Raw genomic sequence first — 113388 nt, forward strand, 5'->3', positions numbered from 1 at the left:
TCGGCACGTCGAAGATCTTCGCGGCCTTGGCCAGGCCCACGACGTTGTTCTTCATGGTCTGGCGGTCCATCGACTGCACGCCAAAGGCCATCTGGGGCTGGTGGTCGATGATGATCAGCTGGCTGTTGCGCGGGGTCAGGACTTGCAGTTTGGCGTTCGACATGATGGGCTCCGGTATTAAAAACGATTCAATAAGTTTGAGGTTTATCGGGCGGCGCTGGCTTCGCTTCGTTCGTTTCGCTGCGTTGCTGCGCTGTCCATGTGCAGAACTATAGCGACCGCCGCCCTGCATAAAGTGGGCTATCGTCTTCATAGTTATTCAAAATTATTGAATTGAAGAATCGTCGCCGGTAGCTACCTGAAACCCACTGCGGCGGCCCACGCCCATCCCGCTTGCGCGCCCTCTGGGGGCCGCAAGTCCGAGCGTTCAGTATCGAGGGGAAATAGCGCTGGTGCGCGAGGTACCAGGCGTCACGCCCGATGTTGGTCCCTAGGGGAGGGCGCGCCGGGCCGCGCGAGGATGGGCCCGGCCGTGAGCCGGGCTGCGTTGGCTGCCGTCAGTCCAGGCGGAAGGTCCGCACGACGTCCGCAAGCGTGGCCGCCTGGCCCTGGAGCGCCGCTGCGGCGGCGGTGGACTGTTCCACCAGGGCGGCGTTCTGCTGCACCATCTGGTCGAGTTGGCTGACCGCCACGTTCACTTCCTGAATGCCGCGCGTCTGTTCGCGCGCGGCGCTGGTGATCTCGGCAATGATCTGCGTGACGCGGCCCACGTTGCCGACGATCTCGTGCATCGTTTCGCCGCTCAGCCGCACCTGGCCGGAACCGGCATTGACGCTGCCCACCGTCGATTCGATCAGCGTCTTGATTTCCTTGGCGGCCTGCGAACTGCGCTGGGCCAGCGCCCGCACTTCTCCCGCCACCACGGCAAAGCCGCGGCCCTGCTCGCCGGCGCGGGCCGCTTCCACGGCAGCGTTCAGCGCCAGGATATTGGTCTGGAACGCGATGCCCTCGATCACGCCGATGATGTCCGACACCTTCACGGCCGCGCGTTCGATGTCGCCCATCGTGTCGATGGCCCCCGCGATGGCGCTGCCGCCCTGGGTGGCCACCTGCTGCGCCTGCGTGGCCGTATCGTCGGCCTGGCGGGCCGCGCTTTCCGACTGGCCCACGGTGGCGGTGATTTCTTCCATCGACGCCGCGGTCTGTTCCAGGCTGGCGGCGGCCGATTCGGTACGGCGCGACAGATCGGCATTGCCTTCCGCAATCTCGTTGGCGGCCACGTGTACCGATTCGCTCGCGTCCCGGATCTGGCGCATCACGTGCACGAGCTTGTCGGCAAACGCATTGAAGGCTCGCGCGATCTGCGCCACCTCGTCGGTGCCCTCGGCAGGCAAACGGCGCGTGAGATCGCCATCGCCGGAACCGATCGCCACCATGGCATCGCGGATACCCGACAGCCGCCGGAACGAGACCGCTGTCACGCCTGCCACGATCAGCGCCGCCGCGCAGGCCACGATGACCAGCGAGATGAGCGATGCGATCAGCACTGACCGCATGCCGGCCGTGGCCTCGGCCTTGTCCAGCGCGATCACGGCCACCCAGTCGGTGCCGGCGATCTCGCGGCCACGCAGCAGCTTGCTGGTGCCGCTCACGCTCACGTCCAGCGGCACGGTGGCCGATACGAGCGCGCCAAGCTTGTCACCGTCCAGCGCCGGTATCAGATCGGCAATGGGCTTCAGCGTCAGCCTGTCGTCCTGATGCGCGACGATCTTGCCGTCGCGCGCCACCAGGATGCCAAAGCTGGCGGGCGTGGGATGGATCGACCGGACGTTGGCCACCACGGCATCCATGGCCACGTCGCCGCCAATCACGGCCTTGACGCCGCCGTCGCGGACCACCGGCACGGCAAATGTCACCACCAGCTTGCCACTGCTGGCCGCGATGTAGGGCGGCGTGACGATGGGCTTGCCCGCTGCCACGGCCTGCTTGTACCAGGGCCGCGCGGTGGGATCGTAGTCTGGCTTCAGGCCGGCCGCGTCAGAAAAGCGGTGGCTCTTGTCCGGATAGCCGACGTAGGTCTTGATAAAGCCGCCGGCGCTTGAAACCAGCCGCAGCGCAGGAATGGGATCGTCCTGCAGCGCGGCGTCCTGCAGCGACGCGATCATCTGCGTGTGACTGGACACCCATTCCGCAATGGCGTCCACGTGGCCGTTTTGCACGGCGGCGAGGTTGTTGTCGATGGCCTCGTTGTTATAGGCACGGGCGACAAACTGGTTGACGATGGCATTGGCTGCCAGCGCCACGATGACGATGGCCACCGATAGGGCCACGATTCGCGCGCGAAGCGAGGAAAGCATGTGATGAACTCTTCTCTCAGGTTGGCCCGGGTCCGGGCGATTGAATTGCCAACGCATTGACGGCGCGCGCGAGGCCGACTTTAGTGCGGCGCAACATAGAGGCCCCGGCATCACTTTCACCCCCTCCGAACGATCGTTCGAGGCCTGTCGGCCGCCTGCCATATCGATACAAGACACCTGCCATACAACCGAGGGAAAACCCGCTGCACTGCAGCATCGCCTTGCAATCGCAGGGCGTGCTGCCTATGCTGAACACCAGAATTAGATTTAATTTGTATCTGAGTTGAGAAGCATCTAACGCGTTACATACGCAAACGGGGCGGTCTGACATCCTCCGAGGGAGGGCCCGAAGCAGTCGGCAGCAAGCCAGGACGGGAAACGCTGCGAAGGCTCAGGAGGTGATGCAGACCGTATGGAAGTGCAACCGCGCCAATAAGCGGAGCGCCTCCAACAGCGCGCCATGCGGACAGCCAACCATCGCATCGACGCGCCAATAAGAAGTGAGCGGCCATGGCCACCATCCTTTTGCTCGAGCCACATCCATTGTTGCGTCTCGGTTTGCGCCACCTTTTGGCGCAGGCGCATGTTCCAGGCGATCTCGTCGATCTCGATCCCGCCGTCCTGCACGACCCTGATCCGTGGATACACCACGCCGATCTGCTCGTCTTCGGCCTGCCGGCCGATGCGGAACAGGGCTGGCACACGCTGGCCGAACTGTGCCGACGCCTGACCCCGTTGCGCGTGCTGGTGCTGGCCGACCAGCTCCCGGTGCCACTGCCCGAGGCCGGCATGCCCGAGGCCGTGCGCGGTCTGCTGGCCAAGACCTGTTCGGCCGATGCGCTGGAAGCTGCCATCCGGCTGGTGCTGGCGGGTGGCGAATGCTTTCCGTCCCAGTTGCCCCCGACGCGTCACGCCGAATCCGGTACCGCCGAAGCGCGCCATGATGCCGCGCCGATCGTGGTGCCGTTGCATGGCGTGCCGGCTCAACTGGGCGATGCCACAGCGCACGCTCAGGCCGTGCCGCTGGAAACGCCAGCCGCCGGCGCGCATCTGCTCAATATCACCGAACGCCAGTACGAAGTGCTGGCCCTGCTGGCGCGCGGCTATCCGGTCAAGACAGTCAGCCGGCTGCTGAACATTTCGGTGGCCACCGCCAAGACCCATGCCTGCACGCTTTACCAGCGCCTGCATGTGCGCAACAAGGGCGAGGCGGTGTACGTGGCGCTGCAACGCGGGGCCACCCTGAACTGGCCCGGCCCCACGCCGGCCAGGCCCACGCATATCCCGATGTCGTCATTGAGCGCACGGGAGGCCTGTGAGGCCGCATAAGGGAAGTCGTTGCGCGTTGCCGGCCAACGGCACGCTTCCACCATTCGCCGGCCCGCCCCTCATCCAAAAGCATGAGGCGGCGGGCTGCCGTGATTGCTAGGTTGTAAGCAGGCGCGGCGCCGGGGGCTGCCGCGGAGATCATCGAAATCTCCGGCACGCACTCCTCTTCGCCATCATTCCACAAGAATACGATGCGTCCCTCCAGGGCGTCCCGCGGGGGCACCACACCCCGCGGATACACGCGCGCAACAATGCGCGGATGGCAAATAGATGACGACCTATCTCATCGCCAGCAACGAAATGATGTGCCGTATCCTCGCCCGCAGGATGGAGGGCCAGGATATTCCGACACCGGTGCGCTGGCACGGCCCCGAATGGCTGCTCGACGACGATCCCGTCACGATGCGCATGCCGTCGATCGACAATCCCGATGCATCCGAACCGCTGCCGGACGAGCCGGTGGAAATGGCGCTCGTGGACTGCAGCGGCGTGCCGGGCGACCCGCGCGCGCTGCTGGACCGTGTGCGCGAGCGGCTCGCGCCCCGGCGCTGGCTGGTGCTGTCCGATGCGCTGGATGCCAGGCTGATGGCGCACGCCGCGCTGCTTGGTGCCAACGGATGCCTGGCGGTGCCGGCGCCGGTGGAACTGGTGTGCGCTGCCGCCACGCTGGTGTGGGCAGGCGGACAGTGTTTTCCTCGCAGCGCGCTGACGCTGCTGAGATCGCTGCCTCCGCACGGCACGCAGGCAGCGCCCACGCCAGCCCCTCACTTCATCCCTGCGGCGCGGGTAAGTCCCGATGGGACTACTGCCATCGGATGAGGGCGTCCGCGCGTTGATACGACTATGCTGGATTTGCCCACGGCCAGAAGCCGGCGCCTCGGAGAGGCCGGCCGCCGCGGGGAGCAGGGGGTCGTATGGAACACAGTCTGGATATCCTGATTGTCCGCGGGTTCGCCGTGCGCGAAGGCCGGGGCAAGTGGGCATGCTGCTATGAGATACGGCTCGCCATCATTGGCGGGCCGTTGTTGTATCGGGGCGAACTGCATGGCCGATGCTTTGCCACCGAGGATGCCGCCATCGTTGCCGCCCGTGAAATCGGCGAGCGCGAAGCAAGCCGTCACCTGGACACCGCCCGCGCGCTGTTCGTCGCGCTGACACGCACGCCGCCGCCCACCTGACACCCGTCCCCCCCGTGACAGCGACCCTGTGCGATGCGCGTCCGGTCGATCCGGCGGCTCCAAAAAAGAAGCCCGCCGACCGGGGGACCATGCGGGCTTTGAAATGGCCGCACACGTGGTGCGCGACCATTGCATGGACCATATCGAATCGTCGTGCGGGACAGTATCAACCAGAAGACGCATGGCAACCCGGCATCTCATCCCTGGGTTTGCGGGCGGCGCGCGAAGGCGGCCCCAGTGCTGGCGCGCCCGTGCGGACCACGGCCGTCGGCGCAGGGCATCCGGCACCCGCGTGCGGCCCTCATGCTTCGGGATGGAAACCGGGGGATGATCCATCAAATGATTTGGCGTACGCAGCGGGCGCAGGGGTGCTACGCTGCCGCCACGCACCTTTCCACCGCAATTTCGCGGCACCACCGAAGACCCTGATGAACGGCTGGCAACTGATCACCCACTTTGGCGAATCCGCCTTCCTGCTGCCCTGCGCGTGCTTTCTCTACGCGTGGATGCGCTGGCACGGCGCCACCGGCGTGGCGCGGCAATGGATGCTCGCGTTCACCGGCACGGCACTCGTGGTGCTGGCTTCCAAGCTCGCTTTCATGGGCTGGGGCATCGGCAGTGCATCGCTCAACTTCACGGGGTTTTCCGGCCACGCGATGATGGCGGCGTCGATCCTGCCAGTGGCCTGCTACATCGCCATGCCCGACAGGCGGCCAGGCCTGGGCCTGCTGGCCGCGCTGGGCGGTGTGCTGATGGCGCTGGCAGTGGGCGTGTCGCGGCTGGCGCTGCAAGCGCATTCGCTATCCGAGGTGGCCAGCGGCCTGACGCTTGGTTTCCTGGTCAGCCTGCCGATCGTGGTGCGGCACGGCGTGCCCCGCAGCCCACGGACGATGCTGGCGATGTGCGCCATGCTGGCCGCGCTGATGGTGTTGCCCACCGGCGGCCTGGCCGGCGCGACCGACGTGATGGTGCAGGAGCTTGCCATGTTCCTTTCGGGGCGCGATCACCTGTACCACCGCGGCGAGTGGGCGGCGCTGCCCGGGGCTGGCATGCGCGCCGCCAGCGATTTCCGGCACGCGTCCCGGTAGGCCGCCGAAGCCGCCCCGGACCTGTGTGCGCCGCCCAACAGACGTTGTCGACCCGCTGCGCAACCATGACCCGAAACAGCTTCCCGCGAGGGGCATGGGGTGGTCATGGCGTCGAACTGGAATGTGGCAGCCGAGCGTAATTCGGCGCTTCACTATCTCTACAGACTCTGCGATGCGCTGCTGATTGCCGCGGCAGGCATCGGCATGGGCGCGATCTACTTTCCGGGCGGCATCCGCGAGGCGGCGCCCGTCAACGGCTTTCTGACGATGCTGTGCGCGCTGGGCGCGCTGGTTGTGTTTCCGGCGTTCGGCCTCTACGAATCCTGGCGCGGCCGCAGCCAGGCCGTGCTGGCGTTGCGGGCCTGCGCCGCGTGGGCGACGGTGTTCCTGACCGGCCTGATGGGCGCGTTCCTGATCCACCAGATCGCCGCGGTGTCGCGTGTCTGGTCGCTGGGCTGGTTCATCAGCTCCATGGTGCTGCTGCTGGTGTCGCGCGCCATCATGTTCCGCATGCTTGCCAACGTCCGCGAGCAGGGCATCAACGCCAAGCGCGTCGTGATCTGCGGGTATGGGCCGCTGGGCCGCGAGATGTTCCTGCGCGTGCAGCAGATTCGCGCCGCCGGCTATCGCGTGGTGGGCATCTACGACGAAGACGGCCAGAACATCCCGGCCGGCGTCGAGCCGCTGCGCACCATGGACCAAGTCAGCGCGATGGTGCGCAGCCAGGGCGTGCGCGAGATCTGGCTCACGCTGCCGATGGCTGCCTGCCGCGACCTGTCCGACGTGGTGCGCCAGTTCCGCAACGAACTGATCGACATCCGCTGGGTGCCCGATGTGGCGTCGGTCGAACTGCTGGGGCACAGGTTCACCGACTTCATGGGTCTGCCCGTGATCGACCTGAACAGCCCGCCGGTATCGGGCGTGACCGGCATCGTCAAGGCGAGCTTCGACCGCGTGTTCGCGCTGGCCGTGATACTCGGCCTGAGCCCGGTGCTGCTGCTGATCGCGCTGATGGTCAAGCTGTCGTCGCCGGGGCCGGTGCTGTTCCGCCAGAAGCGGCTGGGCATCGACGGGCAGCCGTTCAGCGTCTACAAGTTCCGCACCATGCGCATGCACCAGGACCACGGCGTGACGCAGGCTACCCGCGACGACCCGCGCGTGACCCGCATCGGCGCTTTCCTGCGCCGCACCAGCCTGGACGAGCTGCCGCAGTTCTTGAATGTGCTGCGCGGCGAGATGTCGGTGGTGGGACCGCGCCCGCACGCGATGGAGCACAACGAGATCTACAAGGAACTGATCGATCGCTACATGCTGCGCCATCGCGTGAAGCCTGGCATCACGGGCTGGGCGCAGATCAACGGCCTGCGCGGACAGACCGACACGATCGACAAGATGCGCAAGCGCATCGAGTTCGACATCTATTACATCCAGCACTGGTCGTTCCAGCTGGACCTTCGGATCATCCTGCGTACGGCCCTGCACGGCTGGACGGGCACGGCCGCCTACTGAGCGCCGCACAACGGCGTCCGGTTGGTGCGACATCGCACCGAGCCCGACGTCCAAAACATCTGGAATGGAGGCCGCATCAAGCCTTCCGAATCGGAGACTTCGAATGAAAACGACAATCCGCAACATCCTGGGAGAAGTGGCCCGCCTCGACGTGCCGCTGGCCACGCTGGCCGATAACGACGACCTGTACGCAGCAGGCCTGTCGTCGCTGGCCACCGTGCATGTGATGCTGGCGCTGGAAAATGCGTTCGATATCGAGATTCCGGATCAAATGCTGACGCGTCAGCTCTTCCGCAGCGTCGATTCGCTTGCGGCGGCAGTGGAAACCATTCGCCGGCAGCAGGAGGCAGCATGAGCACCGCCAAGGTCGCGCTGGCGCATGCCAACCCGGCAGGGGGCAGCGCCATGGCTGGCGACGAACTGATCGCGGCCGCCCGCGAGGTCGCCGCGGTGGCGCAGCGATTTGCCGACGCCGTGGACCACGAGGCGCGCTTTCCGCACGAGGCCTTCGACGTGCTGCGCCAGAAGGGCCTGCTCGGCGCGATGGTGCCGGCGGTGCTGGGCGGCAGCGGGGCGCCGCTGGCCACCATTGCGGCCATTTGCCGGGTGCTGGGCGAGACGTGCGCATCCACCGGCATGATCTACGCGATGCACCAGATCCAGGTGGCCTGCCTGCTCGAACATGGCACGGGCAGCCCGTGGCATCAGCAGATGCTGGCGCGCGTGGCGGGAGAACAACTGCTGCTGGCCTCCGCCACGTCCGAGGAAGCCATTGGCGGCGCGTTACGCAGCAGCGGCTGCGCGGTCAACGTGGAAGGCGACCGCTTTCATCTGTTGAAGATGGCGCCGACGATCTCCTATGGGGCGCACGCCGACGGCATCCTGATCACCGCCCGGCGCCACGCCGATGCATCGCCGTCGGACCAGGTGCTGGTCTGCGCGCTGAAGGGCGACTACACGCTGCAGAGCCTGAACGTGTGGGACACGCTGGGCATGCGCGGCACGTGCAGCAACGGATTCCGGCTCGAGGCCACCGGCCAGGTGGATCAGGTGCTGCCAGTGCCGTTCGGCGAGATCGCGGACGCCACCATGACGCCGGTGTCGCACATCCTGTGGAGCGCGCTGTGGCTGGGCATCTCCAGCGACGCCGTGTCGCGGGCCAAGACCTTCTTCCAGGGCCAGGCGCGTGCACGGCCAGGGCAGTTGCCGCCATCGGCGCTGCGCGTGGCCGAGGCGGTGAGCCAGCTGCAGATGATGGAAGCCCGTGTCGACATGGCGCTGGAGCGCCAGCGCGCGCGCCACGCCGGCGCTTCGGTCTCGGCCGCCTTCGCGCTGGCGGCCGAGATGAACAGCCTGAAGACTGCCATGTCGACGATGGCGCTCGATGTCGTGCAGCAGGCGCTGCTGGTCTGTGGCATGGCTGGCTACAAGCACGGCACGCCGTTCAGCCTGGGCCGCCACCTGCGCGACCTGTGGTCGGCGCCGCTGATGATCAACAACGATCGCATCCAGACCAATACGGCCAATCTGTTGCTGGCCGACCGTTCGTAAGGAGCCATCGATGGATGCCCACGCACTGACCGACGCCGTCGCGGGAGGCGGCGCCGGCGGACTGACCGCCGCACCCACCTATCTCCAGCAGTTGCTGGCTGCCGGCCTGCTGATCGAAACCGGCGTCAAGGGCCTGTATGGCCGCAGCGCGCAGTTCGAGGCGATTGCCGACGGCCTGAACCTCGCCATCACGCGGATCGGCGCCGACCAGCGCGCCGAAGTGCTGCGCTTTCCGCCCGCGCTGGGGCAGCAGGATTTCGAAGCCAGCGAATACCTGAAGAACTTTCCGCAACTGGCCGGCACGATTCACAGCTTCTGCGGCGACGACCGCGCGCACCGCCGGCTGCTGGCGCGCCTGGAAGACAAGGAAGACTGGACCGACCAGCAGGAATTCACGGGCGTGGTGCTGACGCCGGCCGCCTGCTATCCGATCTATCCGGTCGTGGCCAGACGCGGGCCGCTGCCGCCCGACGGCAAGGTGGTGGACGTGCTGTCGTATTGCTACCGGCACGAGCCGTCGCTGGAGCCGACGCGCATGCAGTTGTTCCGGCAGCGCGAGTACGTATGCCTGGGGTCGGCCGAGCGCATCGTGGCGTTCCGCCAGCTGTGGATGGAGCGCGGTCAGGCACTGGCCGAGGCACTGCAGTTGCCCGTGGAAGTGGATGTGGCCAACGACCCGTTCTTCGGCCGCGGCGGCAAGATCGTGGCAGACAGCCAGCGCGAGCTGAAGCTCAAGTTCGAACTGCTGATTCCGGTCAACGATGGCGCGCCACCCACCGCGTGCATGAGTTTCAACTACCACATGGACCATTTCGGAGCGCTGTGGCACATCGGCCTGGCCGATGGCGGTGTGGCCCACACGGGCTGCGTGGGCTTCGGCATCGAGCGGCTGACGCTGGCTCTGCTCAAGCACCACGGACTGAACCCGGCACAGTGGCCGCAAGCGGTGCGCGAGACGCTGGGAGGCGTGTAAATGTACGGAGACGGCAAGGCGGTACGCGCGCGCGGCGGCGCGCATGCGCTGCACGGTGGCAATCCGGTGTGGTCGCATGCGAACCGCCATATCGACCTGTGGGTCGAACTGTTGCATGGATGGGACTTCGAACCCATTGCCGCCTTGCCGTTCACCGTCACGCTCGACTTCGAAGGCGACCAGTTCACGTCCTCGAACATCCCGTCGATAGACCTGGAGCGCCTGTACGGCATCGTCAAGGACGAACTGTCGACCTACGGCCGGCTGGAATCGCATGTGGCCGCGCAGACCAATCGCGGCAACGCGGTACTGCTGGAGGTGGACAGCTTCCAGCTGCCGCAGCCGGCGGGCGCCTATCGCCGGCAGCACGCGCGGGCGTGCATCGCCATCGACGTACTGGTGCCTGAGGCCACTGCGGTGGGCTACTACCACCATGACGGCTATCACACGGCGAGCGGCGACGACTACCTGGCCATCTTCCGCATGCCGGCTCATGAAACGATGTGGGGCGTGGCCACCTTTCCGCAAGCCGAGGTGGTGCGCCGGCGCTTTCCGGGGCTGACCGACGATGCGCTGCAGCGCGCGTCGCTGGATCTGCTGCGCGGCCATCTGGCGCGGCGCCCGCGAGAGAATCCGATCCAGGCGTTCCGGGCCGCGTTTCCGGCGCATCTGGAACAACTGATGGCGCGCGGCGAGCCCAACTTCCAGATCTACGCGGCCAGCGTGCTGCGCCAGCTTGGCGCGAACTTCGAGCTGCTGGGCCGCTATGTACGGTGGCTGGTCATGCACGGAGAGACCTTGCCCGACTCCGTGGCCGAGGCGTGCTACACGATGGCGTCCGAGGCCATGGTGATGCAGTTCCGCCTGATGCGGGCGGTGATCAGCCACAAGGCCGACAGCTGCGAGGACTGCCTGGAGCAGCTCGAGCTGGCCTATCAGGGCACGGTTCCGGCGCTGGCGGCCCACTTCGGAGAAACCGTCACATGACCGCTCGCGATCCGGAACCGGCTCTCCTGCCCATCTTGCGGCCCGGTGTGGCCGTGGGCCGGGCGCGTCTGGAAGGCGACTGGACCTTCCTCGAAACCTTCGCCAACGCCGCCGCTCATCCGGGCGAACTGTCGGAGACCGGGCACTGGCTGCCCGCAACGGTGCCAGGTACGGTGGCCAGCGCGCTGGGCGCGGCCGGCCGCTGGGACGATGCATCGCCGCCACCGCTGCACCAGCACGACTACTGGTATCGGCTGCATTTCGCGGGCAGCGGCCGCCGCCTGCTGCGCTTCAACGGCCTGGCGACGATTGCCGAGGTCTGGCTCAACGGCCGGCACGTACTGACCACGCGCCACATGTTCGCCGCGCACCAGGTGGAGGTGGAGCTGGCCGGCGACGACAACGTGCTCCATATCTGTTTTCGCGCGCTGTATCCGTGGCTGCGCACGCAGCGCGGGCCCGTACGCTGGAAGCCGCGCATGATCCAGCCGCCGTCGCTGCGGACCGTGCGTACCACGCTGCTCGGGCACATGCCCGGCTGGTGCCCGCCGGTGCACGCGGTGGGGCCGTGGCGCGACATCGAATTGCTGGACCCGCTCGGTACCGATCCCACGCATGGCGTACGCGCCGAGATGTCGGGGCGGATCGACGGCACCGAGGGCGTGGTGGACCTGCAGCTCCATTTTCCGGGCGCCGCGCCGGGGCACGGTGCGTTCTCGGCCATCGGCCCCGACCATGCCATCTGGCGTGGCGATCTGCATCGCACCGGCCCGCACACGCTGGCGGGCACGCTGCGCGTACCCGACGCACGGCGCTGGTGGCCGCATACCCACGGCGACCCGGCACTGTATCGCGTGGACGCGAGCATGGACGGCCACGTCCTGGCCTGCGGCAATGTCGGCTTCCGCACGATTACCGAGGACCGCGATGGCGAGCCGGGCGCGTTCGGGCTGCGCGTCAACGGCGAGCGCGTGTTCTGCCGGGGCGCGTGCGTGTCCAGCCACGACCTGCCCGGCCTGGCGGACACCGACGAGGCCGTGGCCCGCTGGCTGCGGCTGGCGCGCGACGCCGGGGCCAACATGGTGCGCGTCAGCGGCGTGACCTGTTACCCGGGGGAATCGTTCTATCGGCAGTGCGACGCACTGGGCCTGCTGGTGTGGCAGGACTTCATGTTCGCCAACTTCGACTATGGCGGCGACACCGGGGCGGCGTGGATGGATGATGCGCGGCGCGAAGTCTCGCAATGGCTCGCGTCGTCTGGCGCCCACCCCAGCCTGGCCGTGCTGTGCGGCGGCAGCGAGGCCGAACAGCAGGCGGCGATGATGGGCGTGCCGCGCGGCGCATGGCGCCAGCCGCTGTTCGACACACTGATTCCGGGGCTGGTGGCCGAGCATCGGCCCGATGTGATCTACGTGCGCAATTCGCCCAGCGAAGGCGCCTGGCCGTTCCAGGCCGATACCGGCGTATCGCACTACTACGGCGTGGGCGCCTACCAGCGTCCGCTCAGCGATGCGCGCCTGGCCAATGTCCGTTTCACCTCGGAATGCCTGGCCTTTGCCAACGTGCCGTGCACGCGCACGCTGGCCGACGCGGCCATGTCGCAGCCATACCACGATCCGCGCTGGAAGGCCCGTGTGCCGCGCGATGCCGGCGCCGGCTGGGATTTCGAGGATATCCGCGACTTCTACCTGCGCGCGCTGTTCGACGTCGATCCGCCGCGCCTGCGGTACGAACGGCCAGCGCGCTACCTGCAGCTGTCGCGCGCCGTGGTGGCCGAGATCATGACCGACGTGTTCGGCGAATGGCGCCGCGCCGGCTCGACCTGTCGGGGCGGGCTGGTCTGGCAGTTGCAGGATCTGCTGCCCGGTGCGGGATGGGGCATCGTCGATGCCTATGCGCGGCCCAAATCGGCCTGGCATGCGCTGCGCCAGGTCTGGCAGCCGCTGCAGGTCATCCTGACGGATGAGGGGCTCAACGGGCTCCACATCCATCTGGTCAACGAGACCGCGGCCCCGCGCACGGTGCGGCTGGCACTGCGTTGCCTGCGCGACGGCGAGGCCGTGGTCGCCCAGGCCGACCAGACGCTGACGCTGGCGCCCCGCGAGACCCGGCGTCTGGTGGCGGCGGAACTTCTCGATCACTTTTTCGATTTCACCTACGCGTACCGGTTCGGACCGCCCGCGCACGACGTGGTGCTGGCCACGCTGCACGAAGCGTCGCCCGATGCCGGTGCCGACCCGCCGGCGAGCCTCTTGCTGAGCCAGTCGGCGTACCTGCCGGACCGCCGCGCCGACGCGCTGCTGGACCCGGGCCTCGCCGCCAGCGTGGCGTGCGAGGACGGCGTCTGGTGGCTGACCGTCAGCGCCCGCCGCTTTGCGCGGTGGGTCCATGTCGACGATTACGCCTGGTTGCCTGAAACCAACTGGTTCCACCTGGGGCCCGGGGAGTCGCGCCGTATCCGCCTGATGCACGATGGGGCGGATGCTACCCGGGCGGGAGCCATCCCTTCGGGTGAAGTATCTGCCTTAAACGCGTCTCGCTCCGTCAGCTACGACGGCTGAACTCATCCTTCTCCACCTGCCCGCCAGGCCGCTTCTGGCGCGGCAGGACACATTTCCCCCCTCCTGCCGGATGGTATGCACGCCCGTGCAGCCGCCGCCACGCCTCCCCCGTTTTCCTACATCCAACCTACCCATGGATGACGCCCTGACCTATCCGTCTGCCTACTGTCAGTTCTGTGCTCCATGGCACTTAATACAGCCAACAACGAAGACGAAACCGGAGCACCCACGGCAACACGCTCCGGCAGGGTTCACGGGTGGCGGCCTCAGGGCCGCCGGGCATTCGCCAGCAAGCTTGCTAATAGAAAAGCGGAGCGGCGATGTCGGGTCACGCGTCTCGCAGGTACTGCGGCGTTCCGACGTCATTGCTCCGGGGTCACACGGAGGAAGAAATGATTACGCAACGGTCGGACCTGCATGTCAATCATCTGCTCAATGCACTCCCGCGTCGTGAATGGGACGCGTTGTCGCGCCACTTCGAACTCGTCCGCCTGCGTGCAGGGGAGCTGCTGACCGACTCGGGCCAGCGCATCGTCCACGTGTACTTTCCCACCACGTCGGTCGTCTCGCTGCTGTCGTTGCTGGAAGACGGCGCCACGGTGGAATTCGCCGCGGTTGGGAACGAAGGGCTGGTGGGCATCCCCGTGGTGACCGGCGGCGACACGATGCCGAGCCGCGTGGAAGTGCGCAGCCCCGGCTTCGCCTACCGCATTCCGGCGCGTGTGCTGCGTGCGGAGCTGGCCCAGCTGCCGGCGCTGCAGCGCGTGACGCTGCTCTATGTGCAGGCCGTGCTCACGCAGATCGCGCAGACGGCTGCCTGCAACCGCCATCACTCCCTGAACAAGCAGCTGTGCCGCTGGCTGCTGCTGGCCATCGACCGCATGAACTCGAACGAACTGGTGATCACGCAGCAGGTCATCGCCAACATGCTCGGCGTACGCCGCGAGGGCGTCACGGAAGCGGCCGGCAAGCTGGAAGACCTGGGCCTGATCCACCACAGCCGCGGCCATATCACCGTGCTGGACCGCTGCGGCCTGGAGCATCATTCCTGCGAGTGCTACAAGCTGGTCAAGCGCGAATACGATCGCCTGCTGCCGGCCCTCGCGCTGGCACAGGTCTGACCGCGGCGCCAATGCCGCATGCACCGGATGCCGCTCGCCGCGTGGCGATGGCGTCCAGTGCTTGTGGCATGCCCTGGCGGGCTTCAGCCGTGCGCGGGATCCGTGCTGCCGAACGACGACACCAGGCCCGCCATCGTCATGTCGTAGGCCGATTCGAGCGTGTCGAGACACTCGGTGCAGGGGTCGGGCCGCGCGCGTGCCGCGGCGCGCGCCAGGCGGAACTGCAGCACCTTGCATTCGGCCGCGATGGTGCCGGGCAGTGCGCGCAGGGCCGCCGGGACGCGGTAGCCATGCTCGTCGAGCCAGTTCAGGCAATGCTGCAGCATCTCGAAGTTCGCGCCGAGCTGGCGGGGGAGATTGAAGCCGTAGTGGTGGAAGTACGCGTCGCCACGCGTGAGGATCTTGTCGACGTGCGCGGGAAACTCGGCACGCCACCGCACGATGGGACTTTGGGCCGGGCGCCGGCCCAGGTGTCTGCGCATCAGCCGTGCCACCGCGTTGGCCAGCTCGCGTCCCTGCAGCGCCGGACGCACGCGCGCGGCGGACTCGACGTACGGGAACAGGATATTGCCGTTGTCGCGCAGGTCTGGCGTGAGCCGCATCAGGCCGCGATAGTCGTCGCCTTCGACGGTGTAGTGGCCCAGGCCGTGATAGTAGGACAGGGTTTGCCGCGCCGTGTCGATGTCGTCGATCGCCACTGTCGTCTTCACGTGATTCGCACGGTAGGCCGTGGCGCGCGTGTCGGGCAGGTAGAAGCTGTCCACCTCCACCAGCATGGTCTTGCCGCGCGAAACCTGCTCGGCCACGTGCGCTTCGAGCGTGTCGTAGACGGCGCACTCCTGCACCACCGTGCCATACAGCTGTTCGAGATCGGCCTGCGGATACTTGAAGAAGGTGAAATGGTCGCCCTCGAAATCCTGTGCCACGGTGAATGGCAGCGCCGCGCGCGGGTCGAGGTGCCAGCCATACAGCAGTTCGATCCACAGGTCCATGTAGCAGTTCGATTCCGGCCAGATCGCCAATTCGCCATGCAGCAGGCGCTGGGGCGCCACGATGGGGCGTGCGGCCGCCGGTTCGGGCGTCGCCGACTCCGGGGCATTCGCTGTGCTTTGAACCATCTGTTTCAGTTCTCCGGGTTGGGGCGGCAACGGCGGCAGGCCGGCCATGCGAGAAGCGCGGTCCACCGAATTGGAGCCGTTCGGACCGGGCAAATCGGTACGTTTTCCAACAAAGCCGGCGTTGTCGGGCAACGCGTACGGTGGCGCGTCGAGCATGTGCGGAATCGAACAGAGCCGTGCCAGAGCAGCTTCCTACACTGGCTCCATCCACTCTGGCGCGTAGCGTCGATGCTTGCCCGAGGCGTCTGTCGCGACAGCACAGGTTGCCCGGGTCATCCCGGATCCGAGCCGAAAACGGACAGTCCCAAGCAGGAGGCATGATGAGAATTCCGACCCGAGGGAGCAATGTTCCCTCCGCCCCCGTCCCCACCATGGTGGAAGCCGCCAGTCAGGGAGCCTCCGCGGCGCCGGCGCGGCTGGCCGCGATCCAGCCGGTCATCCTGGCGGGCGGCGCCGGTACCCGGCTCTGGCCGTTGTCGCGCGAGCAGCATCCCAAGCAGTTGCTGAACCTGGTGGCGGAGAACACCCTGCTGGAAGCTACCGCACGCCGTCTCGAAGGCATCGCGTTGATGGCGGGACGGCCGTCGGGCGTCGAGGCGCCACAGATCGTCGTCTGCGGCGAGGAGCATCGCTTCATGATCGCGGCGATGATGAAACGCTCGGGCAAGCCGGCGCACATCGTGGCCGAACCCTGCGGACGCAACACCGCGCCCGCACTGACCATGGCTGCGCTGCATGCCATCGCGAATGCCGGCGAAGCGGGCGACGTCGTGATGGTGGCCACGCCGGCGGATCATGCGGTGCTCGACACCGAGGCGTTCCGCGCCGCACTGGCCGTCGCCGTGCGCCATGCCGACCGTGGCGCGATCGTGACGCTCGGCGTGCGGCCCAGCACGCCGGAAACCGGCTTTGGCTACATCCGCACGGGCAAGCTGTCGCAGGAAGGCGCGCTGACGCTGGAGCGCTTCGTTGAGAAGCCGCACCTGGAACTGGCCACCGCCTATGTGGAGTCGGGCGACTACTGGTGGAACAGCGGCGTCTACGTGGTGCGGGCCTCGGTATGGCTGCGCGCGCTGGCGCAACTGCAGCCCGACATGATGCGCCAATGCCAGGCGGCCTACGACCAGGCGCAACGCGCGGCCAAGGGCGATGCGCTGTGCCTGTGCAAGGAAGCCTTCGAGGCCTGCCCGTCCGATTCCATCGACTATGCGGTCATGGAGAAGATCGAGGCGCTGCCCGACGTGCCGGCCATGCTGGTGCCGATGGACCCCGGCTGGTCCGACGTGGGATCGTGGGCAGCGATCTGGGACATCGCCGAGAAGGATGCTTCGGGCAACGTGGCGCGCGGGCGTGTGGTGTTCGACGGCGCCTCGTCGTGCCTGGCGCATTCCGAAGGCCGCCTGATCGCCTGCGTGGGCGTGCAGGACGTGGTGGTGGTGGAGACGGCCGACGCGGTGCTGGTGGTCGACAAGGCGCACGTCCAGGACGTGAAGAACGTGGTGCAGCGCCTGCGTGCCGAGCATGGCAGCGAGGTGGTGAACCATCGCAAGGTGCAGCGGCCGTGGGGCTGCTACGACTCGATCGATCACGGCGACCGTTTCCAGGTCAAGCGGATCGTGGTCGAGCCGGGCGCCAGCCTGTCGCTGCAGATGCACTACCACCGCGCCGAGCACTGGGTCGTGGTGCGCGGCACCGCGCGCGTGACCTGTGGCGATACGGTGAGCATCCTGTCGGAGAACCAGTCCACGTATATCCCCATCGGCACGCAGCACCGGCTGGAGAACCCGGGCAAGACGCCGCTGGAGATCATCGAGGTGCAATCGGGTTCGTATCTGGGCGAGGACGACATCGTACGGTTCGATGACAACTACGGGCGCAAGTAGCGTTGCGCGCCGGCAGGCGCCGGCGGGCATTCGAAGCAATAGGGGGACGTTGTGACCAACATGTCTTTTGCGGCCGGTGCCGCGCCGGCCGCGCCGGCAACAGCGGCGCAAGCGGGCGGAAACCCGTGGCGCGCGATGCTCGATCGTGCCGGATGGATTCTCGGCGCGGGTCTGGCGGGCGGCGCCATCGCATGGGTCTTCGCGGTATCGCAGCCCCATGAGTACAGTGCCAGCGCGCTGGTGCAGGTGCAGCAGCCGCGCGAGAACGCGGCCACGGCGCGCACCAACGCGCTGAACATGACGGCGACGCCGATGCCATTCGATGTCGGCCTGCTGCGCAGCCGCACCGTAGTGGCGCCCGTGGTCGAGCGCCTTCATCTCGATATCTCGGCCCGGCCGCTGCGCGCGCCGCTGATTGGCGGGCTGGCCGCCCACTTCGCCACGCCGGGGCAGTTGTCCGGGCCTTGGCCGGAAAGCCTTGGCTATGCCTGGGGTGGGGAGCAGCTGTCCGTGGAACGGCTGGCCGTGCCCGAACGACTGCTGAACGTGCCGCTGACGCTGCAGGTGCTGCCCAATGGCGGCTACCGGCTCTATGACCGGGACACCGAACTGCTGTCCGGCCGCGTCGGAAACCCGGCCGAAGCCAACGGCGTGGCGATGCAGGTGGCGAGCATCGACGCGCGCCCGGGCACCCGGTTCGTGGTCACGCGCCATGATCTCGTGCAGACGGTCGACGCCGTGGCCAACGGGCTGCGCATCGAGATGCAGCCCGGCGACGCCGGCACCGTCAGCATTGCCTGGCGCAATGCCGACCGCACGGCCGTTGCGGCGCTGGTCAACGGCATTACCGAGTCGTTCATCGGCAAACAGGCGATGCAGCGTCGCGACGACACCGCCGCGACGCTGGCTTTCCTGTCCGGCGAGATCCCGCGCGTCAAGGCCGAGCTGGAGCGTGCCGAGACGGCGCTGACGAAATACCGCTCGAAGGCGGGGTCTATCGCGCCGACCCAGGACGCGCAGTCGTACCTGACCGGCAGCATGGACTACCAGCGCCAGATTGCCGTGCTGAAGCTCGAACGCATGAAGTTGCTGCAGCGGTTTACCGAGGAGGCCAACGAGGTCAAGACCGTCGACAACCAGATCCAGCAGCTCGTGCGCGAACGCAAGGACATGGATTCGCGCTATCAGAACCTGTCATCGACCGAACGGGAGTCCGTGGCACTGACGCGTGACGTCAAGGTGGCCGAGGACATGTACATGACCCTGCGCAACAAGGCCGAACAGCTGTCGCTGCTGCAACTGGACCGCACCGGACAGGTCCGGGTGCTGGACAGCGCGCTGCTGCCGATGCGGCCGGTCGGCCTGGGTCCGTGGCCGGCCACCATCGCCGGCGCGCTGATGGGGCTCTGCCTGGCCATGGCATGCGTGGCGGTGCGCCAGCGCGTGCGGCCCACGCTCGACAACGTCAACGAAGCCGAGGCGCGCCTGGGCCTGCCGATGCTCGGCGACATCGTCTTCAGCCAGGAGCAGGTGGAACTGGAGCGGCTGGTCGACGCGCGAGCCCGGTCCGCCTGGCCGGACGGCGAGGTGGCGGGGCTGCTGGCGCAGCAGTCACCGCAGTCGGGTCACGCGCTGGTCGATCCGGACGAACTGGCCGAGCATGCAGACGACGATATCGACGGCGCCGAACGCCTGCTCAGGCTCGGGCTGCACGACCAGTTCCTGCTGGCGCGCAACGCCCCGCATTCGATGGCCGTGGAAGGCCTGCGCAACGTCCGCGCCGCGCTGCATTTCTCGCTGCGCGACGCGCCGCAACGCGTGGTGGCCGTCACCAGTCCCACGGCGGGCGCCGGCAAGACGTTCGCGTCGGTCAATCTTGCCGTGCTGTTCGCCGAAGCCGGCCAGCGGGTATTGCTGATCGATGCCGACCTGCGGCGTGGCAAGGTGGCGAACTGGATGGACCTGCATACCGGCCCTGGCTTGGCCGACGTGCTGTCCGGCCATGCGTCGCTGCCCGATGCCGTGCAGCTGACGGCCGTGAACGGGCTGTCGGTGCTGCCGGCCGGTGCGCCGCCCGACAATCCATCCGAACTGCTGATGAGCCCCGCGTTCGCAAGATCCCTGCAGGCGTGCGCGGAGCGCTTCGACCTGGTGATGATCGACACCCCGCCGATCATGGCCGTCGCGGATGCGGCGCTGGTGGCCAACTGCGTGAACGCGACGCTGCTCGTGCTGCGCGCCGACACCACGCTGCCTTCGCAGGTCGATGAATCGCTGAAGCGCCTGGCGCGTGCCAAAGCCACGCTGCTAGGCGGCATTCTCAATGGCGTCGTGCCCAAGCGCAGCAACCGCACGGACTTCACCGCCATGAATCCCTACCTCGGCATGCCGGTGACGGCACCCTCACTCAAGCAGATCGGTCATACCCCGGCGGCATAAGAAAAACCGGCGACTGATCGAACCGGTCACCGGTGCTGGCGTACCCGTTTCTGCGGGTGCCGGCATCGGCTGCCCGGTCGGCGTTATCAGGAGACGCGTGGATGAAATGGGTCATGTTTGAAGGCTGTGCAGGTTGGCTGCACGGCTCGCAGGGCAATGTCGGCGTGGTGATGTGTGCTCCCCAGGGCCACGAGATGATGTGGTCGCATCGGGCATGGCGGCATCTGTCGGACGACATGGCGCAGGCGGGGCTCCCCGTACTGCGGTTCGACTACCGGGGCAGCGGCGACGCCGCCGACCTTCACGACGGGGACGATCCGGTGGCATCGGCCATCGACGACATCGTGGCCGCCTGCGCCGCGCTGCGTCGCATGGCCAAGGTCAGCCAGGTCGTGCTTTGCGGCCTGCGGCTCGGCGCCTCGCTGGCGGCACTGGCGGCCGCACGGGTGCCGCAACTGGCCGGCGTGGTCATGCTGGCGCCGGTCATCGATGGCCGCCTGTACCTGCGGGAACTGCGCGCGCTGCACGCCGCCTGGCGCCATAGCGCCATCCCCGAACTCGATGTCCCGCCGCCGCCCGGTGGCGTGCAGGATGTGCTGAGCTTCCGCCTGTCTCCTGCCGCGGTCGCTGGCATCCAGTCGATCCGGCTCGATGCCAGCCTGCCCCTGCCGCGCGTGCTGCTGCTCGACGCCTGGCCCGATCCGTCGTCGCCGGTTGCGGCGCTGGCGGGCGGACTTGCCCAGGCCGGCGCGGACGTCGCGCTGGAAGGGTTTGGCGAGTATCCCGACGTCATGCGCTCGGCGGAGTTTGCCGATGTACCCGTGCGCGCCTGGGAGCGCGTCATCGGCTGGATCACGTCACGCATGCAGGTCACGCCGCCCGGCCGGCCGGCGGCGTTTGCGCCCGGCTTGGCCGGCGCTCCCGACGATGCGCTGGCTGCGGGGGACGTCGTCGAGTCCCCGGTGTGGATCGACCGCGCGCGGCTGTTCGGCGTGCTCTGCATGCCGCCGCTGCGCGATGCCACGCCGGCGCGGCCGGCGACGGCGGTGATCTTTCCCAATACGGGCGGCAATCACCATGTCGGCGATGGCCGGCTGTTCGTCACGGTGTCGCGGCAGCTCGCGCGGCAGGGCATTGCCGCCTTGCGCCTCGATGTGTCATCGATCGGAGACAGCCCCCACGCCGCGCGGCAGATGGACCTCAACACCATCTATGGCACCGCGCCCCGGCGCGATCTCGGGGCCGCGGTGGACTGGCTGCGGGCGCGCGGCTTCCGCTGCATCGTGCTTGCCGGCATCTGTTCGGGCGCGTTCCTGAGCCTTCACGCCGCGCTGGATAACCGGGGTGTCAACGGGCTCATGCTCGTCAACCTGGTGAAATTCCGCTGGGATGCCGCCGACCAGGCCACCGCGTCGGATCGTCTGCGGCCGGGCCGCGTATATCTGGCCGCGGCCTGCCGGTGGGAAAACTGGCGCAGGCTGTTTCGTGGAGAACTCGGCCTGAAGCGGCTGCTGGCGGCGATGTCGCGCAGGATCGTCGTGCGCCTGCGCGAGCACGATGTCCCGACAGCAACGCCGGGCGCGCAGGGCCAGGCCGGCCAGACCACGCAGGACTTCGCCAGCGCCGCCGTGACGGCGCTGGAACGGCGCGGCGTGCGCACGCTGTTCCTCTATGGAGCCAGCGACGTGGGTCTGCACGAGGCGCATCTCGGGCTGGGCCGGCGCTTCGAGGCCATCGACGGCCTGCGGCATGTGCGCCTGCAGACGATGCCGCTACTCGACCACTCGCTGTTCCTTACCGAAAGCCGCGAAGCGTTCGCCGCGCAACTGCTGGCGCATTTGCGCACCATGCCGCAGGCATCGGCTTCGTTCAAGCCGGTGGCGCCGCCGGCGCCGCGCCGGCAGCCGGAGCCGACCCGCAAGTCCCATCATGGAATGGCTGCGGCGAAGTCGGACACGAAATCGCCGAAGCCGTCCAGGAAGAAGGGTGCGCGCGGTGGCGAGGGCGGCGCCGAGCCGTTCGCTCAGAGCTCGCCGCCGCGTTCGGGCTGACAGCGTCCCAGCAGCAGTTCGCGCACGCCAAGCAGGTTGCCTGCGAGGCGTCCGCGCCGGTCGATGTGCGGCTCGGGGAACAGGGACCTGGCGCTATTGGCCAGCAGGGCCTTGGCGGTGTTTTCCCAGACCTCGCGCGCCGACAGCGCACCCTTGCCGTACAGGTACCAGGCGTTGACGATCTGCGAGAAGCCGAAGCGCCGGCCCGATGTGCGGCCGCCGGAGCGCAGGCCAAGATGCACGCCGCGCGCCGCCAGCACGTGCAGCAGCTGGCCCTTGCCGTTCATCGCGCGCGAGAAGTCCATGTCCTCGAGCCAGCCGTACAGCACCAGCCGCTCGTCGAAGCGCAGGTCGCCGATGGCGCTGACGCGATAAGCCATGTTGCAGCCATATAGTTTCTGGACCGGCACTAGGCCCATGGGCTGGGTGCGCGCGGCGTCGTCCGCCAGCAGTTCGCTGGCTTCGTCCCAGTCGATGGCATCGCCCCGCACGCCGTCCGCCACCACGCCGCCCGTCATGCCGACGACACGCGGGCGCGCCGCGAACGCTTCGGCGCACCGCTCGAGCCAGCCTGGCGCGGGCACGAAATCGTCGTCGAAGAACACCACGATATCGGCCTGGCCCATTACCCGATCCAGCCCGCGATTGCGCTGCGCGGGCAGGCCGGCCGGTCCGAACACATACTCGACGGGCAGGTGCTGCGTCGCGAAGTCCTCGAAGTCCTCGACGTCCTCGACGTCCAGCCGGGTATTGGCCGACACCACGACGATCGATGGCTGCAAGGTCTGCTGCTCCAGCAGGCGCAGCACGCGCGAGACAGCCTTGGGGCGTCCCTTGGTGGCAATGATGACTGCGACGCGGCACGCCTTCGGCGCACCCTGAAGATGTTCTGGTATCACGCGGCCCTCCCTTTTCTTGTTGTGCTGCGCCCGGTTCTGCTGGCTCGAGTATAGGAACGTCAGCGGTGCGCGTTCGGTGTGTTTTCCAACGCAGACGTTCATGCGGATGCTGGCCGTTTCCGCGCTGGGGCTTCGTGCGTTGCCGTACGGAGGGCGCGGTTGTGTGATCGCAAGATGTCAAGGATGGTCTGGCACACGTGAGCTTGTCAGGGTCATCGATCGACGGGATGCCTGGGAGGGAGCGTACTGATGAGCTGGACTCGCCGCGCGTGGATGCGCGCCTTATCCGCCAGTGTGGTGGCGACTGCGTCGCGGGGCGCCATGGCGCACGTCAGCGCCGGGGCGGTGGAACCGCTCGTGCCCGCGCCCGATGTCTTGGTCGTCGATGCGGCGGGGCAGCGCCAGCGGCTCGATGCACTGATGCAGGGAAAGGTCACCGCGCTCCAGACCATGTTCACGGGTTGCAGCTCCGTTTGCCCGCTGCAGGGCGCCATGTTCGGCGCCGTGCAGGGGGGGCTTGCCGGCAAGAAAGGCCGCTATCCGATGCAGTTGCTGTCGCTGAGCATCGACCCATTGGGCGATTCGCCGCAAGCCATGCAGGCATGGCTCAAGAAGATGGGCGCTGGCCGCGCATGGCAAGGCGTGATCCCTTCCGGCGATGTCGTGGCGCTGCGCTCCAGGCTGGCCGGCCGCCCGCCGTCGGAGAACCTCGACAAGCATGCTACCCAGGTTTACTTCTTCAATGCGTCGGCACAGATGTGCTGGCGCAGTCAGGCGCTGCCGCAGCCCGAGGATGTGGTCGCGATCATGGCTTTCCTCGCCGGGGCGTGACGCGGAGGCGTCCGATCGAATAAAGAGAACATCTTCAAGGGAGTCAATCATGAATCTCATCCCGGGATCGCACCCGGCGCGTGCGGTGATGCGTTTGTCGAGGTGTGTGGGCCTGTGCCTGCTGGCACTCTGGCTGTGGGCCGCACCCACGCCCGCCCAGGCGCAGACCACCACCACCATCAAGCTCAGCGGTACGAACTTCTGCATGGATATCAGCGGCGCCGTGGTGGACAACGATGCGCCGGCAATCATCTGGACCTGCCATGGAGATCTGAACCAGCTGTGGGGGCTGACGCTGTTCGGCAGCCAGTACCAGATGTCGCCCCAGCATAGCGGCAAGTGCCTGGACATCCAGTACGCCAGCACCGACGTGGGCGCCCCTGCGCTGCAGTGGCAATGCACCGGTGCAACGAACCAGCGCTTCACGCTGCGGGCGCAGAACGGCGGCTACGCCATCGTCGCGGCGCACAGCGGGCTGTGCCTGGTGCCGGCGTCCGCGGTAGAAGGCCAGGCGGTCGTGCAGAAAACCTGTAACGGCAGCGCGGCACAGACCTGGAACATCACCGTGGCGCAAACCACGGTACTGCCGTCGAAATGGGCCGCACCCAAGGCGCTGACCGTGATCCCGGTGGCCGCGGCGAACCTGCCCGATGGACGCGTGCTGGTGTGGTCCGCCTATGAGCGCAACAACTTCGGCGGCGACAACGGCCGGACCTATACGGCGCTGTTCAACCCGACGACGGGCGCATCGACCGAGAAGCTGGTCACCAATACGGGCCACGACATGTTCTGCCCGGGCACGGCCAACCTCCCGGACGGCCGCATCCTCGTCAATGGCGGCAGCAGCAGCACCAAGACCAGTATCTACAATCCCTCGACCAACGCCTGGACTGTCGCGGCAGAGATGGTCAAGGGGCGCGGCTACCAGGGCGCGGTGACGCTGCCCGACGGCGGCGTGTTCACGGTCGGCGGCTCGTGGAGCGGCGACATCGGCGACAAGGATGGCGAGACCTGGCACGCCAATACCGGCTGGCGGCTCAACAGTGCCGTCTGGGACGACTACTTCCTGACCGGCGACACGGCTGGCCTCTATCGATCGGACAACCATGCCTGGCTCTTCGCCGCCGGCAATGGCCGCGTCTTCCACGCCGGCCCCAGCAAGCAGATGAACTGGGTGGACACGACCGGCGACGGTTCGGTGACCCCGGCCGGCACGCGCGCGGCCGATGGCGACGCGATGAACGGCAATGCCGTGATGTACGACATTGGCCGCATCCTGACGGTGGGCGGTGCGCCCGACTACGAGAACGCCGCCGCCACCTCCAACGCCCATGTCATTGACATCCGCCCCGCCACGCCCACGGTACGCAAGGTGGCGTCGATGTCGTACGCCCGCGCCTTCCACAACAGCGTGGTGCTGCCCAATGGCCAGGTCGTGGTGGTCGGCGGACAGGCGTGGCCGGTGACGTTCAGCGACGATGGCGCTGTCATGGTGGCGGAGCTCTGGGACCCTGCCACCGAGAAGTTCTCGCGCCTGGCTGCCATGCAGACGCCGCGCACGTATCACAGCGTGGCGTTGCTGCTGCCCGACGGCCGGGTGCTCAGCGGCGGTGGCGGGCTGTGCGGCGCGTGCACCACCAACCACGCCAACGTCGAGATCCTGACACCGCCTTACCTGCTCAATGCGGACGGCACTTCGGCCACGCGCCCGTCGATCACGTCCGCGCCCACCGAGGCGTATCTGGGGACGACGATCACGGTCAATGCCACGGCCAGCATGAAGTCGTTCGCGATGGTCCGCATGTCGTCGGTGACCCACTCGGTCAACAACGAACAGCGCCGCGTGCCGCTGACGTTCACCGTGGGCACGTCGGGCGAGTACAAGCTGCAGATCCCGGCCGATCCGGGCGTGGCGGTGCCGGGGTACTACATGCTGTTCGCGATGAACGCGGCCGGCGTGCCCAGCGTGGCGGCCACCATCCGGGTGCGCTGATGCGCCCGGCCATGCTGCTGGCGGCCGTTCTGGCCGTCGGCAGCCCCCTGTCCGGGCTGGCGCAGGATGCCACGCCCAACTTCGTCGATCTCGGGCGGTCGCTCTACTATGGGCAGGTGCCCACCGGCACACCGGCGCGCCTGCGCTGGGAAGCGCGCGCGCTGCCCGCCTCGGCGGCGCGCTGTGCCAACTGCCACGCCGCGGCCAGGGGCGCCGAGCCCTTCGGCCCGCGCCTGACCGCCGATTCGTTGCTCACGCTGGCACCCAGACGCGGCGGGCCGCCATCGGCGTATGACCGGGACAGCTTCTGCCGCGTCGTGAGCGAGGGCGTCGACAACACCGGCGTGATGCTGTCCAAGGCGATGCCCCAGTACCCGTTATCCGAACCAGAGTGCACGGCAATCTGGTCATTCCTGCTGACGCAGTAGGGGCCAGGCTCGCGCCGCGCCAACACTGCCAACGGAGGCTTTCCATGCCCAATCTTCGACGCAGTTTCCTGGCCCGGCTGGGCGTACTGACCGGGGCGAGCGTCGCCTCCGCCGCCGCCGGGGCTGCCGGGCGCGAGGCCGGCGAAGCCGTGCTGCCGGCGTCGCGCGAGCGAGCCGTCTCCATTGCCGACTTCGACGGATGCGACCCCAGCGGCAGGACACCGTCCGACGCAGCATTCGCCAGCGCGGTGCGCACCATGGCCCGCCAGGTGCGCAAGGCACAGTCCGGCGAGAACTCCAACCAGATCGGCGGCAGGCGCATCATCGTGCCGCCAGGCACCTACCGCCTGACCAGACCGGGCGCGTTGTTCGACAGCGCTGCGCTGGGGGGCAGGACGCAGGGCCTGACGATCGAAGGGGACGGCCCTTCCGGCACCGTCGTCATCATCTACGAACCACGCGGCGACGGGGCGCTGTTCCGCAACCAGGATGCCGCGCTGGTGGTACGCCTGCGCAATCTGCAGTTCCACGGCAATGCCCCCAACTGCGACCTGATCGAAAGCGTCAGCAGCGGCGGCGCCCAGGACTATGCGTTCGACGACTGCCTGTTCACGGGCCAGTGGCGCTACGGCGTCAACCTGACGGGTGACAACTGCAACAGCGAGTGGAAGTTCTGGCGCTGCGCCTGGGCCGGGCAGTGGAAGGCCTTCCTGTACGTCGGCGACAAGCGGACGTCCGACCAGTTTCTGAACTACTGGTTCGACCACTGCAAGTACTGGTGCTCCAGCGCGTGGATAGACATGCATCGCGGCGGCAGCATCAAGCTGACCGACTGCGACGTAAGCGGCTACGAGCCTACCGTGCAGACCCACCTGTTCAACCTGCGCGGCAACAACCACGCCATGGGCGTCTGCTCGTTCAAGGCGGAGGGCCTGCGCGTGGAGCAGAAGTCGCGCCAGGCCGGCGTGATGTTCTGCGAGTGGGAGCAAGGCAATATCGGCTTCAAGGACTGCGACTTCGGCTCGCAGGGCTACCAGCAGTTCGCGGCGGGCACGGTGTCGGCGGTGTTTTCGCCGGGCAACACGGCCGGCGCGCAGGTGGTGTTCGACAACTGCCAGATCATGGGGCGGCACCAGTATGTCTCGGGCCAGGGTCCCACCGCGCAGGGCCGCGCCGTGTACCGCAACTGCGACTTCGTGAATTTCGCGCATCCAGACGAGGGATTGATGTTTTCCGAGTCGGGCAACCAGCTCGGCCGAAGGCGCGTCGTGACGCTCGAGGGCTGCCGGGGCAATAGCGCCGCCGGGGTCTATGCCGACGCCGAAATCGGCTGGAACGTGGCCGCATCGGCGACGGTCAGGACCAAGGTGGTATCGCTGCGCAACGCCTTCGGGCGGCTGCCGGCCCGCGCCGATGGCGCGCCGACGGTAATCCTGCCGCTGAATGCGATCGTCACGCGGGTCATCGTCGATGTGGCCGGCGGCGCCGGCAACTATTCGATCGTGACGGGCGAGTCGTCTCCCACCACGTTGCTCAAGGCCACCCGGCAGGCCGACGAACGCATGCTGTTTCGCTGCAGTACGCGCCAGCGCTGCACGCTGAGCCTGGTTCCCGGCGCCGGCACCGAGCAGCCGGCCAATGCCGAGGCGGTCGCCCTGATCGAGTACATCGGCTAGGCCCAAAGGGCCCGCAAGTTCCCCAACACATCCGGAGATGACCGCAGGGCGCCCCAAGGGGCGCCTTGTCGTTTCACCGCCGCCCGTCAAAAGCACGCAACCAGCGGCAAATGAAAAAGGCCGCTTCGGAAGAAGCGGCCTTCGGGGCCTTCCAGGCGGGGCGGCGATTTGCAGGATCAGGCCCGTTTTGCCTGTACGCTGCCGTAGCGGTTCAGGTAGCGGTACTTGCCGAAGTGGTAGTGCGAACGGTACCAGCGCCCTTCCACCTCGAGGCCGTTGAACAGCACGCCCTTGACCTCGCCGCCGGCCTGTTCGATCACGCGGCGCGCGGCGGTCAGTTCGGCGGCGGTGGTCTTGTCGGCGCGTGCCACCAGGAACACCGCACCGGCTCGCGGCGCCAGGATGCCGGCGTCGGCGGCGGCCAGCACCGGCGGGGTGTCGATCAGCACCAGGTCGTACCGGGAACGCAGTTCCGCGAGCAGGCTATCCATAACGGGGCTCTGCAGCACGTCGGCGGCGAGCGGCGGCTCGGCGCCCGTGGCGATGAAATCCAGTCCCGGCACCACGTCGTGCTGGATCACGTCGTCGAGGCGCGTGCTGGTCAGCGCCTCGGTCAGGCCGGGTTTGCGCGGGACGTTGAAGCGTTCGTTCAACGCGCCGCGTCGCAGGTCGCCGTCCACCAGGACCACCTTGCGACCGGCTGCCGCCGCGACCACGGCGAAGTTCGCGCTCAGGAACGACTTGCCGGCTTCCGGGGCCGGGCCGGTGAACACCACGACGTTGTTGCGCTGGGCCCCGAGCAGCGCGAACTGCAGCGCGGTACGGAAGCCACGCAGGCTTTCGATGGCCGGATCGTCGGGCTCGCCGATGGCCAGCACATCGCCGCCACCGCTCTTCACGCGCGACAGCCGGGCCTGCTGGGCGCTCATCGGGATGGTCGCGTACACGGTCATGCCGCATTGCGACTCGATCTCGTCGGCATCTGTCACGCCGCCATCGAACACGCGCCGGATGGCCACCACGATCAGCGCGATCACGATGGCCAGCACACCGGACGTCGCGCCGATCAGCATGCGGTTCGGACGTACGGGCTTGAGCGGGACGTCGGCGCCGTCGATCAGGCGCGCCGTACCGACCTTGCTGGCCTTGACCAGCCGCAGCTGCTGCACGTCGTTCAGCAGTGACTGGTAGAGCTCGGTGTTGACCTTCAGGTCCCGCATCAGCCGCAGAACGTTCTGCTCGACGTCCGGCAGCTTCTGGATCTTGCCGGTGACGCCGTTCAGCTGCCCGGTCAGACCGGCGATCTGGTTGTCCAGGATCTCGATGGTCGGGTGATTGGTCGTGAAGCGCGCGATCAGTTCCTGGCGCTTCTGGCGCAGCTCCTGCAGCTTGGTCTGGATCTGAACCGACTGCGAGAGGATCAGCTTCGATTCCTCGCTGAGGTCGATGGTGCCCCGCTGGTTACGCATCGCGTTGTAGCGCGATTCGGCCGTCTCCATCTGCTGCTTGAGCTGCGGGAGCTGGCTTTCCAGGAAGTTGACCGACTTCTCGGCCTCGGCCGCCTTGCGGCGCAGGTTCTGCTCCACGTACTCGTTGCCGATCTCGTTCAGGGTCGACGCGGTACGCGCCGGCGACGTGCCTTCCAGCGCCACGCCGATCACGCCGCTCTGCTTGCCGCGCTCGCTGATCATGAGCTGGTCCTGCAGGCTGGAGATGGCAATGCCGCGCGGCACGCGACGGACGTAGAACTGCGCGCCGGCACGGCCGTCCAGGCGGCTGATGTCGATCGTCACCGAGCCGCTGCCGGTGGCCACCGTCAGCGGATGGCCAACCTCGCCTTCGGCGGTCTGGTCGCTACTGGCGAACGCCAGCCGATACTTGCCGTCGCCCAGCGCCGTGACCACCATGCGGCGGTCTTCCATCTGGGGCGGTACGTCCAGGCGGTCGACCACGATCGATTCGCTGCCCCACGCGTAGCCGCCAAAGCCGAACAGGCCGGGGGTGGACAGTTCCCGGTTGTAGCTGGCGATCGCGGCGCCGATCAGCGGCAGGTAGCGGGGCACCGCCTCGACATCGAGCCGCAGCGTGTCCACGGCCTTGCCGACCACCATGCGCGAGCGCAGCAGTTCGATCTCGGCCGAGGCCGCCGGCTTGGCGTCGAACACGGGCGAGATGTTCGCGGCCAGCTTGCTGGCCGAGTTGCCCGGGGTGGTGTCTTCCACCTGGACCACGATGTCGGCGCGGTAGACGGGGCGCGCCAGGAACGCATACAGCAGCCCCGCGCAGAGGATGGTCGCGGCGACTGTCACGAACGTCCACCGGTAGCGGACCAGGACGTCGACGTACGACGTCATGTCCATGGGCTTCTCGTTGTCTTCCCATGTATCAGGAGCCGTGTCCCGGAAATTCCGTACGATACTCATCATGCCTCTCCGTGGCGATGGGCCGGCTCTGCCGCATGGATTCGTGCCGACCAGGATTCAACACCCTTCTTGATCAAACCAAGTACGATGACAAACATGTTCTGCGAGCCGCCGAAAGGGTCCGGCACATCGGCCTTCTGCTGTTCGCAGAGGCGATGCGTCTTGCCGCGCGCCTGCGGGTACAGCGTCTCGATCGCGTCGCGCTGCTCCTCGTCCATCACAAGGACCAGGTCGGCGTCGGTGACCAGCGACTGGTCCACGGCGCGGGCGCGATGCTGGCTCAGGTCGTCGCCCTCGATGGCGAGCAGGCGCACCGCGCGAGGGTCCGCGGTGGCGCCCACGGGCGGCGCCAGGCCAGCCGACAGCACATTGCAGTGGGGCAAGGCCCGGCTCAGCAGTGCCGCCGCCATCGGGCTGCGGCACCGGTTGCCAATGCAGATCACGAGGATCGACCTGACCATGTCGCGTCCGCTGGTGACGATCATGGCCGCGCGATGCTGGCCGTACCCACAACCGGCTGGACGAGCAGCGTCATCACACGGGCCCAGCGTACGAGGTCACGCGCATCGACGTAGACCACGTCCTTCGGCTCCAGCTCGAAGCTTTCCGCGATGGCCAGGGCCACCGGCGAGGTGCCGTCGAGGTGGTAGACCTTGGGCTTGCCATCGTTGGTCTTGCGAATGACGAAGATCTGCTCGGCGTTGGCCGTCTGCGGGCTGACGCCGCCAGAGTCGCCGAGGGCTTCGTTCAGCGTCATGCGGCCATTGCGCATCAGCAGCGACGACGGCTTGACCACTTCGCCTGTCACGAAGACCTTGCTGTCCTCGCGCTGCTCCACGCGCACGATGTCGCCGGAGCGCAGCAGGATGCGCGACGGATCGATGCCCCTGGCCAGCAGCGCCGGCATGTTCACGTACCAGCTGCGTTCGCCGCGCGTGACCCGCACGCGGCTGTTGTCGCCGGTCAGGTTCAGCACCCCGCCCGCACGGTTCAGCGCTTCGACGAGCGTCATCGGCGCATCGTCGATGGCCAGCATGCCAGGCGTCTTGACTTCGCCGTCCACGTACACGCGCTGGCTGCGGAAGCCCAGCACGCGCACCGTCATCTGGGGATCGCGCACCACGCGCGACAGGATGCGGGCCATCTCGTCGCGGACTTCGTTGGCGGTCTTGCCGGCGACCCGCATGACGCCGGCATAGGGAAACTGGATATCGCCCGAGGGGCTGACAACGTAGCCCGGCATGTTCGAGCCACCGCTCGAAGTCGGAATCTCGAACGCGGCCCCGATGCTGTACGTCTGCGTCGGGAACACCAGTTCGGGGTGGTCCCAGACCACCACCGAGATGATGTCGCCGGCGCCGATGCGATAGGGCGCAGGCGTGCCGAACAGTTCCTCGACGCCGGCATTGGCCGGTTTGGCATGGGCCTGCTGCTCGCGGACCAGTTCCAGCGTGATCGGCGTGACCTCGGGCATCGAATCGGGGCTGACGCCGCCGACCGGACTGGCGCTGAATTTCATGCCCGGGGACGCCGCGCAGGCGCCCAGCAGCAATGCGGCACACACCATGGCCAGCGTGGCGGCCAGTGATCGAGGCGATCTGGCGTTGCACCGGCTGACTGTGTGGTAATGGCTAGTCTTCACGGCATCCTCTCCCCAGTCGATTAAACGAGACGCGCATCGCTGTGCATCGCGACTGAATGCATCGTAGGAGTCTGCAAAGTGCACTATCGGTGCGCTCTCGCACATTGGTGCAGAAGCCCGCCCAGCTAACGTTGCGTATCGCACCGAGTGCCCGCTGCGGTGCCGCATATCGTGACCCCAAGGCGGCGGATTGGCATCCGCCATGGGCCTTTGGCGTTGCAAAACCACGGAGAGAGCAATGAGGGGTGTGATCATCAATGCCGACGATTTTGGCTACGACGAAGATACCTTCAGGGCCACGGTCGCCTGCTTCGAGGCAGGTCTGCTGACCAGCGCCACGATACTGGCCGGCCGGCCCGCCACGGCGCAGGCCTGCCGGTACGCCCGGGACAACCAGCACCGCCAGTCCTTCGGGCTGCATTTCAACATCGTGGAAGGCTGGCGCCCGCCCGCGTCGAGTTCGCTGTGCCGCAAGGACGGGTCGCTGTTCCCGCCGAAGATCCAGCGCGCGCGGGCCATGGCCGGCCTGATCGACGCGGCCGATATCCGGCGCGAATTCCGGCTGCAGCTGGAGGAGCTGCGCGACCAGGGCGTGGATGTGTCGCACGTGGATGGCCACGGCCACATGCACAAGTACCCGGCGATCATGCGCGTGCTGCGCGATGAAATGCTGCGCGCCGGCATCTCGCGCGTGCGGCGGCCCCAGAACTGCTACTTCATGAAGAACCACGTGCGCGGCGCCATGAACGTGTTGCTGCTGCGGCACTTTGGCGGCCTGCGCAGCCCGGACTTCTATGTCGGCGCCGATACGCGCCAGCGCGGCTGGGCGCTGCAACTGCCCGCCATCCTGCCGGAGGGGGTCACCGAGATGTCGGTGCATCCGGGCTACACCGAGACGTGGCGCGAGGAAGAGGGCGCACCGCTGATGGACCCGGGTCCGCTCCACACCGTGCTCAAGGATGCCGGCATCACCCTGATGCGCTACCACGACATCTGAGGTCCCATCGGGCTTCGTTCCCTTGTCCAGCGACGTCGCGGGCCTCGATCTTCGAGGCCGGCTGTCATTGGGTCACGCGTTGTGGGCGGCGTTGCTGTTCGCCTTGTGCGCGCTGATGGCGGCAATCGTGCGGTCCAGCACGTCCTCGGCGCGCTGTCGTTGCGCCTGAAAATGGATGAGCAGCGCGGCGCGCCGGGCCTCGGCGTGGCCGTCCGGTGTCATCAGCTTGCGCAGCCAGGCGATGGCGTACTCCGCGAAGTCGGCGTCGCGCGGCACCAGCACCCCGTTGCAGTCATCGATCATCGAGCCGATGCAGCCGCGATCGTTGGTGATCACGGGCACGCCGTGGCTGTGTGCCTCCAGCAGGATCAGCGGCGCCGCCTCGTTGTGGTAGGTCGTCGGGAACAGCAGCGCGTCCAGATGGCGGAAGAATGCTTCCTTCTGTGCGCCGTGCACCGGCCCCAGGTAGCGCACGCACGGCGTGCGGGCCAGCTCGGCATCGAACCGGGCGCGGATGTCGGGCGCCACGGGCCCCGCGATACGCGCGCAGACCGGCATGCCGATTTCCTGCGCCAGCCGCACGACCTCGAAGAAGGTGAAGATGCCCTTGGCCGCCGTGATGTTCGACAGGAAGCCGACACGGATCGCCTCGTCGGCCGCTTCCGGGGGCGGGGCGTCGGCCGACGCCAGCGCGGACGCGTCCGGCAGGTCGATCAGGCTCAGGTTCGACAGCACCTGGACGTTGCCGGGCGGCAACCCGTAGATGCGGGACAGCTCGGCGCCCATCGTGTCGCACAGAACCAGGTGCCGGCCGCGCGGCGCGCAACGCAGGATCAGGCGGGTGTACCAGGTGGCGCGGTTGATGTAGGCAAAGCTGTGGTGATGGAAGTAGATGGCCATGCCCGCCAGGTTCGCCAGCGCCACGAACGGTGCGTCGAGCAACTGTCCGAGCCCGCCCGAGAGTCCGAGATACAGCGTGTGGGGCCGCTCGTTCACGATCAGCCGGCTCAGGCGCCACAACTGCCGTGCACGGTTGGCAAGTGCCTTCAGGCCGGCCGCGCGCCCCGAGGCCCGTTTGGCCACGTCGAGCACCTCGACCGGCGCACGTTCGCGAATGCGGTCGAGCATGCGCTGGTTGGATGCCGAAAAGCCGTTGTGCGGCGGTGGCAGGGGCCCCAGGAAGACCACGGGCCGGGCCAGTGCCGCAGGCGGCCGGTCGGACTCGATACGCGGCGTGGGCGCGGGTGGCGTGCCGGCTTCGGCGGGCTGTTTGGCAATCGGCCCGAAAGCGTTGGGCATGGTCATGCTCGTGCATCCTCCAGTATCTTGAGGCAGCCTTCCATGATCGAGCGGCCGGCGCACTCCGGCGAGTATTGCGCGGCCACGTCCAGGCAGTGCCGCATCGTCACGGCGACGTCGGCAAAGCTCCGGGTGGCACGCAGCAGGGTACGGCTCAGGTCGGCCACGTCGCGCGTGACAAAGGTGTGGCCGGTCAGGCCGTCCTGGACCAGCTCGGGAATGCAGCCGCAACAATCGCTCACCACGATCGGGCAGCCATAGCTCAGTGCCTCGTTGACGACGAGGCCCCAGGCCTCGGTGTGGCTGGGCAGCACGAGGCAGGTAGCCCGGCAATACTGTTGCGCCAGCTGGTCGATATCCATGGCGCCCAGGAACTGCACCGCATCGGCGATGCCTAGCGATTCGGCAAGCTGCGGCATCTGTTCGGACTCGACGACCGGCCCCGCCAGCACCAGCGTGGCCGCCGGCTGCTGGCGGCGAACGTCGACAAAGGCGCGTAACAGGTCCTCGATGCCCTTGGCGCGGCATACCAGCCCCACGAACAGGAAGCGGGGGCGATCCGGCGATGGCGCGTTGGCCAGCCGCATGCTGGCGGCCGACTCGGTGCTGTAGGTGTGCGGCAGTGCTGCGGCCTGGCAGCGGTAGACAATGCGCGCGGGATCGGCGCCCATGGCGATCACGTACTCGGCGGAACGCTGGCCGTAGACGAAGATGCCGTCGCACTGGCGGAAGAAAAAGCGCTTGAGCTGCCGCTTGAGCGGGTGATCGGCCTGGTCGCGCATGGTCGAATCGCAGAACACGCCGCGGCGCTTGCCCGCCAGCATGCACGCGGCCAACATGGCCCAGAACTCCACCCGGTGATAGCCGGGCATGAGGATCAGCCGGCTGCGCGAGCGGAACACCTCGCGCATCAGCCGCAGCGATACCTTCCACGCCGGAATGGTTTCGTAGGGCGCGTCGAACAGGATCTGGTACGGATACCGGTGGTAGCTGGTGTCGACACTGCTGTAGGCCGAGCGGCCGTAGCCGGTGGCGGAGATGTGGAAGAAGCGTACGTCCTGCCCCTTGCCGCGCGCGTGCGAAAACGCCTCCGTGAACACGGCGCCCTTGTACTTGGGCCAAAGCATGTTGTGATAGATGTCGATCATCGTCAGTCCCTGGGCTGCGAAATGACCTGGCGGCCGTCTAGTCGGCGTGGAGTGCTTCCACGTCCAGCGGCGCTCCGGCCGAAAGCGATGGCGATGTGTCGCCGGGCGGCGCGTCGTCCAGCCTCGGACGCCGCGGGCGGCACGGACTTCCCATGCAGACCATGCCGGCAGGCATGTCGCGGAACACGGCACTGTGGGCGCCGATCACCGCGCCGCGGCCAATCGTGACGCCCGGCGCGACGAAGCAGTGGCTGGCCACCCACGCTTCATCGGCGATGCGTATCGGACGGCCGCGTATGGCGAAGTCGCTGCGCCGGTAGTCGTGGTCGCCGGCGCAAAGGTAGGTGTACTGCGATACCACGGCGTGGTTGCCGATCTCGATCTCGGCCAGGCTGTACAGCTCGGCGCCATCGCCAATCCACGCGTAGTCGCCGATCCTGACCTTCCACGGGTAGGTCACCCGTACGCTCGGGCGAATCACCACGTCGCGGCCCACCTGGGCGCCGAAGCAGCGCAGCAGCCAGCGGCGAAAGCCGTTGGCAAACTGGGGCGAGCGATGGAACAGCAGGCTCTGCACACACCACCAGAGCTGCACGACCAGCGCCGAGCGGCCACGAAACCCGGGCGGCATCCGGAAGGTCGACAGATCCTGAAACATGTTGGGGCTCCCTTCATCCGGCGAACCGGAAACGATGACCCGATGCTGGCGCTGCAGCGCCGCATCTACAGTACGGAAGCCCACAGAACCGTGGCGCACGCCAGCTCGCTGCACCGTCACGAGTCGCCGACGGAGTCGACCGTGGCGGTGGTGGGGGTGGCGACCGTGTCGGCGGCATGCAGGCGCAGCAAGGCTTCCTCGAACGTGGCAAGCACGGCGTCCCGGTCCAGGTGCGCCTCGGCCCACGCCTTGCCCGCCGCGCCAAGCATGCGGCTGCGCAGCGGGTCGTCGGCAAGGGTGACGATGGCCTCGGCAAGCGCGAGACTGTCGCCCGGTTCCACCACGATGCCGCACTGGATGACGAGCTTGCCCAGTTCGGTTGCCGGCGCGGCGGTGGCCACCACGGGTTTGCCGCTGGCAAGCATCGCCGCGAGCTTGGACGGCAGCACCAGGTCCGCCGCGTCGGCGCGCTGGGGCATCAGGTGGATGTCGGCCGCCGCCAGGAGTGCGGAGAAATCCGCCCACGGCTGCAGGGGCAGGAAGTGGATGCGCGGCAGGCCCTTGCATCGCATGCGCAGGTCCTCGACGCCGGCTCCCTCGCCACAGAAGACGAAATGCAGGTTTTCCCGTTCGCGCAGGTGCTCCGCCGCCTCCGCCAGGATTTCGATGCCCTGCTTGGCGCCGATGGTGCCGGAGTAAAGGGCCACCACGGCATCGTCCGGGATGCCGAGCCGCTTGCGGTAGTCGGCGTCGCTGCGGCGCGCAAGGCCCTGCAGGTCCAGCCAGTTCGGCAACATGGTCAGGCGGCTTTCGTCGGCGCCCTTGCGCCTGGCCAGGGCCACCATCGCGTTCGAGACCGACGAGACATGGTCAAAGCGCGTCAGTACAAAGCGTTCCAGGGCCGTGGCCATGCGGCGCAGCCATTTGCCCTTGAGCAGGCCCAGTTCGAACGCGGCATCGACTTCGTAGTCGTGGATGTGAAGCCAGATCTTGGCATTGGTCAGCCGCGCGAACAGCAATGCCGCGGGGCTGCAGAACAACGGCGGCTCGACGATGAAGATCACGTCGGGGCGCCACTTTGCCTGTCGCACAAGCCAGCCGATGCTGGTCAGCGCGAACGACGCCAGGTGGAGCACGCGCTTCAGGCCGCTCGGGCGCGCGGGAACCCAGAGCGGTGCCCGCATGACATCGACGCCATTGCGCATCTCTCGCTGGTAACGCAGGCCGGCGTAGGCGGGATCGACCTTCCAGGCGGGATAGTACGGCGGTGCGGTAATGACCCGCACGTCGTAGCCGCGGGCCGCCAGCCATTCCGCCTGCTCGCCGGTGTACTTGCCGATGCCGGTCAGTTCGGGAGCATAGTTGAGGCAATAGAGCAGGATTTTCATCGCTTGTTCTGTCCTGGCGCCGTGTGGCGGATGCGGGGGGCGTGGATGGCACTGCGCCGGGCGCGCCTACCCCCGCACAGCGAGCCAGCTTCGCAGTCTACGCAGCGCGTGCCGTCGGCAATGTTCGAGGCCGCACGCTCTGTGCCCGGCGCTGCGCACCTGTGGGGGAGCGAACAGAGATGTGAGGTGCAAGCGGCTACCCTCCACTGCGACGGGACTTTCCATCGTTGCGGAAGTCCACGCTCCAGCATGTGCCGCACAGGCCATTCGGGGCGGGCGTGCAACGGTTGCTGGCAATGCGGAGGCGTGCGTGACGACAACAAAAGGCGGGCTGCTCGACAGCGATACGACCGTGGGCATATCGCCGCCGGGAAGCGATTCCCGCGATCAGGGCGCGACCGAACGGGCGCGCCAGGCCACCCGGGCGTTGCGCCTGGCCGTCGCAAGCTCGATGGTGTCCAAGGCGTGCAGCATCGGGCTGCAGGTGGTGAGTATCCCGCTGTTTGCCAAGGTGCTGGACCCCGACGATTTCAGCGCGATGATGGTCTATTTCGGCATCTCGGCATGGCTGTCGCTCGTGGCGATCGGCGTCTGGCCCACGATCACGTCGATCGCCGCCGACGACAAGAAGGGTGGCCTGCTTCCGGGCGTGCTGGCGGTGTCGGTCGGCGGCCTGTCCGCCATCTTCGCGTCGGTGGTGGCGCTGGTGCTGATCCTGCGGCCGACGCTGGAGTCCAGCGGCGTCAACCTGTTCTCCGCCAATCACTACGGCCTGTTCACGGCGGCGCTGGTCTGCTACGCCATGCTGACCGTGCTGTCCGTGGGCGAAGCCGTGAACCAGGGGCAGCATCGCCAGCACGTCAACAACCTGATCACGGCGGGGGGCAGCGTGCTGAACGTCGTGTTCATCCTGCTGGTGACGTTCGCGCGCGAACCCGGCCAGGAACATGTGGACGTGACGCTGCTGTTCGTGGCCAGCCAGCTCGGCTTCATCCTGTTGCGCCTGTTCAATATGACGACCGTGCTGATACGCGTCGGACGGCCACGCTCGTATCCCGGGAAATCGTTCGCCCGGGAGCTGGCCGGCAACACGCGGGCGCTGGTGCAGGCCCAGCTTGCGGTGGCGTTCCTGCAGCAGGGCACCGTGCTGCTCTGCTACGAAATGGGCATGCCGCGCGACGCCGCGCTGCTGGCCCTGCTGTTCCGGGCCATCATGCTGCTGCACAGCTTCGTCTTCATGATCAACCAGCCGCTCTGGCCCATCATCCATCGCAACATGCTGGCGGGCGACTGGCGCTGGGTGTCGCGCACGTACCGCAGGCTGGCCACGTGCTACATCAGCTACGGCCTGCTGGCCATTGCCGTCGCGGCCGTGGCCGGAAGCGCGGCGGTATCGCTCTGGACCGCGCACGAGTACGTGATCTCCAACGGCCTGGCGGCGCTGTGTGCCGTGTACTTCGCCGTGCTGGTGACATCGGCCGCGAGCACGCCCGTGCTGATGGGCGGCCAGGCATTCGGCAGCCTGGGCAACATCGGCACGATGGAATTCGTGGCCGCCTCCGTGGGCTGCATCGTGCTCTACGCCTGCCACGCCGTGAACTTTCCGAACATCGTTGCCATCCTGATCGCCGCCAATGCGGTGACCGCGCTCTGGATGACGCCGACCCGGGCCGTGGGCCTGATCCGTCGCGGCCGGCTTGCCGGACGGCACTGATCTGGCGGCGCAAGGCGCCGAGAGGGCGGGGGTCGCGAGGCCAGTCGTAGGCCCGGGTGCCGTGCGGCAGGAGCTGCCAGCGACGGTACTCGGCGCCAGTGCCGTCGCGAATGGCCGGCCGGGAACGGTTGGCCGGTGTGGCCGGTCATGATTCGCCATTCGCAGCGAAACACCCCGGAGCCAATGCAGAACGCCCCGCCGTGCCGAATGCCGCGGGGCGTTTTGTTTGTCTGGCTGCAGCGAGGCTGGCGATGCCACCGGGCAGCGAACCGCCCGGCCGATGTCAGTGCGCAGCGCGGGCCGGCTGTGTCCGTGGCAGCTGCACGCGCTGGCTGCGCGGGACACGACGCTTCCGCCTGCCGCCGACGAACCAGCCGATCGTCATGAACGCCAGCACGGCCCCGCTGCCGTAGGCCACCGCAATCATCAAGGCGCCACGCAGCGCAAAGATCAGGAACAGGGCGAAATAGATGCCGGCGGGCCGGGCCACGGGGCCATCGGCGCGGTACAGGCGGTCGAGCAGGCGCACGACCCACGCCAGTCCGACGGCGTAGGCAATGACACCGAACACGGAAAAGTCGATATAGGCTTCCGCGATCAGCGGCGCCGACAGGTTATCGAAATCGAGCTTGTAGTAGACCATCAGGAATTGCCCGATATCGATGCCAGTGGCATGCGGCTTGGCTTCCCAGAGCGTGTGGGGCACGAAGAACAGCAGGCTGCCCAGCAGCTGTTCGCCATAGCGCACCCCGTTCATGTTCACCATTTCGAGCACGGTGGAGATGTTGGCCCAGGCGTCGTAGTGCAGGTCGATGAAGTGCTCGAAGTAGATCCAGGGGTCGAGCACGTCGGTGGGATGCCAGGACGTCATGTCCGCGTGAGTGAAGACCGACAGCAACGGAAAGAAGACGCCGGTCAGCAACACCAGCGTGGCGGCCTGCCGGCGTGACGTGCGCGAGAACCACGGCACCACCAGCAGCATGAGACCCAGGTAGACCGGTCCGATGGCGTTGCGTTTCTCGATCAGCGGATTCTGCGCGAAGAACACGCAGACCAGCAGGAACAGGGCCAACAGCAGCCAGAACGGCTGGCGCAGCAGTTTCCAGCCCTTTACGTTCACCAGCATCAGCAAGGCGGGAACGGGCAGGAAGCACAGGAACTTCTGCTGCAGCAGGTACTGCGGCGTAGCCTCGATGATTTCGGACTGCGCCCGCAGGTCGATAGACTGCCAGGAAAGTGCCGCGGCCACGGCGGCCACGCCAGCCAGGACGAAGCCGCGCGGCACGGTCAGCCGTGCCGCGTAGCCGTGGTGGGCGGGATGCGCCTGGCGAGGGCCCGGGCGCGGACGCTGGTACCGGTCGCGCCTGGCGATGTAGCAGCGCGCGCCGACATACACCATGATAAACAGCGTGCACAGCAGGTTGGTGGCCACGGCGGGCGCCTCGGACAGCGTGGCGGTGTTCACCATCTGCCCGTCGAAGTAGGCGCGCTGCACCGCGGGCGCCACGACCAGGAACAGGATCTCGAACAGCAGGACCCCCGAGTCTCCCAGCGACGGCTCCCGCTCGCGCGCGTGGACCATCCAGTGCATGACGACGGTCGCCGCCAGCAACAGGGTGGACAGCAGAAGCATCGGCGAATCGATGTTCGAGATCGCGTGGCAATAGCCCACGATCCCGAACAGCGTCGTCGCCAGCAACATGTCCCAGAGGGACCCGGCCGACAGGCGCATGACATCCTCCCTACTTGCTATGCGGGGGTTTCCATGGCGAGGAATTCCGGCAGCCGTTTGGTCGACAGCGCGTCCTGGTACGCGATCCGGAGGCCCGACTCCAGCGCCATGAGGGGCCGCCAGCCGGTGCCATTGATCACGCTGCTGTCGAGCCGCTTGCGCGGCGTGCCGTCCGGGCGCGTGGTGTCGAACCGGATGTTCCCCTCGAAGCCGACCACCTTGCCAACCAGCAGTGCCAGGTCGCGGATCGTGACTTCCTCGTCGGTGCCCACGTTGAGGAAGCCGGGCGCGCCCGCATGCTTGCGGTAGACCTGGCTCGGCAGCGTCATCACGTGCACGCATGCGCGCGCGAGGTCGTCCGCGTACAGGAATTCGCGCAACGGCGCGCCCGACCCCCAGATGCTGACTTCCGAAGCACCAGCCAGCTTGGCTTCGTGGAAGCGCCGGATCAGTGCCGGGATGACGTGGCTGTTTTCGGGGTGGTAGTTGTCGCCCGGGCCGTACAGGTTCGTGGGCATCACGCACCGATAGTCGGAGCCGTACTGGCGGTTATAGCTTTCGCACAGCATTATCCCGGCGATCTTGGCCACCGCATACGGCGCATTGGTGGGCTCCAGGGGGCCGCTGAGCAGCGCCGATTCCTGGATGGGCTGCGCCGCAAGCTTCGGATAGATGCAGCTCGACCCCAGGAACAGCAGTTGGTTGACGCCGCTGCGCCACGCCTCGTGGATCACATTGGCCGCGATCATCAGGTTCTGCTGGATGAATTCGGCGGGGTACGTATCGTTCGCGTGGATGCCTCCGACGCGGGCGGCCGCCAGGTAGACCTGGGAGATCCGCTCGGTCGCGAAGAAGTGCCGGACCTCCAGCTGGTCGGTCAAATCGAGTTCACCGTGCGTGCGCAAGACCAGTTCCACGTCATCGCGCGTGGAAAGTGCACGGGCAATGGCGGAGCCGACCATGCCCCGGTGGCCTGCGATGAAGATTCTCTGGATATCTTTATTCATGGTGGTCGTATGTCCTGAAGCCTGCCATTTTGACCAGCGCATCGCGGCGGGCCGAAAGAAAGTCCGCCTCGATCATTTCATTGACCAGCTCCGTGAAGCCGATGCGCGGCGTCCAGCCCAGTTTTTCGCGAGCCCGCGTGGCGTCGCCAAGCAGCGTTTCCACCTCCGTGGGCCGGAAGTATCGGGGGTCAACGCGCACGATCACATCGCCCACCTTGCAGCGGGACGACAACTGCCGGCCATCGTGGTGGATCGCCGAAATGATGCCCACCTCGTCCACGCCGCTGCCTTCGAACGTGACCGTGATGCCCAGGCGCTGCGCCGCGCATGCCACGAATTCGCGCACGCTGTGCTGTTCGCCGGTAGCAATGACAAAGTCTTCCGCCACGGATTGCTGGAGCATCAGCCATTGCATCTCCACGTAATCGCGGGCATGGCCCCAGTCGCGCAGCGCGGACAGGTTGCCCAGATAAAGCGTGTCCTGCAGCCCCAGCGCAATCCGGGCGATCGCGCGCGTGATCTTGCGCGTGACGAACGTCTCGCCGCGCACCGGGCTTTCGTGGTTGAACAGGATGCCGTTGCAGGCGTACATGTTGTAGGCCTCGCGGTAGTTCACCGTGATCCAGTAGGCGTACAGCTTGGCGGCCGCGTACGGGCTGCGCGGATAGAACGGCGTGGTTTCCTTCTGCGGGATCTCCTGCACGAGGCCGTAGAGTTCGGACGTGGACGCCTGGTAGAACCGCGTGTCCTTTTCCAGCCCGAGGATGCGCATCGCCTCGAGCAGCCGCAGCGTGCCGACGCCATCGGTGTTGGCTGTGTATTCGGGCTCTTCGAACGACACCTGGACATGGCTTTGCGCGGCCAGATTGTAGATCTCGTCGGGCTGGGACTGCTGCACCACGCGCACCAGGCTGGCCGTATCGGTCATGTCGCCGTGATGCAGGATGAGCCGGCGGTTGTCCGCCTGCGGGTCCTGGTAAAGGTGGTCGATGCGATCCGTGTTGAACAGCGAACTGCGCCGCTTGATGCCGTGGACCTCGTAGCCTTTCTCCAGCAGGAATTCCGCCAGGTACGAGCCGTCCTGGCCGGTGATACCAGTGATCAGCGCGCGACGGGTACCGTTGCGTCCACGCGGCAGCTGCGCCGCCTGATTGTCGAGTTTTTCCAGATCGCTTGCGCCCATGACCGTCACATGTTGGTTGCGGATGGGATGGACTCTATTGGCGGCGCAGGGGTGTCACTGTCTGGTATCCCACATAGTCGGGCCGGCCCTCCCGCACGCAGTACGGCCTCAGAGCGGCACTCCCATCAGGACGACGGTGGCGGCCACGCGTCCCGCGCGACGCAGCACAGGGGCCAGCCGGTCGCCTAAGCGCGCAAGCAGCCCCACCTTGCCGTGCGGCCCACGCGCCAGACGGCGCGCCACGCGGACTGGGAGCCGCATTCCGGGCGGAATCGAGGCGTGGCAAAAGGCGATCTTGCGCACGTAGTGGTCAACCTCCCACACCCACGAGGAGCCGTACGGAAAATACGCCACGTCGCCCTGGCAAAGGGTGCGGCTCATGCCATGGCAGTCCGTGACCCGCACACTGCCTTCGAGGATGACGACGACTTCGTCGAACTGATAGTGCCAGTCGAACTTGCTGCGGGTGCAATCCCAGATCGTGGTCCAGGCGCCGCCGTCGTGCGTCGCGGAGTGATCGCGGCAGCGGGTGACTGGCGTGCCAGTACGAATCCAGGTGGGCTCTATCGGGCTCGGCTGGTCCGGCATGGTGCTGGTATGGCCGAAGACGCCAGAGTGTGGGGGATGTCGCGGATCGGCTTTCGGGCTGCCGAGCATGGAAGTTCCTCCTGTCACGTTGGGCCGCCGTGGGGCGAGAGGCAATCGTTGCCGATCACGCCAGGTGGAAATGTGCGAAAACGCACGCATGAAACAGGACCGTCGGCAGAACGCCGCGCAATGCGTTGTCCCCAAACAAAGCGGGCGCCGCGTGATGCCGGCGCCCGACTGTTGAGTTAGCGCGACAGCGTCTTCTAGAGAGGCAGACCGGTCTCGAAGGAAGCGTCGTCGAGGCGCGAAAGCGGCTTGCGTGCGCTGGCCGCGCGTGCGGAATGCGGGTCGCCATTGACCCACTCCAGCGTCGCGCCGCGCTGCAGAGCCGCATAGACCGCCTCGCCCTTGTTGCGCACCTTGAGTCGCTGGTAAAGCGTGCAGGCGTGGCTCTTCACCGTGGCCACGGAGATATTGAGCATGCGGCTGACCGTCTTGATCGGATAGCCGCGCGCCAGCAGCACCAGCACTTCGTACTGGCGCGGCGTGATCTTGAGCATCTCCGCTTCGTCGTAGCTGGGCTCTTCCTCGGCCATCGGCAGGCCGTGGGCGGGCGCGACAGGCGCGACGGGCGCGGCGGCAATGGGCTTGCCGGGGCGCAGGCTGGTCAGGTCGCGGACTGCCACTGCGGCACGCATGGCACTGGCGCAGGCCGATGGCGATGCCGCGTCCTGCGGTGTGACTGGCGACAGGGGCAACGGGGCCGCAGACGCCAGCGACGTGGTGGCCGGCATGGCAGACCGCGAGGCCACGGGCGGGGCCGTCGCGTCACCGGCGAACATCAGTCCCTGCACGCTGGATATGGCCAGGCGGATGGCGGCCTCGATCACGGCCAGCGATGCCGATTTGGGCAGGCAGCCGCAGATGCCGCGCGCGGCGTCGGGCGACGGCACATGCAGCGGAAGGCTGTCCGACAGAACCAGGATGCGCTGTGGCGTCAGCCGTTCCCGGGCCTGTTCCAGCTGTTCCCAGCCAGTGGCCTCGTCGGCAGGCATGCCGAAGACCAACAGGTCGGCGTTTCGGTGCGGGATCTCCAGGCGGTTGATGTCGGCCGGCGCCAGCGCCAGTACATGTCCGGATTCCTGGATGGTTTCGAGCATCTGCAGCAGCCCGAGCCGGAGCAGCGGATGCTCCTCGATCAGCAAGGCGTTCATTCTTCTTGACTCCCCGTTTGTGGGTGAGATGCGGGACGCTTTGCGTGTGGGAACTACACCGCTGGACTGTGCGGACCACCGTGGATGGCACCGCCTGCTTCAGCTGTAACCCCGTGCTTCCGTGTCTGTCGATGCCCGCTTGTTAGAAGGGCTTGTCCGCGCGACCAGAAGTATGACCCGTACCTTAACCCGAAAGAAAATCTCGCTCCTAAATCGAAACTTAAATTCATCTTATGGGCTGGTTGGTACGAATGCAAGCGCATGGGTTGGGGTTGATGTGGGGATGTAATGCACTCCACCTCATAATCCATTGCCTGGATCGTGCATTTGGCTGGAGAAGTATTTGCAAAGCCATCCAGCCGGCCCTGCCACAGGGGTTTCACGATTGATACGTCACGTCGGGGAGTTGTTTCACGCATGCAACCGATCGGAATGAAAATGGTGTGGTGAATATCAAAAACTCACCCGCTTGGGGGGTGTGGCATTAACGGAAATGGTGTTTGGTGGCGCATTGCTGAAACCCCTCGAAAATATTCCGGATGTCAGTATTTTCCGCTGCGACTTTGGTGGGGATTCCGTCGGACTAGTGCAAAAGGATGAAGGGCGGATCGTGCCTCGGCACGAAAGAAAATCGCTTTGTACCGTTGCGATCTCCTGGCCTTCGACCTGCCGGGGGTGGCTGCTGCGGCACGTCGCGGAAAGCGTCGCGGGCCGGACCCCATGCCCGTGGGTCCGGCCCGCTTCGCTGTCTTGATGCCGCATCGGTTGCCATGATCGTCCGTGGCATCAACGGCCGGACACGAGCATGCGCGGACTTAAGCGGCGTTGCCGGACATCAGCGTCCCCAATAGCCGGGGCGCTTGTACCAGCCGTGCGGGCCATGCACCCAGCGGTCTGGCACATAACGCTGGCCGTGGCGCGCCGACTGCCAGTAGCCGCCACGCCACGCATACCCGTTGCTGGCGCGGTCGTAGTGTCCCGGCACCCAGACCTGGCCCGGGCGCGGTGCCGGCCGTACCTCGTGGCGCGGGGCTGGGGGCGGGTTGTTGTAGTAGCCATGGGCCTGCGCGGCAGGCGACAGCAGTCCAAAGACGCCCCCCGTGGCAAGGACGGTGGCAGCAAGCAGGATCTGGCGTTTCATGTGGATCTCCTTGAGGCGAGGGCGCCGGAAATATGAGGGAAGCAAGCGGGCGATCGTCAGGCGCGATTCGCTCAGTAGCGGCCGCCGCGGTAGTAGTCGTGGTGGTAGTGCGGGCCACGCGGCGGCACCACGATGCACGCCGACAGCAGGGCGCTGGTGGTGGTCAGCAGGATGGCCAGGGCGATTGCGCGTTTCATGAGAGGGGACTCCGTATCCGGTTCGCGTTGAACACGGCTTCACTCTAGCGGCGCACACTGTGCGAACGCGGTTGCACTTGTAAGGCTGTCTCACATGCGGCCCAGTCCCGGCCAGTCTCCCCGTGCATGCCGATGACACCCGCAAAGCCTTATGGCAAAAGGGTTTGCAGGAATGTGACGTAGGCGGCCGAAAGATGTCTGACGGGTCAGCGGCAGGTAATGTGGCGTTACATCGGAAATGAGTCCTGCAAAGATTCGGCGATGTCCGAGGCGGTTGGTGGCCGATGTCATATCCATTTGCGAGGGTGCCTCGCACGCCCTGGCTGCGCCTGTCATCGCAAGCGACGTCCGGGACGTTCTCCGCAGAAACGGGTACGCTTCGAGCATGCCGGATGCGTTGCCGGTTCCCCGTGGCGGTGCGTGGACCGCGCCATCGGGGGTGGCGGCGCGATGTCGAACGCCCCACGATGCGTCATCGCACCCGCCGAATATCCCAAAGTACGTGCCGGAGCGATGGCACGAAGCTTGCGCCAGTCTATTTGCCGTATTCCCGGAGGGAGGACGTCATGCCGGTCATGTTCATCGTGCTGGTTCTGCAGGCACTTGAAGGGCTGAGCCCGCTTACCGTGCCCCAGTTCGCACGGGCAAGGTTCGACGATGGCGCGGCCGATGCCGTAGCGGTCATCGAGCGCACGCAGTCGCCCTAGCCGCGCGCCGGCGCGCCGGTTCTCCGGGAAACACCATCCACACCAGACCGGAGCAACCGACATGAATCGCCAGGACGTGACCGACCTCATCATCGAAGCCAAGGTAACGCGCGGCATCTCGTGGGCCCAGGTGGCCGACCGCGTGGGCAAAAGCAAGGAATGGACGACCGCCGCCTGCCTGGGCCAGATGACCTTCGACGAGGCCGGCGCGCGCGCCGTGATGGAGATCTTCGACCTGCCCGCCGAGGCAGAGCCGTGGCTGCGAACCGTTCCCTACAAAGGCTCTCTGCCGACGCAAGTACCCACTGACCCGCTGATCTACCGGTTCTATGAACTGATCAGCGTGTACGGCACCACGTTCAAGGCGTTGATCAACGAGGAATTCGGCGACGGCATCATGAGCGCCATTGATTTCCGGATGGACCTGCAGCGCGAGGCCGATCCTAACGGAGACCGCGTGCGGATCGAGATGTCCGGGAAGTTCCTGCCTTACAAGACCTACTGAAGCCCTGGGGGGCGGCCGCCTTGCGCGGCCTTGCCCCATTGCCGGCGCAAGGCCGGCCCCGATTCAGCCGAAGTATTCCTGGTAGTAGCGCGCGCACGTGCCCGTCGGGCGGAACGTGTACGGCAGTTCGGCCATGGCGGCCGCTTCCAGCGAACCAAACGGGATGTCGAGATCGGCCTCGGTGCGATCGGCCACGTCGTCAGGGCGGGAGATGTGTTGCGGATTCACGATAACGCTCACTCAGTCGGGGGCGGCTTGTGGGCCGCCGCGTTGCACGGGATTGGTCGTCGGGCGGAATTTGTCGCCCCGCAGCAATCCTACGGAACGATCGCGCCGAGATCATCGGGCGGACGCTGAAAAGACTGTTCCAGTTCGCGGATCAATCGCCAGCGCCTATCGCCCTCATAGCGGCGTATGCGCAACAAACCGCGCAGCCGGGCTGCCGCGACACGGACAGAGAAAATCCCCCGCCGCCCGCACGCCCGGCGTCTATAGTGGCTGTGGAACGCGCCGCAAGCGATTCGTAAGCGGTTATTCACTTTCATGCCATCTGATGCGGGAGCCCGCCATGAGCCTGCCGCCCTGCTTTGCCGACCGCCGCGAGGCGGGCCAGTATCTGGGCCGCCGCCTGGTCGAACTGGGCTATGCGCGTCGTGCCGACGGCGATCCGCCGCTGGTGCTGGCCTTGCCGCGCGGCGGTGTCCCGGTCGCCCACGAGGTGGCGATGGCGCTCGAGGGCAAGCTGGACATCCTGCTAGTCCGCAAGATCGGCGCAGCGGGCTACCCCGAACTGGCGCTCGGTGCCGTGGTGGAGGGGGATGACAGCGGCCACGGCCCGCATACGGTCATCAACGACGACCCCTGGGTGCAGCGGGCGGTGGAATCGGGCGCCTTCGATGCCGAACGCGGACGGCAGCTTGGCGAGATCTGCCGTCGCCAGCAGCGTTATCGCCAGGGGCGCCCTGTGGTGGCAATGGCAGGCCGATGCGTGATCGTGGTCGATGATGGCGTGGCGACGGGCGCGACGATGCGTGCCGCGCTCGATGCCGCGCGCATGGCGCGGGCGGCTCGTATCGTGGCCGCCGTGCCGGTGGGTTCCGCGCAGGGGCTCGACACGCTGCGCGAAGTCGCCGACGAAGTCGTCTGCCTCAACACGCCCGCCAGCTTCGGCGCGGTCGGTGCGTTCTATCTCGATTTCACCCAGACGTCCGACGACGAGGCCATGACGCTGCTGCGCGAGGCCCAGTGCGCGTCCACGCTGCCGCACCCGGCGGCACGCCCCCGTGGCGATCTGCCGCTCAGGGACGGCCCGTTTGCCCGCTGAGGCGCACTTTCAGGTGAGGTACCAGGCCCCCCGCATGCAGCAGGGCGCGCAGGAAGTCGGGCACCGGCTCGCATGCCACGCGGGAGCCGTCCTCCAGCCGCACGTTCGCGCCGTCGAGATCGAATGAGACGCGCGTGGCATCGATTAGCGCATCGGCCTGCTGGCAGACCAGCACGGGCAGGCCGATGTTGATCGCATTCCGGTAGAACAGGCCCGCGAACGACCGGGCCAGTACGGCGGCCACGCCCAGATGCCGGAGCGCCTGCGCGGCCTGCTCGCGCGACGATCCCATACCGAAATTCGTACCCGCCACCACGATGTCGCCCGGCCGGACATGCGTGGGAAAGTCCGCACGCAGGTTCTCCAGGCAATGGCGCGCCAGTTCGTCGAGGCCGGACTTCATGTACGGACCGGGCGCCATGGCGTCGGTATCGACATCGTCGCCAAAGCGCCAGATGCGTCCTGCGGGCGGATGGGAGAAATCGGGCGCAACGGTCATGCGAGCAGCGTCCGGGGGTCGGTGATCCTGCCGGTGACGGCGGTGGCCGCTACGGTCATCGGCGATGCCAGCCAGACCGCGCTGCCGGCGTCGCCCATGCGGCCCGCGAAATTGCGTGCGGTCGAGGCTATCGCCCGGCTGCCGGCCGGAAAGCGGCTGGCGCCGTAGCCGGCGCAGGCGTTGCATGCGTTCGGCAGCAGTTCGGCGCCGGCATCCAGCAGCGCGCCGAGCGTGCCTTCGTGCAGGGCCAGCTGCTGGTCGCGCGCCGACGCCGGCGCCACGCGCAGCGACATGCCCGCGGCCACCTTGCGCCCGCGCAGCACGCTTGCCGCCATGCGCAGGTCTTCGAGCTTGGCGCCGGTACACGCGCCGATATAGGCGATGTCGATCGCCTGACCTGCAGCCTCCGTCACCGGCGCGCCATTGGCCGGGCTGTGCGGCGCGGCCACATACGGCACGAGCGCCGTGGCGTCGAAGCGATGCGTCAGCAGCACCGGCGCATCGGCATCGCTGCGCCACTGGCGCGGGTCGATGGCCGCCAGCGTTGCCGTGGCCACACCGGCCTGCGCCAGCCACGCCATGGTCGTGGCATCGGGCGCGATCAGTCCCGTCTGCGCACCCAGTTCGGTACTCATGTTGGTGAGCGTCATGCGCTCCTGCATCGGCATGGCGGCAATCGCCGTGCCGGTGAACTCGATGGCCTCGTAGCGGCCGCCGGCCAGGCCCAGCGTGGCGCACAGGAACAGCATGATGTCCTTGGCGCAGACACCCTCGGCCAGTTTGCCGTGCCAGTCCAGGCGGATGGTCTGCGGCACGCGCAGCCAGATTTCGCCCGTGGCCAGTACCCCGGCCATTTCCGTGGCGCCCACGCCGAACATGTACGCGCCAAAGGCGCCGCCGGTGGGACTGTGGCTGTCGCCACCGACGATGAAGCGGCCCGGCAGCACGAAGCCCCGCTCGGGCAGCACCAGATGGCAGATGCCCTGGTTGTCGATCAGATGGGGGATGCCGGCCTCGCGCACCCAGTCGCGCGTGAAGCGCACGATGGCTTCGGCATCGGGGTCCGCCGCGGGTACATAGTGGTCGGTGACCACGACATAGCGCGATGGGTCCCACACCCGGGCGCCCAGTTCCCGCAACAGCGGCGCCACGCGGCGCGGCCCACTGGAGTCGTGCGACATCGCCAGGTCGACCTTGCACATCACGATGCTGCCCGGTGTGACATGGGCCGTGCCGGCCGCGCGCGCAACGAGTTTTTGCGCGAGCGTCGCGGGCAGCTGCAGGGGGTCGACGGCGTTGCCGCTGGACAGGGTCATTCCGGCTGGGCTCCGGAGTACTTCACCACCGTGGCCCAGCGTTTGACGTCCTGCTTCACGAAACTGGCGAATTCGGCGGGCGGCATGGCGCTGGGCTGCGCACCGTCGTTTTCCAGACGCTTGCGCACGGCCGGCTGTTCCAGGCCATGGCGTGCTGCCTGATAGATCGTCTGTGTGATCTCGGGCGGCAGGTTGGCCGGACCGAACAGGCCGAACCAGGCGCTCGACTCAAAGCCCTTCACGGTCGCGCCGATCGGCTGCACGCCGGGAAACTGCGGTAGCGGCGTGGGGCTGGTCACGCCCAGCACCTTGAGCTTGCCGGCCTTGACATGCTGCGCCACGTTGATGGTGCTGGCGAACATCAGGTCCACCTGGCCGGCCAGCAGATCGGTGATGGCGGGGGTGGTGCCCTTGTACGGAATATTGACGATGTACGTGCCCGTCATCATCTTGAACATGTCGCCGGCCAGATGCACCGACGAGCCCACTGACCCGATGCCGAAATTGAGCTTGCCGGGTTCGGCGCGTGCCAGCCTGATCAGTTCGGGAATGTTGTTGGCGGGCAGCTTCGGCGTGGCCACCAGCACGCTTGGCACATTGGCCACCAGCGTGATCGGCGTGAAGTCCGCGACCGGATCGAACGGCAGCTTCTTGTACAGCGACGCGTTGATCGTATGGCTGGTGAAACTCATGAGCAGCGTGGTGCCGTCGGCCGGGCTCTTGGCCACCATGTCGGCGGCGATGTTGCCGCCGGCGCCGGGACGGTTCTCGACCACCACGGGCTGGTCAAGCGTCTGCGAGAGTTCCTGCGCGATGGTGCGGGCCAGTGTGTCGGTGGTGCCGCCGGCGGGAGCGCCCACCAGAATGCGGATCGGCTTGCCGCCGGCAATGGCCGCATGGGCTGCCGGCACTGCCAGCAACGATGCCAGGGCCAGCAGCGCAAGCGCGCGGCGGCGGCCTGGTCGGGTGGGGGTGCGGGCCGGATGATGCGCGCCCGGGCGAATGACTGGCATGACAAAGGCTCCTCGCAGTGTGATCTGGAGTGCGCAGTATGGCCCGAAATGTCTGGCCCGGAAAAGGCTTTGGGGCGCAGGGATATCCCTGCGCCGCGATCAGTCGCGCAGGCCGGTGCGGGTTTCGTTTTCCACCCACACGTTCGCGCTGTCGCCGCCGCCCATGGGGGACAGTTCCATCCGGTACTCATAGCGGTCGGGACGATACTGGCCCATCAGCAGCTGCACCGGGCGCCCCGCCTTGTCCAGCACCACACGGCGTACCGCCAGCAGCGCGCCGCCCACGGGGACGTCGAGCAGCGGTGCCACGACGACATCGGCCAGGCGCGCGGTCAGCACCTGCGACGCGCGTCCCAGCTCGACACCGGCGGCTTCCAGCAGGCGCAGCATCGGCGTGGACTCCAGGTCCTTGCGCGCCAGCGGGCGGCCCAGGTCGGCAGGCAGGTACGTCGTGATGTGCGACAGTGGCCGGCTCTTGTAGTGGCGCACGCGCACGATCTTGATGACGGGGTCGCCCGCCTGGATCTGCAGTGCCTCGGCCACTTCTGGCGTGGCATGCACTTCGTCGATCGAGATGACCTTGACCGCCGTCTTCTCGCCCATGTCGATGATGGTGCCGAGCAGGCTGGTGACACGTTCCTCGGCGGCCTGGGGCTTGACCGGGTGCGGGTTCACGAAGGTGCCCAGACCGCGGTGCCGGCGGACCAGGCCTTCCTGCACCAGGCGGTCGAACACGCGACGCATCGTCACGCGCGACGCATGGAACTGTTTGGCGAGGTCGATCTCGCCAGGCAGCGGACCCTGGCCGAAACGGCCTTCCACGATCTGCTGGCGGAGCACCACGTAAATCTGGTGATACAGGGGGACGACGGCTTCACTCATGGTTTGCCCTGGCGAATGCGCTAACAAGTGTTGACGCGACTAATGTACTGTAAATCAGACATAGAGCCTAGCATGAAACACCGCTGCGGCGGCCCGGCTACTGTGTTACGACACATTTAAAGGAGGCGGCCGTCGCAGCATCCAGGTTCCGCAAGAAACGCTGCCTGATCCATGCGATTCCCCCGCGTGCAGATCGCCTGTCCGGGCACCCCGCGGGCACCCTGTCCCATGTGCCGCCGCATGGATGACCTCTCGGAACCCCGTGGATCGCCGCAACCGCTTGGAGCGGCGTACAGATCATCGCCGGGCGCCTGTTTCATGGCCGTTACGCCGCGTGGCCATGCGGGTTGGCGGGAAGGTGCGCGCTAACTCATTGAATGGAGGCCGGTTTTCGGCGGGGTGTTGGCTGTTGGCCGACTACCGGCCGGAACCCGTGTCACAGCCCTGTGACATGTCTACTGCCAAGCACAGGCCCGCGCGGGCCGATAGGCGCGAATCCGTCCTGAAAGTTCCTTCCAGAGCGTCCGGCAGCCGTTGTATTTCAACGGAATTCTGCCATGTGCTTGCGGGCTGGCACTGAATATGCGCAAGGGGAGGCTGGTCTGGTCACCGTGCCGGACCTGAACCTCCAGCCGATGTTCTCGAGAGCGCCGGCCGGAGGCTGAGCCGCAGTACAAACTTCCTGGGAGCTTCGTATGAAAAAGACTTTACTTGCGTCGGCGATTACCCTGGTTTTTGCAGGCACGGCCTGGGCGAATCCGACGAACAACAACACCACCGGAGGCGGAAACGATCAGACGGCCACGGCGACTTCCACGCAGTCCGGACCGGGAAACCACGCCAACGAGAATTCCACTGCGACTCAGGACAACTCCGACCGTAGCACCTCCACCAGCACCGATACACGGACGGCAACGCTGACGTCGAACCGGACGTCCACCCGGACGTCGACCGCCACGAACTCGCGCAACCGTACCGACCAGGACATGTCCGGCTACGGTAACGCGGCTGCCGCCAACGGCAGCTCCGCTACCGCCAACTTCACCAACTCGTTCAACAGCAGCCGGGCCCTGGCCCTCAGCAGGCTGAGCGGCACGGTGTCAGGCAATGCCATCTCCAACATTGGCAACTACGCCACGAACAGCGGTGGCGCCAACGGCGCGACCGGCGGCGCAGGCGGAAATGGTACGGGCGGCACGGGCCAAGGCGGCTCGGGCGGCAATGGCGGCAATGGCGGCGCCAGCGGCAATGGCGGCGCTGGCGGCAGCGGCGGTGCGGCGAACAACGGCAGCGCCACGGCGGGTGCCGCAAGCAATGGCAGCTCGACGGCTGGCACCGGCGGCGCCGGCGGCGCGGCGTCCGGCTTTGGCGGCGCCGGCAGCGGCGGCCGCGGCTATGGCGGCGATGCCCTGTCGGCCAGCCTCAGTGCTGGCGGCCGTGGCGGTTCTGCCCTGGGCGCGGGCGGCAGCGCAGGCTCCGGGTCGCGTGGCGGCGCGGGCGGCGACGGTGGCTCGGCTCGTGGCAGCGGCGGCTCCGGCCTGGGTGGCGGTCTGGGCGCAGGCCTGGGCGGCGGCCTGGGTGCTGGCGGCAGCAGCGGCTCATCGAACCAGTCGAATGACCGTGGCGCAGGCAATGCGGGCACCGGCACGGCAACGGCCGGCGCTGGCGGCCTGGGTTCCGGCACCGGTACGGGCTCCGGCACTGGCACTGGCACGGGCACGGGCGCAACCGGCACGGGCACGGGCGGTGCAGGCGCGGCAGGCGGCGCCGCAGCGGCGACGGCAAGCGCCGGTGCGGGCACTGGCACGGGCGGCGCTGGCGGTACTGGCACCGCGACGGCAGGCGCCTCCACGGGCGGTGCCGGCTCGGGTACCGGCGGCAACGGCGGTGCGCAAACCAGCCTAGCCGGCAACGGCGGCGCGGGCGGTACTGCCACCAACGGTGGTGCATCGACCTCGGCCTCGAATGGCAGCGCCACGGCCGGCAACGGCGCCGTGGGCGCCACCTCGGGTGCTGGCGGTGTGGGCGGTGCTGGCGGTGTTGGCCAGGGCGGCACGGGCGGTACCGGCAACGGTGCGGTCGGTGGCGCTGGCGGCTCTGGCGGTACCAACTATGTCGATGCCGGTACCTTCAACATGTCCAACGCCATGACCAGTGTCGGTCAATCGGCCGCGGGCATCATGATCGCCAACCAGAACAGCGGCATGGCATCGCTGGTGCAACAAAGCGTCAATGTGCAGGCCAACATGCAAGTTGGGAAGTAAGCCGTCCTGACGCGTGGTCTGTGCCGCTCCGCACGGAGCGGCACGGCCCGCCAGGATCGAATGACAGGACAGCGCGGCGCGGCGGTTGCGTTTGCGCTGTCATGTCGAAAGCCTGCAGGTCCGAAGTCATGGTCCGGATGGGGGCCATGTCCACGGAGCACGAGGGGAGACGCACCATGCGATCGCATCGCGCAACTGTCGTGACACTCTCGACAGTCTTACTGGCCTGGCCGTTCATGCAGGCCAATGCAGGGCCGCCCGGCGCCGAGGCTTCCGCCACGGCCGTAGCGGTCGCAAGCCGTGACACGGGCGCAGCCACGGCAGTGGCCGGCGCGGTGGCCAGTGTGTCGGCGACAGCGCCGTCCACAGGTCCGAAACTGAACATATTTGGCACGTCCGCAGCTGCCGTGGCGACCGAGAAACTCGACGATGTGCGCGGTGGCGCCGAAGTGGTGGTCAACGACATGCGGCTGCATGGCACGGTTGGCGACAACGCGGCCATCAACACATTCTCCGGCAGCAATATCGTGTCGGAAGGATCGTTCTCGAACGCTTCGGGCTTGCCGACCGTGATCCAGAACACGGGCAACAACGTACTGATCCAGAACGCGACCATTCTTAACGTCCAGTTCAAATGATCATGCGCAGCCTGCTGTGTAAGACCGCTTGCGCGATGGCGGTGCTGGGCGGCATTGCGGCCGCCCACGCCGACACGATCCGCGTGCCGGGCGACCAGGGCAACTCGTACTACGTGCCGGTCACCAGCCTGCGCGAGGCGCGTTTCCGGACCACGATCCGCCAGCAGTACGACTTCAGCTGCGGCTCGGCGGCAGTGGCCACGCTATTGACGTACCAGTACAACGTGCCGACGTCGGAGCAGACGGTCTTCGCCAACATGTACGTCAACGGCGACCAGGCGAAGATCCGCGCCGAGGGCTTTTCGCTGCTCGACATGAAGCGGTTCCTGGAGTCGCGCGGCTTCCAGGCCGACGGCTACGAAATGCCGCTGTCGAAACTGGAGGAGGCGCAGATTCCGGCGATCGTGCTGATCGTCGAGAACGGCTATCACCACTTCGTCGTCGTGAAGGGCGTCAAGGGCGACCGTGTCCTGATTGGCGATCCGGCGCGCGGCACGCGTGCGCTGGAGCGCGCGCACTTCGAACAGATCTGGGACAGCAGCCTGCTGTTCGTGATCCACAACCGCACCGAGCAGGCGCGATTCAACATGGCCGCGGACTGGCGTGTCGCGCCGAGCGGCCCTTACTGGATGGGAGTACCCCGAGACAACCTGTTCTTCACCGTCATGCCCAAGCATGGCGCCTCTGATTTTTGAGCTGAGGAACATCATGGCCCAGACAAGCAATTCCAACGCGCCCAGACGCACAGCCGGTCAAGCCACCGCTGCCGTGCTGCTTGGCGCGGGCCTGGCCTGCGCTGGCAATGCGCATGCCGGCGCCGGCGCGCTGGCCACGGAAACGGAACACACCGATGTCGTGGAGAACGCCGCCGTGGCGATTCCGACCGCGATCGACATGGTCGCGCCGCCGGCCGCCACCGAACTGGCGGCACTGGCGCCACTGGCTGAACCCGCGGCCGATTCGCCTTCCGTGGTGGCCCGATTGCCGGGCGTGCCGACTGTTCCGGACCATGTCGCCGCCAGGGCAGCATCCGTCTCCGAACCCGTTTCAGAACCTGTAGTGGTCGCAGCGGTCGCCGAAGCGCCTGCGCGAGTGGTTCCGGTCGACAAGGCCAGCGTGGCCCGGCATCACCCCCCTGAGGATCCGCTCGCGGTGGCCATGACACTGGCCGGGCGGGATCCCGGTGCGCTGGTGGCCGATGCGCGCAAGCAGATGGCCAAGTGGAAGCCGGTCGCGCAGGCGCGGCTTGAAGAGTCACGCGGCGGCTTCGATGCCGGGGGCCTGCAGGTGGGCTTCGGCATCGATCGCGCAGTGTTCGTCAACGGCGCGCTGGCGGTGTCCACCAGCATCACCATTCCCGATGTCAGCAGCATCACCGCCGCGCAGGCCAGCCAGCTGGCCCAGGCGCTGGGGCAGGTGACCGTGGCGGTGACGGCGGCCAACAGCGCGGCCAACGCCGCCGTGGCCGCCGCCGGACGAGCCGGACAACCCGCCGTGGCCGCCGCCCAGGGCGCGGCAGCCAACGCGCAGGGTGCGGCAGGCACGGCCAGCAGCACGGCCAGCGCCGCGGCCACGGGCGCCTCGAGCATGGCGGCCGGGGCGGCGGGCGTGGCGCAGCAGGCCGTGGCCAATGCAACGGGCACGGTGGTGACCAACGGGTTGCTGACGGTGATCCAGAACGGCGCCGGCAATACGGCCAACCTCGGTGCGGTATCGAACATGCCCGGGACTGTGATCCAGAATAATCTCAACAACCAGAATATCCAAAGCCTGATGACGCTCAACGCAAGCGTGAATACCCTGGCCGCATTCCGTACACAAATGGCCAACACCGCGCTGAACAGCGTTCTTCAAAGGTCAGCCGCAATGAGGTAGTCGCGTGTAGTCATGAACAGGCGCGGGCCCCGCAGTATGCCCGCAGCCCCGGGGGAGGAAGACGTCATGAAGAAGCGTTCACTGCAGGGCATCGGTTATGCCGGATGCTCGATGCTGCTGTTGGGTGGCATGGCCCAGGCCCAGACGCCGCCCGATGCGGGGCCGCCGGCCGCCGCCAGGCTTGAATTGCTGCAAAAGGAACTGGCGGCCCAGGCCCGGCAGCTGGAGGAAATGAAGCGGGCGCTGGCCGAACAGCAGGCCACGATCCGCGAACTGCGCCGCACCGTCGACAGCGAGACGCTGCAGCGCAAGCGCGGCGGGCAGGGTGCCGGCGTGACGGGCGGCAACATGGCGACCAACGCCGCCGCCGCGGGCGCGGCAGCCAGCGCCACGCAGATCAACAACACGGCACAGCAAGGCGTGCAGGCCCAGCAGGCCCCGGAAGCCGCGCCGCCTGACGCGCCGCCGCAGGGCCAGGCCGCGCAGCCCGGCGAATCGGCCGCGGGGATCGAGGAGCCCGTGGGCAAGCCGCCGGAGCGCGACACGCGTCCGCCGGAGATCGCGCCGATCTTCGACCAGCCTGGCGTGCTGACGCCCGCCGGCAAGATCATCGTCGAACCCAGCCTCCAGTACGGCTATTCGTCCAGCGACCGTGTGGCGCTGGTTGGCTACACGGTGATCCCCGCCATCCTGATCGGGCTGGTCGATGTGCGCCAGGTCAAGACGTCCACGTACGTCGGCGCGCTGGCCTTCCGCTACGGCATCACCAAGCGGCTTGAAATCGAAGCCAAGATTCCGTACGTGCATGCGAGCAGCGACACCGTCAGCCGCGAGGTGTTCACCGGCACCGCCGTGGACAACGTGTTCAATTCCAGCGGCAGCGGGCTGGGCGACGTGGAAGCGACGCTGCGCTACCAGCTCAACTACGGCAACGAGAAGATGCCGTTCTTCATCGGCTGGCTGCGCTACAAGTCGAACACGGGCCGCGATCCGTTCGAGGTGGTGACCGACTGCGTGACCCGCTGCGTGAGCAACACCACGGGTACCGGGCTGCCGCTGGGCATGCCGACCGGCACGGGCTTCCAGGCGATCCAGCCCGGCGTGACGTGGCTGCTGCCGACCGACCCCGCGGTGTTCTTCGGCACCTTCAGCTACCTGCACAACTTTGCGCGCGACAACGTCAGCCGCACGGTGCTCAATGGCCAGACCGAGAACCTGGGCAAGATCGCGCCGGGGGACATCTTCCAGTTCAACTTCGGCATGGGCCTGTCGCTCAACGAGCATGCGTCGTTCTCGATCGGCTACGACCAGAGCATCATCTGGCCAACCAAGCAGAACGGCCAGACCGTGCCGGGGTCGGTGCGCATTACGCAGGGCACGCTGCTGGTGGGCTATTCGTACCGCTTCAACAACCGCTACACGCTGAACCTTTCGGTGGGCGCGGGCCTGACGCGCGACACGCCCGATCTCACTGTGACGGTGCGCCTGCCGATCACATTCTGAACGCATGATGCGGCGCGAGGTGACGCCCGGAATTCTTCCGGCGCGCCTCGTGCGCAAGTCAGCCGTTCGGTACCTTGCACAGTCCTTGCGGAGAGAGTAGAACGAAACGAAACCGTCCCAGACGGATGACCCGGACACCGGGGCGGCCTGACAGAGGAGGCAAGTCATGCGCAAACGGATCTTCTGGTTGTTGCCCGACCTGGCAAGCGCGCGCCGTACCATGGACGACCTGCTGCTGGCCCGTATCGAGAACAGTCACATCCACTTCGTCGGCCGCGATGGCGCGGACATGACCGGCCTGCACGAAGCGAACCTGTTCCAGACCTCGGACATCGTGCACGCGGCGGAAATGGGCCTGATGGTGGGCGGTGGCGTCGGTATCGTGGCCGGGGTCGTGGTGGCGATGTTCCCGATCGTCAGCGATACGCCGCAATGGGGCCTGGTCGGTGTGCTCGCCGTGCTGGGCGCGGTGTTCGGTGCCTGGGCCGCCAGCATGATCGGCAGTTCGGCGCCCAACAGCCGGCTGCGAGGCTTCGAGAAGGACATCGAGGCCGGCAGGCTCTTGCTGATGGTGGACGTGCCGCGCGGCCGCGTGGAAGAAATCGAGGCGCTGCTGCAGAGGGCCCATCCGGAAGCCCGTTTCGCGGGGCTCGATCCCGCGGTGCCAGCCTTCCCCTGATCCGTACGCCGGCAGCCGGACGCGCCGTGTCCGGGCTGCCATCCCGATCGTCTTCGCGCGCCCACGGGGCGCGCCCCGGCGCATGTTCCCCCATGCGCCACGCTGCGGCCAAACCGGACCGCCAACGGACCAATCAGGCCCTGGTGTGATGCCGCAGCAACAGTTCCCCGCCCTCGATTGTTCCAGCGTTTGAACAATTACCTCTGATGAGGTACTTTGCGCCATGCCGCCGTGTGGTGCATCGTGACGATGCATACTGCCGCGCGGCCGGCAGCGGCACAAAACAATTCAAGCCAGCAGCTTCAGGAGGGGTCAACAATGAGGAACGCACGATACATCGCGTGCGGCATGTTTGCCGTCACGCTCGGATTTTTCACGTCCATGGCGGCGCATGCGGAACCCGGCATCACCAAGTCAGCCATCCGGATCGGCCAGTCGGCCGGTGTCAGCGGGCCCGTGGCCGGATCGGTCAAGGAACAGATCGCGGGTGCCCAGGTGTACCTGAACCACGTGAACGCCAATGGCGGCGTGGCCGGCCGGCGCATCGAACTGCTGACCTACGACGATGGCTTCGACGCGAGGCGCACGCCCGACAACGTACGCAAGCTGATCGGCGAGGACAAGGTGTTCGCGCTGTTCATGGTGCGCGGCACGCCGCAGAACGAGAGCATCCTGCCGATCATCGGGGCCGAAAAGGTGCCGCTGATCGCGCCGCTGACGGGCGCCATCACGCTGCACCGGCCAGTCAACCGCTACGTGTTCAACGTCCGCGCCAAGTACCAGGACGAAGTGGCCCGCGCCATCAACCACCTGGCGACGTCCGGCATGAGCCGCATCGCCATTTTCTACGCCAACGATGGCTTCGGGCAGGACGTCTTCGAAGGGTTCAGCACGGCGTTGCAGGCGCGCGGCGTGCAGCCGGCGGGCGCGGCGTCGTTCAACCGTCCCATGGGCGACATCAGCCAGGGCGTGGCCAGCGTCAACAAGACCAACCCGCAGGCGGTGATGGTGATCGGCTCCGGCTCGGAGGCCGCGCGGATCATCCGCGAGATGAAGAAGGCCGGCAGCGAGGCGCAGTTCGTCACGCTGTCCAACAACGCGGCGGATTCGTTCATCAAGGAGCTGGGCGACGATGGCAAGGGCCTGATCATCACCCAGGTGGTGCCGGGCATGAATTCGAGCCAGATGAGCATTGCCAGCGAGTATCGCGGCCTGGCCAAGGCCCAGAAACTGGAACCCAGCAACGCGGGCATGGAGGGCTTCATGTCGGCCAAGGTGCTGGTGGAAGGGCTGCGCCGTGCCGGCCCCGAGCCCACGCGCGAAAAGCTGGTGGCCGCGCTGGAGGGTCTGCGCGATTACGACCTGGGCGGCATCCTGATCAGCTACAGCCCCACGCGTCACACCGGGTCATCTTTCGTGGAAATGTCGATCGTTTCGTCGACCGGCAAGCTGATCCGCTGACCGGCGGCTCGCCCGCCCCGCCGGCCGCCAACGCGGGCCGAGGGCTGCGGTATAGTTGCCGCCATGGCGACTTCCAACGCAGCTCATCCTTTTTCGCTGGCCGGACGCGTGGCCCTGATCACGGGCGGCGCGCAGGGCCTTGGCCTGGCCATGGCCGGTGCGCTGGCCGATGCCGGCGCGCATGTGCTGGTCTGCGCGCGCAACGCGCAGCGCGTGGCCGATGCCGTATCGCAACTGCAGGCGCAGGGCGCCACGGCCGAAGCGCTCGTGCTGGACATCACCGACGCGGCCGCCATCGCGCAGGCCTTCGAAGACATCGCGTCCCGGCATGGCCGGCTCGACATCCTGGTCAACAACGCCGGCACGCGCAATCGCAACAGCATGGCGCACCTGGATGCCGATGACCTGCGCGCGATGCTCGACACCAACCTCGTGGCGCCCTACGCGCTGTGCCGGCACGCCGCGCGGCTGATGCAGCAGGGACAGTACGGCCGCATCGTCAACGTGACGTCGATTGCCGGGCAGGTGGCGCGCGCCAACGACGTGCTGTATCCCGCCACCAAGGGCGGCCTCGACGCGCTCACGCGTGCGATGTCCGCAGACCTGGGCCGGTTCGGCATCACCGTCAACGCCGTGGCCCCCGGCTACTTTGCCACCGAGCCGAACCAGGCCATGGTGGACGATGAATCCGTGGCCGAATGGCTGCGCAATCGCACGTCGCTGGGCCGCTGGGGCCAGCCTGCCGAGGTGGCGGGCGCCGTGGTCTTCCTGGCCTCGCCTGCCGCGTCCTACGTCACCGGCCAGGTGCTGGCCGTCGATGGCGGCTACCTCGGCCACTTCTGACGTCGGCAAGCCGCCGGTCTCCCGGACGATTCAGATCCGCTTGCTCTCGCCATAGTGGGCGCGCAGGGCGTCGATCATGGCCGCCGAGGCGGCCGAATCGCTGCGCTCCCTGAGCCGCACCAGGCAGATCTCGCGCACCAGCGCGGGCATCTGCATCGGCCGGATGGCCAACCCCTCGCGCCGGAACTGGAACAGCGCCAGCGCCGGCACCACCGATACGCCCAGGCCCGCCTGAACCAGCGCGGCCACCGTGGCCAGGTGCTCCACCTCCATCACCCCGTGCAGCTTCAGCGGATGCATGGCGGCGTCCAGGTGCTGCCGCACACTGCTGGTCCGCGACAGCTGGATGAACGGCAGCCCGGCCAGCGACTGTGGGGCGATGCGCCGCCTCGTGGCCAGTGGATGGTCGGCGGGGCACACCAGGTGGAAGGTGTCATGGACCAGCGATTCCACGCGCAGGTCGGCGTCCTGCGCCGGGGCGGGGGCCAGCGCGAAGTCGGCCTGCCCGCGTCGCACCATGTCGATGCAGCCATCGGCCAGCTGGTCGTACAGCTCCAGCGAGATGCCCGGATAGCGCCGATGAAAGTCCGCCAGCAGCGGCGGCAGGTCGCCGCCCGCCAGCGAGGGCAGCGCGGCAATGGCCACGCGCCCCTTGCGGCGTTCCGCGTGGTCGCGCAGGTCTTCGAACGCGCTCTCGAAATCGGCCAGCAGGCGGCGCGCCACTTCCTCGAACCGCTTGCCGTCGGCACTGAGGTCCACGTGCCGCGTGGTGCGCTCGAACAGCCGGCTCCCGGCCTGGTCTTCCAGCGTCTGAATCAGTGTGCTGAAGGCAGATTGCGACAGGTGGCAGGCCTGAGCCGCCCGGGTGAAATTGCGATGCGTGGCCAGCGCCACGAAGGCGCGCAGGTGCTTGACCGAGAGATTCGACAGCATGGCGGGATAGTGCGGCGGATTCATCCAGGAAGTCGATAGATTAATCCAAATAATCCGTTTTCGCGTGGCAGAACCCGGCCCTAGAATGAGACCGCTGCCAACCCGGCCACCGTGGTCGGTCTGGCCAGCACCCATTGCCGAAGAGTCATTTCTCCAGACGTTGCCAACGCCCATGACTGCTCCCCTGCTGATCGGGTCCGGGGCCGGATTCTCCGGCGACCGTACCGACGCCGCCCTGCCGGTGGTGCGTACGCTGATCGCCGCCGGCGGGCCGGCGGCGCTGATTTTCGAAACGCTGGCCGAGCGCACGCTGGCACTGGCGCAACTGGCTCGCCGCGACAACCCCGAGCACGGCTACGAGCCGCTGCTGGACCACCTGCTGACGCCCGTGCTGGGCCTTTGCCTGGCCAACCGCATCCCGATCATCGGCAATTTCGGGGCCGCCAATCCGCGCGCCGCCGCGCGCCGCATCCTGGCGCTGGCTGCCGAACTGGGCCTGGCCGCCCCGCGCGTGGCGGTGGTGGAGGGCGACGACCTGTCGCATGACGCCGGCCGCGCCATGCTGCGCGGCATCGTCGGCGATGCATTTCCCGAAGCGCGCTTCGTTTGCGCCAACGCCTATATCGGCGCCCAGGGCATTGCCGACGCGCTGCGCGACGGCGCGCAGGTGGTGGTTTGCGGCCGCGTGGCAGACCCGGCTTTGGCCGTGGGCCCGGCAATGGCCCATTTCGGCTGGGCCTGGGACGACTGGACCCGCCTGGCCGCCGCCACCATGGCCGGCCATCTGCTGGAGTGCGGCGCGCAAGTCAGTGGCGGCTACTTTGCCGACCCCGGCATGAAGGATGTGCCCGACGTCCACGACGTGGGCTTCCCGATTGCCCGGCTCGACGCCGACGGCGGCATCGAGATCTTCAAGGCGGCCAACACCGGCGGCTGCGTGGACCTGCGCACGGTCAAGGAACAACTACTGTACGAAGTGCATGACCCGTGTGCCTACCTGACGCCCGACGTGGTGGCCGATATCGGCCAGGTCACCGTCGAGCAGATCGGCCCCGATCGCGTGGCCGTGCGCAATATCCGCGGCCATGCGCGGCCGGCGGAACTGAAGGCCAATCTGTTTCACCTGGGCGGCTGGTTTGCCGAAGGCGAGATTTCCTACGCGGGCCCCAATGCCGCCGCCCGGGCGCGCCTGGCCGCCGACATCGTGCGCAAGCGCATGCAGGGGCTGGGGTTCGACGTGCCGATCCGCTTCGACCTGATCGGCGTGCTGAGCGTGTTTGGCGACGATGCCGGCACCATGCTGGCCGCGCCACAGCCTGGCGAGGCCGAAGCCCGCGACGTGCGCATGCGCGCTGCGCTGGCGCACGAGGACAAGGCCGTGGCGCAGGCGCTGCTGCGCGAAGTCAACGCGCTCTATACCTGCGGACCGGCCGGCGGTGGCGGCGTACGCACCGCGCTACGGACGCGCCTGAACGCCACGTCCTGCCTGGTACCGCGGCAGGCCGTGGCGGCGTCCCATTCGTTCGTGACTGCCTGACCGGAGCCCGCCATGACCGCAACCCATCAAGCGCCGCTCTACCAGTTCGCCCATGGCCGTACCGGCGACAAGGGCGACCGTTCCAACATCAGCGTGATTGCCTACGACGCACGCGATTTTGACCATCTGGTGGCCCATGTCACCGAAGACGCCGTGCGCGCGCTGTTCGCCGCGCGCCAGCCCCGGGCCGTGAAGCGCCACGTCGTGCCGTCCATCCAGGCCATGAACTTCGTGATCGACGGCGTGCTGGACGGCGGCGTCAACGATGCACTGAATCTTGATACCCACGGCAAGGCGCTGGCGTTTCTGCTGCTGGGTTTGCCGATCCCCTTGCCGCCGCGGCTCGCCGGCGGCGCCGCATGAGTGCCGAGCCGTCCCATATGTCAAAACGATTCGAGGAGACACAGATGTACGGAATTCGCAGGCCGCAGGCCGTTGCCGCCGCTATCGCCACGTTCGCGTGCCTGGCCTTGCCCGCTGGCAGCGCATGGGCGGACTTCCCGGACAAGCCGATCCGCTTTGTCGTGCCGTTCGCGGCCGGCAGCGCCACCGACCAGCTTGCACGGGCCATCGGACAGGCCATGACGGTGGACAGCAAGGCCACCGTCGTGGTGGACAACAAGCCCGGCGCGAACGGCTTCATTGCCGCCTCCGACGTGGCCAAGGCCGCGCCGGACGGCTACACGGTACTGATCACCACCAACACGACCCACGCCGCCAACGAGCACCTGTTCAAGAAGCTGCCTTATGACCCGGTGAAGGACTACGCGCCGGTGTCGGCGCTGGGCCGCGGCGGCCAGATCATGGTCGTGAACCCGCAGGTGCCGGCCAAGACGGTCGGCGAGTTTATCGCGCTGGCCAGGAAGGAACCGGGCAAGCTGAGCTTCGGCAGCGGCAGTTCGTCGTCGCGCATCGCCGGAGAGCTGTTCCAGCAGATGGCCCATGTGCAACTGCTGCACGTACCGTACAAGAGCAATCCGCTGGCCATCACCGACCTGCTGGGCAACCAGATCCAGATGATGATCACGGACACCGCCACCGGCCTGCCGCAGGTCAAGACCGGCAAGCTGCGCGCGCTGGGCGTGTCGGGCAAGGCCCGCTCGCCGCTGGCGCCGGACGTGCCCACCATCGACGAAGCCGGCGTGAAGGGCTATGAGATGAGCTACTGGTTCGCCGCCTATGCCCCGGCCGGCACGCCGCCCGCAGTGGTCACGAAGCTGAACCAGATGCTGGTCAAGGCCGCCAAGAGCGATACGGCATCGAACTTCTACAAGTCGACCGGCACCGAAGTGTTCACCAGCACGCCGGCCGAACTGGCCAAGTTCCAGACCCAGGAATCGGACAAGTGGGGCCGCATCATCAAGGCCGCCAACATCCAGCCCGAATAAGCCCGAAGCCCCCTTCCTCCCGCGCTCCTTTCGTCCCTGCCGCCCAGGCGGACGAAGGGACCGGGACGGCCACGCAGGCCGGCCCAGCCAGCCTGCCCTTACACCTGCCTCACCCCGCCCGCACCTTGATACAGCGGTCCCGCCTTCGCAGAAACGGGTACGCCTGTCGCAAGATCGTTGCACTCCGTTGTCCCCGCACATCACCGAAATCAGAGTTAAGAAAGTCTCATATCAGGCACATCCGATATTCGTTTCTGGCGCTTCGGCGAAATCGTCTTCCTCACTCCCTTGACCGGCGCGGCATTCCGGGCGGCGGGATTGCAGGCGTAACAGATTTGTGATCGGAAAGGTAAAGCGCCTAGGCAAGAAGGGGGGTATCCATCACTTCCATTCATGGTTTACCCTGCGAGCCGTTTTTGGATGCTTACATCCGGTTACAAGCGGCGTTGCGTGCGGTTGGCAGATTATCGGGTCATGAACGTCCGGAATTGCACGGCATGATGCAAGAAGCCGCGTCCACGCCGGAGCCACGGGTCACGATGAATCGGCTTTGTTATCGCATTGTTTTCAACCGCCCACGCGCCATGCTGATGGCCGTAGCGGAGACGGCTTCGGGTCATGCAGGCGGCAAGCCGAGCGGACAGCGCGGCAGCACGCGCCATGCGCTGCCCGAGGTGGCATGGCTCGGCGTGCCGGCGATCCAGCTGGCCGTCTGGGCCTGCATGGGGCTGCCGATGGTGGCCGGCGCCCAGATCGTGGCCGACCCGAATGCCGGCGCCAATCGTCCCACGGTGATCCACACGCCGAATGGGCTGCCGCAGGTCAGGCGCTCCGACAACTGACCGGCCAGACGATCCAGCAGGCGGCTCCGATCATCTACAACCAGGTGGGCAATGCGCTCAAGGACCGGCCGGAATACGTGAAGGTCGCCGTCCACGGACTCGTTGGCGGGTTGGTCAGCAAGGCCCTGGGCGGAGACTTCGGAACGGGCGCGGCCGGGGTGGCCGCAGCGACTGCAGCGGTTGCGATGCTGGACGAGAACCTCGGTAGTCTCGGCGTTGATCCGGCTACGAAGGACAAGCTGTTGCAGTCGGTGGGTACGGCTGTGGCCGGTGCGATTGGAGGTAATGCGGCGGCGGGGACGGCTGGGATGGCGGATGCCTACAACCGGCAACTGCACCCGGATGAGCGCAAGTGGGCGAAGGATAATGCCAAGGCTTTCGCAGAGTATTACGAGCGAGAAACGGGCAAGACCATCAGTGATGAAGACGCCTACCAACGGCTCCTTTCCGCTGGATACGCGAACGTAGACAAATTCGCTTCCGACACGGGCACAAGTGATCGTGATGCTAAGCGATTCATCTCATCTAACGCACCGAGCAATCTTTTCAATAAGGACGAGATGTGGGACAAGCCTCTTGCTGGCGGTAATGCGAATGGCTCCTTGACCCCAGAGCAACAGGCTCGATTTGGCACAAAGACACCAGGAGAGTTCGCGAGTCGCGCAGTGACAAAAGCTCTGGACTACGTTGGCCAGCCGTGCAAATTGGATTGTGGCGATAAGTTCGGCGCTATTGCGAATGCTATCGACTCTCTGCAAAAGGCATCCGTTCTCTATCAGGACGATGTTGGCAGTGTCGAAATCATCAACAAACAGATCGCGCAGCTTGTTTCGGGAATTACTCAGGACGAAATCGTTCGTGGTGCCGCTTCGTCAATAAGTGAGACTGACAAGGCAATCGCAACGTTGCTTTTTGGCGCGCCGTCGAAATTGTTGGTCGGCTCAGCAGTTTCGGAGACGTTGAGCCGTGCATCTATGGTTCAGCAAATCAGCGAGATTAGAAGCAGGTTGCCATCCGCAGCACGAAAAGGCGGCAATATGGGCTTTGCCAAGATCGACATTGATGGCGTGCCGACAACTATGGCCGCGTCGAGTCGTATTGATAATCCCTCGTCAGACCAAAGGATGTTAGGGCTTGTCGGACGAGTAGTAGCTTCCGAAGCTAAGATTTTGAATAACATTGCCACCCTTCTTGGTGCCAATGTGAAGGCATCTGGAACGATTAATTTATTAACTGAACGAGCCCCTTGTGGGAGCTGCTCTGATGTTATCAAGATGTATCGTTTTGCGGCGTCGTTGAGGTTTCCAAATGAAAGATAGAACAAAGTACCGTGAAATGAAGGGTTGGCTTCTCGATTGTTGTTATGATTATTGTCGAGCAAAATTATTTCATGGCCGTGATTGGATGGAAGGTGAGTACGAGTATGCGTTCGCGTATGACGAGTTCAAGGATTCGTTTTCCATTGTCATTGAAAAAATAATGCTGGAAGTTTTGACTCTAATACTGTCCGGTGGTCGTGGAATAGGTGTTAGTTATCACCGAGATATTTTGGAAAAATTGATAGAATCTTGTGATCTCGGGGCGGAAATTGAGGGTCTTTCGGACGAGGAACGGCATGAGTTTGAAGAAGATTTGCGGATTTTGGGCTATGGACGACGTTGAGCCTCGATAAGCTGTCGCATGTTTTCCTTTCCGGGGGTAGGGTCTTGCGGTCTAGGTGCCGGCGACATGCCAATGGTGCAAAGCCGATTACTCCCTTTGGACAATATAACAAGTCGTACTTAACATGAAGTTTCCCCTTTTCGCAGCCCTATCCTTCTCTAGCGCCACCGCCATGGCGGCCACGCAAGCCGTCGTCCTGGAAACCCCGGTAACCTACGCTCCCGGCTCCGAGGTCGTCCAGCAGGTCAAAAACGAATGCCATATCGAAGACATGCTGGCCACCCGGGTGGGAGACGTCCTCCGCAAGCGCAACAAAGGCGGCCCCGGCACGGTAGCGGCGGGCGCCGATACCAGCGGGTCGCAAGTTCTAAGGCTTCAGATTCCCATGTGCTCGGCATTGGCGGCGGTGCGTGGACGGGTCCGAAGGCCATCACCGTCAATGCCGAGTTGCTCGAGGATGGCAAGCTCGTCCGGAATACGAAGGTAAATCGTTGGTCTATCGGCGGATTCTGGGGCGCGTTCAAGGGAACTTGCTCGATCCTGGATCGCAGCGCCATCGTGATTGCCAAGGATATGGCCCGGTGGGTGCGTGACCCGTCCTATGTCGTAAAGGACGAGGGCCCGCCGAAGGATGCGTCGTCGGCAGAGGCTGTAGCCGCCGAACCGGTGACCGCACCACTGCATGCACCCGCAGCCGAGTCGGCAGTCGAGCCCGCGCCCGCAACGGTCGAGTAACACCAACCCAGATGATTCCCGGTGCCTCGGCGGGTGCGAACGCCCCGTCTGGCCCGTGTTACGCCGATGTCTTTCAAACGGTCTCACATTGCTGCTGCCGGTCACTCGCGGTCGGCCTCAGCCGTCCAGCATTCCAACAGACCTCTCTCACTTAGCCTTCGATTTCCCAACCCAGGGCAGCACAGACTGCCCGCTCTCTCAATGCCCGCAAGGGGTCAACTATCCATGAAGAAGACGCTCGCATTTACGCTGTTGGCATCCGCCGCCGTCATCGCCGCCTGTGGCGGCTCGGACGGGGAAGGCACGAACAGCGCCGGCACCAACGGCGCCACCGCCGGTTCCACTGCAAACACGATGGCGCCGCTCGATGCGACTTGCCTGACGCCGATGGGGGATGGCAAGAAGATGACCGTGTCGGCGAATGCCGGTCCGGTGACGGAGGTCGTGACGTTCGAAGGCAAGCACATCGGCCAGACCACGTTCGATGGCAAGCGCCTCGATACCATCGACGTTCAGGCCAGCGGCACGCTGTTCCACGCCGTATCGTCCAACTTTCGCATCTATCTGGATCCGGAAACCGTGCTGTTCCCGCTCGGCGTGACCGAGTTCGGGCACCGTGGCTATCCTGATGGGCCTTGGGTCAAGTATCGGCGCTTTACTTATGAGGATGCTGCGGGCAAGCCGGCCAGGCTGTCGCTGCTGGGCATGCAGCCCAACGAGACGCGCACCGTGACCATGGCGGAGGAGCGGGAGTCCGCGTTGGCCACCGATCCGCAGCCGGCGTTTACCCATGGCGTTTATCGGAAGGCCCAGTTGACGGTGCAATACATTGGACGCGAAGACGTGGCCGCGATGGGCAAGTCCTACGCCAACACGTGCAAGGTCAAGATCCGGTTTGACCGTGAGCCGGGGAGCTACTTTCCCAACCTTGAGGCGACTGTCTGGCTGGCGCCCGGCCTCGGCCCGGTCAAGCTGAGCGGCTTGCCGCTGCTGCGCGTGGACACCTTGTCGGCCGAGACGTCGGGCATCGTGGCCAACTGATCGGCCGTGCATTGCCCCCGGGCGATGCCCCAAGCAAAAACACCCGAGCCCTGCCTCCAGGCGCTGGGGTGTTCGCCTTGGCCTTCTGAGCGCCCGGCACTTGGCGCAGCGGCTAAGCCAGCTTGCGCCGGCCGGAACGTCAAGCGTGCAGCAGTTCGGCATGTGAGTCGTATGCGGCACATATCCGCGCTACAGACGATGAACCAGGACTGACGTACCCGTGACAGCCTGCCGCCCCGACATCCCCGGATTTTTCTTGGCGATTCGCCTAGAGTGATCGGAGCGGGGCAAACGGAGGGCGGCCAATGGCGCACGGATTCCAACGAATGTCGCGGGGGCGGCGCAGGCTTGTGATCGCCGGCGGGTGGTCCATGCTGCTGGCGGCGCCGGCCTGGCATGCCATGGCGCAGCCGGTGCAGGGCAAGGCGAAATCGAAGATTGGCGTGGTCGGCTCGGGCCGGCTGGGCAGCGCGGTGGGCAGCCTGCTGGTGAAGGCGGGACACCCGGTAATGTTCGCGTCGCGCCATCCCGAGGAACTGAAGGCGCTGACCGATTCGCTCGGGCCGCTGGCCCAGGCCGGTACCGTCGCCCAGGCCGTGGCATTTGCTGACGTGATCCTGCTGGCGGTGCCGTACGGTGCGGTGCCGGATGTGGGCCAGCAGAACCGTTGGCAGGGCAAGATCGTGCTGGATGCCACCAACGCCGTGGCGGCCCGCGACGGCGCCATCGTGGACGAGGTCAAGGCCAACGGCATTGGCGCCACCACGGCCAAATACCTGGCCGGTGCGCGAATCGTGCGCGTGTTCAATTTCACGGGGGCGGCCGAGTTCACGCGCGAAAGCCACCGCAAGCCGCCGCTGATGGCGGTGCCGATGGCCGGCAACGACGCCGAGGCGCTGTCCGTGGCGGCCCGGCTGGTGCGCGACGCGGGGTTCGATCCAGTGGTGGTTGGGGGGCTATCCAGTGCCGACCGGTTCGCGCCCGGTGGCAAGCTGTTCCGCCAGATGGGGACTGCCGAAGAATTTCGCCGTGCGATGGACCAGCCGTAGTCTGGACCGGCCATAGCTGGCCGGGGCTAGTGGGGGGCGGCAGCGCGTTAGCGCCGGCGCCACTCCATGGCCACCATCGATGGCGTGAAGCCCAGCTGGCCGAAGAATGCGGCTTCCGAGGAGCGCGCCGCGCGCAGGACCCAGGTGATGTCCGGGTCGTTGCCCATCACGTGGCGCAGCAAAGCGCGGCCGATGCCGCGGCGGCGATGCTGTGGCGCCACGGCGACCATCGAGATGTATCCGTTGGAGATATCGTCGCAGAGTGCTCGGGCGAAGCCGATGACCTCGCCGTTTTCCACCGCCACCGCCACGCGTTGGGAGTTGGCGATCAATTGCGCGAACCGCTCGGGATTGCCGACCCGTTGTTCCCAACCGTTGGCAGCCAGCAGCAGCCGGGCCGCCTCCACCTCTGCGGGCAACGGATTACGGATTTCCATCGACAATTCCTCCTGCGTGATTCCGGAGCGCATGCATGCAGACCCTCCAGAAGTGGGGGGCGCAGAGCGGCTGCGCCGCGTTTTCGCGCGATATGTCGCGACAATTTGTCGCGCATTTCGGCGCAGAGTGTAGCGAAGCCGATGCGGCGGCGTCAAACAACTTTGTCCGCAAAATGCGACCGTCCGCACGCACGGGCGCGTCCCGATGCGCGGCGCGCAACGGCCTGTCGCGCGCCGGAAGCTGGCGGTATGATGGCTGCCATGAACGCCCCCATCTTCTCCTCCGCACACCCGGCCGATCAGCTGGCCGAGTTCAGTCATGCCGATAGCGCCATGGCGCGTATCCGCGAGATCTACGACAGCTCCGTGGCGGCCGTGCGTGCGCGCTTCGACGCGTTTGCCAAGGGCAAGCCGCTGCCATCGGCGGCCCACGCGTGCTACCCGTATCTCGGCATCTCCGTCAACCTGGAAACCATGGTCACCGACAGCCGCCCGTCGTGGGGCACGGTGGCCTACCCCGGTGTGTACGGCACCACGGTCACGCGGCCGGATCTGCTGTGCGACTACTACCGCGACCAGATCGAACGGTTGGTGCGCTATCACCGCGTGCCGGTGGTGGTGGGCCTGTCGCGCCGGCCGATTCCGCTGCCGTTCGTGATCGAGGCATCGACCACGGACATCAGCTACACCCAGGCCCGCGAACTGGAAGCCTCGTTCGTGCTGCCCGAGCTGAGCCGCATCGACGATTCGATTGCCAACGGCACCTACGAGCCCACACCGGGCGAAGCCTGGCCGTTGTCGCTGTTCCCGGCCGAACGTGTGGACCTGGCGCTGCAGCGGCTCTACCACTACACGGGCACGGCGCCGCATCACTTCCAGCGGTTCGTGCTGTTCACGAACTATCAGCGATATGTCGACGAGTTCGTGACATTGGGGCGCAACCTGATGTCTGGGGATGGTGGCGACGGCTATGTGCGGTTTGTCGAGCCGGGCGATGTGGTGCAGGACCTGGGCGGCGTCGAACCTGACGACGCGTCGCGCCCCAAGGCGCTGCCGCAGATGCCGGCCTATCACCTGGTGCGCGAGGACGGGCTCGGCGTGACGCTGGTGAACATCGGCGTGGGGCCGTCGAACGCCAAGACCATGACCGACCACCTGGCCGTGTTGCGGCCGCATTGCTGGCTGATGGTGGGCCACTGCGGCGGACTGCGCCGCTCGCAGCAACTGGGCGATTACGTGCTGGCCCACGCCTACGTGCGCGACGATCATGTGCTGGACCACGACCTGCCGCCGTGGGTGCCGGTGCCCCCGATCGCCGAAATCCAGGTGGCGCTGCAGGAAGCGGTGGCCCGCGTGACGGGTTTGTCCGGCACCGAGATGAAGACGCGCATGCGTACCGGTACGGTGGTATCGACCGACGACCGCAACTGGGAGCTGAAGTCGAAGGCGCTGTACGCGCGCTTCAACCAGTCGCGGGCAATTGCGATCGACATGGAAAGCGCGGCCGTGGCTGCCAATGGCTTCCGCCTGCGCGTACCCTATGGCACGTTGCTGTGCGTATCCGACAAGCCACTGCATGGCGAGTTGAAACTGCGCGGCATGGCCAATGCGTTCTACCGCCAGCGCGTCAGCCAGCACATGACGATTGGCCTGGAAGCCATCCGCATCCTGCGGGAGAACGGCGTCGAGGAATTGCACTCGCGCAAGTTGCGCAGCTTCGACGAACCGGCGTTCCGCTAACGCCGGGGGCCCGGCGATCAAGGCCTGCCTCACGCCCTTCGACGGGAAACAGAAATAAAAAAGCGCGCGGCATTGCCGCGCGCAGTGAGGCGGGAAGGACGGCGGTTAGGCGGCCTTCCCTCGAGGAGACAAAGTGGAAAGTCTCGGAAAAACCTTAATTTCGTAGACCCATCAGAAGCGATAGCCCACGCCGGCGCTGAACAGCCACGGGTCGAGGTTGACGGTCGACACCTTGACACCATTGGCGTAGACGTTGCTGGAAATCCAGACCTTCTTGGCGTCCACGTTCAGGAACCAGTTCTTGGTGAGCTTGTAGTCCATGCCGATCTGCAGGGCCGGACCCACGCTCCACTTGTCCAGGCCCAGCGTGCCACCGGCCAGATCGGCGCCATAAATGCGCGTCGCGTTCACGCCGGCCCCGACGTACGGGCGGAACGTACCGTTCGGCAGGAAGTGATACTGCAGCAGGATGCTCGGCGGCAGGTGCTTGAACGTGCCGATCTTCGTGCCGTCAAGGCTTACGTCCTGCTTCTGCGGAATGGTCAGCACCAGTTCGGCCGCGATATGCGGGACGATGAAGTAGGTGATATCGACTTCCGGGATCCACTTGTTGTTGACGTGGATGCGATCCGATGCACCCACCCCGCCCACGGGATCGGACTTGTTGGCCATGTCCAGATAGGTGCCGCGCAGGCGGACCATCCAGTTGCCCTGCGCTTCGTCAGCGGCGCTGGCCGGCGCGGAAATGCTGCCGAAGGTGGCGGCGGCGAGCGCCATGCAGATCGAGGAAACGAGGGTCTTGCGGCGGGGAGAAGTTGCAGTGGTCATGTTGGTCAGGCACAAAACATCGAAAAAGTGCGACCAGTGTGTCTTGAGCGAGGCCCCCAAACCTTGATGCAGGACAAGTGAAGTGCAGCCCACGCAAATTGGATGGAACTGCGTCGTCAATGCGCGACACCGGCGGTGGCGCAGCCCGGCAGGGGCTTGCGACACGCGGTGAATGCTTCTATGGACATGCGGATTTATTCGTGGCGCACGCGCGTTGCGGCCCGTACGCTGTGGGCTCGTGGTTGTGCACCGCGCATGTCGTGGGCGTCCGCCAGGACGTCTTTTCAGGTGTGCCCTGTGGGGGCAGGGCACACCGTTTTTCAGCCAGATCGGACGATCAGCGCAAGCCGCGGATCACGCCGCCTCGGCCTGGTCCTGATCCTGCGCCTGCAGATGCCGGTTGACGCCCGACACCATGGCCTTCAGCGATGCCGTGACGATACTGGCGTCCACGCCGGCGCCAAAGCCCGTCGGCGAATCGCCAACACGAACTTCCACATAGCAGGCCGCATTGGCATCGGCGCCAGTGGTCATGGCGTGCTCGTGATAGTCCATCACCCGCACGGCAATGCCCAGACCGCGTGAGAACGCATCGACGGTGGCGTCGATGGGCCCGTTACCCGCACCGCGCACCCGCACGGGCTGCCCGTCGCGTGTCACTTCCATCTCGATTTCCACCGCGTTGTCGCGGGTCGACACCATGCGGTGCGACACATAGCGCAGCGGCGCCTCTACGTCGAGGTATTCGCGGCGGAACAGCGCGTAGAGGTCCTCTGCACTGGCTTCGAGCCCGGTCTGGTCGGTCATCACCTGCACCGCGCGGCTGAATTCGATCTGCAGGCGGCGCGGCATGAAGATGCCATGGGCCTGCTCCAGCAAGTACGCCATGCCGCCCTTGCCCGACTGGCTGTTCACGCGGATCACCGCGTCGTAGCTGCGGCCCAGGTCGGCGGGGTCGATCGGCAGGTAGGGCACTTCCCAGATGGCGTCGGGCTTCTGCTGCGCAAAGCCCTTGCGGATGGCGTCCTGGTGAGAGCCGGAAAAGGCCGTGAAGACCAGGTCGCCCACATACGGATGGCGCGGGTGCACGGGCAGCTGGTTGCAGTGTTCCACGCACTGGCGCACTTCGTCGATATCGGAAAAATCGAGTTTGGGGTCTACGCCCTGGGTGTAAAGATTCAGTGCCAGCGTGACCAGATCGACGTTGCCGGTGCGTTCGCCGTTGCCGAAGAGGCAGCCTTCCACGCGGTCGGCGCCGGCCATCACGGCCAGTTCCGCGGCGGCCACGGCGGTGCCGCGGTCGTTATGTGGATGGACGGACAACACGATGTGTTCGCGTCGCGCCAGATGGCGATGCATCCATTCGATCTGGTCGGCAAAGATGTTGGGCGTGCTGCATTCCACCGTGGTCGGCAGGTTCAGGATCATCGGACGCGTGGCATCCGGTTGCCAGACGGCCGACACCGCGTCAGACACTTCCAGCGAGAAATCGAGCTCGGCCAGGCTGAAGGTCTCCGGCGAATACTCGTACGACCAGGCTGTTTCCGGCATGGCATCGGTCAGCTCGCGGATCAGGCGCGTGCCGGACACTGCCACCTCCTTGATCTCGTCGCGCGACGCATTGAACACGATGCGCCGCCAGGCCGGGGCGATCGGGTTGTACAGGTGCACGGTGGCGCGTTTGGCGCCGCGCACCGATTCCACGGTGCGGCGGATCAGGTCATCGCGCGCCTGCGTCAGCACCACGATGGTGACGTCGTCCGGAATGCGGTCTTCCTCGATCAGCATGCGGACAAAATCGAAATCGGTCTGCGATGCAGACGGGAACGCGACCTCGATCTCCTTGAGACCGACCTTCACCAGCTGTTCGAAGAAGCGCAGCTTGCGGGCGCTGTTCATCGGTTCGATCAGCGCCTGGTTGCCGTCGCGCAGATCGGTGCTCATCCAGCGCGGTGCGCGGGTGATCTGGCGCGATGGCCACGCGCGGTCGGGCAAATCGACAACGGTGGCGGGACGGTATTTGGCGGCGGGGTTGCGCAACATGGGCATGGGTATCTCCTTCCTCGCTAAGGAAGCATCAGGAAGCGGCTCGCGATACGAGGGCTTCGTGTGAACGGAAAAACAGGAAAACGGAAAAAGGGTGGCGAAAGGCTGCCGAACTGCCACGGGGCGCTAGGCCCGGCAACCGATCGGTAGGCCTAGCAGTAGCGAGGAAGCGCCCAGCAGGGCGCGGCACGACGTCGGGGCGGCCAGCGAACCTTCAACACGCGCGCGCACGGCGGCACCGATGCGCGAGGCATCTGCGGCGTGGCGGAGGGTGAAGGCGTTGGCTGGCATCGTGCGAGAAGGATATCGTCGCGCCATCTGGCACGGACGAACAGGATGAGGGTAGTGCAAAACGGGCCACAGCGTCAACCGTCGGCATATCGTCTGACAAGTCTGATTCGGCATGGAATGCGAGGCACCGCACGTCAAAGCCTTACCCCGAACGGATGAATTCCACCCGATCTGTGGGCTGGCGCTCAGTCCTCTGGCCGGTACATCGCCATCCACTTCCCGCCTAGGCTGACAGCAGCAGGAACGGGATCGATAACGACAGAGGGGGCAATCATGCGTACACGTACGTGGACGGGGTGGATCGCGTGCATGGCGACCGCCATGCTGCTGGGGGCATGTGGAGGCGGTGGCGGCAGCTCGGGCGCCGGCGCGACGGCACCCGCGGGAACCGGCGGCGATGCCGGTGGCAGCGCAGGCGGCAACGGTGGTAGCGGCAGCACGGCCGTCGCCAAGTCGTACACGCTGGTCATGAACCGTACGTCGGGTCAGGTAGGCGTGGGCAGCACCCTCTCGCTGACGGCATCGGTCGTCGACGATCTCGGCAACGACGTCACGGGCGCCACGACCTTCGTCTGGACCAGCGGCAACGGCTCCGTGGCAGCGGTGGCCAACGGCACCATCCCGGGCAGCGCCGTGGTGACAGGCGTGGGCGTGGGCACCACGGCCGTGAACGTGGCCGCGACGGTGGCCGGCGCCAATGGCACCACCACCGTACTCCCGCAAGTGGCCGCCACGATCACCGTGGTGGCACCGGGCGCGCGCACGTACAGCCTGGCGCTGCCGTATCCGGTGCTGTCGATGACCAACGGCCAGGTGCTGCCGGTAACGGCATCGCTGATCGACAGCGACGGCGCGGATCGCTCGGGCGCGGCCACCGGCTGGACGTGGCGCAGCAGCACGACGGCCGTCCAGGCCACCGGCTCCACCAACGTGGGCACACTGCGCGGCGTCAACACCAGTGACACCACGGCGCAGTCCGTGGTGACGGTGCAGGTCACCGCGCCCGACGGCAATACCCTGACCGGCGCCTTCCTGGTGTCGGTGTTCAAGACCAGCGTGTCGACCTATCGCCTGGTGCTGTCGCAGTACGGCAAGCAGATCAACGCGCTGAACGTGCTGAATGGCTACCCGCAGACCTACGACTCGCGCGTGCTGCGCAATGACGAGAGCGATGCCACGGCCGACTTCACCGGGCTGTGGACGTACATGACCACCTCGCCGTCGTTGGCGGTGGTGCCGAACGCGTCCACGCGCGTGACCACGGTCAGCACCAGCCGCCCGACCGGCATCGCCCCGCTGCAAAGCGTGCTGGAGGAAATGGCCGGCAGCCTGACCCTCACCGCCAAGCCGCGCGCCCAGCTGCTGGTGACCGAGCAGCCGACGTGGGGGCTGATCTACAGCGGCCCGAGCCCGTTCATCGTGCCGAACGGCGGGGCACCGGTTTCCGCCCACCTGTTGCACCGTGGCATCGACGAAGGCGTCACGGGTTGCAACGGTACGTGGAACTGGCAGGTGGGCAGCGGTCCGGTGTCGATCGTGCCGCACGGGGGCAACCTGGCGTCGGTGGTGCCCTCCGGCTCGGGACCCTTCACGGTGATCGTCTCATGTACCGCCGGGACCGAGGCCATGCCGGTGTCGCTGACGATTCCGGGTGTGGCGCAATAAGGCCGGGTGGACGAATGCCCGCTGGGGGTGGGGGCGACAGCGGGTTGTTCGTTGGGTGGGCGTACCCGTTTCTGCGTAGCGTTCCCCGACGTCCGGTTATGCGCTCCCCTCTCCCATGAATGGGAGAGGGGTGGGGGAGAGGGCAGGCGTTTCAACAAGGATTGGCGGGATTTGAACCTCCGGACCCTCTCCCCCGGCCCCTCTCCCGCGTTGCGGGAGAGGGGAGCAAACAGGCGGGGTCCAGTGCAAAGCGTACCCGTTTCTGCGTGCGGTCCAGTCAGGTCCCGCCAAAACCAAACGGCGACCCCAAGGGATCGCCGTTGTCATTGCCGAGCCGCTCGGGCCGGTGCCGTCATCAGGATTTGCGCACGAAGCGGATGACCTGCTCGTTGCTGCCGCCGGGAGCGGTACTGCCCGTATCGCCGGAACCGGCGCCCGACGTGTTCGCGTCGCACGTGCCGCAGCCGCTGTTCGTGTCGCAGCCGCTGGCACACCCTGCGGCCTGGGTCGGGGCCAGGCGTCGTGCCAGCCATCCGCGCCACCCGCTCGCCGCTGCGCCGCCCAGCATCGCCGCCAGCCGTGCCTTCGCGCGTTCGCGGGTGCGCGGCATATAGCGGCCCGCCACGTGGATGGCGCATGCCAGCACGATCAGCGGGACGATCAGGGTTTCGAAGGCGTGATAGAGCGTCATGGCCGTTGGACTCGAAGGCAGCGAGTCAGTTTCCTCGCAGTCAGGTAAGCGCCAGTGCCACGCGGTACGTGATGAACGACGCGAGATAGGCCAGCCCGGCCAGGTAGGCGGCCGAGGCCGCCATCACCTTCCATGAGTTGGTCTCGCGACGGATCACCGCCAGCGTGGAAATGCACTGTGGCGCGAAGACATACCAGGCCAGCAGCGACAGCGCCGTGGCCAGCGACCATTGCGCGGCGATCATCGGCGCCAGCTGCACCGCCACGGCATCGTCGCTGCCCGACAGCGCGTACACCGTGGCCAGCGCACCCACCGCCACTTCACGCGCGGCCAGGCCCGGTACCAGTGCGATGCAGATCTGCCAGTTGAAGCCGATCGGGGCAAACACATGCTCCAGCGCGCGGCCGATCATGCCGGCGAAGCTGTAGTCGATCGGCGGCATGGTGGCGCCTTCCGGCGGCGACGGGAACGTGGCCAGGAACCACAGCAGCACGGTCAGCGTCAGGATCACCTTGCCCACGCGCGACAGGAAGATGCGCGCACGCTCCCACAGGCCGATGCCGATATCGCGCGGATTCGGCACGCGGTACGACGGCAGTTCCATCAGCAGCGGATGGTCGGTGCGGTCGCGGCGGAACCACTTCAGCACGTAGGCCACCAGCAGCGCGCTGACGATGCCGGCCACGTACAGCACGAACAGCACCAGGCCCTGCAGGTTGAACAGGCCGGCCACGGTGCGTTGCGGAATGAATGCGCCGATCAGCAGCGCATACACCGGCAGGCGCGCCGAGCAGGTCATCAGCGGCGCCACCAGGATGGTGGTCAGCCGGTCGCGCGGGTCCTGGATCGTGCGGGTGGCCATGATGCCCGGAATCGCGCAGGCAAAGCTGGACAGCAGCGGGATGAACGACCGGCCCGACAGGCCCGCGCCCATCATCAGCCGGTCCAGCAGGAACGCGGCACGCGGCAGGTAGCCCGATTCCTCCAGCGTCAGGATGAACAGGAACAGGATCAGGATCTGCGGCAGGAACACGATCACGCTGCCCAGGCCGGCGATCAGGCCATCCACCAGCAGGCTTTTGAGCATGCCGTCGGGCATCAGGCCGCCGATCCATTCGCCAAAGACATGCACGCCGGCCTCGATGCCGTCCATCATCGGCTCGGCCCACGAGAACACGGCCTGGAACATGAAGAACAGCAGCACGGCCAGGATCACCAGGCCGAACACCGGGTGCAGCACCACGCGGTCCACGGCGTCGTCGAAGCGTGCGGTGCGCGTGGGCATCGTCACGGCGGCGTCCAGCAGGCGCTTGACCTCGGCGTGGGTATCCAGCTCGGACACGCTGTCGAGTGCCTGCGCGGGCGGCGCCGGAGGCAGCGTCTCGTCGAACAGCTTCACCAGCGCGGCGGCGCCGTCGCGCTTGACGGCCACGGTCTGCACCACGGGCACACCCAGCGCCCGCGACAGCGCATCGCGGTCGATCACGATGCCACGGCGTGCCGCCGAATCGCTCATGTTGAGCACCACCACCATGGGCAGGCCCAGGCGGCGCAGTTCCAGCACGAAGCGCAGGTGCAGGCGCAGGTTGGTGGCGTCGACCACCGACACCAGCAGGTCGGGCCTCACCTCGCCGGCACGCTGGCCCATGCAGACCTCGCGCGTGATGGCTTCGTCCAGGCTGGCCGAATGCAGGCTGTACGCGCCGGGCAGATCCAGGATGCGCACGGTGCGGCCGGCCGGCGAGACGAACTGGCCTTCCTTGCGCTCGACGGTCACGCCGGCGTAGTTGGCCACCTTCTGGCGGCTGCCGGTGAGGCGGTTGAACAGTGCGGTCTTGCCGCAATTGGGGTTGCCTACCAGCGCGATGCGCAAGGCGGAGGCATTCTGGGCAACTGACATGATGGGATAGGGTCAGGCGACGCGCGGGGGCCGTCAGGCGATGCGCTGGGCGTCGGAATCGGAAGCGTCGGTCGTATCGGCCGTCCTGGCCATATCGGCCTGGCCTGCCGGCGCGATGCGCGACACGGTGGCGGTGGCCACCTCCACGGCAATCCGGTCGGCCTCCGAGCGGCGCAGTGCAAAGCGCGTGTAGCCTACCTGAGCAACCAACGGATCCTTGCCGAACGGGCCGAAGGTGACAATCTGCACGGATTCGCCGGGCACGAAGCCAAGATCGCGCAGGCGTCGCGCAACAGGGTCGCCAGGGGTGGCATCGTCCACCGATTTCACGATGGCGACCGTGCGCCGGGGCAGTTCAGACAACCGCATATGCTTCCAGTCCAAGGGCGGGATCGCCGCCGCGCGGCAGGGAAAATCCTGCTGGGTACGTAAATAGAAATCGTTCTCGATTGTATAGCATCCGCGCCATTTGCGCGCTGAAGCCACACCGTTGTCAGCTGTATGTCATATGGACGGAATAATTCGCCCTGCCGGACGTTTACCAGGTAACCACTCTCTCGGACCGCCCTCCGCCGCCCCCCAAACCGATGGACAACGATTTCTCAGACGATGCGCTGCGCGAAGTGATCCCGAGGCTGCGCCGCTTTGCGGTGTCGCTGACGCGCAACGAGGCCAGCGCGGACGACCTGGTGCAGGCGTGCCTGGAACGCGCGCTGTCGCGCCGTGTGACGCGGCGTGACGGCGGCGACCTGCGCGCCTGGCTGTTTTCGATCCTCTACCGGCTGTTCCTCGACGGCCAGCGCCGCGCCAGGCGGTACGCGGGCCTGCTGACGCTGTTCGGCGTGGGCAGTGACGAAGACAGCGCCCCCTCCACCGAAGATGTGGTGCTGACCCGCTCGGCGCTCGATAACTTCAACCAGTTGTCAGCCGAACAGCGCGCGCTGCTGATGCTGGTCACGGTGGAGGGGCTTAGCTACCAGGAGGCCGCCGATGCGCTCGACGTGCCCATCGGCACCGTGATGTCTCGCATCTCGCGGGCGCGCAAGGCCCTGCGCGAACTCACCGACGGCAAGGTCGTCCATTCTCCCCTGCAGGTGCTCAAATGAATACCCTGATGCCCACCGAACCGGAACTGCACGCCTACGTCGATGGCGAACTGGACGAAACGCGCCGGCTGCAGATCGACGCACTGATTGCCAGCCACCCGGACCTGGCGCGCGAAGTGCAGGAGATCCGGCTCGACATGCAACGCCTGCGCGCCAGCATGGAGCCGCCCCCGGCCGACACGCCGGCCCGACTCGATCCGTTCCGCATCCGCCGCGGCCTGCGCGACCGCATGCGGCACCGCGCGGCCATCGCCGCGTCGCTGGTCATGGCGCTGGCCGTGGGCGGCATGGGCGGGTGGCAGTCGCGCGAGCTGGCGCTGCGCCAGAGCTATCCGCCGATGGCCGATGCGATGTCGGCCTATCGGCTGTTCGCGGTCAGCGCCACGCCGCAGATGGTCGATGTGAAGGTCGATGGCACGGCCGCCGACGCGCGCGAACTGCAGTCATGGCTGAATCGCCATTTCGTGCAGCCGGCCCCGCTGCCCGATTTTTCGACCTACGGGTTTCATCCCGTGGGTGGCCGCCTGATGTCGACCGAACAAGGCCCCGCGGCGATGATCCTGTACCGGAACCCGCAGATGCAGGCCATCGTTTACTACGTGCGGCCGCAGGGCGATCTACGCCTGCGTAACGGGTCGCGCACCGAAGGCAACCTGATGGCCCAGTACTGGCGCAATGGCCGGTATCTATATGCGGTGGTCAGTCCGACCGACAATCCGGCCGCGCTGCCCGTGCAGCGCGCCGTTGCGCCGGGCGATACCTGAACCATGCCGGTTAATGCTAGGGATTACCCCGAAGGGAGCCCGAATCCGCGGCGTAATCGCCATTTGGTCGTCGAATAACACAATTGCGGTATTGGTACGGCGCACGCCCCGGGCCTAAGCTTCACGCACGCTGAACACCCCGTTCCACGCGTACTTCATAGCCACTGGCCCCTGGGCCGGTGGCTTTTTCTTTTGCCCCGGGCTGGCCTTCCCCAGCTAGACGCCGGCCTGCGCGGCCGCCCTGACCGTCGCCACGAAGTGATCGCGTGCGGGATGATCGGGCGCCTGCTTCCACACGCAATAGACCTCCGAAGGCACCGTGGCGTCGGCCAGCGGCCGGAACGCTGCCCCCGCCATGCCGGACCGCGCCATGGCTGCCGGCACCACGGCCACCCCCATGCCCTGCGACACCAGCGACACCACCGACAACCAGTGGCGCACCTCGTGCCGGATACGCGGATAGAAGCCATGTGCGGCGCACATGTCGAAGATGCGGCTGTAATAGTCGGGCGAGGCCTTGCGCGAAAACAGCACGAACGGCTCGCCGCGCAGGTCGGTCAGGGCCACCGTATCGCTGGCGGTCAGCCGGTGGTCGGCTGGCATGCAGCAGACGAACGGCTCGGCATGCGCCAGCGTGGCCGCCAGTTCATCGGGCACCCGGCTGGTGTGGACAAAGCCCGCATCGAGCTCGCCATGCAGCAGGGCGTCGATCTGTTCCTGCGAATTGAGTTCGGTCAGCGCCACGTGGATGCCCGGATAGCGGCGCTGGAATTCCTGCAGCCGCTGCGGCAACCCGCGATACAGCATCGACCCGACAAAGCCCACCCGCAGGCGGCCCACCGCGCCAGCCTCGATCTCGCGCGCCAGCAGCCGCGCCGATTCGGCCTGCGCCAGCAAGGCGATAGCCGATTCCTGAAATGCCCGGCCGGCGGCGGTCAGGCGCACGCCCCGACTGTCGCGCTCGAACAGACGGGCACCCACGGACGCTTCGAGCTGCTGGATATTGAGCGATAGCGGCGGCTGTGAAATCGACAGGCGCCGGGCGGCGCGGCCGAAGTGCAGTTCCTCGGCCAGTACGAGGAAGTAACGCAGGTGGCGGAATTCCATGGCGATACAAATTTTGTATTGATCAAGCCAATTTTAGAATTGGACGCGAATCGCTGGCCACCAAATAATGGATCCCAAACCATCCCGCCCGCCGTTCCGCAGGGCAGGGAGCAACGGAGACACCGCATGCCGACCAGCGCCACCCGCCCCGCCGCATCGCAACCCGCGCGAGATTCCCGGCCTGACGCACAGCCAGATGCCCATCCGGTGCCCGACCGCCATGGATCTAGCCTGTTCACGGCCGACCCCGACCTGCGGGCGCTGCTGCCGCTGTACCTGCCGGCCGACCTGTTCAATCACCTGCTGCCGCACCTGGAGCGCATGGGCGCGCTGGCCGGCGGCGTGCTAGACGAACTGGCCAACGTGGCCGACCACGCGCCGCCGACGCTGTCGCACCGGACGCGCACGGGGCTGGACGGCCAGCGCATCCACAAGCATCCGGCCTACGTCGAACTGGAACGCGTGGCGTTCTCGGAATTCGGCCTGGCCGCCGCGTCGCATCGTGGCGGAGTGCTGGGCTGGGACAAGCCGATGCCGCCGGCAGCCAAGTACGCGCTGACCTATCTGTTCGTGCAGGCCGAATTCGGCCTGTGCTGCCCGCTGTCGATGACCGATTCGCTGACGCGCACGCTGCGCAAGTTCGGCGCCCCGGCGCTGGTGGACCGATTCCTGCCGAACCTGACCACGCAGGTGTTCGACGACCTGTACCAGGGCGCGATGTTCATGACCGAACAGGGTGCCGGCTCCGATGTGGCCGCCACGGCCACGCGGGCGATCCGCGACGACAGCGCCGAAGGCGGCTGGCGGCTGGTGGGCGACAAGTGGTTCTGCTCCAACCCCGACGCCGCACTGGCCATGGTGCTGGCGCGCGTCGAAGAGGCCGATGGCACGGCCGTGGACGGCATCAAGGGCGTGTCGCTGTTTCTGCTGCCGCGCACGCTGGCCGATGGCAGCGCCAACCACTACCGCATCATCCGTCTCAAGGACAAGCTTGGCACGCGATCGATGGCCAGCGGCGAAATCCGTCTGGAAGGCGCGCACGCGCACCTGGTGGGCGAACTGGGCCGTGGCTTCGTGCAGATGGCCGACATGATCAACAACTCGCGGCTGTCCAATGGCGTGCGGGCGGCCGGCCTGATGCGCCGCGCGCTGACCGAGGGCCAGTTCATCGCCCGCGAGCGCCGCGCCTTTGGCAAGCGGCTGGCCGACATGCCGCTGATGCGCCGCCAGTTGCTCAAGCTCACGCTGCCCACCGAGCAGGCCCGCACGATGGTGTTCCAGACCGCCGAGGCGCTGCGCCGAGCCGACGCGGGCGAGGCCGACGCCTATCCGCTGATGCGCATCCTGACGCCGCTGATCAAGTTCCGCGCCTGCCGCGACGCCCGCAAGGTGACCGGCGATGCGATGGAGATTCGCGGCGGCTGCGGGTACATCGAGGAATGGAGCGATCCGCGCCTGGTGCGCGACGCCCATCTGGGATCGATCTGGGAAGGCACCAGCAATATCGTCGCACTCGACGTGCTGCGCGCCATCCGCCGCGAAGGCTCGCTGCCGGTGCTGCAGGCGCATCTGGCCGGTCTGCTGCAGGACACGCCGCTGCAGGCGCAGGCGCGCGACGTCTTTGCCGCGGCCATCGCCAACGCCGCCGGACTGGCCGCGCGGGCAGCCGATGCCGGTGCCGATGGCGACGTGCTGGCCCGCCAGGCCGCGTCGGCCCTGTACCACGTGACCAGTGCCGTCGCCATGGCCTGGGAAGCGGGCCGGATCGGCTCGGTGCGTCGCATGCGCCTGGCGCAACTGGTGCTCGTCCATCGCGTGCTGCCACAAGACCCGCTGGGCGGCGGCACCGAACCCGACTGGCTGGCCGATACCGTGGCCCCGCCCGCCGATGGCGTGGTGCGCGCCGCCGGTCCGGTCGATCAGGTCAACGTGTTCTGACGTTCCGCAGTCTGCTGTTCCTGAACGGGCGCGCGCCACCCACCCGAATCGCGCGCCCGATATAAAAAGCTTCACCGGAGACAACGCATCATGCCCCAATGGCACCGCCGCGCGGCCCTGGCCGCATTTGCCTCGATGGCCGCCTGCACACTGCTTGCAGCGGCCACCCCTGCCTTCGCGCAGAAGGATTTCCCGAGCAAGCCCATCATGCTGGTGGTGACCTACCCGCCTGGCGGCCCCACCGATGCGATGGCCCGCACGCTGGCCGCCGCGCTGAAGAACAGCCTGGGCCAGCCCGTGGTGGTGGAAAACCGCGCCGGTGCGGGCGGCAACATCGGTGCCGAGGTGGTGGCGCGGGCCGAGCCCGATGGCTACACGCTGATGTTCGGCACATCGGCGCCGCTGGCGATCAACGTGAGTCTGTATCGCAAGATCAACTACGACCCGGTCAAGAGCTTCACGCCGGTGATCCAGATTGGCCAGTTGCCCAATGTGCTGGTGGTGAATCCGGCCGTGCCGGCCAGGAACGTGCAGGAGCTGATTGCCTATGGCAAGGCGCATCCGGGCAAGCTTAGCTACGCGTCGTCGGGCAACGGGGCGTCGTCGCACCTGGCCGGCGTGCTGTTCAACAACCTGGCGGGCACCGACTTCCAGCACGTGCCGTACAAGGGCACCGGCCCCGCGCTGAACGATCTGCTGGGCGGGCAGGTGAGCATGACCTTCACCGACGTGCTGACCGCGCTGCCATTCATCAAGAGCGGCAAGGTGCGCGCGCTGGGCGTGACCACCAAGGGCCGCTCGCAGGCGCTGCCCGATGTGCCGACCGTGGCTGAACAGGGTGTTGCCGGGTTCGATGTTTCGGTATTCTTTGGCGTGGTGGCACCGGCGGGCACGCCCGCTGCCGTCATCGGCAAGCTGAACCATGCGTTCGCCGATGCGCTGCAGCAGCCCGAAGTCCGCAAGACGCTGCTGGCGCAGGGGCTGGAACTGGCGCCGTCCACGTCGCCGGAACAGCTGGGCAACTTCGTCAAGGCCGAGGTCGGCAAGTGGCGTACCGTCGTGCAGAAATCCGGCGCACAGCTGGACTGACATCACGACAACAGCATCACAAGGAAGAGACATGACGCCATCCCAAACCGGCACCAGCAGCAAGAGCAGCACGAGCGGCGCGCTGGCCGGCATCCGCGTAGTGGATTTGTCACGCATCCTGGGCGGCCCGTTCTGCGGGCAGATCCTGGGAGATCACGGCGCCGACGTGCTCAAGATCGAACCGCCGCAGGGCGACGACACGCGCACCTGGGGGCCGCCGTTCCGCGACGGCGTGGCGTCGTACTACTTCGGCCTGAACCGCAACAAGCGCGTGATGAAGCTGGACCTGAGCGCCGACGCCGACCGCGCGGTGCTGCTGGCCCTGCTGGCCGATGCCGATGTGCTGGTCGAGAATTTCAAGACCGGCACGATGGAGAAATGGGGGCTGGGCTACGACGCGCTGTCGCAGCGTTTTCCGCGCCTGGTGCATTGCCGCGTGTCGGGCTTCGGTGCCGATGGCCCGCTGGGCGGCCTGCCCGGCTACGACGCCGCCATCCAGGCGATGGCCGGCATCATGAGCATCAATGGCGAACCCGACCGCGACCCGCTGCGCGTGGGTTTGCCGGTGGTCGACATGGTGACGGGCCTGAACGCGGCGCTCGGCGTGCTGCTGGCGCTGCAGGAGCGCGAGCGCAGCGGGCGCGGACAGTTCGTCGAGGCGGCGCTGTATGACTCCGGCCTGTCGCTGCTGCATCCGCACGCGGCCAACTGGTTCATGAGCGGCAAGACGCCGGGCCGCACCGGCAACGCGCATCCCAACATCTACCCGTACGACACGGTGGCCACGGCGACCGATCCGATCTTCCTGGCGGTGGGCAACGACCGGCAGTTCCGTATCTTCTGCGAGCACATCGGCGTGGCGGAACTGGCCGACGACGAACGCTTTGCCACGGCCGGTGCGCGCTCGGTCAACCGGGCGCAGCTCAAGGGCACGCTGGAATCGAAGCTGGCCGCGTGGGACGGCAAGGCGCTGGCCGACGAACTGTCGGCGGCCGGCGTACCGTGCGCGCCCGTGCTGTCGGTGCCCGACGCGCTGACGCATCCGCACACCGCGCACCGCGAGATGGTGGTGGAAATGCCTGGCGGCTACAAGGGCCTGGGCGCCCCGGTCAAGCTGAGCCGCACGCCGGCCACGTACCGGTATGCGCCGCTGACGGAGGGTAATGCGTTCCTGCCGAGAGAAGCGGCGAACGATTGAGGTGGCTGTTGCTCCCCTCTCCCGCACAGCGGGAGAGGGTTGGGGGAGAGGGCCGGCAGTTCAAACAACGGCAAATCGCAATGTGAACCTCAACGCCCTCTCCCCCACCCCTCTCCCATAAATGGGCGAGGGGAGCGCATAACAAGCGGTGTCGCTCACCCCGGAATCATCCCCGTCAGCCAGTAAGCCTGGATCATCGTGATCACGCCCACGATGAACGCGAACAGCAGGCTGTGCTTGACCGTGAAGCGGAACAGCTCCGATTCCTTGCCGACCAGCCCGGTTGCCGCGCAGGCCACGGCGATCGACTGCGGCGAGATCATCTTGCCCGTCACGCCGCCCGTGGTGTTGGCGGCCACCAGCAGCGTGTCCGACACGCCGATCTGGTGCGCCGTGGTGTGCTGCAATGAGCAGAACAGCGCGTTCGACGACGTGTCCGAGCCGGTCAGGAACACGCCCAGCCAGCCCAGCAGCGGCGAGAAGAACGGGAACGCGGCGCCGGTACCGGCCAGCAGCAGCGCCAGCGTGGACGACATGCCCGAGTAGTTGGCCACGAAGGCAAATGCCAGCACCAGGCCGATCGACAGCACCGGGCGGCGCAGCTCCAGCAGCGTTTCGAAGAACGTGGCGATGGCGTCGCGCGGCCTCATGCGCAGCAGCGCCACCGAGATGACCGCCGTCAGCAGGATGGCGGTGCCCACGGCCGACAGCAGGTCGAGCTTCAGCACGGCCTCGTAAGGCTTGGGCGATGCCACGATTGGCGCGGCCTTGATGACGAGCTGGTCCAGCATCGGCACCTTGAACTTGAGCACCGAACCGGCCAGCGCCCCGTTGCCGGCAAACAGCGCCTTGAACGACGGCAGGCTCCACACCGTGACAATGGCCGTCAGGATGCCGAACGGCGCCCAGGCGCGAACGGTCTGGCCGAACGTGTAAGGCGACGGCTTGCGGTTCGACGGCGCACCGAGGCCGCCGCCAAAGCCGGCCATGGCCATCGTGCCGCCCGACATCGTGCCGGCGGACGCGCCACGTGCCGCCTGCGATGCCGAACGCGGCTGCCACACGCGCAGGAACGACGCCAGCGCGATCAGGCTGACCAGTGCGGACGTGATATCCGGCAGCTCGGGCCCGATGTGGTTCGACGTGAAGTACTGCGTCACCGCGAAGCTGCCGCCCACCACGAACGCGGCGGGCCACGTCTCGCGCACGCCCTTCCAGCCATCCATCATGAACACCAGCCAGAACGGCACGGCCAGCGACAGCAGCGGCAACTGGCGGCCGGCCATCGCGCCGATGTGCATTGGGTCGATGCCGGTGACCTGGCCGGCGACGATGATGGGGATGCCCATCGCGCCGAAGGCCACCGGCGCCGTGTTGGCGATCAGGCAGAGCCCGGCCGCGTACAGCGGGTTGAAGCCCAGGCCGACCAGCAGCGCGGCGGTAATGGCCACCGGCGCGCCAAAGCCGGCCGCGCCTTCCAGGAACGCGCCGAACGCGAAGCCGATCAGCAGCATCTGCAGGCGCTGGTCGTCGGTGATCGACAGCACCGACGCACGGATCACGTCGAACTGCCCGGTCTTCACGACGATCTTGTACAGGAACACCGCCGTGACGATGATCCAGGCGATGGGCCACAGCCCGTAGGCAAAGCCGAATCCGGCGGCGGCAAATGCCTGCTTCGCGGGCATGCCGTAGGCCAGGATCGCCACGGCCAGTGCCAGCGCCAGCGTGACGGCGGCCGCCACGTGGCCTTTCATGCGCAGCACGGCCAGCGCGACGAAGAAGAACAGGATGGGTACCGCCGCGGCGAGCGCGGACAGCCAGAGGCTGCCCAGCGGCGTATAGAGCTGGGTCCAGGGTTGCACGGGATGTCTCCTCGTTGGTGTTTGGGTTCTTGAATTCTTGTGGTGGTGGCGCGGGTGCCGACGCGGCTACCCGGGCTGGTTCCGTTCGGCCAGCAAATCCGACAGGCTCCTGGGCGCGGGCGTCAGCGGCTTGCGGTGCTGGGTCCATCCCATCTGCGCCACCGGCGTGAAGGCGCGCAGCCGCGTGGCGGCCCAGCGGAACACGCGGTAGGCGGCCGGATGCGCGAACGCCCCGCTCCAGAAGCGCCACACCAGGTGTTCGCGCCTGCTGTACTTGGCGCCCTGGCCCTTCAGCGGATGCGGCACGGCCTCGTCGGGGTTGCGGTTCGCTTCGGTACGCAGCCGCACCAGCAGTTGCGGAATCGGAATGCGCACCGGGCACACCTCGCCGCAGGCGCCGCACAGGCTCGATGCGGTCGGCAGGTCGGCCGTGGCGTCGAGACCCAGCAGGTGGGGCGAGATGATCTTGCCGATCGGGCCCGGATAGGTCGTGCCGTAGGCGTGGCCGCCGATGCGCGTATAGACCGGGCAATGGTTCATGCAGGCGCCGCAGCGGATGCACTGCAGCGTGGCGCGCAACTGCGCGTCGGCATAGGCCTGGCTGCGGCCGTTGTCGAGCAGCACCAGGTGCACTTCGCGCGGGCCATCCATCTGCCCGGGCTGGCGCGGGCCGGAGATCAGGTTGAAGTACGTGGTGATGGCCTGGCCCGTGGCCGAGCGCGTCAGCAGGCTCGACAGCGGCACGATATGCGCCAGGCTGGCCACTACCTTTTCCATGCCCATGACGGCCACGTGCACGTTGGGCACGGTGGTGGAAAGGCGGCCGTTGCCTTCGTTCTCCACCAGCCACAGCGTGCCGGTGTCGGCCGCCGCGAAGTTCACGCCCGACAGGCCGATGTCGGCTTCCACGAACGCCTGGCGCAACGCGCGCCGGCCGGTCTGGATCAGTGCGTCCACGTCTTCGGTGTAGGGCGTGTCCGGGATGTGCTGTTCGAACAGCGTGGCGATATCGGCCTTGGTCTTGTGGATCGCCGGCATGACGATGTGCGACGGCTTCTCGCCGGCCATCTGGACGATGTACTCGCCCATGTCCGATTCGATGCAGTCGATGCCGCGTTCGGCCAGGTAATGGTTCAGCTCCATTTCCTCGCTGGCCATCGACTTGCCCTTGATCACGCGCCTCGCGGCGTGGGTCTGGGCGATGCGATGGATGATCGCGTTGGCCTCGTCGGCCGTCTCGGCCCAATGGACCTGCACGCCGGCCCTGGTCAGGTTGGCTTCGAGCTGCGTCAGCAGGTCGGGCAGGTTGGCCAGCGCGTGCTGGCGCACCGCTTCGCCGAGGTCGCGCAGGTGTTCCAGCTCGTCCCCGTCGGGAAACTGCACGGCGCGCTTCTGCTGCAGGAAATCCATCGCGCCGCGAAAGCTCTGGCGCAGCTTGGGATCGTCCAGCGCCTCGCGCGCCCGGGCACGGAAGTCGGCGGTGGGAACGAAATGAAGGGTCTGCTGGCTCATTGTGCGGCGCCTCCGGCGTGATCGTTGACGATGACCACCCAGAGCTGGCGCGGGCCATGGGCGCCGTAGGCCAGCGTCTGCTGGATGTCGGAGGTCTTGGACGGGCCCGACACCATCACCAGGTTGGTGGGCATGCCATCGGTCCAGCGTTCGGCACGCACGGCGCTGTGCAGGTCGGGATGCAGCGTGGAGGCGTAGACCAGCGCGACATGGATCGGCGGCACCAGCGACATCGTGCGCGGCGACCCGGCATCGGGGGCCAGCACCAGCGTGCCGGTGGCGGCCAGGCCCGAGCGGACGACCGTGAAGCCGGCATCGACGGTATCGAACAGCTCGGCCTTCCATGCGTCGATCGGGCGGTCGAAATCCTGCGTGGCGATGCCGGCCGGCAGCGCCTGCGCCAAAGCGGCGCTTTCGGGGCGGGCGGTATCCAGCAGTAGCCGGCGCACACCTTCGGCGGCGAGCCGCGCCGCCACCCAGGCGGGCCAGTCGGGAGCGTTGCTACAGAACACCTCGGCATGCGACGCGCTTAACGCGGCCTGCATCGACGCGACCATGGCGTCAACCGATGGGCGCTCGCCGCGCCGGGTGTCGAAATGTGCGTCGATGCGGCGATCCAGCGCGGCGGTGTCCGTGGCCAGGGTCGATCCGGAAGTGGGCACGGCGGCGCGCAGACGGCCCAGCATGCGCTCGCGGGCGGTCATGGCGGTCATGCGGCACCTCCGGTACGGCGCCAGAGAAACGACGCCAGGTGCTCCACCGGCAGCGGTGCGCCCGCGTGGGCGGCGGCGTGGCCGATATTGAGCAGGCAGCCGCAGTCGGCGGACACGAGGCGGTCGCAGCCCGTGGCGCAGGCGGAAGCCACCTTGTCGCGCACCATGGCGCCAGAGATATCGGCGTGCTTGAGCGAGAACGTGCCGCCAAAGCCGCAGCACTCCGATTCCCGCACGTGCTCGACGCGGCTCACGCCCGGCAGCGCATCGAGCAGCGCCACGCCATGGGCGCGCGTACCCATTTCTCGCCGTGCGGCGCACGAGGTGTGCAGCACCACGCGTTCGTGATCGCCGGCCGGCACGTCGTCAAAGCGCACATGCAGCACATGGAGCAGGAATTCCGCCAGTTCGTAGACCCGGCCGGCGATGTCGCTGGCCAGCCGAGCCGCGTCCGGGTCATCGGCGAACAGTGTCGGCCAGTGGTGGCGCATCATGCCGCCGCACGACCCTGACGGCACGATGATCGGCCAGGGCTCGCGGAACAGTTCCAGCTGGGCGCGCGCCACCTTGCGGGCCTGCTCGGGATTGCCGCTGCTGTAGGCCGGCTGCCCGCAGCAGCTCTGGCCGCGGGGAAAGTGGACGGTCAGGCCTTCGCGCTCCAGCAGACGCACGGCGTCGAGGCCGGCTTGCGGAACGAACAGGTCGACGAGACAGGTGCCGAACAGATAGACCTGTTGCGGGGCGGTCGTGGGGTATTGCCTGGATTGCATTGTCTGCCTCCGGTATGGCGCCGGCGCGGGTGACGCGCTTTGCGGCATTTTTGAGCGCATAATTCCCGCTCCCGCGCCGGAGCACAAATTGGTTGGACCAATCCGGCCAGCGGGACAGGCAACAGGGGACTGGGAAGGGGATCGATGGGGGGCAGCGCACGCAACCGCGTGGAAGACATCATGCGCAGAATGGAGACCGCGTTGCTGGACGGCACGTGGCCCGTGGGCACCCGCCTGCCCGCCGAACGTGTGCTGGCCGAGCAGTACGCGGTGGCGCGCAACACGATCCGCGAGGCAATCCAGCGGCTGGCGGCGCGCGGGCTGCTGCAGAGCCGGCGCGGCGCCGGCGTATACGTCACCGATCAGCTGCGCACCGGCATTGCGTCGCCCTGGGGCCAGCTGGTGGCCGACCACCCGGCGCTGCGCGACGACATTCTGGAGTTCCGCCGGGTGCTGGAGGGCGCCACCGCCTACTTTGCCGCGCTGCGCGCCGACGCTGCCGATCTGAAGCGTATACGTGCCCTGCTCAAGGAGCTGGAGCGCGCGCGCAAGGCCGACGACAAGGGCGGCGAGGCCGATGCCGATGCGAAGCTGCACGACGCGATCGCACAGGCGTCGCACAACACCATGTTCCTGCACCTGCATACGAGTGTGATCGGCATGTTGCGCGAACACATCACGATCAACGGCACCGGCCTGCGCGAGGCCGACGGGGAATCGTCGGACCTGCTGCTGCGCCAGCACCGCACGCTATGCGAAGCCATCCTGGCGCGCCGGCCCGAAGAGGCGCGCACGGCCATGCAGACCCATATCGACTTCGTGCGTAGCAAGGTGGACGGCGAAAGCGCCTGAGCGGCGCCGCCGGGGCACGGCCGGGCGGCTTGCGCGCGCCGTTGGCCGTAATTGGTCGTACCAGTTGCTGCGTACCCGTTCCCAATGGAATCAGTGACTTGGCGCGGCGGGTTACACCAGCCCGGAATTCGTCAGCTCGCGCTTCGCGTAGGCGTAGAAGATCGGTCCGGCAATCACGCCGGGGATGCCGTACAGCGTTTCCATCACCAGCATCACGGTCAACAGCTCCCACGCGGCCGCCTGTATACGCGCGCCGATGATGCGGGCGTTCAGGAAGTATTCGAGCTTGTGGATCACCACGAGGAAGAACAGCGACACGACGGCGATCGGCAGCGACACCGACAGCGACGCGATCACGATGGCCGTGTTCGAGATCAGGTTGCCCAGCACCGGCAGCAGCCCGGCAACGAAGGTGATGGCCACCAGCGTCTTGGACAGCGGCAGGTGCTGGTGGAACAGCGGTAGCGCCACCAGCAGGTAGATCGATGTCAGGATGGTGTTGATCGACGAGATCTGGATCTGGGCGAAGATGAACTGGGCGAACGACTGCTGCAGCGTGCGCGCGCGGTCGATCAGCGCCCCGGCCAGCGGCCGACGGTTGGGCCGCGAAATGGCGCGGTACAGCGCGACCATGGCGCCGATGATCAGGCCCAGCAGGATATGCAGCAGGGTGCGGAGGATATCGGTGCCCAGCCGCTGCGCCATCTGGGCATGCTCGCGCATGGCGCCCAGCAGCGTGGTGACCAGTTCCTCGGTGCCGCTGGGCAGGTAATCGCTCAGCCAGGTGGGCAGCTGGGTCCGGGACTGGTCGATGATGTCGGCGGCATGGTCCAGCAGCCGCTCCACGGTGGCGCTGTCCACGTTCAGGAAATGCACCAGCGCCCAGATGCCGCCGGTCAGGGCCAGCACGATGATGGCGGAAAGGATGGCCACGGCCAGCGCATCGCGCCGGGAATGGGTCAGGCGGGGCGCCAGCACGTCGACCAGCGAATACAGCAGCAGCCCCGCCAGCAGCGCCGCCACCAGGTTGGCATGCATGACCAGCAGCAGCGCGCCGGCGGTCAGGACATAGGACACCGCCGTGACGTTGAACCCGCTTGGCGCCAGGCGCGGGCGGGCCGATGACGGGGAGGGCGGGGATGAGGACGTGGCGTCGTTCAGGGCGCCATGGTTGGCGCGGTCTTCCGGGTTTTCCAGCTGCGGCATGTCTCGGCTGAGCACGATTGAATTGGAATGAGTAGGCGGATTGTCGACGTGGTGCGTAACAATGGCAAGACAGCTTGCGCAGACAAGCGATCCTGCCCGCGCCGGGCGCGGAACTTGCGTCGTCGCCGTGGCCTATATTGGGGAGCAGAAGACGGCGCAGCCGCGCCAGGAGACCGCCTGCCATGGCCTTTACCCAGACCGTCGGCGTCCGCCGGCATGTGTTTGCCGACCTGTGCACGCTGCTGGCCCGCGCCAGCCCCGCGCGCTCGGGCGACGCGCTGGCCGGCATCGCCGCCGCCAGCGAGGAAGAGCGGATGGCCGCCCGCATGGCGCTGGCCGACATGCCGCTGTCCCGCTGCCTGACCGAGGCGCTGATTCCGTACGAGGACGACGAAGTCACGCGGCTGATCGTCGACAGCCACGATGCGGCTGCCTTTGCCGAGATCGCCAGCCTGACCGTGGGCGACTTCCGCAACTGGCTGCTGCGCCACGAGACCGATTCGGCCACGCTGGCACGGGTGGCACCCGGTATCACCCCGGAGATGGCGGCGGCCGTCAGCAAGCTGATGCGCAACCAGGACCTGGTGGCGGTGGCGCGCAAGTGCCGGGTGGTGACGCGCTTTCGCGGCACGATCGGCCTGCCCGGCCGCCTGGCCGTGCGGCTGCAGCCCAACCATCCGACCGACGACCCGCGCGGCATTGCGGCGTCCATCGTCGATGGGCTGCTCTACGGGTGCGGCGACGCCACGATCGGCGTCAATCCGGCCGGCGACAACCTGGGCACCATCGTCACGCTGCTGAAGCTGATCGACGATATCCGGACGCGCTACGACGTGCCCACGCAATCGTGCGTGCTGACCCACGTCACCCATACGCTGCGGGCCATGGAGCAGGGCGCGCCCGTTGACCTGGTGTTCCAGTCGGTGGCCGGCAGCCAGGCCGCCAACGCGGCGTTCGGCATCTCGCTGGCGCTGCTGGACGAGGCGCGCCAGGCGGCGCTATCGCTGGCGCGCGGCACGGTAGGCCACAACGTGATGTACTTCGAGACCGGCCAGGGCAGCGCGCTGTCGGCCAACGCCCACCACGGGATCGACCAGCAGACCATGGAGGCCCGCGCCTATGCCGTGGCGCGGCGCTTCGAGCCGTTGCTGGTCAATACGGTGGTGGGCTTTATCGGCCCCGAATATCTCTACGATGGCAAGCAGATCATCCGGGCCGGCCTGGAGGACCATTTCTGCGGCAAGCTGCTGGGCGTGCCGATGGGCTGCGACGTCTGCTACACGAACCACGCCGAGGCCGACCAGGACGACATGGACACGCTGCTGACGCTGTTCGGCGTGGCCGGCATCAACTTCATCATGGGCGTGCCGGGCGCCGACGACATCATGCTGAACTACCAGAGCACGTCGTTCCACGATGCGCTGTACCTGCGCGAGGTGCTGGGCCTGCGGCCGGCCCCCGAGTTCGAGGCATGGCTGCAGCGCATGGGCATGCTGGACAGCGCGGGCCGCCTGCTGGCACCTTCCGCGCGCCAGCCGCTGCTGGGCATGGCCGAATCGCTGTGACCCGATCAGGAGACATCCGATGCCGAATCGTCCAGCACCCCCGGAGCATCCCGCCGATCCCTGGCAACGCCTGCGCCAGTTCACGCGCGCCCGCGTGGCCATCGGCCGCACCGGCCATGCCCAGACCACCGAAACCGTGCTGGCCTTCGGCTTGGCCCACGCGCAGGCACGCGATGCGGTACACCTGCCGCTCGATACCCAGGCCATCGACGCGGCGCTCCAGGATGCCGGGCTGGACACAGTGCACGTCCACAGCGCCGCGCAAGACCGGGACCAGTACCTGCGTCGCCCGGATCTGGGCCGCCGGCTCGACGACGACAGCCGGGCGGCGCTGGCGGCCGATACCGGGGCCGGCGCCCAACCGTTCGACGTGGTGTTCGTGATCGCCGATGGCCTGTCCGCGCTGGCCGCGCAACGCCACGCGGTGCCGCTGCTGCAGGCGGTGCTGGCGCGGCTGCCGACATGGCGGACCGGCCCGGTAGTGGTGGCCCGGCAGGCACGCGTGGCCCTGGGCGACGAGATCGGCGAACGGCTGCAGGCGCGTCAGGTGGTGATGCTGATCGGCGAGCGCCCGGGGCTCAGTTCGCCGGACAGTCTCGGCATCTACCTGACCTACGATCCGCGTGTCGGTCGCACCGACGCGCAGCGCAACTGCATCTCGAACGTGCGCCCGGAAGGGCTTCCCTATGCGCAGGCGGCTGACCGACTGGCGTTTTTGCTACGTGGGGCAGTGGCGCTGGGGCGGTCCGGGGTGGACCTGAAAGACGACAGCGCCGCCAGTGCGGCGACGCTGCCAGGGGCGTGATGCGCCCGGGAGGGCTACAAGGCTACGACATCATCACGCGCGAGAACCTGCCGCGCTGTGCGTCTTCCATCAGCATCATGAACTGGTCGCGGTCCATGTGAACCAGTTCCAGATGGTCGCCCGCCTCGAACCAGACTTCGGGTTCGGCGAACAGGCTTTCGTCGACATAGGTTTGCATGCCGTACGACATCGCGCACGGCGGGATGGCGCCAAGATCGCAATCCTTGAAGACCTCGCGGATTTCGTCCTCGTGCGCCAGCACCAGCTTGCGGCCCGTCATGTCGCACAGGGCCGATAGCTGCAGATGGTGGTTCGACGGGATCACGGCGGCCACGTAGCCGCCTTCATCTTCCAGCAGCAACGTCTTGGCCAGACGATGCCCCGGTACATGTGCCGCGTGCGCCGTGGCCATGCTGCTGAGACTGTAGGGGTGACGAATGATGTCGAACCGGCTGTTCATGCGGCTGAGCCGGCCAGCCAGGGTGCCTGCCATTGCCATGATCGTCTTCCTTCCCGCGCAGGGAGGGCGCGGTTTAGTCCTGAGTGTTCTCACTATAGGCACTGTCGCCGCGCATGCGAGGCCAGATTGCCTGCAGCTCGGTCTTCAGGAAGGTGAGCAGGTAGCGGGTGGCCATGGTCTGGTAGCGGTTGGGCATGGTCAGCATGTAAAGCTTGCTGCCGAACACGCTGATGCGATAGTCGGGCAGCAGCGGCACGAGCGTGCCGTCCGCCAGATCCTTGCCCACCGCATAGAGCGGGAAGATGCCGATGCCGAGCCCGCTGACCACGGCATCCTTCAGGAACGCGAAGTTCTCCGAACTCAGCGTGGGCGCCAGCACCACCTGTTCGCGCGCCCCGGTGGCGTGGCGGATACCCGAAGCCTTCAGTTTCTGGCCAATTGGCGATGCGCAGACGATGGCATGGGCGCCAAGGTCGGCCAGTACCGCCGGCATCGGCCGGCCCGCCAGATAGGCGGGCGCGCCGCAGACAATCCAGTCGACCGTGCCGATCTCGGTGGCCACGACCGAATCTGGCGGCGTCGAGATGATGCGCAGCGCTACCTCGACATCCTCGGACACGAGATTGTGGATGCGGTTGTCGAACACCACGTCGAGCGTGATGTCGGGATAGCGTTGCTTGAACTGCACCAGCAGCGGCGACAGCATGGCGTGCCCCAGGCCGGTGGGTACCGACAACCGCACATGGCCCTGCAGGCTCTTGCCCATGCTGCTGATCAGCGCATTGGCGGCCGCGACTTCGCCGAGGATGTTGCGGCCGTGCTCGTAGAGCCCGGCGCCGACTGGCGTGGCTTCCACGTGGCGCGTGGTCCGGCGCAGCAGCTGCACGCCCAGTTCCTCCTCCAGTGCCTTGAGGTGGTAGCTGACATTGGCGCGCGTCATCTTGAGCTTGCGCGCGGCGGCGCTGAGATTGCCTGCGTCGACGATATCGACGAACAGGCGCAGGGCGTTGAGATCCATGGCGATACTGGCGCGGGAATGAAAAAGGGACCCGAAGGCCCCTCAGTTTGCCATGGCGGCAACCAGGCAAGGTGGGTCGCTACGTGTCCGGGCCAAGGCTTTGTTCCCGGGTTCTCCTGACGTCGCGATATCGCGCCAGCGCAGCAGCATCATTGTCCCGGTAGGCGATATTGTCGTCTTTCTGGCTACTTCCATCGAGCCCCGGCAGCGCAAGCAGCTGCCCGATCCAGTCTTCCGCTGCGGTCAGCGGCCGGACCAAAGGCGCCAGATATCGGTCGAGAATGCCCTTGTCCGGTGTCTGCAATTCCGCTGTCAGTGCTCGCAGGTAATCGTTCTTGCGTGTGCGTGGCCAGTCTATGCAAAAGCCCGCCCGTGCTGAAAGCACGGTATGGACCAGCAGCATGGCCCGACCGTTGCCGTCGAGGAACGGATGCCCCCACGCGAAGGCGCCCATGACGACGCCGGGCTTCCTTCGCATGGCCGAAGGGTCATTGCCCATGCGCAGGCCCCATTCCACAGCTTGCCGGCATCGTTCCGAAGCCTCGAACTGCACTTCGCCTTTTCCGACCAGCCGCCCGGTGTCCAGCATCCGCCGGTCCTGGCCTGCCCATGGGTAAAAGTCGCGAAACAGAATGCTGTGGACTTCAAGAAAATTCTCATAGTCCAGTGGGCCTGGCACAGCGTTCAGGTATGCCAGTGCATCCTCGAGATTGGCCTCGAAAAACGCATGTTCCTGGATCTTGACCTCTTCCAGGTCCTTCAGCTTTTCAAAGTTTCGGAGATACCCTGCAGTGTCGAAGTCACCGAACGGGTCGAACATGCTTGCGTTCCCGCATGTGGTTCGTCATCAGGCGTGCCATCTGGCGGCCGCTGATCAGGTGCCGTTTCTTGAGGGTCACAAGAAGCTTTTCCGTGGCGTCCAGCGAGACATCGTCGCCGGCGGCGCGCGTGGCGGCTTCGGCCCAGTCGTCGAGCCCGGTCCGCTCGAAGCTGACATGGTGGGCCACTGCGAACTCGCGAACGAACTCGCTGACCATGGTGGTGGGCAGTGCATCGAGATCCGTCGGCAGCGGCGTTACGGCTTGATGGCGTCTCATGGTGCCTCGCGGCAGGGTGACATACGGCCAGATTATAAGGTTTGTCTTTGCCGATCAATCACTTGAAAGACAAAAGCCCGCCGGGGGGCGGGCCGTCGCGAAAGCCGACAGGGCCGATCATCCAGCCGTCAGCGGGCGTCTCAATGCTCGTGATGCAGGTACTTTGCCTGGCGTGGCAGGCGCAGGCTGACCAGGAACGCGATGACCATCATGGCGGTCACGTACCAGTAGAACGTGTCCTCCTGACCCGCCTTTTTCAGGGCCAGCGCCACGTATTCGGCCGTACCGCCGAACAGGGCATTGGCGATGGCATAGGCCAGGCCCACGCCCAGCGCGCGTACTTCGGGCGGGAACATTTCGGCCTTCACGATGCCGCTGATCGACGTGTAGAAGCTGACGATGGCCAGGGCCACGCAGATCAGCAGGCCGGCCATTTCGGGGCTCGACACCGTCTTCAGCGCGGTCAGGATCGGTACCGTGGCAATGGCGCCGAGCGCGCCGAACAGCATCATGTTGTGGCGGCGGCCGATGCGGTCGGACAGCGCGCCGAACAACGGCTGCATGCACATGTAGAGGAACAGGCAGACCGTCATCACGTAGCTGGTGGTCTTGATCGGCAGGTGGGCCGTGTTGACCAGGAACTTCTGCATATACGTGGTGAACGTGTAGAAGATCAGCGAGCCGCCGGCGGTATAACCGAGCACCGTGAAGAACGCGGCCTTGTGGTGCCGGAAGATCTCGCTCACCGTGCCGGCGCCCTTGCTGTTGCGCTGCTGTGCGGTGGTGGTCTCATGCAACGTGCGGCGCAGCAACAGGGCCACCACCGCGGTGATGGCACCCACCACGAACGGGATGCGCCAGCCGTAGGACTTCAGTTGGGCTTCGGTCAGCATTTGCTCCAGCAGCACAATGACCAGCACAGCCAGCAGCTGGCCGCCGATCAGCGTCACGTACTGGAACGACGAGAAGAAGCCGCGTCGGCCCTTGAGCGCCACTTCGCTCATGTACGTGGCGGTGGTGCCGTATTCGCCGCCGACCGACAGGCCCTGCAGCAGCCGTGCCACCAGCAGCAGCGCCGGGGCCCAGTTGCCGATGGTCTCGTAGGTGGGCAAGCAGGCGATCAGCAGCGAGCCGAAGCACATCATGACCACCGAGATCAGCAGGGAATTCTTGCGGCCGTTTCGGTCGGCGATACGGCCGAACAGCCAGCCGCCGATCGGTCGCATCAGGAAGCCCGCCGCGAACACACCGGCAGTATTCAGCAGTTGGGCCGTGGGGTCGCCTTTCGGGAAGAAGGCCGGCGCGAAATAGATCGCGCTGAAGGCGTAGATATAGAAGTCGAACCACTCCACGAGGTTGCCCGACGACGCAGCCACAATGGCAAAGACGCGCTTTCTGGTTTCTTCGGGGGACGGTGCCGTGCCGTTGACGGCGGAGGAGGCGATGTCTGTCATAGGACCTTCTGTTCTTGACTTGGCGGCGGGGGCGCCGCTGGAGGATACGGACCAGGAGAGCAAGGTGCGACGTGGACCGGCAAAACCGCCAGCCGGCCTGGGGGCGTCGCAAGTCCGGGCCCGTGTGCCGGCGTAGCGTAACGCGGAACGGCCTGCCCCCCCAAGGGGGGCGGCTTTCGCAATCCCCCTGGCCCTGTTGCAAATGCCTTGCCACCAGCGGTTTTGCGCCGCATTGTCCGATGGGCTGGAAAGAGTTTTTACAAAGCGCGCCCTCGCGGCATGAAAATCCTGGCGGGTGACCGTCGCCGCCGGGCTAACTTGCGTGGGCCGCACGGCTGCGCAATCATGCAGGGCGATGCTGAACGCCGTGCCTTTCGACCCCCCTTGTCCATGACCAATCCGCGTCTCCTGCCCTTCCTGCTGGCACCTTTGCTGTGGCTGCCCGCCGCGGGCGTACTTGCCGAGGGCGATCCCAACCTCGTGCAGTGCCAGCGCATCAACCAGGCGCAATTGCGGACGGCTTCCGAGGAGACGCTGCTGTTCCTGCGCTGCCGGGCGCGGCAGATTTCATATGACGCCCCCCGGCTCAAGGGCGTGACGCAGAAATTCCGGGATGACCTCGTGTTTTCCTGCCTGGACCAGGCCGACGAGATCGAGCACCAATTGCGGGTGGGCCATGGCTACACCCGGGAAAAGCTGGCCCGCAAGAAATGTGACTATTAGGGCTGGTTCGGGGATTGTCAAATTATCTTGACGGTTCTGTCCAAGTCGGCGTGGATTGTCAAAATCGATGGTCGGCGTACCATTGGCGGCCATTGTTGTCGTACCGACTCACCCGGAGACTGTCATGGCCCTCGACGCCGAATCCTTTTCCCTGCTGCGCGCCTCGGTGCAGCGTTTCATCGATGAGCGCCTGAAGCCGGCCGAAGATACCCTTGAGGAAATCGATGACGTGCCGGCCGACATCGTGGCCGACATGAAGGAGATGGGCCTGTTCGGCATCTCCATCCCGGAAAACTACGGTGGCATCGGCCTGTCGATGTCGCAGGAATGCGATGTGGTCTATGACCTCGGCCATACGGCCTTCGCGTTCCGCTCCGTCTTCGGCACCAACGTGGGCATTGGCTCGCAGGGCATCCTGATGGATGGCACCGAGGAGCAAAAGCAGACCTACCTGCCCAAGATCGCCAGCGGGGAGCTGGTCATCTCCTTCGCGCTGACCGAGCCGAACGCCGGTTCGGACGCCGCATCGCTGCAGACGCGTGCCGAGCTCGATGGCGACCACTACGTCATCAACGGCACCAAGCGGTTCATCACCAACGCGCCGCGCGCCGGCGCCTTCACGCTGATGGCCCGCACGGGCGGCCCGGGTGCCTCGGGCATTTCGTCCTTCATCGTGCCGGCCGACACCCCGGGCATCTCGCTGGGCAAGCCCGACAAGAAGATGGGCCAGCGCGGCACCAAGACGTGCGACGTGGTACTGGAAAACGTGCGCGTGCCGGCTGCGAACATCATCGGTGGCGTGCCGGGCGTGGGCTTCAAGACGGCCATGAAGGTGCTGGACCGTGGCCGCCTGCATATCTCCGCACTGGCTTGCGGCATGGCGCATCGGCTGATTACCGATGCCGTCGCCTACGCGAAGGAGCGCAAGCAGTTCGGCAAGCCGATTGGCGACTTCCAGCTGATCCAGGCCATGCTGGCCGACAGCCAGGCCGAACTGTACGCCGGCCTGTCGATGGTGCGCGATTGCGCGCAACGCTACGACGCCAAGCCGGCCGGCCAGAGCGACCCTGAAGTCAGCATGCTGGCGTCCTGCACCAAGATGTTCTGTACCGAAATGGTGGGCCGCGTGGCCGATCGCGCCGTGCAGATCCACGGCGGCGCCGGTTACATCGCCGAATACAAGGCCGAGCGGTTCTACCGCGACGTGCGTCTGCTGCGCCTGTATGAAGGCACCACGCAGATCCAGCAACTGATCATCGCCAAGCAGCTGCTGCGCGACTGATCCGGCTGACCGCAGCGGACCGACCCGAGGGGATAGGAGACAGGATGAGCAAGATCCAGGTTGCGGCCCCACAGGGGACGGCCGCTGCAGACCACGGCGCGGTGCACCGGCTCCGGGCCGTGGTGGCCACGTATCGCACCACGCTGCAGGCCTACACGCTGGTCGTGTCCGCAGACACGCTGATGGCATTGTCAACCGGCCCCGAGCCGGCGCATTCGGCACGCGACTATCGCGCCCAGGCGCATCTGGACCGCCTGCACCACGCGGTACGCGATTGCGGGCTGGCGCTGCCCAGTGCCATCGTCGTGGCGGTGGCCGGCGGCACCATGCGCTGCGAATGCGACCATCTGTATTCGCTGGACCTCGATCCGCGCGCGGGAGACAGCCTGATCGTGCTCGATGGCTACGACCGCCTGGTCGAACTGGCCGATAGCGGGCGCGGCCATATCAAGACGCTGGTCACGGCGGTACTGTGCTCCAACGTGACGACTGCTGCCGAGGCTCCCATGCCTGCCACGGAAGCCGACTGTGCGCTGATGCACGTGTCGGCGGCCGCGCGCTGGGCCGGCGCCACGCGCGTCTGGCAATAAGTCCAACAGTTAGCCGGGCGGTCATTCCGGCAGTCAGCGCGTCACCTGCCGTCAGGCGGTGACGCTGCCCGCATGATCCGGGCTCAGGCCCAAACCGCGTCGACGTCGCGCAGCAAATGGCCCGCCAGGATGTAGTCGCCAAGGCGCGTTGCCTTGGCTTCCAGATCCAGCAAGTCGCGGTCGGCCAGCAGGCCAAGGTCGAACTGGCAGTACAGGTTGCGCTGCCGGAACGTGGTCTTGGGCCTGCCCAGCCCTGCCTGGAGGGCTTCGGGTGTGCGGACGGCGACACTTTCCTGTCCGCGGTATTGCACCTTGATGCCGCGCTTCTCGCCAAGCCGGCCGAGTTCGATGGCGTCCTGCCACCCCGTCTCATAGTCCAGCTCAAGCCCAAGCGCCTGCTCCGAGGCCAGAAGCCTGAGGGCTTCCGCCTTGCTGCCAGCTCGCACAATTGACATCCACACCTCAAGTCTCAAGAAAGACTGTATAAATATACAGTGTTCCGATGCTTGCCTCAAGGGTTGGTGAGGCGCCAGCGGCTCACACGGCCCCCCAGCCCGCAGCCCAGGCGGCTCGGTGCTTGTGAGGCTCAGGGCTTGCTGGCGTCCGGCGGCGCGGCGGCCGCCGGGGTCCCGGCCTCGGCAGGAACCGCAGTCGGCGCCGTCGTACTCGCGCCGAAATCGCCGGCGAATGCTTGCGTCAGCATGGCCGGGCCCAGGTAGCGGCGGATCGCGGCGTTGACGGCTGCGGGCGTGGCCGTGCGGATGCCTTCCTCGATGGCCGCCGTGTGCGCCATGGTCCGGCCCAGGTACGCCTGGTTGGCCAGCGCCCCGGCCAGTGCGCCGTCGCGCGTGCGGCTGACCATGCCCTGCTGCAACAGGCCGCTGGCCGCCTCGGCCACTTCGCTGGCCGTGACGCCGTCGCGGACGAAGCGCGCCATTTCTTCGTCGACGGCCTTGCGCAGGCGGGGCAGGTTCTGCGGGGCATAGGCCGCCCACAGCCCGAACCGGCCCGCGCGGTCGAGCGCGCCGACCGTCAGCGAACTGGAAACCCCATAGCTGATGCCGTCAAGTTGCCGCAGGCGGTCGGCCAGACGGCTGCGCATGCCGGTGCCGCCGAACACGCGGCTCGCGATCAGCATCAGCGGGTAGTCGGGCGAGTCGCTGACCAGATCCACCGGCTGCGAGGCCAGGTAGACCGCATTGGCTTTGCCCGGCGTGTCGAGCGTGAAGTCGGTCGGGGGAATCGCCACGAACGGCCGGTCCACCCGCTCGAACGGTACCTGGGCGCGCCAGTCGCCGAACAGGAATGCAGCTTGCCGGATCGCGTCATCGGCATCGAAATCGCCCACGATCGCCAGCTGTGCATGCTCCGCGCCATAAAAGCGCGCATGGAAATCGCGCAGGTCCGCGACCGATACGGCGCGCAGATCGGCCACGCTTTCGTCGAACGTTGGCGTGTAGCGCGGGTCGCCGGGCGGGTACGGATTGCCGTGACGCCCCAGGGCATTCGGCGCCAGTGCGTTGGGCTGCTTGCGCTGGCTTTCGATGCCGGCGACGCTGCTGGCCCGCAGTGTCTCCAGTTCATTGCCGGGGAAGGTCGGCATGCGCAGCACGGTGCGCAGCAGCGCCAGCAGGTCGGGCAGGTATTCGCGCCGCGTGTCGAAGCGTACGGTGACCCGTTCGTCGCTGCCCGATATCGACACGTTGGCTTTCAGCGCCTCGAAGCGGTCGGCGATCTGCTGCCGTGTGAACGCACCGGCGCCACGGTCGAGCATGGCGCCCGTCATGGACCCCACCGCATTCTTGCCCTGCAGCGCCTGCAGATTGCCGATGTGCAGGACCAGCGTGCCGTTGACTGCGCCGCCCCGCGTGGGCTTGGGCAGCAAGGCAAGCTGCATGCCGTTGGGCAGCGTCTGGCGCACGGTATGGGCGTCGATATTGGCCGGGGTTGGGTCGAAGGCGGCCACGGCCTGCGCCGCCGGCTTGCCCGTGTAGTGCTGCGTCAGCGCGGCCAGGTCGGGCGCGGCGGGGATGGCGGCCAGCTGTGGCTTGTCTCCCGGCACGAATTCGCCCACCGTGCGGTTGGCCGGGCGGAAGTAGTTTTCGGCCACGCGCTGCACGTCGGCCCGGGTGGTGGTCTCCACGCGGTCGCGGTTGATGAAGAACAGCCGCCAGTCGCCCTTGGCGATGGCACCGGACAGCGCCACGCCGTAGGCGGCCGGATCGTTCAGCGTCTTCTCGTAGCCATTGCGCAACCGCACCCGGGCGCGCTCCACTTCCTCGTCGGTGACGGGCTGCGTCGCGACGCCCTCCACCGTGGCGATCAGCGCATCGCGCACCGGTGCGATCGGACGATCCTTGCTGGTGCCCGCCGCAAACTGGATCACCCCCGGGTCCTTCATCGACGTGAAGAACGACCCCTGCCACGCGGCCTTGCGGGTGTCCACCAGGCTGCGCTCGAGCCGGCCGCCCGGCGTGTCCGCCAGGATGACCGCCAGCATGTCCAGCGCGGTGATGTCGGGGTGCGCGCCCGGTGCCACGTGATACATCGCCGACACGATGCTGCTGTCGCCCGGACGCACCAGGGTCAGCTCGCGCGCGCCTTCCTGGGCCGGCTCGACCGTGTACTCGGACGGCAGCACGCGCGTCGGACGCGGAATCGCGCCAAAGGCCTGTTCGATCCGGGCAAGCGTGCGCGCCGGGTCGAACTGCCCCGTGACCACCAGCACCGCGTTGTCGGGCTGGTAGTAGCGGCGATAGAACGCCTGGAGGTTGTCGATGCCCACGCGCTCCACGTCGCTGCGCGCGCCGATCACCGCCTTGCTGTAGTTGTGCCAGCGGTAGGCGGCCGCGTACATCTGCTGCTGCAGCATGCGCATGGGATTGTTCTCGCCAATCTCCATTTCATTGCGCACCACCGTCATTTCGCTGTCCAGGTCCTTGCGCGCCACGAAGCTGTTGACCATGCGGTCGGCCTCCATGCGCAGGGCCCAGTCGAGGTTGTCCTCGCTGGCCGCGAAGGTCTCGAAGAAATTGGTACGGTCCTGGTTGGTGGTGCCGTTGTACTGCATGCCGCGCCGCGCGAATTCGGTCGGAATGGTCTTGCCCGGCAGCGACGGCGTGCCCTTGAACAGCAGATGCTCGAGCAGGTGCGCCATGCCCGTTTCGCCGTAGTTTTCGTGGCGGCTGCCGACCAGATAGGTCATGTTGACCGTGGTGGTGGGCTGGGCGTCGTCCGGTGCCAGCAGGATGCGCAGTCCGTTGGGCAGCCGGTATTCGGTGATGCCTTCGACGGTCGTGACGGGTGTGGCGCGTGCCACCGGCGCGGCGGCCGGGGGCGCAGCCAGCGGACCCGTCCGCGCCGCATGGACGACGGGGACGCTCAGGCCGCAGACGATGGCCATGGCAATGCCGGCGATTCGGGTCATGCCGGCAACGGGACGACGACGGTTCATGCAGACTCCAGAAGCGGCATGCAACGCCGCAGGTGAGCAGATTCTAGCCTCAGCGGCGCGCCGTGCAACGCGGCCGACCGCACTTTCAGAATCGGGCGCAAAGTGACGTCGTCCTTCCTTCAGAACCGCTTCAGGCGGATGTCCGATTCCAGCGCATTCAACGTGCCGCACTGGCGTAGGATGCATGCCATGGAACTCGATCCCGACACCTGCTACAAGGCCGTTGCATCACACGACCGCCGCTTCGACGGACGCTTCTTCGTAGGCGTGTCGTCCACGGGCGTGTACTGCCGGCCGATCTGCGCGGTGCGCACGCCGAAGCGCGAAAACTGCACGTTCTACGAGTCCGCGGCGGCCGCGGAAAAGCATGGCTTCCGGCCGTGCCTGCGCTGCCGGCCGGAACTGGCGCCGGGCCATGGGCTGGCCGACATCTCCGGACGGCTGGCGCAGGCCGCTGCCACGCTGATCGACGAGGGCTTCATGGCCGGTGCCGGCGTGGCGCAGCTGGCCGCGCGCATCGGCGTGACGGAGCGCCATCTGCGCCGGCTGTTTGATGCCGAGTTTGGCGTGTCGGTGCATGAATATGCGCAGACGCAGAAGCTGCTGCTGGCCAAGCGCCTGCTGACCGATACCGTGCTGCCCGTGACCGAAGTGGCGCTGGCGGCCGGGTTTGGCAGCGTGCGCCGCTTCAATGATGTGCTCAAGGAGCGGTATGGCCTGACGCCACTGGCGATGCGCAAGCGCGCGGCCGATGGCATGGCGGATCGCCTGGTTTTCGAACTCGGCTATCGTCCGCCGCTGGCCTGGGCCGAATGGCTCCGCTTCCTGGCCGTGCGGGCCGTTGACGGTATCGACCAATGCCACGCCGGCGTCTACACGCGCTCGATGGCCATCGACGCGGGCGGCCATCGGCACCTTGGCTGGGTCCGGCTGGAACACGTGCCGAAGCGCACGGTGGTGCGCGTGACGCTGTCCGGTTCGCTGGCGCACGTGATTCCGCAGGCGCTGGGCAAGGTGCGCCGCCTCTGCGATCTGGGCTGCCGGCCCGATATCGTCGATGCGCACCTGGGCGAGCTGGCGGCCGGCACGCCGGGCATGCGCCTGCCGGGCACGTTCGACGGGTTGGAGATTGCGGTGCGGGCTATCGTCGGACAGGTGATTTCAGTGGTCCAGGCGCGCCGTATCCTGGCGCGGCTCGTGCGCATCGCGGGCGAGCCGTTGCCGCCGCAGGCGCTGGCCGGCCTCCAGAATCCGGCCGATGCCACCCAGGCGGCGCCCGTGACCCACGCCTTCCCGACCCCCCAGGCGCTGGCCGCGCTGCCCGATGCCGATTACCAGGCGGCCGGCGTGTCGGTGCCGAAGATCCGCGCAATCCGGGCCCTGGCGCGGCAGGTGGCGGCCGGGGAGATCCGGCTCGATCCGCACGCGGCACCTGAGGACACCGTCGCGCGGCTGTGCGCGATCGACGGGATTGGCGACTGGACGGCGCAGTACGTGGCCATGCGGGCGCTGGGCTGGCCCGATGCGTTTCCGGGCACCGACTACGCATTGCGCAAGGTGCTGGACGTGAGCACCGTCCGGGCGATGCAGGCCAGGACTGCGCAATGGGCGCCGTGGCGCGCCTATGCGGCGATCCACCTGTGGCATCGCTACGAGCAGATCAAGGACGCTGCGCAGACGCCGGGCACCGGCGCCGACCGCATCGACATCCAGGACAGCAACATCAAGGACAGCGAGGAAGCAGCAGCATGAACAGCTATCAGATCATCGACAGCCCGCTGGGCAATATCCTGCTGCGCGCGCAAGACGGCCTGCTGACAGGCGCGTTCTTCGCGGGGCAGAAATACCACCCGGGCCAGGCCAGCGCCACGGCGCCGGTATCCGACGCCGACGCGCGCGTGCTGGCGCAGGCGGCGGAACAACTCGACGCCTACTTCGACGGCCGGCTGCATACGTTCACCGTGCCGATCCGGTTTGCCGGCAGTGCGTTCCAGCAACGGATCTGGCAAGCCCTGTGCGATATCGAATTTGGCGAAACTTCGACGTACGGACAACTGGGTGCTGGCCTTGGCCTGCCACCGAGCCATTCACGTGCGGTGGGCGGGGCGGTGGGGCGCAATCCGCTGTCGGTCATCGTGCCGTGCCATCGCGTGCTGGGCGCGTCAGGGGCGCTGACCGGCTACGCCGGCGGAGTCGATCGCAAACGCGCGCTGTTGGGCCTGGAGGGCGCGCTGCAAGCGGGCGAGGTGGGCAATGGTCCGGGCGCGGCCGGCCGCGCGCGGGCGGGGCAGGCTGTGTTGGCGCTCTATTGAACGGTGCCGCGGCTTTTCATCGCGATCGACACACCGGCCGCGCTGGCGCACGCGCTGCTGCAAACCCTGCCCGCCCATCGCGATATCCGGCCCACGCCAGCCGCGCAGTTGCATCTGACGCTGCGCTTCCTGGGCGAGTGCGATGCAGCGGTCACGACGGCCATCGCGCAGGCGCTGCGGGGCGTGGCCGTCAAGCCCATGGTGCTGCAGATCCTTGGCGTCGGGCGTTTTCGGGGCCGGCAGGGGTCGATCCTCTGGGCCGGGCTGGCCGAATCGGCGCCATTGCAGGGTCTGGTCGATCAGATCAGCGCCGTGCTGGAAGCCCACGGCATCGCGCCTGATCCGCGTCGCTTCCGCCCGCATCTGACGCTGGCGCGCTGCCGTCCGGGCGTGCCCGAGCCGCTGCTGCGCGATTGGCTCGGCGCATTCCGCGACCTCGCGGCGCCGCCGTGGCACGTCGATCGTTTCCTGCTCTATGAGAGCTTTCTTGGCCAGGACGGCGCGCGGCATGTCGTGCGCGACACGTATCGGGCGGTCAGCCCAGGTTGCTGACGCCCAGCGCCACCCCCAGCCCGCATAGCGTGGTGCCGATGACCCGGTCCAGCAGCCGCTGGCGCTGCAGCATGGCCGCGCGCAGTGCCGGCGAGCCGAAGCACCACGCGACGATGCCGAACCAGATCAGGTGCGCCAGCGACATGAACAGGCCGTAGCCGAACTGCGCCGCGAGCGGGGTATGGGGACTGACCACCTGCGTATAAGTGCTGACCACGAACAGCGTGGTCTTCGGGTTCAGCGCATTGGTCAGGAAGCCCATGCGGCATGCCGCTGCGCCGGAAATGGCTGGCGCGGCCGTGGTGTCCACCGTGATCGCCTTGCGATTGCGCAGCGTCTGGATGCCGATCCACACCAGATAGCCGGCGCCCAGCAGCTTGATGACCGACAGCACGCCATGGGCGTGGGCAATCAGCAGCGACACGCCGAACATCGTATAAGCCACATGCACCTGCACACCCAGCGCGATGCCCAGCGCGCACAGCAAGCCGGTGCGCCGGCCGAAAAGGTAGCTGTTGCGGGTGACCATGGCGAAGTCCGGCCCGGGGCTGATCACGGCAAGGACGGTGATGGTGGCGACGGCGGCAAGTTCGGCGAGCGATGTCATTTCGGGTCAGTTTTCGTTGTGGAAAGGGGCGGCCGGGGGGCGCGTGCCGGCACGATTCTGTCGCGCAGAAACGGGTACGCAAAGCGATTTATACTGGCGCAATTCCGTGAGTAAAACTGACTGATCGCATGGCTTCGATGCACTGGCTGGGCTGGATACGCTTTTTCGAGGCGGCGGCGCGGCACCAGAATTTCGCGCGCGCGGCCGAAGAGTTGCACCTGACGCACGGCGCGATCAGCCGCCAGATCCGGCAGCTGGAAGACGCGCTGGGCGTGCCCCTGTTCGAGCGGCGCAACCGGGCGGTTTTCCTGACCGAGGCCGGCCAGACGCTGCATGCGGCGGCCACGCAATCGATGGATCTGCTGGCGGCGGCAGCCGAACGGATCCGTGGGCCGACGCCGGCTACCGCATTGGTGCTGTCGTGCGAGCCCACCATCGCCATGCGCTGGCTGATCCCCCGGCTCGGCCGTTTTTCGGCGGCCCATCCGGGCATTCCGCTACACCTGATGGCGGCCGGCGGCCCCGTGGACTTTGCCGGGCAAGGCATTGATGTTGCCCTGCGGCGTAACGATTTTGCGTTCGATCCGCGCTGGCACACCCGCGAACTGGCGCCCGAGCGCGTCGGTCCGGTCTGCCGTCCGGATCAGGCGGCTTCGGGGCTGGCCGACTCGGTCAGGCTGCATACCCGTACGCGTCCCGATGCCTGGCAGCGATGGGCCCGCAGCGCCGGGGTGGCCCTGCCGGGCGCGCCCGACGGGCCCGGCAGCCAGCGCGACGCCTGGTATGAACACTTCTACCTGAGCCTGCAGGCCGCCGCTGCCGGGTTGGGCTGGGCCGTGGCATCGGAATGGATGGCCGCCGACGAACTGGCCGATGGCCGGCTGACCGCCCCGCAGGGATTCGTGCCCGACGGGTCGGCGTACCACCTGATATCGCCCGTGCCGTTTGCCAGGGACCCGCGCCGCGCGGCCCTGTTGCACTGGCTGCGTGCCGAGCTGGCGCGGGCGCCCATGGGGGAACCGGACGCCCGGGCCCCGCAATGACCAACGCTGCACCCGCCGTGGGTTTGCGGCGCCGAAAGCGTAGCGGAAGCTACCCCACCGAAGTCGGTTCCTAAAGTTACGTCGTATTTTGCCGAAGGCCATGGCATATGCTTGCGCCGCTTGGGTGGCGCGCTTACCATGCGGCGGCTGGCGCGCCGCGCGCTGACAGATCCATTGCCCGCCCGCCCCGGCGATCCGCGGCGCAACCACTATTAGACGTAGCGTATTCCATGAGTCTTCAAGATCCCCGCGGGCCGCAGGCAGGCCAATCCTTGTCTCAGTTCGAGGGCGAGTCCGACGAGCGGGACGCTGCGCAGTCGGATGAACGCTACCGGCTGACGCACAGTTCGCAGATCGGCACGGTGCTGCGCGACATGGCGTGGCAGAAATGCCTGCTGAACGTGCGCTCGCGCAATGGCTCCGAGATCGTGACGTCGATCCTGCACGTCGATCCGGCCAACAAGACGTTCATTTTCGACTGGTGCCGTGCCGATGGCGAACGCCAGGCGCTGATGGGGTCGGACCAGAATGCCTTTTCCGGCCTGCTGCGCGGCGTTCCGGTGAACTTCGTGGTGGGCACGCCCGGTGCCACGCGCTTCGAGGGCGGGCCGGCCTTTATCGCCGACTTCCCCGAAAAGCTCTACCACTTCCAGCGCCGCCGCCATTTCCGTGCGCGCACGCTGTTGACCAAGGGCTATCGGTGCGAGGTCGTGCTGCCGGCGTCGGCCGACAAGTCCACGCTGCAGCTCGATATCGCCGATCTTTCGCTGTCCGGCGTGGGCCTGCGTTCGCGCCAGGTGGGCGCCGACCAGCTGCCGGTGGGCACGGTCATCAAGAAGTGCCGCCTCGATTTTGCCGAGCTGGGCCGCCTGGAGCTGGACATGCAGGTGGTCGGCCACTGGCTGGTCGGGTTTGACGACAACACCGTCCACCACTACGGCTGCGCGTTCCTGAATCCGGACGGCCGCATGGAAAACTTCCTGCAGCGCCTGGTGTTCCAGCTGGAACTGGCGCACCGGGGCTGAGCCGCGGCGGGGTTCGTCAGCTTCCGACCAGCTTGCCGATTGCGGCTGCCGCCTCTCGCATGGGGCCGAGCAGCCGCGCGATCATCTCGGATTCCGACACCTTGTTGGCCTTCACGCTCACGCTGATGGCCGCCACCACCATGCCCGTCTGGGCGCGCACCGGCACGGCAATCGCCCGCAGGCCCGGTTCCAGTTCCTCGTCGATCAGCACATAGTCCAGTTCGCGCGCGCGCTGGAACGCCGCTTCCAGCTCCGGCCGCGACACCTTGGTCAGCAGCGTGCGCGGGCGCAGCTCGGCATGTTCGAAGAACGCTTCGAGCACGGCGTCGGGCTGGTGGGCCAGCAGCAGGCGGCCCGTGGACGTGCAATAGGCCGGCAAGCGGCTGCCCATGCCCAGCGAGTGGGTCAGCACGCGATGCACCTCGGAGCGCACCAGGTACAGGATGTCGATGCCGTCCAGGATGGCCAGCGCCGACGTCTCGTGGACGCGCGCGCTCAGCGTGTCGAGGATGGGCTGCGCCGACGACACCAGCGAGGTCGACGAAAAATAGGCATGTCCCAGGTGCAGCACGCGCGGCCGCAGCGCAAAATGCCCGTCCTGCTGGCTCACGTATCCCAGTTGCTCCAGCGTATAGAGACAGCGCCGCACCGAGGCGCGCGACAGTTGCGTGCGCTGGGCCACCT

Annotated in this window: 102 protein-coding genes and 1 pseudogene (1 of these 103 only partly in view); 58 read left to right on the forward strand and 45 right to left on the reverse strand. The window is 66.9% G+C overall.

Features of this window, described 5'->3' with window-relative positions; genetic code table 11:
• Positions 1–163, reverse strand: a pseudogene (locus tag D9X30_RS17595) (hydrolase); the annotation flags it as partial.
• Between the two features lie 394 nt (positions 164–557).
• The gene (locus D9X30_RS17600) at positions 558–2357 is read right to left on the reverse strand and encodes a methyl-accepting chemotaxis protein (protein WP_153948713.1); all 1800 of its coding nucleotides are present in this window, start codon (positions 2355–2357) and stop codon (positions 558–560) included.
• A gap of 510 nt (positions 2358–2867) precedes the next feature.
• Between D9X30_RS17600 and D9X30_RS17605 the strand changes: the two genes are divergently transcribed.
• From D9X30_RS17605 to D9X30_RS17655, 11 genes are all read left to right on the forward strand, one after another.
• A complete protein-coding gene (locus tag D9X30_RS17605) occupies positions 2868–3686 on the forward strand; it encodes a helix-turn-helix transcriptional regulator (RefSeq protein WP_153948712.1) in 819 nt (272 codons plus the stop codon).
• Between the two features lie 270 nt (positions 3687–3956).
• Complete coding sequence (locus tag D9X30_RS17610) at positions 3957–4505, forward strand: response regulator transcription factor (protein ID WP_153948711.1); 549 nt, start codon at positions 3957–3959, stop codon at positions 4503–4505.
• 95 nt (positions 4506–4600) lie between these two features.
• Complete coding sequence (locus D9X30_RS17615; RefSeq protein WP_153948710.1) at positions 4601–4864, forward strand: hypothetical protein; 264 nt, start codon at positions 4601–4603, stop codon at positions 4862–4864.
• Between the two features lie 428 nt (positions 4865–5292).
• Positions 5293–5952 (forward strand): phosphatase PAP2 family protein, encoded by a 660-nt coding sequence (locus D9X30_RS17620; protein ID WP_153948709.1) that lies wholly within the window; start codon positions 5293–5295, stop codon positions 5950–5952.
• Between the two features lie 105 nt (positions 5953–6057).
• On the forward strand, positions 6058–7461 hold the full coding sequence (locus D9X30_RS17625) for an undecaprenyl-phosphate glucose phosphotransferase (RefSeq protein ID WP_153948708.1): 1404 nt from the start codon (positions 6058–6060) through the stop codon (positions 7459–7461).
• A gap of 103 nt (positions 7462–7564) precedes the next feature.
• The gene (locus D9X30_RS17630) at positions 7565–7816 is read left to right on the forward strand and encodes an acyl carrier protein (RefSeq protein ID WP_092603394.1); all 252 of its coding nucleotides are present in this window, start codon (positions 7565–7567) and stop codon (positions 7814–7816) included.
• Positions 7813–9012 (forward strand): acyl-CoA dehydrogenase family protein, encoded by a 1200-nt coding sequence (locus D9X30_RS17635; RefSeq protein ID WP_153948707.1) that lies wholly within the window; start codon positions 7813–7815, stop codon positions 9010–9012. Before D9X30_RS17630 ends, D9X30_RS17635 begins: the two co-directional genes overlap by 4 nt.
• 10 nt (positions 9013–9022) lie before the next feature.
• Positions 9023–9985 carry an amino acid--[acyl-carrier-protein] ligase gene (locus D9X30_RS17640; RefSeq protein WP_153948706.1) on the forward strand — a complete coding sequence of 321 codons (963 nt, stop codon included), beginning with the start codon at positions 9023–9025 and terminating at the stop codon, positions 9983–9985.
• A complete protein-coding gene (locus tag D9X30_RS17645) occupies positions 9986–10972 on the forward strand; it encodes a DUF1839 family protein (RefSeq protein ID WP_153948705.1) in 987 nt (328 codons plus the stop codon).
• The gene (locus D9X30_RS17650; protein WP_153948704.1) at positions 10969–13533 is read left to right on the forward strand and encodes a glycoside hydrolase family 2 protein; all 2565 of its coding nucleotides are present in this window, start codon (positions 10969–10971) and stop codon (positions 13531–13533) included. The genes D9X30_RS17645 and D9X30_RS17650 overlap by 4 nt, the downstream gene beginning before the upstream one ends.
• 392 nt (positions 13534–13925) lie before the next feature.
• The gene (locus tag D9X30_RS17655; protein ID WP_153948703.1) at positions 13926–14654 is read left to right on the forward strand and encodes a Crp/Fnr family transcriptional regulator; all 729 of its coding nucleotides are present in this window, start codon (positions 13926–13928) and stop codon (positions 14652–14654) included.
• 83 nt (positions 14655–14737) lie between these two features.
• Here the strand turns inward: D9X30_RS17655 and D9X30_RS17660 are convergent, their stop codons facing one another.
• Positions 14738–15772 (reverse strand): DUF1839 family protein, encoded by a 1035-nt coding sequence (locus D9X30_RS17660; protein ID WP_153948731.1) that lies wholly within the window; start codon positions 15770–15772, stop codon positions 14738–14740.
• A gap of 320 nt (positions 15773–16092) precedes the next feature.
• On the opposite strand from D9X30_RS17660, the gene D9X30_RS17665 reads away from it, so the two are divergent.
• From D9X30_RS17665 to D9X30_RS17675, 3 genes are all read left to right on the forward strand, one after another.
• Complete coding sequence (locus tag D9X30_RS17665) at positions 16093–17655, forward strand: mannose-1-phosphate guanylyltransferase/mannose-6-phosphate isomerase (protein ID WP_502799649.1); 1563 nt, start codon at positions 16093–16095, stop codon at positions 17653–17655.
• 60 nt (positions 17656–17715) lie between these two features.
• Positions 17716–20094, forward strand: coding sequence for a polysaccharide biosynthesis tyrosine autokinase (locus tag D9X30_RS17670; protein ID WP_153948701.1), 2379 nt, complete (start codon positions 17716–17718; stop codon positions 20092–20094).
• 101 nt (positions 20095–20195) lie between these two features.
• The gene (locus D9X30_RS17675; protein ID WP_153948700.1) at positions 20196–22145 is read left to right on the forward strand and encodes a serine aminopeptidase domain-containing protein; all 1950 of its coding nucleotides are present in this window, start codon (positions 20196–20198) and stop codon (positions 22143–22145) included.
• On the opposite strand, the gene D9X30_RS17680 is transcribed toward D9X30_RS17675, so the two are convergent.
• Entirely contained in the window at positions 22118–23146 is a 1029-nt protein-coding gene (locus D9X30_RS17680; protein ID WP_153948699.1) for a glycosyltransferase family 2 protein, read from the reverse strand. The two genes, D9X30_RS17675 and D9X30_RS17680, sit on opposite strands and share 28 nt — an antisense overlap.
• 219 nt (positions 23147–23365) lie before the next feature.
• Between D9X30_RS17680 and D9X30_RS17685 the strand changes: the two genes are divergently transcribed.
• The 4 genes from D9X30_RS17685 to D9X30_RS17700 are packed head-to-tail and all read left to right on the forward strand — an operon-like array spanning position 23366 to position 27972.
• The gene (locus D9X30_RS17685; protein WP_194946543.1) at positions 23366–23875 is read left to right on the forward strand and encodes an SCO family protein; all 510 of its coding nucleotides are present in this window, start codon (positions 23366–23368) and stop codon (positions 23873–23875) included.
• 49 nt (positions 23876–23924) lie between these two features.
• On the forward strand, positions 23925–25868 hold the full coding sequence (locus D9X30_RS17690) for an RICIN domain-containing protein (RefSeq protein ID WP_153948697.1): 1944 nt from the start codon (positions 23925–23927) through the stop codon (positions 25866–25868).
• Positions 25868–26296 (forward strand): hypothetical protein, encoded by a 429-nt coding sequence (locus D9X30_RS17695; RefSeq protein WP_153948696.1) that lies wholly within the window; start codon positions 25868–25870, stop codon positions 26294–26296. Before D9X30_RS17690 ends, D9X30_RS17695 begins: the two co-directional genes overlap by 1 nt.
• A 44-nt stretch (positions 26297–26340) precedes the next feature.
• Positions 26341–27972 carry a hypothetical protein gene (locus D9X30_RS17700; RefSeq protein WP_153948695.1) on the forward strand — a complete coding sequence of 544 codons (1632 nt, stop codon included), beginning with the start codon at positions 26341–26343 and terminating at the stop codon, positions 27970–27972.
• 176 nt (positions 27973–28148) lie between these two features.
• Here the strand turns inward: D9X30_RS17700 and D9X30_RS17705 are convergent, their stop codons facing one another.
• Genes D9X30_RS17705 through D9X30_RS17715 form a run of 3 tightly spaced genes read right to left on the reverse strand, consistent with a single transcriptional unit; the run spans position 28149 to position 31962 of the window.
• Positions 28149–30395, reverse strand: coding sequence for a polysaccharide biosynthesis tyrosine autokinase (locus D9X30_RS17705; RefSeq protein ID WP_153948730.1), 2247 nt, complete (start codon positions 30393–30395; stop codon positions 28149–28151).
• Positions 30395–30856, reverse strand: coding sequence for a low molecular weight protein-tyrosine-phosphatase (locus D9X30_RS17710; RefSeq protein WP_153948729.1), 462 nt, complete (start codon positions 30854–30856; stop codon positions 30395–30397). The genes D9X30_RS17705 and D9X30_RS17710 overlap by 1 nt, the downstream gene beginning before the upstream one ends.
• A gap of 20 nt (positions 30857–30876) precedes the next feature.
• Positions 30877–31962 (reverse strand): polysaccharide biosynthesis/export family protein, encoded by a 1086-nt coding sequence (locus tag D9X30_RS17715; protein ID WP_153948728.1) that lies wholly within the window; start codon positions 31960–31962, stop codon positions 30877–30879.
• Between the two features lie 313 nt (positions 31963–32275).
• On the opposite strand from D9X30_RS17715, the gene D9X30_RS17720 reads away from it, so the two are divergent.
• Positions 32276–33034 (forward strand): ChbG/HpnK family deacetylase, encoded by a 759-nt coding sequence (locus tag D9X30_RS17720; protein ID WP_153948694.1) that lies wholly within the window; start codon positions 32276–32278, stop codon positions 33032–33034.
• A 72-nt stretch (positions 33035–33106) separates the two neighbouring features.
• Here D9X30_RS17720 and D9X30_RS17725 read toward each other — a convergent pair whose 3' ends face one another.
• From D9X30_RS17725 to D9X30_RS17740, 4 genes are all read right to left on the reverse strand, one after another.
• A complete protein-coding gene (locus D9X30_RS17725) occupies positions 33107–34333 on the reverse strand; it encodes a glycosyltransferase family 4 protein (protein ID WP_228770981.1) in 1227 nt (408 codons plus the stop codon).
• Between the two features lie 2 nt (positions 34334–34335).
• Complete coding sequence (locus D9X30_RS17730) at positions 34336–35481, reverse strand: glycosyltransferase family 4 protein (protein WP_153948692.1); 1146 nt, start codon at positions 35479–35481, stop codon at positions 34336–34338.
• Positions 35482–35518: 37 nt separating this feature from the next.
• The gene (locus D9X30_RS17735; RefSeq protein ID WP_153948691.1) at positions 35519–36139 is read right to left on the reverse strand and encodes a putative colanic acid biosynthesis acetyltransferase; all 621 of its coding nucleotides are present in this window, start codon (positions 36137–36139) and stop codon (positions 35519–35521) included.
• Positions 36140–36255: 116 nt separating this feature from the next.
• On the reverse strand, positions 36256–37527 hold the full coding sequence (locus D9X30_RS17740; protein ID WP_153948690.1) for a glycosyltransferase WbuB: 1272 nt from the start codon (positions 37525–37527) through the stop codon (positions 36256–36258).
• Between the two features lie 310 nt (positions 37528–37837).
• Here D9X30_RS17740 and D9X30_RS17745 point away from each other — a divergent pair, with 310 nt between their 5' ends.
• Complete coding sequence (locus D9X30_RS17745) at positions 37838–39241, forward strand: polysaccharide biosynthesis protein (RefSeq protein ID WP_249640996.1); 1404 nt, start codon at positions 37838–37840, stop codon at positions 39239–39241.
• A 283-nt stretch (positions 39242–39524) separates the two neighbouring features.
• On the opposite strand, the gene D9X30_RS17750 is transcribed toward D9X30_RS17745, so the two are convergent.
• The 7 genes from D9X30_RS17750 to D9X30_RS29715 form a co-directional block, all read right to left on the reverse strand.
• Complete coding sequence (locus tag D9X30_RS17750; RefSeq protein ID WP_228770980.1) at positions 39525–40973, reverse strand: hypothetical protein; 1449 nt, start codon at positions 40971–40973, stop codon at positions 39525–39527.
• A gap of 17 nt (positions 40974–40990) precedes the next feature.
• On the reverse strand, positions 40991–41980 hold the full coding sequence (locus D9X30_RS17755) for a GDP-L-fucose synthase family protein (RefSeq protein ID WP_153948689.1): 990 nt from the start codon (positions 41978–41980) through the stop codon (positions 40991–40993).
• Positions 41973–43163, reverse strand: a complete 1191-nt coding sequence (gene gmd, locus D9X30_RS17760; RefSeq protein ID WP_153948688.1) for a GDP-mannose 4,6-dehydratase — start codon at positions 43161–43163, stop codon at positions 41973–41975. The genes D9X30_RS17755 and gmd overlap by 8 nt, the downstream gene beginning before the upstream one ends.
• A 108-nt stretch (positions 43164–43271) precedes the next feature.
• The gene (locus D9X30_RS17765) at positions 43272–43820 is read right to left on the reverse strand and encodes a cupin domain-containing protein (RefSeq protein WP_194946542.1); all 549 of its coding nucleotides are present in this window, start codon (positions 43818–43820) and stop codon (positions 43272–43274) included.
• Positions 43821–44014: 194 nt separating this feature from the next.
• The gene (locus D9X30_RS17770; protein WP_153948686.1) at positions 44015–44965 is read right to left on the reverse strand and encodes a response regulator transcription factor; all 951 of its coding nucleotides are present in this window, start codon (positions 44963–44965) and stop codon (positions 44015–44017) included.
• 835 nt (positions 44966–45800) lie between these two features.
• Entirely contained in the window at positions 45801–46106 is a 306-nt protein-coding gene (locus D9X30_RS17775; RefSeq protein ID WP_153948685.1) for a YXWGXW repeat-containing protein, read from the reverse strand.
• Positions 46107–46177: 71 nt separating this feature from the next.
• Positions 46178–46303, reverse strand: coding sequence for a hypothetical protein (locus tag D9X30_RS29715; protein WP_029050781.1), 126 nt, complete (start codon positions 46301–46303; stop codon positions 46178–46180).
• Positions 46304–46869: 566 nt separating this feature from the next.
• Here D9X30_RS29715 and D9X30_RS17780 point away from each other — a divergent pair.
• Both D9X30_RS17780 and cynS read left to right on the forward strand, forming a co-directional pair.
• Positions 46870–47010 (forward strand): hypothetical protein, encoded by a 141-nt coding sequence (locus D9X30_RS17780; protein WP_153948684.1) that lies wholly within the window; start codon positions 46870–46872, stop codon positions 47008–47010.
• A 61-nt stretch (positions 47011–47071) separates the two neighbouring features.
• A complete protein-coding gene (gene cynS / locus D9X30_RS17785; protein ID WP_066737728.1) occupies positions 47072–47515 on the forward strand; it encodes a cyanase in 444 nt (147 codons plus the stop codon).
• Positions 47516–47578: 63 nt separating this feature from the next.
• On the opposite strand, the gene D9X30_RS17790 is transcribed toward cynS, so the two are convergent.
• Positions 47579–47743 (reverse strand): hypothetical protein, encoded by a 165-nt coding sequence (locus D9X30_RS17790; RefSeq protein ID WP_194946549.1) that lies wholly within the window; start codon positions 47741–47743, stop codon positions 47579–47581.
• A gap of 340 nt (positions 47744–48083) precedes the next feature.
• On the opposite strand from D9X30_RS17790, the gene D9X30_RS17795 reads away from it, so the two are divergent.
• Positions 48084–48839, forward strand: coding sequence for a phosphoribosyltransferase (locus tag D9X30_RS17795; protein WP_153948683.1), 756 nt, complete (start codon positions 48084–48086; stop codon positions 48837–48839).
• On the opposite strand, the gene D9X30_RS17800 is transcribed toward D9X30_RS17795, so the two are convergent.
• The 4 genes from D9X30_RS17800 to D9X30_RS17815 all read right to left on the reverse strand — a co-directional run bounded on the left by D9X30_RS17800 (position 48814) and on the right by D9X30_RS17815 (position 52549).
• On the reverse strand, positions 48814–49338 hold the full coding sequence (locus tag D9X30_RS17800; RefSeq protein ID WP_153948682.1) for a LeuD/DmdB family oxidoreductase small subunit: 525 nt from the start codon (positions 49336–49338) through the stop codon (positions 48814–48816). The two genes, D9X30_RS17795 and D9X30_RS17800, sit on opposite strands and share 26 nt — an antisense overlap.
• Complete coding sequence (locus tag D9X30_RS17805) at positions 49335–50654, reverse strand: 3-isopropylmalate dehydratase large subunit (RefSeq protein WP_153948681.1); 1320 nt, start codon at positions 50652–50654, stop codon at positions 49335–49337. Before D9X30_RS17805 ends, D9X30_RS17800 begins: the two co-directional genes overlap by 4 nt.
• Complete coding sequence (locus tag D9X30_RS17810; RefSeq protein WP_153948680.1) at positions 50651–51667, reverse strand: tripartite tricarboxylate transporter substrate binding protein; 1017 nt, start codon at positions 51665–51667, stop codon at positions 50651–50653. Before D9X30_RS17810 ends, D9X30_RS17805 begins: the two co-directional genes overlap by 4 nt.
• A gap of 99 nt (positions 51668–51766) precedes the next feature.
• A complete protein-coding gene (locus tag D9X30_RS17815; protein WP_153948679.1) occupies positions 51767–52549 on the reverse strand; it encodes a GntR family transcriptional regulator in 783 nt (260 codons plus the stop codon).
• A 695-nt stretch (positions 52550–53244) separates the two neighbouring features.
• On the opposite strand from D9X30_RS17815, the gene D9X30_RS17820 reads away from it, so the two are divergent.
• The 8 genes from D9X30_RS17820 to D9X30_RS17855 all read left to right on the forward strand — a co-directional run bounded on the left by D9X30_RS17820 (position 53245) and on the right by D9X30_RS17855 (position 61812).
• The gene (locus tag D9X30_RS17820) at positions 53245–54813 is read left to right on the forward strand and encodes a hypothetical protein (protein WP_153948678.1); all 1569 of its coding nucleotides are present in this window, start codon (positions 53245–53247) and stop codon (positions 54811–54813) included.
• Positions 54814–54989: 176 nt separating this feature from the next.
• Complete coding sequence (locus D9X30_RS17825; protein WP_153948677.1) at positions 54990–55451, forward strand: hypothetical protein; 462 nt, start codon at positions 54990–54992, stop codon at positions 55449–55451.
• The gene (locus D9X30_RS17830; RefSeq protein WP_153948676.1) at positions 55448–56146 is read left to right on the forward strand and encodes a C39 family peptidase; all 699 of its coding nucleotides are present in this window, start codon (positions 55448–55450) and stop codon (positions 56144–56146) included. The genes D9X30_RS17825 and D9X30_RS17830 overlap by 4 nt, the downstream gene beginning before the upstream one ends.
• A gap of 13 nt (positions 56147–56159) precedes the next feature.
• Complete coding sequence (locus tag D9X30_RS29720) at positions 56160–57326, forward strand: hypothetical protein (RefSeq protein WP_153948675.1); 1167 nt, start codon at positions 56160–56162, stop codon at positions 57324–57326.
• Between the two features lie 66 nt (positions 57327–57392).
• Entirely contained in the window at positions 57393–58829 is a 1437-nt protein-coding gene (locus D9X30_RS17840; RefSeq protein ID WP_153948674.1) for an acetate kinase, read from the forward strand.
• A 166-nt stretch (positions 58830–58995) separates the two neighbouring features.
• A complete protein-coding gene (locus tag D9X30_RS17845; RefSeq protein ID WP_153948673.1) occupies positions 58996–59508 on the forward strand; it encodes a DUF1269 domain-containing protein in 513 nt (170 codons plus the stop codon).
• 318 nt (positions 59509–59826) lie between these two features.
• Positions 59827–60969, forward strand: a complete 1143-nt coding sequence (locus D9X30_RS17850; RefSeq protein ID WP_153948672.1) for an ABC transporter substrate-binding protein — start codon at positions 59827–59829, stop codon at positions 60967–60969.
• A gap of 63 nt (positions 60970–61032) precedes the next feature.
• Positions 61033–61812, forward strand: a complete 780-nt coding sequence (locus tag D9X30_RS17855) for an SDR family oxidoreductase (RefSeq protein ID WP_153948671.1) — start codon at positions 61033–61035, stop codon at positions 61810–61812.
• Positions 61813–61842: 30 nt separating this feature from the next.
• On the opposite strand, the gene D9X30_RS17860 is transcribed toward D9X30_RS17855, so the two are convergent.
• Entirely contained in the window at positions 61843–62745 is a 903-nt protein-coding gene (locus D9X30_RS17860) for a LysR family transcriptional regulator (RefSeq protein ID WP_153948726.1), read from the reverse strand.
• 172 nt (positions 62746–62917) lie between these two features.
• Between D9X30_RS17860 and D9X30_RS17865 the strand changes: the two genes are divergently transcribed.
• The 9 genes from D9X30_RS17865 (at position 62918) to D9X30_RS17905 (ending at position 70999) form a co-directional block, all read left to right on the forward strand.
• Positions 62918–64282: an acyclic terpene utilization AtuA family protein gene (locus tag D9X30_RS17865; RefSeq protein ID WP_153948670.1), complete on the forward strand. Its 1365-nt coding sequence runs from the start codon at positions 62918–62920 to the stop codon at positions 64280–64282.
• A 12-nt stretch (positions 64283–64294) separates the two neighbouring features.
• Positions 64295–64645, forward strand: a complete 351-nt coding sequence (locus D9X30_RS17870) for an AtuA-related protein (protein WP_153948669.1) — start codon at positions 64295–64297, stop codon at positions 64643–64645.
• 44 nt (positions 64646–64689) lie between these two features.
• Positions 64690–65670 carry a Bug family tripartite tricarboxylate transporter substrate binding protein gene (locus D9X30_RS17875; RefSeq protein ID WP_153948668.1) on the forward strand — a complete coding sequence of 327 codons (981 nt, stop codon included), beginning with the start codon at positions 64690–64692 and terminating at the stop codon, positions 65668–65670.
• Between the two features lie 497 nt (positions 65671–66167).
• Positions 66168–66512, forward strand: coding sequence for an ESPR-type extended signal peptide-containing protein (locus tag D9X30_RS17880; protein WP_153948667.1), 345 nt, complete (start codon positions 66168–66170; stop codon positions 66510–66512).
• Between the two features lie 77 nt (positions 66513–66589).
• Positions 66590–67831 carry a deaminase domain-containing protein gene (locus D9X30_RS17885; RefSeq protein ID WP_194946541.1) on the forward strand — a complete coding sequence of 414 codons (1242 nt, stop codon included), beginning with the start codon at positions 66590–66592 and terminating at the stop codon, positions 67829–67831.
• Positions 67821–68174: a hypothetical protein gene (locus D9X30_RS17890; RefSeq protein WP_153948665.1), complete on the forward strand. Its 354-nt coding sequence runs from the start codon at positions 67821–67823 to the stop codon at positions 68172–68174. The genes D9X30_RS17885 and D9X30_RS17890 overlap by 11 nt, the downstream gene beginning before the upstream one ends.
• A gap of 387 nt (positions 68175–68561) precedes the next feature.
• Positions 68562–68909 carry a hypothetical protein gene (locus tag D9X30_RS17895; RefSeq protein WP_228770979.1) on the forward strand — a complete coding sequence of 116 codons (348 nt, stop codon included), beginning with the start codon at positions 68562–68564 and terminating at the stop codon, positions 68907–68909.
• 225 nt (positions 68910–69134) lie between these two features.
• Positions 69135–69950, forward strand: coding sequence for a hypothetical protein (locus D9X30_RS17900; protein ID WP_153948664.1), 816 nt, complete (start codon positions 69135–69137; stop codon positions 69948–69950).
• Positions 69951–70255: 305 nt separating this feature from the next.
• The gene (locus D9X30_RS17905; RefSeq protein WP_228770978.1) at positions 70256–70999 is read left to right on the forward strand and encodes an NADPH-dependent F420 reductase; all 744 of its coding nucleotides are present in this window, start codon (positions 70256–70258) and stop codon (positions 70997–70999) included.
• Between the two features lie 47 nt (positions 71000–71046).
• Here D9X30_RS17905 and D9X30_RS17910 read toward each other — a convergent pair whose 3' ends face one another.
• On the reverse strand, positions 71047–71436 hold the full coding sequence (locus D9X30_RS17910; RefSeq protein WP_101684913.1) for a GNAT family N-acetyltransferase: 390 nt from the start codon (positions 71434–71436) through the stop codon (positions 71047–71049).
• Positions 71437–71685: 249 nt separating this feature from the next.
• On the opposite strand from D9X30_RS17910, the gene D9X30_RS17915 reads away from it, so the two are divergent.
• Positions 71686–73176 carry an AMP nucleosidase gene (locus D9X30_RS17915; protein WP_153948663.1) on the forward strand — a complete coding sequence of 497 codons (1491 nt, stop codon included), beginning with the start codon at positions 71686–71688 and terminating at the stop codon, positions 73174–73176.
• A 171-nt stretch (positions 73177–73347) separates the two neighbouring features.
• On the opposite strand, the gene D9X30_RS17920 is transcribed toward D9X30_RS17915, so the two are convergent.
• Both D9X30_RS17920 and leuA read right to left on the reverse strand, forming a co-directional pair.
• On the reverse strand, positions 73348–74004 hold the full coding sequence (locus tag D9X30_RS17920) for an OmpW/AlkL family protein (protein ID WP_502799647.1): 657 nt from the start codon (positions 74002–74004) through the stop codon (positions 73348–73350).
• 354 nt (positions 74005–74358) lie between these two features.
• Positions 74359–76047, reverse strand: a complete 1689-nt coding sequence (gene leuA, locus D9X30_RS17925; protein WP_194946547.1) for a 2-isopropylmalate synthase — start codon at positions 76045–76047, stop codon at positions 74359–74361.
• Positions 76048–76650: 603 nt separating this feature from the next.
• Here leuA and D9X30_RS17930 point away from each other — a divergent pair.
• On the forward strand, positions 76651–78006 hold the full coding sequence (locus D9X30_RS17930; protein WP_249640997.1) for a hypothetical protein: 1356 nt from the start codon (positions 76651–76653) through the stop codon (positions 78004–78006).
• Between the two features lie 355 nt (positions 78007–78361).
• Here D9X30_RS17930 and D9X30_RS17935 read toward each other — a convergent pair whose 3' ends face one another.
• Genes D9X30_RS17935 through D9X30_RS17945 form a run of 3 tightly spaced genes read right to left on the reverse strand, consistent with a single transcriptional unit; the run spans position 78362 to position 80966 of the window.
• Positions 78362–78697 (reverse strand): DUF6587 family protein, encoded by a 336-nt coding sequence (locus D9X30_RS17935; protein ID WP_153948660.1) that lies wholly within the window; start codon positions 78695–78697, stop codon positions 78362–78364.
• A 40-nt stretch (positions 78698–78737) separates the two neighbouring features.
• Positions 78738–80597: a ferrous iron transporter B gene (feoB, locus tag D9X30_RS17940; RefSeq protein WP_153948659.1), complete on the reverse strand. Its 1860-nt coding sequence runs from the start codon at positions 80595–80597 to the stop codon at positions 78738–78740.
• 33 nt (positions 80598–80630) lie between these two features.
• Complete coding sequence (locus D9X30_RS17945; RefSeq protein ID WP_153948723.1) at positions 80631–80966, reverse strand: FeoA family protein; 336 nt, start codon at positions 80964–80966, stop codon at positions 80631–80633.
• A 218-nt stretch (positions 80967–81184) separates the two neighbouring features.
• On the opposite strand from D9X30_RS17945, the gene D9X30_RS17950 reads away from it, so the two are divergent.
• Together D9X30_RS17950 and D9X30_RS17955 are read left to right on the forward strand one after the other, a co-directional pair.
• A complete protein-coding gene (locus tag D9X30_RS17950; RefSeq protein WP_153948658.1) occupies positions 81185–81703 on the forward strand; it encodes a sigma-70 family RNA polymerase sigma factor in 519 nt (172 codons plus the stop codon).
• Positions 81700–82467 (forward strand): anti-sigma factor family protein, encoded by a 768-nt coding sequence (locus D9X30_RS17955; RefSeq protein WP_153948657.1) that lies wholly within the window; start codon positions 81700–81702, stop codon positions 82465–82467. The genes D9X30_RS17950 and D9X30_RS17955 overlap by 4 nt, the downstream gene beginning before the upstream one ends.
• A 216-nt stretch (positions 82468–82683) precedes the next feature.
• Here the strand turns inward: D9X30_RS17955 and D9X30_RS17960 are convergent, their stop codons facing one another.
• Positions 82684–83574 carry a LysR family transcriptional regulator gene (locus D9X30_RS17960; protein WP_153948656.1) on the reverse strand — a complete coding sequence of 297 codons (891 nt, stop codon included), beginning with the start codon at positions 83572–83574 and terminating at the stop codon, positions 82684–82686.
• 126 nt (positions 83575–83700) lie between these two features.
• On the opposite strand from D9X30_RS17960, the gene D9X30_RS17965 reads away from it, so the two are divergent.
• From D9X30_RS17965 to D9X30_RS17975, 3 genes are all read left to right on the forward strand, one after another.
• Positions 83701–85512, forward strand: coding sequence for an acyl-CoA dehydrogenase family protein (locus D9X30_RS17965; RefSeq protein WP_153948655.1), 1812 nt, complete (start codon positions 83701–83703; stop codon positions 85510–85512).
• 90 nt (positions 85513–85602) lie between these two features.
• Entirely contained in the window at positions 85603–86601 is a 999-nt protein-coding gene (locus tag D9X30_RS17970) for a Bug family tripartite tricarboxylate transporter substrate binding protein (protein WP_153948654.1), read from the forward strand.
• A 31-nt stretch (positions 86602–86632) separates the two neighbouring features.
• A complete protein-coding gene (locus tag D9X30_RS17975) occupies positions 86633–87799 on the forward strand; it encodes a CaiB/BaiF CoA transferase family protein (protein ID WP_153948653.1) in 1167 nt (388 codons plus the stop codon).
• Positions 87800–87954: 155 nt separating this feature from the next.
• Here D9X30_RS17975 and D9X30_RS17980 read toward each other — a convergent pair whose 3' ends face one another.
• The 4 genes from D9X30_RS17980 to D9X30_RS17995 all read right to left on the reverse strand — a co-directional run bounded on the left by D9X30_RS17980 (position 87955) and on the right by D9X30_RS17995 (position 92659).
• A complete protein-coding gene (locus tag D9X30_RS17980) occupies positions 87955–89664 on the reverse strand; it encodes a lactate permease LctP family transporter (RefSeq protein ID WP_249640998.1) in 1710 nt (569 codons plus the stop codon).
• A gap of 66 nt (positions 89665–89730) precedes the next feature.
• Complete coding sequence (locus D9X30_RS17985) at positions 89731–91176, reverse strand: LutB/LldF family L-lactate oxidation iron-sulfur protein (RefSeq protein WP_153948652.1); 1446 nt, start codon at positions 91174–91176, stop codon at positions 89731–89733.
• Positions 91173–91889 (reverse strand): LutC/YkgG family protein, encoded by a 717-nt coding sequence (locus tag D9X30_RS17990; protein WP_153948651.1) that lies wholly within the window; start codon positions 91887–91889, stop codon positions 91173–91175. Before D9X30_RS17990 ends, D9X30_RS17985 begins: the two co-directional genes overlap by 4 nt.
• Positions 91886–92659 (reverse strand): (Fe-S)-binding protein, encoded by a 774-nt coding sequence (locus D9X30_RS17995; protein ID WP_153948650.1) that lies wholly within the window; start codon positions 92657–92659, stop codon positions 91886–91888. Before D9X30_RS17995 ends, D9X30_RS17990 begins: the two co-directional genes overlap by 4 nt.
• Positions 92660–92839: 180 nt before the next feature.
• Between D9X30_RS17995 and D9X30_RS18000 the strand changes: the two genes are divergently transcribed.
• Positions 92840–93511 (forward strand): FadR/GntR family transcriptional regulator, encoded by a 672-nt coding sequence (locus tag D9X30_RS18000; protein WP_502799648.1) that lies wholly within the window; start codon positions 92840–92842, stop codon positions 93509–93511.
• Positions 93512–93622: 111 nt separating this feature from the next.
• On the opposite strand, the gene D9X30_RS18005 is transcribed toward D9X30_RS18000, so the two are convergent.
• Positions 93623–94717: an AI-2E family transporter gene (locus D9X30_RS18005; protein WP_228770977.1), complete on the reverse strand. Its 1095-nt coding sequence runs from the start codon at positions 94715–94717 to the stop codon at positions 93623–93625.
• A gap of 182 nt (positions 94718–94899) precedes the next feature.
• On the opposite strand from D9X30_RS18005, the gene D9X30_RS18010 reads away from it, so the two are divergent.
• Both D9X30_RS18010 and eutC read left to right on the forward strand, forming a co-directional pair.
• Positions 94900–96282 (forward strand): ethanolamine ammonia-lyase subunit EutB, encoded by a 1383-nt coding sequence (locus D9X30_RS18010; RefSeq protein WP_153948648.1) that lies wholly within the window; start codon positions 94900–94902, stop codon positions 96280–96282.
• A 19-nt stretch (positions 96283–96301) separates the two neighbouring features.
• Positions 96302–97087 (forward strand): ethanolamine ammonia-lyase subunit EutC, encoded by a 786-nt coding sequence (gene eutC, locus D9X30_RS18015; RefSeq protein WP_153948647.1) that lies wholly within the window; start codon positions 96302–96304, stop codon positions 97085–97087.
• Positions 97088–97109: 22 nt separating this feature from the next.
• Here the strand turns inward: eutC and D9X30_RS18020 are convergent, their stop codons facing one another.
• From D9X30_RS18020 to D9X30_RS18040, 5 genes are all read right to left on the reverse strand, one after another.
• The gene (locus tag D9X30_RS18020) at positions 97110–97586 is read right to left on the reverse strand and encodes an aminoacyl-tRNA deacylase (protein ID WP_153948646.1); all 477 of its coding nucleotides are present in this window, start codon (positions 97584–97586) and stop codon (positions 97110–97112) included.
• A gap of 34 nt (positions 97587–97620) precedes the next feature.
• Positions 97621–98565 (reverse strand): LysR family transcriptional regulator, encoded by a 945-nt coding sequence (locus D9X30_RS18025; protein ID WP_153948645.1) that lies wholly within the window; start codon positions 98563–98565, stop codon positions 97621–97623.
• Positions 98566–98644: 79 nt separating this feature from the next.
• Positions 98645–99385: a Fic/DOC family protein gene (locus D9X30_RS18030; RefSeq protein ID WP_153948644.1), complete on the reverse strand. Its 741-nt coding sequence runs from the start codon at positions 99383–99385 to the stop codon at positions 98645–98647.
• Complete coding sequence (locus tag D9X30_RS18035) at positions 99366–99662, reverse strand: hypothetical protein (protein ID WP_153948643.1); 297 nt, start codon at positions 99660–99662, stop codon at positions 99366–99368. Before D9X30_RS18035 ends, D9X30_RS18030 begins: the two co-directional genes overlap by 20 nt.
• A 140-nt stretch (positions 99663–99802) precedes the next feature.
• Entirely contained in the window at positions 99803–101116 is a 1314-nt protein-coding gene (locus tag D9X30_RS18040; RefSeq protein WP_153948642.1) for an MFS family transporter, read from the reverse strand.
• Between the two features lie 279 nt (positions 101117–101395).
• Between D9X30_RS18040 and D9X30_RS18045 the strand changes: the two genes are divergently transcribed.
• The 3 genes from D9X30_RS18045 (at position 101396) to D9X30_RS18055 (ending at position 103711) form a co-directional block, all read left to right on the forward strand.
• Positions 101396–101839 (forward strand): hypothetical protein, encoded by a 444-nt coding sequence (locus D9X30_RS18045; RefSeq protein ID WP_228770976.1) that lies wholly within the window; start codon positions 101396–101398, stop codon positions 101837–101839.
• 124 nt (positions 101840–101963) lie between these two features.
• Complete coding sequence (locus tag D9X30_RS18050) at positions 101964–103121, forward strand: acyl-CoA dehydrogenase family protein (RefSeq protein WP_066732580.1); 1158 nt, start codon at positions 101964–101966, stop codon at positions 103119–103121.
• A gap of 44 nt (positions 103122–103165) precedes the next feature.
• The gene (locus D9X30_RS18055) at positions 103166–103711 is read left to right on the forward strand and encodes a hypothetical protein (RefSeq protein ID WP_153948641.1); all 546 of its coding nucleotides are present in this window, start codon (positions 103166–103168) and stop codon (positions 103709–103711) included.
• An 83-nt stretch (positions 103712–103794) separates the two neighbouring features.
• Here D9X30_RS18055 and D9X30_RS18060 read toward each other — a convergent pair whose 3' ends face one another.
• Both D9X30_RS18060 and D9X30_RS18065 read right to left on the reverse strand, forming a co-directional pair.
• Positions 103795–104166 carry a PHA-granule associated protein 4 gene (locus D9X30_RS18060; protein WP_153948640.1) on the reverse strand — a complete coding sequence of 124 codons (372 nt, stop codon included), beginning with the start codon at positions 104164–104166 and terminating at the stop codon, positions 103795–103797.
• A gap of 131 nt (positions 104167–104297) precedes the next feature.
• Complete coding sequence (locus D9X30_RS18065) at positions 104298–107165, reverse strand: M16 family metallopeptidase (RefSeq protein WP_153948639.1); 2868 nt, start codon at positions 107163–107165, stop codon at positions 104298–104300.
• 189 nt (positions 107166–107354) lie between these two features.
• Here D9X30_RS18065 and D9X30_RS18070 point away from each other — a divergent pair, with 189 nt between their 5' ends.
• The 3 genes from D9X30_RS18070 to thpR are packed head-to-tail and all read left to right on the forward strand — an operon-like array spanning position 107355 to position 110029.
• Entirely contained in the window at positions 107355–108917 is a 1563-nt protein-coding gene (locus D9X30_RS18070) for a DNA-3-methyladenine glycosylase 2 family protein (protein WP_153948638.1), read from the forward strand.
• A complete protein-coding gene (locus D9X30_RS18075; RefSeq protein ID WP_153948637.1) occupies positions 108914–109477 on the forward strand; it encodes a methylated-DNA--[protein]-cysteine S-methyltransferase in 564 nt (187 codons plus the stop codon). Before D9X30_RS18070 ends, D9X30_RS18075 begins: the two co-directional genes overlap by 4 nt.
• A gap of 3 nt (positions 109478–109480) precedes the next feature.
• Positions 109481–110029 (forward strand): RNA 2',3'-cyclic phosphodiesterase, encoded by a 549-nt coding sequence (gene thpR, locus D9X30_RS18080; RefSeq protein ID WP_249640999.1) that lies wholly within the window; start codon positions 109481–109483, stop codon positions 110027–110029.
• On the opposite strand, the gene D9X30_RS18085 is transcribed toward thpR, so the two are convergent.
• Entirely contained in the window at positions 110013–110636 is a 624-nt protein-coding gene (locus D9X30_RS18085; protein WP_153948636.1) for a LysE family translocator, read from the reverse strand. The two genes, thpR and D9X30_RS18085, sit on opposite strands and share 17 nt — an antisense overlap.
• A 137-nt stretch (positions 110637–110773) precedes the next feature.
• Here D9X30_RS18085 and D9X30_RS18090 point away from each other — a divergent pair, with 137 nt between their 5' ends.
• Positions 110774–111679, forward strand: coding sequence for a LysR substrate-binding domain-containing protein (locus tag D9X30_RS18090; protein ID WP_153948718.1), 906 nt, complete (start codon positions 110774–110776; stop codon positions 111677–111679).
• Positions 111680–111909: 230 nt separating this feature from the next.
• Positions 111910–112704 carry a flagellar brake protein gene (locus D9X30_RS18095; RefSeq protein ID WP_153948635.1) on the forward strand — a complete coding sequence of 265 codons (795 nt, stop codon included), beginning with the start codon at positions 111910–111912 and terminating at the stop codon, positions 112702–112704.
• Positions 112705–112720: 16 nt separating this feature from the next.
• On the opposite strand, the gene D9X30_RS18100 is transcribed toward D9X30_RS18095, so the two are convergent.
• Positions 112721–113388, reverse strand: the 3' portion of a protein-coding gene (locus D9X30_RS18100) for an IclR family transcriptional regulator domain-containing protein (RefSeq protein ID WP_153948634.1). It continues 181 nt past the right edge of the window; 668 of the gene's 849 nt are visible here — the last part of the coding sequence; its start codon lies beyond the right edge, outside the window; the stop codon is at positions 112721–112723.

The sequence above is a fragment of the Cupriavidus sp. U2 genome (assembly GCF_009663685.2).
Taxonomy (GTDB): Bacteria; Pseudomonadota; Gammaproteobacteria; order Burkholderiales; family Burkholderiaceae; genus Cupriavidus; species Cupriavidus necator_C.

Coding starts and splice junctions, on each gene's coding strand:
- D9X30_RS17780 (WP_153948684.1), top strand. CDS start 46,870: ATGCCGGTCATGTTCATCGTGCTGGTTCTGCAGGCACTTGAAGGGCTG.
- D9X30_RS17725 (WP_228770981.1), bottom strand. CDS start 34,333: ATGCCCAACGCTTTCGGGCCGATTGCCAAACAGCCCGCCGAAGCCGGC.
- cynS (WP_066737728.1), top strand. CDS start 47,072: ATGAATCGCCAGGACGTGACCGACCTCATCATCGAAGCCAAGGTAACG.
- D9X30_RS17875 (WP_153948668.1), top strand. CDS start 64,690: ATGTACGGAATTCGCAGGCCGCAGGCCGTTGCCGCCGCTATCGCCACG.
- D9X30_RS17605 (WP_153948712.1), top strand. CDS start 2,868: ATGGCCACCATCCTTTTGCTCGAGCCACATCCATTGTTGCGTCTCGGT.
- D9X30_RS17625 (WP_153948708.1), top strand. CDS start 6,058: ATGGCGTCGAACTGGAATGTGGCAGCCGAGCGTAATTCGGCGCTTCAC.
- D9X30_RS17700 (WP_153948695.1), top strand. CDS start 26,341: ATGCCCAATCTTCGACGCAGTTTCCTGGCCCGGCTGGGCGTACTGACC.
- D9X30_RS17615 (WP_153948710.1), top strand. CDS start 4,601: ATGGAACACAGTCTGGATATCCTGATTGTCCGCGGGTTCGCCGTGCGC.
- D9X30_RS18085 (WP_153948636.1), bottom strand. CDS start 110,636: ATGACATCGCTCGCCGAACTTGCCGCCGTCGCCACCATCACCGTCCTT.
- D9X30_RS17985 (WP_153948652.1), bottom strand. CDS start 91,176: ATGAGCCAGCAGACCCTTCATTTCGTTCCCACCGCCGACTTCCGTGCC.
- D9X30_RS17825 (WP_153948677.1), top strand. CDS start 54,990: ATGCGATCGCATCGCGCAACTGTCGTGACACTCTCGACAGTCTTACTG.
- feoB (WP_153948659.1), bottom strand. CDS start 80,597: ATGTCAGTTGCCCAGAATGCCTCCGCCTTGCGCATCGCGCTGGTAGGC.
- D9X30_RS17690 (WP_153948697.1), top strand. CDS start 23,925: ATGAATCTCATCCCGGGATCGCACCCGGCGCGTGCGGTGATGCGTTTG.
- D9X30_RS17860 (WP_153948726.1), bottom strand. CDS start 62,745: ATGCTGTCGAATCTCTCGGTCAAGCACCTGCGCGCCTTCGTGGCGCTG.
- D9X30_RS17990 (WP_153948651.1), bottom strand. CDS start 91,889: ATGACCGCCATGACCGCCCGCGAGCGCATGCTGGGCCGTCTGCGCGCC.
- D9X30_RS17995 (WP_153948650.1), bottom strand. CDS start 92,659: ATGCAATCCAGGCAATACCCCACGACCGCCCCGCAACAGGTCTATCTG.
- D9X30_RS17970 (WP_153948654.1), top strand. CDS start 85,603: ATGCCCCAATGGCACCGCCGCGCGGCCCTGGCCGCATTTGCCTCGATG.
- D9X30_RS18090 (WP_153948718.1), top strand. CDS start 110,774: ATGCACTGGCTGGGCTGGATACGCTTTTTCGAGGCGGCGGCGCGGCAC.
- D9X30_RS17830 (WP_153948676.1), top strand. CDS start 55,448: ATGATCATGCGCAGCCTGCTGTGTAAGACCGCTTGCGCGATGGCGGTG.
- D9X30_RS17685 (WP_194946543.1), top strand. CDS start 23,366: ATGGCGCACGTCAGCGCCGGGGCGGTGGAACCGCTCGTGCCCGCGCCC.
- D9X30_RS17665 (WP_502799649.1), top strand. CDS start 16,093: ATGAGAATTCCGACCCGAGGGAGCAATGTTCCCTCCGCCCCCGTCCCC.
- leuA (WP_194946547.1), bottom strand. CDS start 76,047: ATGTTGCGCAACCCCGCCGCCAAATACCGTCCCGCCACCGTTGTCGAT.
- D9X30_RS18035 (WP_153948643.1), bottom strand. CDS start 99,662: ATGAGACGCCATCAAGCCGTAACGCCGCTGCCGACGGATCTCGATGCA.
- D9X30_RS17930 (WP_249640997.1), top strand. CDS start 76,651: ATGGCGACCGCCATGCTGCTGGGGGCATGTGGAGGCGGTGGCGGCAGC.
- D9X30_RS17800 (WP_153948682.1), bottom strand. CDS start 49,338: ATGACCGTTGCGCCCGATTTCTCCCATCCGCCCGCAGGACGCATCTGG.
- D9X30_RS18045 (WP_228770976.1), top strand. CDS start 101,396: ATGAAAATCCTGGCGGGTGACCGTCGCCGCCGGGCTAACTTGCGTGGG.
- D9X30_RS17755 (WP_153948689.1), bottom strand. CDS start 41,980: ATGAATAAAGATATCCAGAGAATCTTCATCGCAGGCCACCGGGGCATG.
- D9X30_RS17650 (WP_153948704.1), top strand. CDS start 10,969: ATGACCGCTCGCGATCCGGAACCGGCTCTCCTGCCCATCTTGCGGCCC.
- D9X30_RS17715 (WP_153948728.1), bottom strand. CDS start 31,962: ATGGTGTGTGCCGCATTGCTGCTGGGCGCCTGCGCGGCGTCCCCGGGC.
- D9X30_RS17610 (WP_153948711.1), top strand. CDS start 3,957: ATGACGACCTATCTCATCGCCAGCAACGAAATGATGTGCCGTATCCTC.
- D9X30_RS18040 (WP_153948642.1), bottom strand. CDS start 101,116: ATGACAGACATCGCCTCCTCCGCCGTCAACGGCACGGCACCGTCCCCC.
- D9X30_RS17775 (WP_153948685.1), bottom strand. CDS start 46,106: ATGAAACGCCAGATCCTGCTTGCTGCCACCGTCCTTGCCACGGGGGGC.
- D9X30_RS18000 (WP_502799648.1), top strand. CDS start 92,840: ATGCGCAGAATGGAGACCGCGTTGCTGGACGGCACGTGGCCCGTGGGC.
- D9X30_RS18060 (WP_153948640.1), bottom strand. CDS start 104,166: ATGTCAATTGTGCGAGCTGGCAGCAAGGCGGAAGCCCTCAGGCTTCTG.
- D9X30_RS18055 (WP_153948641.1), top strand. CDS start 103,166: ATGAGCAAGATCCAGGTTGCGGCCCCACAGGGGACGGCCGCTGCAGAC.
- D9X30_RS17655 (WP_153948703.1), top strand. CDS start 13,926: ATGATTACGCAACGGTCGGACCTGCATGTCAATCATCTGCTCAATGCA.
- D9X30_RS17600 (WP_153948713.1), bottom strand. CDS start 2,357: ATGCTTTCCTCGCTTCGCGCGCGAATCGTGGCCCTATCGGTGGCCATC.
- D9X30_RS17660 (WP_153948731.1), bottom strand. CDS start 15,772: ATGGTTCAAAGCACAGCGAATGCCCCGGAGTCGGCGACGCCCGAACCG.
- D9X30_RS17640 (WP_153948706.1), top strand. CDS start 9,023: ATGGATGCCCACGCACTGACCGACGCCGTCGCGGGAGGCGGCGCCGGC.
- D9X30_RS18030 (WP_153948644.1), bottom strand. CDS start 99,385: ATGTTCGACCCGTTCGGTGACTTCGACACTGCAGGGTATCTCCGAAAC.
- D9X30_RS17865 (WP_153948670.1), top strand. CDS start 62,918: ATGACTGCTCCCCTGCTGATCGGGTCCGGGGCCGGATTCTCCGGCGAC.
- D9X30_RS17740 (WP_153948690.1), bottom strand. CDS start 37,527: ATGAAAATCCTGCTCTATTGCCTCAACTATGCTCCCGAACTGACCGGC.
- D9X30_RS29715 (WP_029050781.1), bottom strand. CDS start 46,303: ATGAAACGCGCAATCGCCCTGGCCATCCTGCTGACCACCACCAGCGCC.
- D9X30_RS17855 (WP_153948671.1), top strand. CDS start 61,033: ATGGCGACTTCCAACGCAGCTCATCCTTTTTCGCTGGCCGGACGCGTG.
- D9X30_RS18075 (WP_153948637.1), top strand. CDS start 108,914: ATGAACAGCTATCAGATCATCGACAGCCCGCTGGGCAATATCCTGCTG.
- D9X30_RS17710 (WP_153948729.1), bottom strand. CDS start 30,856: ATGGTCAGGTCGATCCTCGTGATCTGCATTGGCAACCGGTGCCGCAGC.
- D9X30_RS17705 (WP_153948730.1), bottom strand. CDS start 30,395: ATGAGTATCGTACGGAATTTCCGGGACACGGCTCCTGATACATGGGAA.
- D9X30_RS17680 (WP_153948699.1), bottom strand. CDS start 23,146: ATGAACGTCTGCGTTGGAAAACACACCGAACGCGCACCGCTGACGTTC.
- D9X30_RS17900 (WP_153948664.1), top strand. CDS start 69,135: ATGAAGAAGACGCTCGCATTTACGCTGTTGGCATCCGCCGCCGTCATC.
- D9X30_RS17765 (WP_194946542.1), bottom strand. CDS start 43,820: ATGCTCGGCAGCCCGAAAGCCGATCCGCGACATCCCCCACACTCTGGC.
- D9X30_RS17915 (WP_153948663.1), top strand. CDS start 71,686: ATGATGGCTGCCATGAACGCCCCCATCTTCTCCTCCGCACACCCGGCC.
- D9X30_RS18050 (WP_066732580.1), top strand. CDS start 101,964: ATGGCCCTCGACGCCGAATCCTTTTCCCTGCTGCGCGCCTCGGTGCAG.
- D9X30_RS17945 (WP_153948723.1), bottom strand. CDS start 80,966: ATGCGGTTGTCTGAACTGCCCCGGCGCACGGTCGCCATCGTGAAATCG.
- D9X30_RS18010 (WP_153948648.1), top strand. CDS start 94,900: ATGGCCTTTACCCAGACCGTCGGCGTCCGCCGGCATGTGTTTGCCGAC.
- D9X30_RS17910 (WP_101684913.1), bottom strand. CDS start 71,436: ATGGAAATCCGTAATCCGTTGCCCGCAGAGGTGGAGGCGGCCCGGCTG.
- D9X30_RS17810 (WP_153948680.1), bottom strand. CDS start 51,667: ATGCCAGTCATTCGCCCGGGCGCGCATCATCCGGCCCGCACCCCCACC.
- D9X30_RS17635 (WP_153948707.1), top strand. CDS start 7,813: ATGAGCACCGCCAAGGTCGCGCTGGCGCATGCCAACCCGGCAGGGGGC.
- gmd (WP_153948688.1), bottom strand. CDS start 43,163: ATGGGCGCAAGCGATCTGGAAAAACTCGACAATCAGGCGGCGCAGCTG.
- D9X30_RS17920 (WP_502799647.1), bottom strand. CDS start 74,004: ATGACCACTGCAACTTCTCCCCGCCGCAAGACCCTCGTTTCCTCGATC.
- D9X30_RS17670 (WP_153948701.1), top strand. CDS start 17,716: ATGTCTTTTGCGGCCGGTGCCGCGCCGGCCGCGCCGGCAACAGCGGCG.
- D9X30_RS17955 (WP_153948657.1), top strand. CDS start 81,700: ATGAATACCCTGATGCCCACCGAACCGGAACTGCACGCCTACGTCGAT.
- D9X30_RS17905 (WP_228770978.1), top strand. CDS start 70,256: ATGGCGCACGGATTCCAACGAATGTCGCGGGGGCGGCGCAGGCTTGTG.
- D9X30_RS17890 (WP_153948665.1), top strand. CDS start 67,821: ATGAAAGATAGAACAAAGTACCGTGAAATGAAGGGTTGGCTTCTCGAT.
- D9X30_RS29720 (WP_153948675.1), top strand. CDS start 56,160: ATGGCCCAGACAAGCAATTCCAACGCGCCCAGACGCACAGCCGGTCAA.
- D9X30_RS18020 (WP_153948646.1), bottom strand. CDS start 97,586: ATGGCAATGGCAGGCACCCTGGCTGGCCGGCTCAGCCGCATGAACAGC.
- D9X30_RS17795 (WP_153948683.1), top strand. CDS start 48,084: ATGAGCCTGCCGCCCTGCTTTGCCGACCGCCGCGAGGCGGGCCAGTAT.
- D9X30_RS17630 (WP_092603394.1), top strand. CDS start 7,565: ATGAAAACGACAATCCGCAACATCCTGGGAGAAGTGGCCCGCCTCGAC.
- D9X30_RS17675 (WP_153948700.1), top strand. CDS start 20,196: ATGAAATGGGTCATGTTTGAAGGCTGTGCAGGTTGGCTGCACGGCTCG.
- D9X30_RS18095 (WP_153948635.1), top strand. CDS start 111,910: ATGAGTCTTCAAGATCCCCGCGGGCCGCAGGCAGGCCAATCCTTGTCT.
- D9X30_RS17870 (WP_153948669.1), top strand. CDS start 64,295: ATGACCGCAACCCATCAAGCGCCGCTCTACCAGTTCGCCCATGGCCGT.
- D9X30_RS18070 (WP_153948638.1), top strand. CDS start 107,355: ATGGAACTCGATCCCGACACCTGCTACAAGGCCGTTGCATCACACGAC.
- D9X30_RS18025 (WP_153948645.1), bottom strand. CDS start 98,565: ATGGATCTCAACGCCCTGCGCCTGTTCGTCGATATCGTCGACGCAGGC.
- D9X30_RS17750 (WP_228770980.1), bottom strand. CDS start 40,973: ATGCGCCTGTCGGCCGGGTCCCTCTGGGACATGTTGCTGGCGACGACG.
- D9X30_RS17820 (WP_153948678.1), top strand. CDS start 53,245: ATGAAAAAGACTTTACTTGCGTCGGCGATTACCCTGGTTTTTGCAGGC.
- D9X30_RS17645 (WP_153948705.1), top strand. CDS start 9,986: ATGTACGGAGACGGCAAGGCGGTACGCGCGCGCGGCGGCGCGCATGCG.
- D9X30_RS17975 (WP_153948653.1), top strand. CDS start 86,633: ATGACGCCATCCCAAACCGGCACCAGCAGCAAGAGCAGCACGAGCGGC.
- D9X30_RS17880 (WP_153948667.1), top strand. CDS start 66,168: ATGATGCAAGAAGCCGCGTCCACGCCGGAGCCACGGGTCACGATGAAT.
- D9X30_RS17770 (WP_153948686.1), bottom strand. CDS start 44,965: ATGAACGCCTTGCTGATCGAGGAGCATCCGCTGCTCCGGCTCGGGCTG.
- D9X30_RS18005 (WP_228770977.1), bottom strand. CDS start 94,717: ATGCCGCAGCTGGAAAACCCGGAAGACCGCGCCAACCATGGCGCCCTG.
- D9X30_RS17720 (WP_153948694.1), top strand. CDS start 32,276: ATGAGGGGTGTGATCATCAATGCCGACGATTTTGGCTACGACGAAGAT.
- D9X30_RS17845 (WP_153948673.1), top strand. CDS start 58,996: ATGCGCAAACGGATCTTCTGGTTGTTGCCCGACCTGGCAAGCGCGCGC.
- D9X30_RS17815 (WP_153948679.1), bottom strand. CDS start 52,549: ATGAGTGAAGCCGTCGTCCCCCTGTATCACCAGATTTACGTGGTGCTC.
- D9X30_RS17960 (WP_153948656.1), bottom strand. CDS start 83,574: ATGGAATTCCGCCACCTGCGTTACTTCCTCGTACTGGCCGAGGAACTG.
- eutC (WP_153948647.1), top strand. CDS start 96,302: ATGCCGAATCGTCCAGCACCCCCGGAGCATCCCGCCGATCCCTGGCAA.
- D9X30_RS17935 (WP_153948660.1), bottom strand. CDS start 78,697: ATGACGCTCTATCACGCCTTCGAAACCCTGATCGTCCCGCTGATCGTG.
- D9X30_RS17620 (WP_153948709.1), top strand. CDS start 5,293: ATGAACGGCTGGCAACTGATCACCCACTTTGGCGAATCCGCCTTCCTG.
- D9X30_RS17850 (WP_153948672.1), top strand. CDS start 59,827: ATGAGGAACGCACGATACATCGCGTGCGGCATGTTTGCCGTCACGCTC.
- D9X30_RS17730 (WP_153948692.1), bottom strand. CDS start 35,481: ATGATCGACATCTATCACAACATGCTTTGGCCCAAGTACAAGGGCGCC.
- D9X30_RS17695 (WP_153948696.1), top strand. CDS start 25,868: ATGCGCCCGGCCATGCTGCTGGCGGCCGTTCTGGCCGTCGGCAGCCCC.
- D9X30_RS18065 (WP_153948639.1), bottom strand. CDS start 107,165: ATGAACCGTCGTCGTCCCGTTGCCGGCATGACCCGAATCGCCGGCATT.
- D9X30_RS17805 (WP_153948681.1), bottom strand. CDS start 50,654: ATGACCCTGTCCAGCGGCAACGCCGTCGACCCCCTGCAGCTGCCCGCG.
- D9X30_RS17965 (WP_153948655.1), top strand. CDS start 83,701: ATGCCGACCAGCGCCACCCGCCCCGCCGCATCGCAACCCGCGCGAGAT.
- D9X30_RS17735 (WP_153948691.1), bottom strand. CDS start 36,139: ATGTTTCAGGATCTGTCGACCTTCCGGATGCCGCCCGGGTTTCGTGGC.
- D9X30_RS17840 (WP_153948674.1), top strand. CDS start 57,393: ATGAAGAAGCGTTCACTGCAGGGCATCGGTTATGCCGGATGCTCGATG.
- D9X30_RS17950 (WP_153948658.1), top strand. CDS start 81,185: ATGGACAACGATTTCTCAGACGATGCGCTGCGCGAAGTGATCCCGAGG.